Origin of the sequence: Microbacterium sp. NPDC089696 (assembly GCF_044749125.1) — a bacterium.
In the GTDB taxonomy this organism is placed as follows: domain Bacteria; phylum Actinomycetota; class Actinomycetes; order Actinomycetales; family Microbacteriaceae; genus Microbacterium.
The window spans coordinates 1-111880 of record NZ_JBIVHF010000004.1; the positions used below are offsets into that span (position 1 = coordinate 1).

Genomic DNA, 111880 nt, shown 5'->3' on the forward strand with positions numbered 1-111880 from the left:
ATCGCCGCCGGCGACCGGAAACCCTGCTCCTTCGCCAACCCGCCCGCACCCAACTCCGGCCGCGACTCCCGCGCGATACCCGCCGCGATCTCCGCGTGCACACCATCCAACCGGCGCTGCAACACCCCCACCGCGTCATGCGCCGCGACCAGCTGCGACCGCGACAACTCCGCCCCGTTCCCCGCATCACCCCACGCCACCTCAAGGCCGTGAACGGCCTCCAAGAGCGGGAGCAGATGCGAAGAACTCATACCCCCAGTCTAGAACAAACATTCGAAACTCAAACGGAATACCGATACGGAACGGGGGACCTCACGGCGGCCCGCGCTCGGTCCAGATCTCGAGCCGCCCGTCGCGGACACCCAATAGCACCCGCCCCTGCTGATCCGTGCGCAGGGCGTGGGTGCCCGCCCCCGCAAGCACCGCGAGAGTGTCGGCATGGGGATGCCCGTAGTCGTTGTCCGCGCCGACGCCGATCAGACCGACCGTCGCGCCGACCTGCGCGTACAGCGCAGGATCCTGATCGCCACTCCCATGATGCGAGACCTTCACGACCGGGTACACACCGTCGACCCGCCCCGAGCGCAGTAGCACGGCCTGAGCCTCGGCCGACAGGTCCCCGAGGAACAGGGATCGGGGAATGCCGCCGCCCTCGAACTCCACCACCACGCTGAGATCGTTGCCCGGTGCGAAGGCACGCTCTTCCCGAGCTGGCCAGAGCACGCGCCAGGAGGTTTCTCCGAGCGTGCCCCGCATTCCCGCCACCCCCTGCTCGATCCGCGCACCGGCCTCGGCGAACATCGCGAGCATCTCCTGATCGGCCTGCTCTCCCGTCGGTCCGTGCAGCACGACGTCGACGCGACCGCGCACCGCGTCGACACCGCCCACGTGGTCGAGATCGAAATGCGTGAGCACGAGCAGGTCGAGGCGGTGGACGCCGAGCGCACGCAGACACGCGTCGAGCGGCGCGGGGTCCGGTCCTGTGTCGATCAGGGCGGTCCGCTGCCCCGCACGCACGACCACCGCGTCGCCCTGCCCGATGTCGCACATCGCGATGACCCAGCTCGCAGGGGTCGTCATGGTCGACAGGGGGCCGGAGAGCACGATGTGCGCCGCCCCGAGCGCCATCACCACGGAGAGCACCGTCGCCGCCACGGCACGCAGGATCGGCTGACGCCGGGGTCCGCCGGCGAGCACGACCGCGACCGCCGCGCTCACCACGGCGACAAGCGCCGCCGTGAGCGCACCGGACGGCACGAGCACCTCGGCGAACGGCAGACCCGCCCCGACTTCTGCCGTGGCGGCGATCCACGCGGCGGGCAACCAGGCCGACGCCGCGAGAAGATCCGCGAGCGGTGGAACCGGGGCGGCGAGACAGGCGAGGAGACCGATCACCGTCACGATCGGGGCTGCCGGCGCGGCGAGCAGGTTGGCGGCCACTCCGATGAGGGACTGCTGCTCGGCGAAGAGCGCGATGATCGGCCCGCACGCGAGCTGCGCCGCGATCGGCACGGCGATCGCGAGCGCGAGCGGACCAGGCATCCAGCGGGTGAGACCTCGGGCGAGCGCCGGTGCGAGGAGGATGAGCGCACCGGAGGCGACGACCGAGAGCGCGAAACCCGGAGTGGCGGCGAGCCAGGGATCGACGAGGAGTATCCCGGTCGCGCTGAGCGCGAGCATCCCCGCGCCGACGCTCGGGCGCCCCAGGAGGATCGCGACCATCGCGACTCCCGCCATGACCGCCGCGCGGATCACGCTGGGCTCCGGCGTCACGAGCACCACGAAGCCCGCGAGCGCCAGCGCCGCGAGCACGACCCGGAGACCCCGGCCGGCTCCGCACAGCGCCGCGAGCCAGAACACGGCGCCGACGACGATGGCGCAGTTCGCCCCGCTGACGGCCGTCAGGTGACTCAGGCCGCTCGTGCGCATCGCGTCGTTCAGCTCGGGCGAGACGGCGCGCGTATCACCCACCGCGAGTCCCGGCAGCAGCGCCGCCCCGGGAGCAGGCAGCCGGAGCGAGCGCTCGACGAAGGCGAGCCGCAGCCCTGACGCGACGGCGAACACCCCCGACGCGGGGCGCTCGATCGACGCAGAGCTCGCGAACACCACCAGTGCCGCACGCTCACCCGCCTCCGTCGTCTCGGCCTCCCCCGTGACGCGCACGAACGCTCCGAGGTCGAAGCCGTCCCCGGGATCAATGCCGATCCGCGCGGGAGCGTTCAGGGGGTGCATCTCCCCCGGCGGGCCGATCCCCGTCAGCAGCACCTCGATCCACAGGCGCCCGTCCCTCCCGACCGATGCCGACGAGGTGATCTCGCCCGTCGCCTCGACGACTCGTCCGCCCCAGGAGGACGCGCTCTCGCGCCCCGGCCCTGCGACGGCAGCGGTGAGCGACACCGCCGCGCCCACCGCACAGACCACGAGCAGCACACCCCACACCGCCGCGCGATGACGCTGCCGGCGGCTCCCGAGCACGAATCCGCACACGACGGCGCCGAGCATCCCCGCGGCCACGCTCGCCACCCCCGCCCATGGCACGAACACGCAGATCACGGCGGCGGCCCAGGCGCCGCCGGCGATCGGCAGCAGGCGCAGGTCACGTCTCACACGCGCACCCCGTCGCGGATCCCCGCCAGCAGCTTCTCTCCGATGCCGGGCACGCCGAGCAGGTCGTCGACGGAGCGGAAGCGGCCGTTCTCCTCCCGCCAGTCGAGGATCCGCTGCGCCAGAGCCGGGCCGATGCGCGGAAGCGTCTCGAGCGCCGCCTGATCAGCGGTGTTGAGATCGATCAGTCCGTCGTCCGCCGCCGCGGCTCCCCCTGGGATCGCCGCTGCCGCTCCGAGCACCGGGACGACCACCTGCTCGCCGTCCGTCAGGACCCGTGCGAGGTTGACGGCCGCGAGGTCGGCGTCGTCCCTCGTCCCGCCGGCGGCCCCGACCGCGTCGACGAGACGCGCACCCGGCGACAGGACGTACAGTCCCGGCGCCTCGACCGCTCCGAGGACGTGGACGTACAGCTCGCCCGAGCTCTCGACCGTGGAGCCGGGCGTCGACAACGGGATCGACTCGGCGGGCGCCGCCTGTCCGCGCAGCAGCCCGAGCCCGACAGCGCCGGACAGGACGACGAGCGCCACGACGACGGCCGCGCCGATGCTCAGACGCAGGCGGCGCGGCGGCGGGGCGTTCTCCTCGGGCATCCCGCCACGCTAGGCGCGCGTGGAGACGACGCCGGGGTCAGAGACAGCGTGCTGGCGCCGGCGGTGCAGAAGCCTCGACGGCCGGTGACTGTGCAGGAGCAGTCCGCGACCGCTCCTGCACCTCTCGACTACTTGACGACGATGCTGACGATCTTCGGCGCCCGCACGACGACCTTGACGATCTCCCGGTCGCCGATCGACCGGATCACGCGCTCGTCCGCCCGGGCGAGCGCCTCGAGCTCCGCCTCGCCGATCCGCGCCGGCACCTCGAGCTGCGCCCGGACCTTGCCGCCGACCTGCACGACCGCGGTGACGGAGTCCTCGACGAGCAGCACGGGGTCGGCGGAGCGCCAGGTGACGAGTCCGACCGAGGGCTCATGGCCGAGCGTCTCCCACATCTCCTCCGCGGTGTGCGGAGCGATCAGGTCGAGCATGACCGCGACCGTCTCGATCGCTTCGCGCACGGCCGGGTCGCCCGCGCCGGCGGCGCCGTCGATCGTCTTGCGGGTGACGTTGACGAGCTCCATCAGACGTGCGACGAGCACGTTGAACTTCGTCTGCTCGACCAGGCCAGGGGCCTCGGCCAGGAGCTTGTGCGTGGCGCGGCGAAGCGCGGCGTCGCCGCCGTCGAACACCACGTCGACATCGCTCGTGACCTCGTGCGCGATGCGCATCGCCCGCGACAGGAACTTCTGGGCCCCGGTCGTCGAGACGTCGGCCCAGTCCTTGTCGTCCTCGACCGGGCCGGCGAAGGCCAGACCCACACGCAGCGCATCCGCGCCGTGCGCGTCGAGCTCCTCCTGGAACAGGACAAGGTTGCCCTTGCTCTTCGACATCTTCTGGCCGTCGAGCAGGACCATTCCCTGGTTGATCAGGTTCGAGAACGGCTCCGTGAAGTCGATCAGCCCCATGTCGAACAGGACCTTCGTGATGAAGCGCGCGTACAGCAGATGCAGGATCGCGTGCTCGACACCGCCGATGTACGAGTCGACCGGCGCCCAGCGCGCGGCCTCGGCCGGGTCGAACGCCACGGTGTCGCTGTTCGGCGAGAGGAAGCGCAGGAAGTACCAGGAGCTGTCGACGAACGTGTCCATCGTGTCGGGATCGCGCAGCACCGGCTCACCGGAGCCCGGGTCGACCGTGCGCACCCAACTCTCGGCGCCACCCAGCGGCGACGTGCCCTTCGGCTTCAGGTCGAGCCCCTCGACGCTCGGAAGCGTGACGGGCAGCTTGTCCTCCGCGACCGGGATGATCGATCCGTCCTCGGCGTGCAGCATCGGGATCGGCGTGCCCCAGAAGCGCTGACGCGAGATCAGCCAGTCGCGCAGACGGTAGTTCTTCGCGGCACGGCCCGTGCCGGACGCCTCGAGCTGCTCGATCGCCCGTGCGATCGCGTTGCGCTTCGAGAGTCCGTTCAGAGGCCCGGAGTTGATCATGCGGCCGTCGCCGGTGAGCGCGATCCCCGTGGAGGCCGGGTTCTGCTCGTCGAGCGCGGCGGCGGTGTCGATCGGCACGCCCTCCTCGTCGACCTCGATCACGGGCATCGCTCCGGTGATCGGTGCCGTCGTGTCGACGACCACCTTGACCGGCAGATCGAAGGCGCGGGCGAAGTCGAGGTCGCGCTGGTCGTGCGCGGGCACGGCCATGACAGCGCCGTGACCGTAGTCGGCCAGCACGTAGTCGGCGGCCCAGATCGGCAGCTTCTCGCCGTTGACCGGGTTGATCGCGTAGCGCTCCAGGAAGACGCCGGTCTTCGGGCGGTCGGTCGACTGGCGGTCGATGTCCGTGGTCTTCTGCACGTCGGCGAGGTACGCCGAGAAGCGCTCGCGCACGGCATCCGGCGCCTCGGCCGCGATCTCGGTCGCCAGGTCGCCGTCGGGCGCGACGACGAAGAACGTCGCTCCGTGCAGGGTGTCGGGGCGCGTCGAGAACACCGTGACCGGCTCGTCGCGTCCCTCGATGCGGAAGTCCACGTCGGCGCCGACCGAGCGGCCGATCCAGTTGCGCTGCATCTGCAGCACCTTGTGCGGCCAGCGTCCCTCGAGCTGGTTGAGGTCGTCGAGCAGGCGATCGGCGTAGTCCGTGATGCGGAAGTACCACTGCGTGAGCTTCTTCTTCACGACCTCGGCGCCGCAGCGGTCGCAGCGTCCGTCGACGACCTGCTCGTTCGCGAGCACCGTCTGGTCGTTGGGGCACCAGTTGACCGGGCTCTTCTTGCGATACGCCAGCCCGCGCTCGTGCAGCTTCAGGAACAGCCACTGGTTCCAGTGGTAGTACTCGGGGTCGGACGTGTGGAGCACACGGCTCCAGTCGAAGGAGACGCCGTACTGCTCGAAGCCCACCTTCTGCTGGGCGATGTTCTGGTACGTCCACTCGCGCGGGTCCGCGCCCTGGCGGATCGCCGCGTTCTCGGCGGGCAGACCGAACGAGTCCCATCCGATGGGGTTCAGGACGTTGTGGCCGCGGTGCCGCCAGAAGCGCGCGACGATATCCGAGTAGAGGTAGTTCTCCGCGTGCCCCATGTGCAGATCCCCCGAGGGGTACGGGAACATCGCGAGGACGTAGCGGCGCGGCCGCTTGTCGTCGCCGCCGCCCGTGAGGAACGTGCCGTTCTCCGCCCAGTACTTCTGCCACTTGGCCTGGATGGCGTGCGGCGAGGAGGTCTCCTCGTCGACGGGAGAGGTGGACAGGTTCTCAGACAACGAACGCACGACCAATCTGGAGGGAAAAGGGGATCAGTTCAGGATATCGGAAGCCCAGGCCACAGGCGTGTCCGCCCCCAGCGCCGCGAGGGGCGCGCGCGCCTTGGTCGCGACCTCGGCGACCTCGGATGCCGCGACCGAGCGCCAGGTGATGCCGCCCCCGGCGCCGACCACGGCCCCGTCGCCGTCCACGAGGATGCTGCGGATGACCATCGCGAGGTCGAGCTGCCCGTGGTCGCCGACGTAGCCGAAACAGCCGGCGTAGACCCCGCGGGCACCGTCCTCGAGCTCGTGGAGCCGCGTCATCGCGGAGAGCTTGGGCGCGCCGGTCATGCTGCCGGCGGGGAACGTCGCCGCGAACAGCGCACCGACGTCGATGCCCGGAGAGAGCGTGCCGCTGACCGTGCTGACGAGCTGGTGCACGGCCGGGTAGGTCTCGACCGCCCAGAGCGCGTCGACACGGATGGAGCCGGGCTCGCACACCCGCGAGAGGTCGTTGCGCATGAGGTCGACGATCATGACGTTCTCGGCGCGCTCCTTCTCGTCGACGGCGAGCTCGGCGGCGAGGGCGGCGTCCTGCTGGGGGTCGTCCCCGCGCGGACGGGTCCCTTTGATGGGGCGTGTACGGATCAGACCGGCCTCGGCGTGCAGGAACTGCTCGGGACTGGCGCTGAGCAGCGACCGGCCGCCGATGCGGAGGAAGCCGCCGTGATGAGCGGGCGTGGCCGTGCGGAGACGTCTGTACACGGCGACGGCGTCGTGGTCGCCCGGCACCGTGAACCTGGTCGTGAGGCACAGCTGATACGCGATACCCGCGCGGATGAGCCGGCGGCAGCGCTCGATGAGGTCCCGGTAGGCGACCGGCGTGTGACGGGCCTCCGCAGCCCGCGCCGCCGGAGCCGGGGGCACCGGGATCGATGGTCGCGCGGCGACGACCGCCTCCTCCCATGCCGCGAGGTCGTCGGCGGCGGCGAGCACCCAGGCGGAGCCGGTCGCATGCTCGACCGCGAGAAGGCGCGTGACCCGCATCCACGCCCCACCGGACGACCCGGTCTCGGCGACGGGCGCGCCGGCCGCGGAGGCGCCGCTCTCGTAGTCCTGCCAGCCGACCCAGCCTCCGCGGAACGGCGGTGTCGTCTCCGGGCCCTTCGCGTCGACGTCCCCGTCGAGGCGCACGTCCGCGGGGAAAGCCGCACGCTCCCCCGCGCCCACATAGCTCCACCCCTCGGTCGCCGCGGCTCCGGCATCCAGCCAGAACACCTCGGTCTCGGACCTCTCGATCGCGAGGAAGACCGCTTCGGGGTCGACGGCTCGGGCGAGGAGCCGGCTGTGGAGACGCTCGGACACGTTCTCAGCCTAGGGCGCGGGCTCTCCCGTAGTCTCGGAGGGTGGACGACCTCCTGCTGTGGCTGTTCGACGTGATCCAGTCGATCGACCCGGTGACGCGCACGCTCATCGCGGGGGTCGCGGTCATGCTCGAGACCAGCGTCCTGATCGGCCTGATCGTCCCCGGCGACACCGTGGTGATCATCGCCTCCATGGGTGTCGCGAGCCCCGTCGAGGGCATCGCCATGGTGCTGGCGGTCGTCGTCGGCGCGCTGATCGGCGAGAGCATCGGGTTCTGGCTCGGGCGCTGGCTCGGCCCGCACATCCGTCACTCCTGGGTGGGTCGCCGCGTGGGCGAGACCAACTGGGTCCGCGCGGAGAACTATCTGGCCCGGCGCGGGGGCATCGCGATCTTCCTCTCCCGCTTCCTCCCCGTGCTGCACTCCCTCGTCCCGCTGACCGTGGGCATGAGCCACTACTCGTATCGCCGCTTCCTCGCCTGGACCGCTCCCGCGTGCCTGCTCTGGGCGGCCGCCTACGTGAGCATCACGTCTCTCGCCGCGGGCAGCTTCCGCGAGCTCGTCGACAGGGTGCACTACGCCGGCTACATCTTCGTCGGCGTCATCGCGGCGTTCCTCCTGCTCGTCTTCCTGGGCAAGAAGCTCCTCACCCGCATGGAGTCCCGGCATATCGACGCCCCCGACGCGGACGCGCAGAGCAGTGCGGACGTGAAAGACTGAAGCAATGGCTTCCGCACCCCCGGCGCCCCGGATCCACTGGTTCGCGCGCCTCGAGCACCGCTTCCACGTGTGGCGGGAGGGCCGAGCGCGCCGTCACGGGCGCAGCGCCACGATCCTGCCCTTCCCCGGATACGGCGGTCCCGGTTGGGTGCGGGTCGTCGGCCGTGTCCTGATCGTGCCTCCGCAGCGCAGCACGAAGGACGGCGAGCCCGCCAGCGTGCGCGGCTGGCGCAGCTTCGTCGGCATCCCGGTGAGCTTCGCGAAGGTCACGGTGCGGATCGGGGATTCGGTGCACCACGTGGTCGCGGATCGGGGCGGCGTCGTGGACGCGGTCGTCGACGCCGAGCTCGAGTCCGGGTGGCAGACGTTCACCTTCTCCGTGGAGGGCCAGGACCCCGTCGAGGCGACGGCGTTCATCGTGGCGGAGGACACGCGCTTCGGCGTCCTCTCGGACGTCGACGACACCGTGATGGTCACGGCCCTCCCCCGTCCGTTCATCGCGGCGTGGAACTCCTTCGTGGTCGACGAGCACGCACGACTGCCCGTGCCCGGGATGGCCGTCCTGCTCGACCAGCTGCTGCGTCAGCATCCCGGCGCCCCGATGGTCTACCTCTCCACGGGCGCGTGGAACGTGGCTCCGACACTGCGACGGTTCCTCGGACGGCATCTCTTCCCCGCGGGGTCCATGCTCCTGACCGACTGGGGCCCGACCCACGATCGCTGGTTCCGCAGCGGCCGCGAGCACAAGCTCACGAACCTGCGCCGCCTGGCGGCCGAGTTCCCGCACGTGAAGTGGCTCCTGATCGGCGACGACGGACAGCACGACGAGGCGATCTACTCCGAGTTCATGGAGGAGCACCCCGACTCCGTCGCCGGCGTGGCGATCCGCCGCCTGCTCCCCGCGGAGGCCGTGCTCGCGGGTGGTCGGGCCGGACGTGAGCCGCACTCCGTCGACGTCGCCCCCTGGGTGAGCGCGGAGGACGGCGCCGGGCTTCGCGACCTGCTCGGCGAAGCCGGCATCCTCGACTGACATGTCCCTCTCGCGCACCGAATGGCAGGAGCGGGAGCGGGCTCACCACGACCGGGCGGACGCGCTCACCGCGGAGCACCGCGACCGCGCGAGCCGCGGCGAGAAGCATCCGGTCTGGGACTTCCTGTTCACCTACTACTCCTACAAGCCGGCCCAGCTGCGGCGTTGGCACCCGGGCGCGGGTGTCGAGCTGGAGGATGCGGTCGAGCGACGCGCCTGGCGGTGGTACGCCCCCGGCGAGAGCGCGGACGGCGCCGTGCCCGACGCGCGAGCCTTCGCACAGGAGAAGACCGAGCTCGCGGATCTCATCGAGCGGATGCTGCGACGCACCGCCTCCCGGCCCGGACAGTTCGGCTGCTTCGGCCTGCACGAATGGGCCATGGTGTACCGGGCCGAGGAGCATCGGCATCCCGTTCCGCTGCGCCTCGGCCAGGAGGGCACCGATCGTGTCGTCGAGGGTCACGAGCTGCGCTGCACGCATTTCGACGCGTTCCGCTTCTTCACTCCCGAGGCCGTGCCGCGCAACCGCACCGCGTTGACTCGCGACGACCAGCCGCTGTTCGAGCAGCCGGGATGTCTGCACGCGGGCATGGACCTGTACAAGTGGGCGCTGAAGCTCGGCCCGCTCATCCCGGGTGAGCTTCTGCTCGACGCGTTCGAGCTGGCCCGCGACATCCGGCTGCTCGACATGCAGGCCGCGCCCTACGACCTCGCCGCCTGGGAGGTCGTCCCGGTCGCGATCGAGACGCCGGAGGGGAAAGCCGAGTACGTGCGCCGGCAGCGGCTGTTCGCGGATCGGGGCGCCGTGCTCCGGGCCCGACTGCTCGAGGCCTGGCTCGGGGCGTCGACCGCGGCGGCCTGATCCGCGCTCAGGTCGCCGGCTCGCAGTCCGCGCACACGGACCACTGCGCGGGTGCCGCCGCGTTCTGGAGTCGCAGGGTCATCACGCGCGTCGCCGCGTCCGCCAGCCGATCGGCCGGGAGCGCGCCCGCCTCGACCGCGGCCGTGATGCCCGCGACCATGTCGCCCGCTGTGTCGGGGGTCGAGCCCGCGACCATCAGGAGCAGGTCGCTGCCGGCGGCCAGGGCGGCCACGGCGTTCGCCACCGGATCGGCGTACTCCGGGATGCCCGAGGACTGGAGCATCCCCAGGTCGTCGGTCACGATGACCCCGTCGAACCCCAGTTCATCGCGCGCGATCGCGTGCCAGGCCGGCGAGAGCGATGCCGGCGCGGGGTCCACCGCGGTGTACGCGAGATGGCCGAACATGAGCAGCGACGCCCCGGCGTCGATGCCGGCGATGAAGGGGACCGCATCGCTCGCACGCCACTCGTCGAGCGTCTCGTCGGTCGTCGGGATCGCGTGATGGGAGTCCCCCGGTGCCGCGCCGTGCCCCGGAAAATGCTTCAGAGTCGATGCGAGCACCGGTTCCTGAGCTGTCGTGGCCGCCACGACCCGCTCGGCGGAAGACGCGGGATCCGCCCCCAGGGCACGTCCGAAGATGAACGAGTCGGGATCCGCCGGAACGTCGGCGACCGTGCCGAAGTTCACGTCGATCCCGGAGCGCACCACGAGCGCGGCACGCGCCGAGAACGCCGCCGAGGTCGCGGCGGCAGGCAGGGACTTGAGCGTCGTGGACGCCGGGTACTCGTCGCTTCCGAGGCGCGAGACGATCCCGCCCTCCTGGTCGATCGCGACGAGGGGCGGGAGCGCCGGATCGATCGTGAGCGCGGCGGTGAGAGCGACGAGCTGCGACTCGTCCTCGGGGACGTTCGCCCCCATGAGCAGGAAGCCGCCCAGTCCCTGCTGCATGTAGGCGCCGAGCTCCGTCACGTCCGTGGTCGGGATGTGACCCATCACGACCGACGCGGCCTGCTGCTCGGTCGACATGTCGGCGACCAGTGCGGCGGCGTGCGCTCCCGCGGAGCCTGCGTCCGAGGCCGGCGAAGGCGCCGGGGCAGCGGATGCGCCACCCCCGGCAGCCGCTCCGATCAGCAGCACCCCGACACCGACGACGGCCGCCGTCAGGAGCGCTCCGACCCGGCCTGCGCGCATGGCTCAGGCGTCGAGTGCGTCGGCGATCGGCGTCGACGTCTCGGCGGTGCCGTTCCCGAAACGGATCGTCCGCCCGTACGTGGACGGGTTTCCGAGGGTCTCGGCGATCACGTGGGCCACGTCGGCGCGCGACACCTCGCCGCGCCCCTCGGGGTCGACGAGGATGCGCCCTGTGGGCTCGTCGAAGGTGAGCGTGCCCGGACCGAGGATCGTGCCGTCGAGGTCGGTCGAGCGGAGATGCTCGTCGGCCGCCCACTTCGCGTCGGCGTAGGGGAAGAACGAATCGCCCTCGGGCACGCCGTGGTCGGCGGTGGACCCGAGCCACGACACCATGACGTAGCGGCGCACCCCGGCATCCGCCGCGGCGTCCATGCTGCGGATCGCGGCATCGCGATCGACCGCGTAGGTGCGCTCGGGCGAGCCTCCGCCGGCACCGGCCGACCAGACGACGGCGTCGTGGCCTTCGATGATCTCTGCCAGGCCGGGCGTGTCGAGGTTCTCGATGTCGGCGACCAGCGCATGGGCGCCGGTCTGTTCGACCTCGGCGACGTGATCGGGGTTGCGGATGACCGCGGTCACCTCGTCGCCGCGGGCGACGAGAAGCGGGGCGAGCAGCAGGGCGATGCGGCCGTGGCCGCCGAAGACGATGATGCGCGACATGCCTTCACCCTACGCGCGATCGCCGACTCGGGCACCGGGGGGACGACTCAGCGCGGCCCCTGCGAGCTGTCGATCACGAACGCCTGCGGGTGCCCGGGGAGATAGCGCACGACGACCTGCTCGCCGGAGATGTACGCGTCCCTGTCCGGATACACGGCCGGGGTGAAGAAGTTGCTCTCGATCGTGTACTCGACGCCGTCGGCGGTCGTGAACGTGATCCAGTCGCCGTCCTTCGTGCCGGTCGTCGGCTGGCCGTTCTCGTAGATGTACGCACGGGTGAGCGGCACCCCGGTCAAGCTGAGGATGCCGATCACGAGGTTCGCGAGCATGACGAACGCCAGCACGCGGAAGACGATGCGGAGGATGCGACCGCCGACCTCCCCGCGCGGAGCGGCCTCGGCGACGGCGAGCCCCTCCCGCTCGCGGACGCTCCGCAGCGAAGTCGTCCTCCGCACCACCCCGCCGCTCGTCGACATCGCGAAGAGACCGAGGATCGAGAACCCCGCGATGAACACCATCGCGTAGCCGTGCGCCGCCGGGAAGTTCAGCAGCCAGAAGAACGTGTCCAGGGGGTTCATCGACCGGGCTCCTTCTCGATCGTCACGGCCACGGTGTGGGGATCCTCCCGCCGGTAGAACGCCCAGATCGGCGAGCCGACCTGGAAGCGCGAGATCGCGTCGGGATACGCGAACACCGCCGTCTCCGCCTCCCAGGTCGCCGCGCCCTCCGGGGCCATGAGCACTTTCAGCGTCAGCTCGCTCTGCCCTTCGAGGCGGCGACCCGTGGGGCGCACCTCGAGCACGGACGCAGGGACCTGGATGCCGGTGGTCCGCGCGCGCACCCGGCTGGGGTCAATGAGGCCCTTCTCGATGCGCCACTGCAGCATCGCCTCCCGGACCTCGGGCCGGTCGAAGTCGGCGAGCTCGACCGTGTCCGGATCGGTCGGGCTGTAGCGCACGGGGATCGGGCTGCCGATCTGCAGCATCGCGAGGTCGGTGGGCGGGATGAGGCCCCGCAGCTGACCGATGAAGTCGCCGCCGATGCGCGGCGTCACGCGGATGAACAGGTCGTACTGCGGAACGTCGTTGATCGACATGCCGGTGGGCGCGAGCTCGACGATCCGTCCCACGCCGATCTGCGTCTCCCCCGCGATCTTCTTGGAGCGGATGCCGAGCCCGGTGAAGGTCATGCCGAACGTGAGGATGATGCCCCAGGCGACGCCGATGAGGATCGGTGCGATCAGCGTGTCCTCCCCCGCGAACGGCAGGATCGAGGTGCGCTGATCGACGCCGAACAGACCCTCCCCCGTCCAGATTACGAGCCAGGCGGTGAGGAGCAGCCAGATCACCCAGAGCACGATGCGGAACATGCGCTCAGCGTAGCGATGTCCGATGGCCGGGAGGGAAACGCGTCAGGCGCCGGTCAGTGCGGCGGCCGCGAGGGCGCGTCTGACCCCGGTCGCCGCCGAGCGCCCTGCACGGTTCGCGCCGATCGTGCTGGCCGACGGCCCGTAGCCGACGAGCTGGATGCGCGGATCCGCGACGGCGGTCGTACCGCGCCCACCGCGGTCGAGCTGGATTCCGCCCGCGGCGCTGCGCAGGTGCAGCGGCGCCAGGTGGCCGATCGCGGGACGGAATCCGGTGGCCCAGAGGATCGCGTCGACGCGTTCGAACGAGCCGTCGGCCCAGCGCACGCCGTCGGGTTCGATGCGCGCGAACATGGGGCGGCGGTCGGCGTACGCTCCGAGGCGCTCGGCTTCGCGCTCCTGCTCGCGGAGCATGAGCCCTGTCACGCTCACGACGCTCTGCGGCGGCAGCCCGCGCGCGACGCGCTGCTCGACGAGCGCGACCGCCGCGGCGCCCGCCTCGGGAGTGAAGTCGTCGGTGCGCCAGACGGGCTCCGCACGCGTGACCCACAGCGTGCCGGTGATCGGCGCGAGGGCTCCGAGGAACTGCACCGCGGATGCCCCACCGCCGACCACGAGCACGCGCTCACCGCGGAAGTGCTCGGGACCGGGGTACTCGACCGTGTGGAACTGCTCGCCGAGGAAGGTCTCCATGCCCGGATAGTGCGGCAGGAACGGATGCGTCCACGTTCCGGTCGCGTTCACGAGCGTGCGTGTGCGCCATTCACGGTCGCCCGCACGCACCACGAGGATGCCGTCCTCATCGTCCACGCGGTCGACGTGCACCGGGCGGACGATCGGGAGGTCGTGCGCTTCCTCGTAGGCGGCGAATGTCCGCGGCACCGCGATGTTCGCGCGTTCGTCGTCGCGCGGCGGTCGCACGTCGTCCGGGAGCTCGGCGACGCCGTGCACGTCCCGCATGGTCAGTGCATCCCACCGGTGCTGCCAGGCGCCGCCCGGGGCGGCATCCGCATCGAGCACGACATGCCGGATGCCGAGCCGGCTCAGATGGTACGACGTCGAGAGTCCGGCTTGCCCCGCGCCGATCACGACGCTGTCGAGGATGCTCACGCTTCTCCACAACGTCGTGAAGGCCGACGTTGTTCCGCCGAGAGCGACGCGCCCGGACGGCATCCGTCGATTGGTGCTGCGCGTGATCCGTGTAGTACGCTGACTGAGTTGCTCCGAGAGATCGGAAGCAGTTCTGGGCCTGTGGCGCAGCTGGTAGCGCACCTGCATGGCATGCAGGGGGTCAGGGGTTCGAGTCCCCTCAGGTCCACCGATGAAATCCCGCGAGAGATCGCGGGATTTCTTGTTCCCGCTTCGGACGTGCACGCGGAGAGCTGACGCCCCCTCCTAGGCTGAGGGGATGCCGTCGAAGACCCGAGCGCGCCGAGTCCGCCTCCTCGCCGTCGCGGGCGGCGTCATCGCCGCCGGTCTGATGACGCACCTTCTCGGCCGCGGGGCTCTCGCCGACCTGGCCGGCGATGCCCTCTACGCCGTCATGGTGTACCTCCTGCTCGCGTTCGTGCGCCCCCGAGCATCCGCCCTGCTGCTGGGCACGTGCGCGCTGGCCCTGTGCACGATGATCGAGCTCTTCCAGCTGACCGGCCTCCCTGCGGCGTGGGCCGCCGAGTTCTGGCCCGTTCGACTCGTCCTCGGCGCGGGCTTCGACCCCCTCGACCTCGTCGCGTACGCGGTCGGCGCGTCGATCGCGACGATCGGCGATCTGATCCTCAGACGGCGTCGGGACCGCGATCCGCAGGGCTGAGCCGGCTCACGCGGACACGACGCGCGTCCTCGTCACAGTCGCTCGATCCAGTCGAGGAGAATCGCCCCCACGGACGCATCCACCGCACTCAGCTCGACGGCGAGATCCTCGAGGGACGCGAGATGCCACAGCGGGATGCTCGCTTCTTGAGCGCACCACCCGGCGATGGCATCGACGTCGTTCAACGCCCAGATCGCGTCGTGTCTGACATCACCGGTGAGCGCGCGTCTCGGGAACACTCCGGGCGCCATGTCTGCGCGCAGCCCCAGCCAGACATAGCGCAGGGTATCCCGTCCCACGGCGTCGTCCGCGAGCCAGCAGGACGCCGCGTAGCAGATGAGTTGATTCGAGTATCCTCGGTGCTCCGGGATGTCAGCCGGGCATCGGATGTAGTTGACCGCGCCTCTGCCCTTCACCTCCACCGCGACGACCAGTTCATGACGATCGCCGCCGTACGGGATCCGCGTGATCAGGAAGTCCGGCTCCCTTCGCGTGAGGCGTGCGGTGTGGGCGTCGACACGGCGGTTCTCGACGATCCAGTAGCCGTCGAGCAGGTGATAGTCGTATCCCTCGTCCCTGGCGCCGAGGCCCGCCGCCGCCATCATGAAGTCGATGACGCATTCCCCTGGCCGTCCGACGAGCGCGCCCAGCAGTGCGGAGATGTCCGGCTCGATGCTGCGCCCCGTGAGCAGTCGCGCCAGCCGAGCCGAGCTCCATCGCGACACGTCGCCGGGGAAGAACACCCGGCTGTCGCCGAAGTCCGGCTCGGAGAGTGCGCGCACGGACGCCAGCGTAGCGAGAACGCGGGGCGGTTCGGGCGCAGACACGACGCGTGAGGACTGCGCCCTTCAGTGCACGGCGCTCTCCCACGACGGGAACGGGTCCGCGTACGTCAGCCACGCCGCCGGGCCCGCGAGCAGCTCCTCGTCCGTGAGAGTCGCCGCGTCGAGCGCACGGCTGAGTGCGATCTCGTCCATGTCGATGCCGGTGAACGAGATGTCCTGTCCGAGCGTGAGCGGCTCGTCGTCGCCGTGGTCTCGGGCGAGCGGATCGAGGGAGATCATCTGGCCGACGTGCTCCCAGGAGCCGGTGAGCCCCGGCCGCGTCGCGATACGACACATCCCCGCGGACCGCAGCACAGCCCCGAACAGGCCGGAGCCGACCTGTTCGTCGAGCACGCGGTGGAGACGACCGGGATGGAACGGCCGCACCTGCTGATAGCGGAACGTCCGCACGCGGAGGTCGCGCATGAACGGATCGTGCTCGTCGTTGAGCGCGTGCACCCACCCCGGCTGGTGCACGTGGTCGTCGAACCGCGATTCCGGTCCGACCCGCTCGGCGCGGGTGAGACCGATCTGCGCGGCCGGCGCGAGATGGCTGAGGAGAGCGAGAAGCACCGCGAGATCGCGGGTCGGCACCTCCTCCCAACCGGTCACGATCAGGGCGCTCGCGAGCTCGATCTGCTGCACCATTCGCAACGCCCGGGCGACGTGGCGACGCGGTCGGGTGCCGGGCACCGCGTAGTACTCGTCATCGAGCAGGTCCTCGAAGAAGCGCGGAGCCGCCACCACGCACACCACCTCGCAGACGGTCGCGTCCTCGTCCCCGAGGAACGATCCGAGGGTGTCGAGCAGCGACGCCTCGGAGGGGATCTCGGCGACCAGCCGGTCCGGGCGGCCGTTGCGCACGATGTGCAACGCATCGGACGAGAAGTCGTGCGCGGCATCCGTCCTCACCCCGCTGGAGACGACACAGCGGCGGTCCTCGGCCAGGCGGCGGGCGATGTGGGCACGGGGTCCTGGGCGGTGCCCGCAGACGATGACGGTCTCGGTGCTCACGGCGCTCCGTTCTGATCAGGTCATGCTCTACTCTGTAGATGATAACCATTCTCATTAAGGAGTCGTGACATGAAAGTCCGCGCATCCCTCAAGTCCCTGAAGAACCAGCCCGGCGCGCAGGTGGTGCGCCGACGTGGGCGCGTCTTCGTGATCAACAAGCTCAATCCGCGCTTCAAGGGCCGCCAGGGCTGAGCCCGCTCACTGACAGATGGAAGACGCTGCTGACGGATGCTCTGCCGCGACGTCTTCCATCTATCGAGTCGTACGCCTGACCAGAGGAGGCTCAGTGCTCGGCGACGCGGGAGGGGACGCCGGCGCGGGCGAACGCACGCTGCGTGCGGCGCGACGGGCGCACCAGCACGGTCTCCGCGCTCAGCCGTGCGAGGGGGAGGTCGCTCGCCGAATCCGTGTGCAGCACAGCGATCTCCCCTTCCGGGAACGCCGCCCGGAACGATGCGGCCTTGGCCTCGCCGACGTTGTGCGCCGCGAACCGGGCGCCGTCCGCGAGGAAGCGCAGCTGCGAGGCATGCACCTGCACGCCGGAGACGCCGACCTCGGCGAGGTAGCGCTGCGCGAGCCATCGTTCGGTCGCGGTGCTGACGACGACGACTCCCTCGGCGGCCGAGGCGCGCAACGCCGCCAGGACCGGCGCCGGCGCGTTCCCGCTGCGTGCCGCGAGACGCCGAGCGACGACATCCGCCAACTGCAGGTACTCCTCCTCGGAGACTCCGGCGAGCGCGAGGTGCACGATCGCGCGGTTGCACCGGGGACGCAGACGCCCTTCGGGCCCGGCGAGAGCTGCGGCGAGCGCGAGCAGGGCCACGGATCCCGCGAGCCACGGGCGGCGCCGGAGCCGCGCGAAGACGAGGGCGGCCATGGTGTCCGAGCGGCTGAGCACGCCGTCGAGGTCGTAGACGGAGATCACGCGTCGTCGACCGCCCGCTCGATGACGAGGGACACACGGTCCGCGCGGTACACGTCGATCGCGAACTCGAGGCACTCCCCCGTGTCGAGGTAGGTGCGTCGGGTGAGCTGAAGCCCTCCGGACGCCAGGCGACCGCCGAGGTGGGCGCTGGCCTCCCCGTCGAGCACCACGACTTCGAGAGCCGCGGACGTGCGGGCGAGCGTCAGACCGAAGCGGCGCCGCACCTCCTCCCACAGCGATCCGGTCAGGTCGCCGTCGAGAAGCCCGGGCACGAGGTCGGCCCGGTAGTAGGTGGTCTCGAGCGCGAGCGGCTCGTCGTCCGAGCGGCGCAGACGCTGGAGCGCGTACACCATTGCGCCCGCCGCGACTCCGAGGCCGTCGGCCACCGCGTCGTCGGCGGCACGCTCCTCGGCCCAGAACAGCTCGGCGCCGGGCTGCCGACCGGCGCGGGCCACCTCCTGGGAGAAGGACCCCAGCCGAAGCTGCACGCGCGGCTCGGACACGAACGTCCCGCGGGTCGCCTCCCGGTGCACCCGGCCCTCGCGTTCGAGCACTCCGAGGGCACGGCGCACCGTCATGCGGCTCACGCCGAACTCGACGCACAGCTCGCGCTCCGGGGGCAGCGGGTCCCCGACGCCGGGATCGCCGGCGCGGATGCGCGAGCGCAGCTCCGCGGCGATGCGGACGTAGGCCGGCTCTCCCCCGCCGACGGCAGGGACCTCCTCGGGCGACTCGATGCTCACCCTTGACACGCTACCGGTCATGTCTCTATCGTACGTTGGTATAGACCAGCGTTGGTATATACCAATACTCGAACAAAGGACGTCGAGCGATGGACACCACTTCCCCCTCTCCGGGATCGGCAGCGCCTGCGGGCGCGCGCATGAAACGCGAACTGGGCCTGTACGCCTCCTTCGCGGTCGCCTTCGGCTTCGTGTCGATCGCCACGGGCATCTTCACGACCTACGGGGCCGTGCTCAACAGCAGCGGACCTCGCGGCATCTGGGCCTGGCCCATCGCGGTGGTCGGCCAGACCATGGTCGCCCTGATCTTCGGAGCGCTCGCCGCCCGGATCCCCATCAGCGGCTACGCCTACCAATGGGTGTCGCGTCTCGCGAACGCGATCCTCGGCTGGCTGACCGGCTGGGTGTCCTTCGCCTTCCTCGTGGTCGTGGTGGTCGCCGTCGACTACACGATCGCGGCGACCATCCTCCCCGAGCTGTTCGGCTACACCCCCAGCCCGGCGAACTGCTGGGTCATCACGGCCCTCGTGATGCTGCTGCAGGCGATCCTCGTCGCGCTGAGCACCAAGGTCACCAACCGCGTCAACGAGGTCGCCGTGACCGTGCAGATCATCGGCATGATCGGCATCACGGTGCTGCTCTTCGTGGTCGGCGCCGCGATCGGACGTCTCGACTTCACGACGCTCTTCGCGACCGCCCCCGTCGCGGAGGCCGGTTACTGGGACTTCGGCGGTCTCACCGACGCCGGACCCTTCCCCCTCGCCTTCCTGCTCGGCGCGTTCACGATCGTCGGATTCGAGTCGGCGGCCAACCTCGCCGAGGAGACGAAGAACCCTGAGCGCGTCATCCCTCGTGCCATGGTGCAGGCCGTGATCGCCCTCGGCGTGCTCGGAATGCTGTTCCTCATCGCGGTCACGGCCCTCGCCGGTGACACGGCGGCCCTCGCGCAGTCCGCGACGCCCGTCGCGACCGTGATCACCTCGGTCCTCGGTCCCGTCGTGGGCAAGATCCTGCTGGTGCTCGTCGTGATCTCGATCTTCTCCTGCGGTCTCGTCATCACCCTGAGCGGGACACGCCTCATCTGGGCCATGTCCCGCGACGAGCGGTTCCCCGCCTGGCAGATGCTGCGGCGCGTCAACCGCACCCGGCACACCCCGGTCGCGGCGACGCTCGGCTACCTCGTCATCACCCAGGCGATCCTTGCGATCTTCAGCGGCACCAGCGATGCTCTGTTCATCCTGTTCTCGGCAGCCACGCTGCTGCCGGCCATCATCTACGCGGGGACGGTGCTCCTGTACATCGTGAAGCGCCGGTCGCTGCCCACCAGCACCGGGTTCACCCTCGGGCGCTGGGAGGTGCCGGTGCTCGTGCTGGCGAGCGTCTGGCTCGTGTACGAGCTGCTGATCTTCCGCGACGTCTCGTTCGAGCAGCCCCGCCTCTACGTCGGCATCATGCTGGTGATCGGCATCGTCTACCTCGTGTACCTCCTCGTCACCCGCGGACGACGCGGCCTCACGATGCCCGACATGGCCGATGTCGACCGCACGTTCGACGACGACACCGTCCCCACCTCCTGATCCCCACCCCGAAGGAAGATCCGCCCGTGAACGCCTCCACCCCTCCCCCCGTCGTCGCCGTCATCGGCGGAGGCGTCGTGGGATCGGCCCTGCTCCACGTCCTCGCCCACCGCGGCGTCGATGCCCTGCTCCTGGAAGCCCAGTCCGACCTCGCGCTCTCCGCGAGCGGGACCAACTCCGGTGTGCTGCACACCGGGTTCGACTCGACGCCAGGGCAGCTCGAGACCACCCTCATCCTGCGAGCCGCGCACATCCGCCCCGCGATCCTCGACGCGCTCGGCGTCCCGACGATCCCCGCGGGCGCAGAGCTCGTCCCGCGCACACCGGAAGACCACGAGACCGTCCGCGCTCTCGCGGCGAACGCCGCCGCGAACGGCGTCGAGGCGAGCATCCGCGCCTCCGACGGAGCGCTGCTCGTCCCCGGCGAGTCCGTCACGGACCCCGTGGCGTTCACGAGGGCGCTGGCCGCGTCCGCGGTCGCCGCCGGTGCGCGGATCGAGACGGGTGCCCGAGTCACCGCGATCACCCCCACGGACCAGGGACTCGTCCTCGACACGGCGGACGGCGGACGTCACGAGGTCGCAGTCGCGATCAACGCGGCCGGCCTCTACGTCGACGAGATCGCCCGACTGATCGGCGACGACTCCTTCGAGATCTATCCGCGCAAGGGCGAGTTCTTCGTGTTCGAGCTGCCGGACGGGGAGACGCTCGACCGGATCATCCTGCCCGTGCCGACCAAGCGCACCAAGGGCGTGCTGGTGTTCCCGACGCTCGACGGGAAGGTCGTCGCCGGCCCCACCGCGGTCGACCTCGACGACAAGGAGGACTGGAGCGTCCGCCCCGAGGCGCGAGACGAGATCCTCGCGAAGGCGGTCGAGCAGTTCCCGACGCTCGCGGGCCTCGAGCCGGTCTTCAGCTACGCGGGTCTGCGACCGGCCGGGCGCGACAGCAACTACGTGGTCGGCCCATCGACGGTCGACGCTCGACTGATCAACGTCGCCGCGATCCGCTCGACCGGCCTCACCGCGTCGCTCGGCATCGCCGATCACGTCGTCGGGATGCTCCCCGACCTCGGCATCCCGGTGGGTGAGCTCCGCCCGCCGACGCCGACCGCCCCGATCGTCGCCGACGGGCCCTGGTGGCGCCGCACGGCCGCGCACCGCGAGAGCGAGGCGTCATGACCACCGTCCTCGCGATCGATCAGGGCACCTCCGGCACCAAGGCCGTCGTCGTGGGCGCCGACGGCGAGGTCCTCGCGCTCAGCGAGGTGACGGTCCGCCCGACCTATCTCCCCGGCGGCGGCGTCGAGCACGACCCGGATGCCGTTCTCGACTCGGTCCTCCGCGCGGGCCGGGTCGCCGTGAACACCGCGAACGTCGACGTCGACGTCGTCACCCTCGCGAACCAGGGCGAGACGGTGCTCGCGTGGGATCCCGACACCGGGCGTCCCCTCTCGAACATGATCGTCTGGCAGGACCGGCGGTCGGAGTCGATCTGCGCGGAGCTCCGGGAGCACGCCGACGACATCGCCGCGCGCACCGGACTCGTGCTCGACCCGTACTTCTCCGCTCCGAAGCAGGCGTGGCTGCGGCGCGAGATCACGACCGAGGGCGTCGTCACGACCTCGGACAGCTGGTTGCTGCACCGGCTCACCGGGGAGTTCGTGACGGACGCCTCCACCGCCAGCCGATCCCTCGTGGTCGACCTGGACGAGGTGTCGTGGGACCCCGGGCTCCTCGCTCTGTTCGGCCTCGCCGACGAGCGGATGCCGAGCATCCTCGCGTGCGACGACGTGGCAGGCTCCACCACGGCGTTCGGAGCGTCCGCAGCGGTCGGCGGGCTCGTGGTCGATCAGCAGGCCGCGCTCGTCGCCCAGGCGTGTCTGCGGCCGGGCGAGGCGAAGTGCACGTTCGGCACCGGGGCCTTCCTGCTCGCGAACACCGGTCGTGAGGCCGTGCGCTCCACGGCCGGACTGGCATCGTCCGTGGCGTGGCAGCAGGGTGGACGCACGACGTACTGCCTCGACGGCCAGGTCTACACGGCCGCCTCCGCCGTGCAGTGGCTCGAGCGTCTCACGTTCATCGACACCGCCGCCGACCTCGACCGTGTCGCCGCCGACGACTCGCACGGCGTGCTCTGCGTGCCGGCGCTCGCGGGCCTCGCCGCGCCCTGGTGGCGCCCGGACGCGACCGCGACCTTCTCCGGCATGACGCTGTCGACCGGTAGCGAGCACCTCGTCCGCGCCGTCCTCGAAGGGATCGCGGCGCAGGTCGCCGAACTCGCGCGGGCCATGGCGGGCGACCTGGAGCGCCCGCTGCAGCGTCTGCGCGTCGACGGAGGGCTCACCCGGAGCCGGGTGCTCATGCAGGCAGTGGCCGATCTCATGCGCATCCGCGTCGACGTGTACCCCTCGTCGCACGCGACCCCGCTCGGCGCCGCCGCCCTCGCACGATGCGCCGTCACCCCGGGGCTCGCCCTCGAGGACGCGATCATCCCGTGGACGCCCGTGCAGACCTACGAGCCGCAGTGGTCGGACGACCGTGCCGAGGAGTTCTCCGCGCGCTGGCGCACGGTCGCGGAAGCCCACGCCTGAGCTCCCGAGCCATCACCGATGGCACGGCTCGCGCCGGATAGCCAGGGTCTTGTCCTCCTGCGATGGTCTGATAGAAAGACCAGGCACCGATCAGCGAGCAGTGGGAGGCACACGTGATGGGACTGTTCCGGCGACCGGAGCCGATGAGCGACGAGGCGGCCGCGCGCCTGACGGGCGAGACCGGTCGTCTGTGGTCGCGCGGCTGGGGCCTCGCCGCCACACGCAGCCTCCAGACCCTTGCGGTTCTCGCGCTCGTCGCAGTGGGCGTCCTCGTCATCACCCAGCTCTCCCTCGTGTTCATCCCCGTCACCATCGCGCTGATCCTCGCCTGCGCGATCCACCCGCTCGTCGCCCTCATGCGCCGGAAGGGCGTGCCGTCGATCCTCGCGACCTGGATCGCGCTGATCGGGATCCTCGCGGTCCTCGGCGGCATCGTCTGGGTCATCGTGCTCACGGTGCGTTCGCAGTGGGACGACCTGGTCGACTCCGCGACCGACGGCATCACGCAGGTGACCGCGTGGCTCGACACGCTGCCCTTCGACATCGCGTCGATCGATCTCGACGACGTCTGGGCGAGCGCGGGAGACTTCCTCACGAGCGCCTCCTTCGGCCGCGGGGCGCTGGCCGGCGTCTCCGCCACCGCGAGCTTCTTCACCGGCCTCGCGCTGATGATCGTCGTGCTGTTCTTCTTCCTCAAGGACGGTCCGCGCATCTGGGAGTTCCTGCTGCGGCCGTTCACCGGAGCGAGCTACGAGCGCGCTCGCCGCATCGGCGACAAGACGGTCGACGTGTTCGGAGGCTACATCCGGGGCACCTCGATCGTCGCCGCCGTGGATGCCGTCGGCATCGGGATCGGCCTCGCGATCCTGCAGATCCCGCTGGCCGTGCCGCTCGCCGTGATCGTGTTCCTCACCGCGTTCATCCCGCTGGTGGGCGCGACGGCAGCCGGCATCCTCGCAGCCCTCGTCGCGCTCGTGACGCACGGCCCGCTCGCGGCGCTGATCGTCGTCGGCATCGTCGTGCTCGTGAACCAGTTGGAGGGCAACTTCCTGCAGCCGGTCGTGATGGCGCGCTCGCTCAAGCTGCACGCTCTCGTCATCCTCCTCGCCCTCACCGCGGGGACGATCCTCGGCGGCATCGTCGGGGCGGTCCTCTCGGTCCCGCTCGCGGCGGTCGCCTGGGGAATCATCACGGTGTGGGACGGCCCGCACACCCCCGCCCGCCCCTTCCGCAGGAAGCGCGACGAGACGGTCTAGGCGTACTCCTCGTCGGCCCGCACGTCAACGGACTCCTGCGCACCGCGGGTCGCTCGTAGCGTGGCTTCACCAGCCACGAGAGGAGCACGTCATGAGCAATCCCCCCATTCCCCCGATCCCGCCGCTGGACGGAGACGACGACGACCTGGATCCCGCGATCCGCGAGGTCGACGGGGAACGCGAACTCGACCCGGATGCGAACCCGGACCGCATTGACAGCGCCGACGCCGATCGACTGGCCGCGGAGGGCGACGCCTGATCAGCTCCCGCCCGCGGAGGCGACCTGTGCGCGCCACCACGGCGTCTCGATGAAGCCGCGCTTCATGAACACGAGCTCCATGGCGGCGTTCCACCCCTTGACGCCCTTGAGCTGGGCGATCGTGCCGGTGAGGAAGTCGTGCAGGGTCTCCGTGCTCGGCAGGATGATCTCGCAGTAGAGCGAGTTCTCCTCCAGCGCGGCCGCCAGGAACCGCACGGACACGTGCTGCGACAGCGTCTGCGCCACCGACGCGAGCCGCGACGGCTCGACGCGCAGCATCAGGAGCGTCTCGGCGCTCATGCCGAGAGCGGAGGCCGGCACCATGGTGACCGTCGTGAGGCACCCCGCCGAACGCATCCGCTCGTAGCGGCGTCGCACGCTGCTCTCGTTCATGTCGAGCTTCGCGGCGATCGACAGGAACGATGCCCTCCCGTTGTCGCTGAGCTCGCGGACGATCGCGTGATCGGCGTCGTCGAAGTGCGAGGGGTCACAGGTGTTGGGCGCCGGCATGTACGACGTGGGGTCGCTCGCGGCTTCGGCGTGCGAGTCGTAGAGCTGTCGCCCCCAGTCGAAGCTCACCTTGTACGTGTGCACGACGAGATCGCTGCGCCATCGCTCCACCCCGGGGATGGCCTGCAGATCGGTGAGCACGTGCGCGTAGTTCGCGGAGTCTCCGGGGATCACGACCTCGGCGAACACGTCGAACTTGCCGGTCACGAGCGTCACGAACCGCACGTACGGCGATCCGATGAGCGCCTCCGCCACGCCGAGCTGCGAACCGGGCGTGCAGTTGATGCGCACGAAGAACGTCTCGACGTGCCCTTCGCTGCCGAGCGTCGGCACGATGCCGACGCGAACGATCCCCTCCGCGAGGAGCTGCTGGCCGCGTCGGGTCACGGTGGACACGGAGGCGCCGGCGAACTCGGCGATCGACGTCCAGCTCGCGCGGCCGTCCTGCTGCAGTGCGACGACGATGCGTCGGTCCAGATCGGTGACGTCCCTCACCAGGGGCGCCGAGCTCATGCCGTCGGCGGGTGCACCCGGTGCAGGAACGTGCGCACGGTCTCGGTCCACGCCTCTGCCTCCTCGATCTGCGGGGAGTGCCCCGACTTCTCGAACACCACCATCTCGGAGTCCGGGATGAGATCGGCGATCGTCTGGCTACACGATACTGGCGTGATCCAGTCGGTCCGGCCCACGGTGATGAGTGTCGGCACCGCGATCTCGGGCAGCCGCGGCTTGAGGTCGTAGTTCGGCAGGTTCACCGAGAACGCGTAGTTGTGCGCACGGTAGCGGTACGGCGTGGCCTGGACCTTGCGTTCGACGGCCTCCGGGTCGTACACGAAGTCGTAGAGCGGCAGGATCTCGCGCCAGCAGTCCTTGAGATCCTCGTCGTCGCGCACCTGTCCGACGTCGATGCGGTCGAACTTCTCCATGTCGATCGTGACGCGGTCGGAGGCGAGGGCGTTCTCGCGCGCGAGGTGCGCGTTGGAGTTGTCCGGCGACGTGTCGCGCAGCACGATCGCCGCGACCCGGTCGGGATAGCGCAGCGCGTACTCCATCGCCATGAACCCGCCGTAGGAGCCGCCGGCCATGACGATGCGCTCGGCGCCGATCCACTCGCGCAGGCCGTCGATGTCGGCCGCCCACTGCTCGTGGCTGTACACGCCCTCGCCCTCGCTCTGACCGCTGCCGCGAGCGTCGAAGACGACCACGCGATACTCGTCGGCCAGGCGGCCGAAGCTCGCGCGCGGCTCGGCCCGGGACCCCAGGCCGGGTGCCCCGTGATGAGTGATGATGACGGGTGCGTCCTCGGGGCCGAGCACCTCCACCGCCAGATGGTTGCCGTTGATCTCGACCCACTCGTGGTCGCTGGTCGCTGCGGCGAACTCCGGGGAGACCTCCGGTGTGCTGGTCATCGTCTTCCTCTTCCTGTCGTGATCTCTGGAGTGTGGCGTGCTCGACGGCGCACTGGGGTCAGATCGGGATCGTGCAGTCGTCGAGCGCGCGGGGGAACGTCGTGAGCGCCTCCGCACCGTCGACGGTCACGAGCATGCTGTCGCTGATCCGGTACCCGGCGTGCCCCGGCACGTAGATGCCGGGTTCGTTCGACACCACCATCCCCGCCCGGAGCACCGTGTCGTCGCCGTCCTCGAGCCACGGCGCCTCGTGCATCCCGAGGCCGATGCCGTGGCCCTGGCGGTGCCGGATGAACTCCCCCAGCCCCGCGTCGCGGATCACGTCGAGGCACAGCCGGTTCGCCTCGCGGCACTCCAGTCCCTCGCGGATGGTCTCGCGGCCGAGCTGCTGCGCGGCATGGATCGTGTCGTGATAGCGGCGCTGCTCGGTCGTGGGCTCGCCGAGCACGAAGGTGCGCTCCCCCTCGATGAAGCGCCCGCCGACGGCGCACCCCAGCGACAGCATGAACGTGTCGCCGGCGCGCAGCCGGTTCACCGAGGGCAGGCCGTGCGGGAAGGCGGAGTTCGCTCCCGAGTACACGAGTCCGCCGGCGAGCAGCGACGCGACGACGACGTTGCGGTGCTCGGCGTACATGAGGCCCGCGCCGGTCGCGGTGACGTGCCTCTCCAGCTCGGCCTCGGTCGGCAGGTCTCCCCCGGCCGCGACGGCGTCGACGACGAGCTGCACGCCGGCGTCCAGCATCCGATCGGTGATCCGCGCCGCCTCACGGTGCAGCGCCACCTCCTCCGGGTGCTTCACGAAGCGGGCGCGCGTGATCAGATCGGTGCCGACGAGGTCGGCGGCGCCCATCGCCGCACGCGCCGCGGAGAGGCGGTCGTAGGGCATGGTCGAGGCGAAGCCGACCCGGCCGCGCGGTCGCACGGCATCGGCGAGCACCGCGAACGGCGGGACGACCCCGGGGTACTCGAAGAACGCGACGAGCTCGCCGCGTGCGGACTGCGATTGCGCGTACTCCCGCTCGAGCTCGGGCAGCAGCAGGACGACGCGACCCGAGGCCTCCAGCCACACCGCGACGGGGCGCTCGGACGGGTGGTGGAAGAACGCCGTGAGATACGCGATGTCCTCGGGACTCTCGGTGAGGAGCGCATCGAAGCCCTCCTCCGCCATCATCTCCCGCACCCGCGCCTGGGTGCGGTCGAAGAACTCGGGAGCGAGCCGCTGGTCGAACCGTTCCATGTGTTCTGCTCCGTTCATCGCTTGAGGTGGCGGGGATTGCGAGCGTCGTTGTAGGCGATCGAGAGCAGTGTCGCCGACAGCACGAGGATGAGGATGGCGATCGACGGGAACAGGGTGAGCCACCACGCGCTCACCATGGCGCCGGCCTGCTGCGCTTCGTAGAGGATGCGTCCCCAGGACCACGTCGTGGGATCGCCGAGTCCGAGGAACGCGAGTCCGGCGGCCGAGAGCACCGCGCGGGACGCCGTCACGACGACCGAGACGACCACGACGGGCGTGACGGCCGGAAGCACATGGCGCGTGATGATCCAGAACGGGGAGGTCGTCATGAGGCGCGAGGCGTCGACGTAGGGCAGGCCGACGACCGTGAGCGCCTGCGAGCGCACGAGACGCGTGACCTCGGGCCACGAGAACGCGGCGACCACGAAGATGATCGTGCTGGTGCTCGGGCCGACGAGGGCGGCGATGAGGATCATGAGGGGCAGCACCGGCAGCGACAGCGTCATGTCGACGATCACACTGATGATGCTGTCGAGGCGTCGGAAGTAGGCGCCGACCACCGCGATGATCGTGCCGAACACGATCGCGATGACGGAGGCGGCGACCGCGACCAGCACGCTCTGCTGCGTGCCCCAGATCACCTCGGAGAACACATCCCGCCCGAGGGCGTCGGTCCCGAACCAGTGCTCGCCGCCCGGAGGGCGCAGGACGTCGGGCCCGTAGCTGGCGGGGTACGGCGCGATGAGCGGCGCGGCGAGCGCGACGACCACGAGCAGGATCAGCAGTCCCAGGGAGATCATGCCGAGCGGGTCTCGGCGGAACGCGCGCCACGTGTGCGCGCTCGCGCGCTCGCTGCCGACCGCGGCCGGCTCGGTGAGGGGCGCGCCCTCGGCGGAGGGCAGAAGCGGAGCGGTCATGACGTCTTCACTCTCGGGTCGAGGTAGCCGTAGACGATGTCGGTGGCGGTGTTCGCGACGACGACCGTCGCGGCGAGCATGAGGAAGGCGCCCTGCAGCACCGGGAAGTCGAGCTGCGTGACGGCCTCGTAGATGCCGCGCCCGATCCCCGGGTAGGCGAACACGGTCTCGGTGAGCACGGCTCCGCCGACGAGGAAGCCCAGCTGCAGGCCGATCAGGGTCGTCGTGGGGAGGAGCGCGTTGCGCAGCGCGTGCTTCCAGAGGATGCGACGGCCGCGGAGTCCGTTGGCCTTGGCGAGGAGGATGTAGTCCTCACTGAGCGTCTCGATGAGGGTCGACCGCATCGTCAGCACGTACGACCCGACCTGGATGAGCATGAGCGACACGGCCGGGAGCACGAGGTGCTGCGCGACGCTGAGGTACCACTCCATGCCGTAGGTGTTGTTGGTGTACGCCCCGCCGATCGGGAACCACCCGAGGTTGAGTCCGAACACGAACAGCAGGAGGATCGCGACGCTCGGCACGAACAGCGACTGTCCGGTGACGCCGAGGATCTGGACGGCGCGGTCGATGAAGCGCCCCTTGTGCGAGGCGGCGGCCACACCGAGCGGGATGCCGATCAGGATGGTCAGCACGAGCGCCGTGATCGTGAGCAGCAGCGTCCAGGGAAGCCGCTGCAGCAGCACGTCCAGCACGGGGATCGACTGCGTGAACGAGATCCCCAGATTGCCCTGCACGAGCTGCCACATGTACAGCCCGTACTGGACGATCAGGGGCTGGTCGAGCCCGTACTGCTCGAGGATGGTCGCCCGGATGGCGTCGGTCATGTTCGGACTCGCCAGGGCGAGTGCGGGGTCTCCGGGGAGCAGGCGGAGCAGCAGGAACGTCACGGTCACGGCGAACCAGATCGTGAGCAGGCCTCGCCCTGCGCGACGGAGAATGAACGATGCTCGGGACACCCGGGCGACCTTCCTCGAGATGTGCGGTGTTTACTCGACCGGGTGCGCGCTCGCGAGCGAGAGCGGGTTCACGATCGAGAGCAGCTCACTCGGCTTCGAGATGAAGCCGGCCCATTCATCGCTGGCCGCGAAGAACAGGTTCTGCGTGTACATGATGTTGTCGTAGACCTGCTCGTGCACGATCTTGTTGGCCTCGCGCATGATCGAGATCTTGTCGTCCTCGTCGAACGTGACCATGCCCTCCTGGATCAGGGCGTTGAGCTCCGGGTCGTCGACGTGGGTGTAGTTGATCGCTCCACCGGGGAGGTACGACAGCGCGAAGTTCGTCACGGGGTCGTCCATGATCGCGAAGTTGCCGGCGTAGATGTCGTAGTCGCCCTCGTTGGTCATCGAGAGGTACGTGTTCCGCTCGGTGCCCTGCAGCTCGATCGTGATGCCGGCCTCGGCCGCGCTGTCCTTCACCATCTGCGCCCACTGGCTCGTGACGCTGTCCTGCAGCGAGTAGATCAGACGGAACGAGATCGGGAAGGTGCCGTCGGCGCCGGCGGTGTAACCGGCGTCCTCCATGAGCGAGCGCGCCTTGTCGGTGTCGAACTCGTACTCCGTGACGGAGTCGTCGTAGTACTTGGCCAAGACCGGCATGAGCGCGCTCGACCCGGTCGAGACCGCCTGCCCCTGCAGCACGACCGTGCGGATGGCGTCGTAGTCCACCGCGTGGGCGAGCGCCTGGCGCACCTCGGTCTTCGCGAGGTCGGGCTTCTCCATGTTGTACACGAGGTGGGCGTAGCCGAGTCCGGGCGCCTCGATGACCTGGAGGCCGTCGGTGCTGCTGAGCTGATCGACCTGCGCGGGTGGCAGGGCGTTCGCGATCACGTCGATCTCGCCGCTCTGCAGGGCGAGGATCTCGGTGTTCACGTCGGGGTACACGCGGTACACGACCTCGGCGGGGCCGGGGACGCCACCCTCGACGAGGGGGTAGTCCTCGACGCGCTTCAGCGTGTAGTGCTGCCCGACCTGGAAGTCGTCGAGGATGAACGGCCCCATGCCGACCCATCCGCCGGTGCTCCCGTCGTTCGCGAACTCCGCGATCGATCCCTGCGGCTCGAAGATGTGCTTCGGCACGACGACGCCCCAGAAGCCGATCTCGTCGATGATCGAGGAGTCCGGCTGCGTGAGCGTGAGCTCGACCCGGGTGTCCGAGACGGCGGTCGCGGTGTCGAGACTGCCGAGCTGTCCGTAGAACGTGCCGGGCGCCTGGTCGCGCTTGACCGCGTTGAGCGTCCACGCGACGTCTTCGGCCGTCAGCGGCTCGCCGTCGCTCCAGGTCAGGTCGTCCCGGATCTCGTAGAACCCCGTGGTGTCGTCGACGTAGCCCCAGTCGGTGGCGACGTGCTCCTCCTTCGTCCCGTCGTCGCTGATGCTCAGCAGGTGCGGGTACATGAGGTTGGTGACCCAGGAGTCCGTACGGCTGTTGCCGAGCACCGGGTTGAAGTTCACGACGTCGGTCGTCGTGCCGATGCTGAGAGTCTCGTCGCTCGGGCCGGTGGCCCCGGAGGACTCCCCCGGCTCCGGCGCCGTCGGTGCGCACGCGGCGAGGCCGACGGCGAGTGCCGCGGCCGCGCCGAGCGCGAGGAACTTGCTGTGCTTCATCAGACCCAAACCTCCTCGAGGACGCGCATGGTGTTCCCGCCGACGACCGCGCGGATCTCGTCGTCGGAGTAGTCGTGCTTCACGAGCCAGCCGATGATGTTGTAGAACGCCTCGGCGGGGTTCTCGATCCCGTCGACGTACGGCTGCTTCTCGTACTCGACGTTGGCGTGCGCCTGGCCGAGCGACAGGTTGGACGAGAACGCGTCGTGCAGGCCCACGTGGTCACCGAACAGGGTGTCGGGGCCGAAGCTCACGTGCTCGAGCCCGACCAGGTCGACGCAGTACTGGAAGTGGTCCATGACCGAGTCCAGCGAGTGCTTCGGATGCTGGGGCGAGATCGTGGTGTGCGGGGCGGCCTCGATGCCGATGACGCCGCCGCGCTTCGCGCACTGGATGATGGTCTCGTCCGTCTTCATGCGGTTGGTCGGCCACAGGCCCCGGGCGCCGGCGTGCGTGATGAACACCGGGACCTTCGAGTGCGCGATCACGTCGAGACAGGTCTGGTCGCCCGAGTGCGAGATGTCGATCGCGATGCCGAGCTTGTTCATGCGCTCGACCGCGCGCTCGCCGAAGTAGGTGAGACCGCCGTCGCCGCGCTCCTTGAGACCGCCGCCGAGCATGTTCGCCTCGGAGTACGCGATCCCCATCTGACGCACGCCGAAGCCGTACAGCACGTCGAGCCGATCGACCTCGTTCTCGATCATGGTCGAGGCCTCGAGCGCGAAGATGTGGGCGACGCGGCCCGTCTCGGCCGCGTGGCGGATGTCCTTGATGGACTCCGCCTTGATGACGAAGTCCTGATGGGCGAGGTCGGCCATGCGCACGCCGAGGTCGAAGAGCACATCCTGATACTTCCAGCCCGCGTCGCTCGAGATGCAGCAGGTGCCGTCCATGCCGTTGTCGAAGACGGCGGTGAGACCCGAACGAGCGAGGCCCTGGTAGCCGGTGGGTTCGCGGCCCTGGCGGATGTGGTCGCGGAGCTCGCCCATGTCCTCGGGGAAGACCTGGACATGCTCGTGCAGGGAGATCACGGTCTCCTCGCGCAGGAGGCGCTCGGTGCGCTCCTTCTGCCCGTCGCTGAGCTCGAGGCCCTCGTACGCGGGGACACGGCCGATCTGTGCCGCGTAGCGGAACTCCCGGTAGTCCTTGCCCGCTTCGAGGTAGTCGTACGCGGTGTAGCCGGTGTAGCGGTCTGCTGGTTCGAGCACGGATGCGCTCCTTCGGTTCGGTGTGCGGGTGCCTCCCCGATCCATCGTCGGGAGATTTCCTCGAATCTCGACGATTTCGGCGTCTGTGTCAACTAGTTTGCGAAAATTCGGCACAGATGTTTCCTGATCGAAACATTTCAGAGCCGAAGTCCTGGCATGATGGCTCCATGGAGAACACGTCCGGATCGGAAAACGGCCCCGTCCTCGAAGTCCGCGGCCTCACCGTCACCCTGCACGGAGACGGACGCAGCGCGCGTGTCGTCGACGACATCGACCTGTCTGTGCGCCGCGGCGAGGTCTTCGCCCTGCTCGGCGAGTCCGGATCGGGCAAGTCCATGACCGCCCGCGCGATCATGGGGCTCATCGAGGACGGCGAGGTCGGCGCGACCACGCTGCGCCTCGGCGACGCCGACCTCCTCTCCCTCTCCCCCGAGCAGCACCGTCGCCTGCGCGGCGTCACCGTGAGCCTCGTGATGCAGGACGCCCTGTCGGCGCTCAACCCCGTGCTCAGCATCGGCGACCAGATCATCGACCTGCTCCGTGCGCACCGGCGGATCAGCCGTCGCGACGCCCGCGTCCGCGCCGTGGAGTTGCTCACGCTCGTCGGCATCCCGTCCCCCGAGAAGCGCGTGCACGACTACCCGCATCAGTTCTCGGGCGGTCAGCGGCAGCGCATCCTCATCGCGATGGCGATCGCGCTCGACCCCGACCTCATCATCGCCGACGAGCCCACCACCGCGCTCGACGTCACGGTCCAGGCGCAGATCCTCGACCTGCTCCTGTCGCTCCGCGACCGTCTGGGCATGGGCATCCTCCTGATCACCCACGACCTCGGCGTCGTGATGGAGGTCGCCGACCAGGTGGCCGTGATGCGCACGGGACGCATCGTCGAGGCCGGCAGCGCCGACGAGGTGCTGACCTCCCCGCAGCATCCGTACACGCAGCAGCTCCTGCACTCGATGCCGAAGGACGTGAGCGCGGCAGCCGAAGACGACGGTGCCGCCCCGATCCTCCGGGCGACGGGCGTCGAGCGCACGTTCCGCTCGGGCAGTGGGCGTCGGGCGCACCGGGTCGCCGCGGTGGCCGGGGTCGACCTCAGCCTGCGGCCGGGAGAGATCCTCGCGATCGTCGGCGAGTCCGGCAGCGGCAAGTCGACGCTCGCCCGGATGCTGGTGGGCCTCGACTCCCCCGACGCCGGGTCGCTCGTGTACCGGGACCAGGACGTCACGCGCGGCCGCCTCGCGGATCGCAAGACCCTGCGTCGCGGGGTGCAGATGGTGTTCCAGGACCCCTATATGTCGCTGAACCCGCGCATGACCGTGCAGCAGATCGTCTCCGAGCCCCTCGCCGCCACGCGTACCGGCTCGCCCGCGAGCCGACGTGAGCGGGTCGCGGAGCTGCTGGAGCTCGTCGGCCTCGCACCCGAGATGGCCTCGCGCTTCCCCCACCAGTTCTCCGGCGGTCAGCGTCAGCGCATCGGCATCGCGCGGGCTCTCGCCCTCGACCCCGACGTGCTCGTGTGCGACGAGCCGGTCTCGGCGCTCGACGTCTCGATCCGCGCGCAGATCATCGACCTGCTGTGCGACCTGCGCGAACGGCTCGGGATGTCGATCGTGTTCATCGCGCACGACCTGTCCCTCGTCCGTCACATCGCCGACCGCGTCGCGGTCATGTACCTCGGGGACATGGTCGAGGTGGGCGACACCGAGACGGTCTACCGCACGCCTGAGCATCCCTACACGAAGTCGCTGCTGTCGGCGATCCCTCCGCAGACGCGTGCCGATCGGGGCATGCTCTCGCGGCGCACGCGCCTCAGCGCCTGAGCGGAGACCCCGTCAGGTCGCGAGCAGCGGCGGGAGGTGCGGGATGGCAATCGGACGCGTCGCGCGCGTCGAGTCCTGCATGCGTGAGACGTCCTCCAGCACCTGGTAGGCGTCCGAGTAGCGGATCGCCAACGGCAGATCCCGCAGCCACACGACCTCCACCTCGGTCTCCGCGTACTCGTACACGCAGGCGACGAGATGCCGCGGGTCGTTCTCGGGATACCTCTGGTCGTTGATCACCCACTCCGTCGGAGTGATGCGGTTGAGCACGTATCGCGGCTCCGGATCTCCGGCCATGTGTCGGTCCTCCAAGACTCTCTCCCCTTGGGAGAGATCCTCTCCGGATCCGAGCCCGAGGCACAGCCCCTTGACACTCCGGGCGCGCTGTGCGGCCCGGTGTCAGCGCGCGGGACGGATCGTCAGATCGGTCAGCGCGGCGTCGTCCGGGAGGTCCAGCGCGGTGAGGATCGTCGTCGCGACGGACTCCGCCGTGATGAACCGCGAAGGGTCGTACTCGCGCCCCTCCTGCTGGTGCACGCGCTCCTGCATGGGGGTCGCGGTGCGCCCGGGGTACACCGAGGTGACGCGCACCCCGTGCTCGGACTCCTCGGCCCGCAGCGAGTCGGCCAGTGCGCGCAGACCGTGCTTCGATGCGGCGTACGCCGCCCATCCGGCGTGCGCGTGCAGGCCGGCGCCCGAGTTGACGAACACGACTCGACCGCGGGCGACGCGCAGGAGCGGCAGCAGGAGCCGGGTGAGCTCCGCGGGGCCGACGAGGTTCACCGCGAGCTGCTGCTCCCACAGCCCTGCGGGCAGATCGGCGACCGGGCCGAGGTCGACGACGCCGGCCACGTGCACGATCGAGTCGATGCGCTCGGGCAGAGCCTGCTTCGACAGCGCCCAGGACAGGCGTCCCGGCTGCGCGAGGTCTCCGACGAGGGTCGTGGAACCGGGATGCTGCGACGCGATCTCCCGCGCGCGGCCCGCATCGCGGGCGAGCAGCACGACCTGATCGCCGCGCTCGAGCAGACGGTGCGTCACGACGGCGCCGATCCCCGAGCCCGCGCCCGTGACCAGATGCGTGCGCATGTCAGGCGCGGTCGGCGGTGGGCTCGGCGAGCTCGAACGGCACGACGGGGCAGTCCTTCCACAGGCGCTCGAGGCCGTAGTAGACCCGCTCCTCCTGGTGGAAGACGTGCACGATCAGATCGCCGAAGTCCAGGAGGACCCAGCGGGCCTCCGCGCGGCCCTCGCGGCGCACGCGCTTGTGTCCGGCCTCGATGAGCCGGTCCTCGACCTCGTCGGCGATCGCGGCGACGTTGCGCTCGCTGTTCCCGGTGACGAGGAGGAAGATGTCCACGAGCGGAAGGGGCTCGGAGACGTTGAGCGCGACGAGATCCTCGCCGCCCTTGGAGACGGCGGCGTCCGCTGCGAGCTGCAGCATCTCTACGGCGGTGTCAGGTGACTGCATCAGAACACATTCGTGGTGAAGGCGATGATGACGGCGACGCCGACAGCGAGTGCCAGACCACCCGCCACGATCGCGAGGATGAGCATGAGCCGGTTGCCCTTCTCAGGGGCGGGAGGACGGATGACCTCGCCGGCCGGCTTGATGGTGCTGATCGCCGAACTGGCGGCGATCGGAGTGGGCGACGACGCGGGGGGCAGCTCGCCGTCGATGAGCACGGCGTCCACCTCCTTGCCGTCGGTCGTGCCGTCGGCGTGACCGCGAGAGCCCAGCCCCTTCGGCAGTTCGTACGATCCGGTGACGAGGATCTCGCCGGTCGAGGCCACGGGACCCGACAGCGACCCCTCGCCGGGGCCCGGCGTGAAGATCAGCGTGTTGCCCGCACGGTGCGAGCCGGTCGTGTCGCCGACCGTGAGAAGTTCGTCGAAGGAGGGAGCGAAGGGTTTCTGCGGCTCCGGGGCGGCATCCGCGAGCACGCCCTGCCCGAACGCGGAGTTCACCGTCGGTCGCTCTCCCGTGCTGACGTCGACGTCCTCGGAGTCCGCGACGTCGGAGAGCACGTCGTCCTCGTCGGGCTCGGGCTCGACCGGGGTCTCGACCTCGATGCCCAGCGCGGCGACCGCGGCGACCGGGTCCTCGTCGTCGTCGGACGACTCGTCCCGGCTCTCGACGGCGGTCTCGGGGGTGAACGGCGCGATCGGGACCTCGCCGACGGAGTCGACGCTCGCTGCGGCGCTGACCGGGGCGATGACGATCTCCTCGTCGGCCTCGGCGTCGTCCTCGACGGTCGGGGCCTGCTCGACCGGGGCGGGAGCCTCTTCCACGACGGGAGGGGCTTCCTCGACGGGAGCGGAGAACGCGGGGACGGCGGTCACGAGAGGCGACTGCGCGGCCGGCGCCTCGTCAGAGGGCGCGGAGTCCTCGACGGGGAGGGTCTCCTCGGCGGGGACGTCCTCCTCGCCGACGACCGGGACCGACGCGGTGGCAGCGCGCTCACGCTCGCGGATCTGACGACGAGTGAGGCGGCCGTCTGCGGACGGCTCCTCGGACGGTTCCTCGGCCGGAGCAGCCGGGCGCGGAACGGGCGGTGCGGGCGGGGTCGCCGCGGCGGCAGCCGCCTCTGCGGCCTCGTCGGGCGTGATGACCGGCGTCGATCCGGTCAGTCGGATCTCCCGCAGCTGCTTGCGTGTCAGCGGACCCTGCTCGTTCTGATCCGATGTACTCATGCCTTGCTCCGATACAGATGATGCTTCGCGATGTATTGAACGACTCCGTCGGGGACGAGGTACCACACCGGCTGGTCGTCACGGACCCGCTCACGGCAGGCCGTCGACGAGATCGACAGCGCAGGCACTTCCAGCTGGCTGACGTTGTCGCTCGGGAGGCCGTCAGTGCTCAGGACATGCCCTGGACGTGAGACCGCGACGAAGTGGGCCAACTCCCACAACTCATCATGGTCCCTCCAACTGAGAATTTGCGCCACGGCGTCGGCACCGGTGATGAAGAAGAGCTCGGCATCCGGACGATCGCGCTTCAGATCGCGGAGTGTGTCGATCGTGTAGGTGGGACCCTCCCGATCGATGTCGACCCGACTCACCGTGAACTGCGGATTGGATGCCGTCGCGATCACGGTCATCAGATAGCGATGCTCGCTGGGCGTGACCCCTGACTTCTGCCAGGGGTGACCGGTGGGGACGAAGACGACCTCATCGAGGCCGAAGGAGTGAGCGACCTCGCTCGCGGCGACCAGGTGGCCGTGGTGGATGGGGTCGAACGTGCCGCCCATCACACCGATGCGCGCGGGGCGCGAGGTCGTGTCGTTCATACGGTCTAGTGGCCGTGCCCCGCCTCGTGTCCGTGCTTGCCGTGCTTCTCGGCCCACGCCTCGGCCTTCGCGGAGTGACGGTTCGCGACGTTCTTGTACGACAGCGTCACGAGAGCGAGGAAGGCGAACACGATCGCCGCGATGACGCCGAAGATCACCGTCTCGAGCGCCACGTTGCCGTGGTGCTCCGTCTCGGCTGCTGCCATCGCGATCTGTGCGACGAGATTCATCCTTGCTCCGTTCGTGGCTGGCGGGCGTGGCGCTCCTGGCGCCTCAGCGCCCCCTAGTCTAGCCCTCAGCCGCGGGTCTGCCCCGCTCCACGCGCGAGCCACTTGGTGCTGGTCAGCTCGGAAAGCCCCATCGGGCCGCGGGTGTGGAGTTTCTGGGTCGAGATGCCGACCTCCGCGCCGAAGCCGAACTCGCCGCCGTCGGTGAAGCGCGTCGACGTGTTGGCCATGACGACGGCGGAGTCGACCTCGGCCAGGAACCGCTCGGCGTTGCGCGAGTCGGTCGTCACGATCGACTCGGTGTGGCCGGTGCTGTAGCGGCGGATGTGGTCGAGCGCGTCGTCGAGGCTGTCGACGACCTTCATCGCGATGTCGAGGCTCAGGTACTCTGTGGCCCAGTCCTCCTCCGTGGCCGGGATCACGTTCGAGACCAGCCCGGCGGTGATGTCGTCGCCGTGGATCGCGACGCCCTCGCTCTGCAGGGCGCTCGCGACGAGAGGGATGAGGCGCGGTGCCGCCTGACGCAGCACGAGCACGGTCTCGACCGCGTTGCACACGCTCGGCCGCTGCACCTTCGCATTCACGACGATGTCGCGGGCCCAGTCGTCGGGCGCGCTCTCGTCGAGCACGATGTGCACGTTCCCGGCGCCGGTCTCGATCACCGGCACGGTCGACTCCGTCACGACGGTCTCGATCAGACCGGCACTGCCTCGCGGGACGAGCACGTCGATGAAGCCGCGACCGTGCATGAGAGCCTTGGCGCCCTCACGCCCGAAGTCGTCGACCGTCTGGATCGCCTCCGGCGTGATGCCGACCTCGCCCAGGGCGTCGCGCATGACCTCCACGAGCACGGTGTTCGAGTCGCGCGCCGCGCTGCCGCCGCGCAGCACCGCGGCGTTGCCGGAGCGCAGGGCGAGCGCAGCGATGTCGACCGTGACGTTCGGACGGGCCTCGTAGATCGCTCCGACCACCCCGAACGGCACGCGGACCTGCTCGAGGGAGACTCCGTTCGGCATCCGATGGCCGCCGACCACGCGCCCCACCGGGTCGGGCAGTGCGGCGACCTCGCGCACGGCCGAGGCGAGCGCTGCGACGCGCCTCTCGTCGAGGCGCAGACGGTCGACCAGCGAGTCCCCGATGCCGTCGGCGCGACCGCGCTCGATGTCGAGGGCGTTGGCCTCGATGATCCGGGCGGCGTTGTGCTCGAGGGCCACGGCGATGGCCTCGAGCGCACGCGCCTTGTCGTCGCTCGTGAGCGCGGCGGTGGCACGGGAGGCCTCCTTGGCGCGCTCCAGGCGCACCTGCGGGGTCTGATCGGTCATCCGCCCAGTCTAGGAGAGCGCCGGAGCGAACCAGGTGCCTATTTCGGCACCGGACAGCGCCGGACCGACGAGGTCGGCGCTCGTCACGAGCACGCCGATGCCGGAGGCGGCCGCGAGGCGGGCGGCCGAGACCTTGGTCGCCGCTCCCCCGGTGCCGACGCTGTTCACGACGGTCGATCCGAACTCGAGGCCGGAGAGGTCGGCGTCCGGCTCGATCACGTCGAGCGGCTCGGCCGCGGGATCGGACGGCGGCCTGGTGTACAGCGACTCGATGTCGCTGAGCAGCACGAGGGCGTCCGCGTTGGTGAGCTGCGCGACGAGAGCACCGAGCCGATCGTTGTCGCCGAAACGGATCTCCTGCGTGGCCACGGTGTCGTTCTCGTTCACGATGGGCAGCACCCGCAGGCCGAGCAGACGCTCCATCGCACGGCGGGCGTTGCTGCGCGACGTCGGGTTCTCCAGATCGCCCGTCGTGAGGAGCACCTGTCCGGCGATGATGTCGAAGGGGCGGAGCGCTTCCTGATAGCGGTACACGAGGATGTTCTGCCCGACGGCGGCCGCGGCCTGCTGCGTGGCGAGATCCGTCGGTCGCGCGTCGAGGCGGAGGAACGGGATGCCCGACGCGATCGCGCCCGACGAGACGAGGATCACCTCGGTGCCGCGGCCGTGCGCCGCGGCGAGGGCCTCGACGATGACCGGGATCCGCCACGACGACTCGCCGCTGATCGACGACGAGCCCACCTTGACGACGATGCGCGACGCGGTCGCGAGGTCCGCGCGCGTACGCGCGGTCACTCCCCGCCCTCGTCGCGGGTCGCCAGACGACGCTCCTCGGCGGCGGCGCGCGCCTCGGCCTTGGCGTCCATGCGCTCGTAGTACTGCTCGCGACGCTCTGACGTGGTGCGGCGCGAGTTCGGAGCGAGACGCGGGTCGGTGCCGCGCGGTGCGGTCATGAGCTCGGCGGCCGACGACATGGTCGGCTCCCAGTCGAACACGATGCTGTCGCCCTCGCCGATGACGACGGTCGATCCCTGCACCGCGCCGAGGCGGAAGAGCTCGTCCTCGACGCCGAGCTTCTCGAGACGGTCGGCGAGGAAGCCGACGGCCTCCTCGTTCTGGAAGTCTGTCTGCTGCACCCAGCGCACCGGCTTCTCGCCGAGGATGCGGTAGACGTTGCCGTAGGTGCCGCCCTCGACGCGGATCGCGAAGTCCTTCTTCGACCCCTTCGGGCGGATCACCACGCGCTCGCGCACCGGCTCGGCCGCAGCCTGCTCGGCCCGGTGCTGCTCGACGATCTCGCCGAGCGCGAAGGTGAGCGGACGGAGTCCCTCGTGCGACACCGTCGAGATGTCGAACACACGGAAACCGCGCGCTTCGAGATCCGGGCGCACGAGATCCGCGAGGTCGCGCGCCTCGGGAACGTCGATCTTGTTGAGGGCCACGAGCTGCGGGCGCTCCAGCAGGGGCGTCTGCCCCTCGGGCACCTCGTAGGCGGCGAGCTCGGCGAGGATCACGTCGAGGTCGGAGATCGGATCGCGACCGGGCTCGAGGGTCGCGCAATCGAGCACGTGGAGCAGCGCAGAGCATCGCTCGACGTGGCGGAGGAACTCGAGGCCGAGGCCGCGTCCCTCGCTCGCGCCCTCGATGAGCCCCGGCACGTCGGCGACCGTGTACCGGAAGTCGCCCTGCTGCACGACGCCGAGGTTCGGGTGGAGCGTCGTGAACGGATAGTCGGCGATCTTGGGCCGAGCGGCGGAGATCGCGCCGATCAGGCTGGACTTGCCCGCGGAGGGGTATCCGACGAGTGCCACATCGGCGACGGTCTTGAGCTCGAGCACGACGTCGCCCTCGGCGCCGGGCGTCCCGAGCAGCGCGAAACCGGGCGCCTTGCGCTTCGGAGTCGCGAGCGCGGCGTTGCCGAGTCCGCCCTGACCGCCCTGGGCGACGACGAATCGCTCCCCCGGCTCGATCATGTCGATCAGCACGTCACCCGCGGGGTTCTTGACCACGGTGCCGACCGGCACGGGCAGCACGAGATCCTCGCCCATGAAGCCGGCGCGGTGGTCGCCCATCCCGGGTCCGCCGTTGCCGGAGGTGCGGTGCGGCGAGTGGTGGTACGACAGCAGCGTGCCGGTCTGGGCGTCCGCGACGAGCACGATGTCGCCGCCGTCGCCGCCGTTGCCGCCGTCGGGACCGCCGAGAGGCTTGAACTTCTCGCGGTGGACCGAGACACAGCCGTTGCCGCCCTTGCCGGCGCGCAGATGCAGCGTCACGGTGTCGACGAAGGTGACCATGTCTCTCTCCCTGCAAAAGAGAATCGGGGCGGGCCGAAGCCCGCCCCGATTCGGATGTCTAGCGTCGCGCTGTGATCACTCGGCAGCGGCGACGATGTTGACGACCTTGCGGCCGCCCTTCGCGCCGAACTCGACCGCACCGGCGGCGAGGGCGAACAGCGTGTCGTCGCCACCACGGCCGACGTTCACGCCGGGGTGGAAGTGCGTGCCGCGCTGGCGGACGATGATCTCGCCGGCGAGGACCTGCTGTCCACCGAAGCGCTTGACGCCCAGTCGCTGTGCGTTGGAGTCACGACCGTTGCGGGTGGAGCTTGCGCCCTTTTTGTGTGCCATGTCCTGGTCTCCTCGGTCTTACTTGATGCCGGTGATCTTGACGCGCGTGAGCTCCTGGCGGTGGCCCTGACGCTTCTTGTAGCCGGTCTTGTTCTTGTACTTCTGGATGACGATCTTCGGGCCGCGGAGGTTGCCGAGAACCTCTGCCGTGACCTTGACCTTCGCCAGCTTGTCAGCGTCGGTGGTCACCGTGGCGCCGTCGACGAGCAGCACCGCGGCGAGCTCGATCTTCTCGCCCTGAGCAGCCTGAACACGGTCGAGCTGAACGATCGTGCCGACCTCGACCTTCTCCTGCCGCCCACCGGCGCGCACTACTGCGTAAACCACTTCATACCTGTTTCGTTGGGGAGCGCGAGGCTCCGAGAATCTCACGGGAAGACTGTTGCTTGCATGCGTCGCAGGGCGACGGGTGCGAACGCAAGACTCTCCGCTTCGACCGTCGGGGACGACGCGGCATGCGCACCAAGGGACTACTTTACCGGATGGGATGCGGTGTCGCAAAACGCGCCCGGGGTGTGTCCCGGTCGTAGGCTGGCGGGATGACCGTTCTCGTCGACGACCCGCTCTGGCCCGCGCACGGACGGCTCTGGGCGCACCTCGTCAGCGACGAGAGCCTCGACGAGCTGCACGCGTTCGCCCGCGCGCAGGACCTCCCGGCTCGCGCCTTCGACCTCGACCACTACGACGTCCCGGAGGACGCCGTGCCACGGCTCATCGCCGCCGGCGCGGTGCACGTCGAGGGCAAGGAGCTGGTGCGTCGGCTGATCGCCTCAGGACTCCGCGTCCGGGGTCGCGACCGGCGCCGCTGACTCCGAGTTCACGGAGACCGGGGTGCCGGTGAGCGCGGCGGTGGTCACGCGACGGCGCCCCCTCCCCTGCCCCGGGGCCTTGGGCTCCGGGAGGGCGTCGAGCACCGAGTCGAGCAGCTGCTCGGCCGGCGACTTCGGGCCCTTGCGGTCACCGCTGCGCTTCTTGCGGGGCTTCTTCGCGCGCTCCGGGGACGCAGACGCATCGGGCTGCTCGGCGACGGGCGCCGCGGCATCCGCGGCTCCCTCCGAGGCCGCCGGCCGCGAGGACGCCGCGATCTGCGCGAGCGCCGTCTTGGCTCCTTCGGGGATGCTGTGCGTCGTACCGGTCGCGGGCGCCTGGCTCTGGTTCTGGCCGTTCCCGCCGCCGCCTCCGCGCTGACGACGGTTCGAGGAGCCGCCGTTCCCGTTGCCCCCGCCGTTGCCGCCGTTCGAGCGGTGCTTGACCACGGGGTCGTGGTGCACGATGACACCGCGGCCGGCGCAGACCTCGCACGCCTCGCTGAAGGTCTCGAGCAGGCCGAGGCCGAGCTTCTTGCGCGTCATCTGCACGAGGCCGAGCGAGGTGACCTCGGCGACCTGGTGCTTCGTGCGGTCGCGGCTGAGGCACTCGATGAGTCGACGCAGCACGAGGTCACGGTTCGACTCGAGCACCATGTCGATGAAGTCGACGACGATGATGCCGCCGATGTCGCGCAGGCGCAGCTGACGGACGATCTCCTCCGCGGCCTCGAGGTTGTTCTTCGTGACGGTCTCCTCGAGGTTTCCGCCCGAGCCGACGAACTTGCCGGTGTTGACGTCGACGACCGTCATGGCCTCGGTGCGGTCGATCACGAGCGAACCGCCCGAGGGCAGCCAGACCTTGCGGTCGAGCGCCTTCTCGATCTGCTCCGTGATGCGGAACGCGTCGAACGGGTCGACCTCGTCCTCGTACGACTCGACGCGCTCGAGCAGGTCGGGTGCGACGCTCTCGAGGTAGGCGCGGATCGTGCGCTGCGCGTCCTCGCCCTGGATGAGCATCTTCGTGAAGTCCTCGTTGAAGACGTCACGGACGATCTTCACCAGGAGATCGGGCTCGGCGTGCAGGAGTGCCGGCGCCTGCTGGTTCTCGACGGTCTTGCGGATGTGCTCCCACTGCGTGGTGAGGCGCTGCACGTCCCGCGTGAGCTGCTCCTCGGTCGCGCCCTCGGCGGCCGTGCGGACGATCACACCGGAGGACTCCGGGAGGACCTCCTTGAGGATGCGCTTGAGACGCGCGCGCTCGTTGTCGGGGAGCTTGCGGCTGATGCCGTTCATCGATCCGCCGGGCACGTACACGAGGTAGCGACCGGGAAGCGAGATCTGGCTCGTCAGTCGGGCGCCCTTGTGCCCCACGGGGTCCTTGGTGACCTGCACCAGGACGCGATCTCCGGCCTTGAGAGCCAGTTCGATACGACGCGGCTGGTTGCCGAGCTCGACACCGTCCCAGTCGACCTCGCCGGAGTACAGCACGGCGTTGCGGCCGCGGCCGATGTCGACGAACGCGGCCTCCATGCTGGGCAGCACGTTCTGCACGCGACCGAGGTACACGTTGCCGATGAGCGAGGCGTCCTGGTTGCGGGCGACGTAGTGCTCCACGAGCACGCCGTCCTCGAGCACACCGATCTGCGTGCGGCCGTTCTTGGCGCGGACGACCATCTTGCGGTCGACGGACTCGCGACGCGCGAGGAACTCGGCCTCGGTCACGACGGGGCGGCGGCGACCGGCGTCCCGTCCGTCACGGCGACGCTGCTTCTTCGCCTCGAGACGGGTCGATCCCTTGATCGCCTTCGGCTCGGTGATGTACTCGACCACGCGTTGACGCGGCTGACGGGGCTCGTCGCGCTGGTCGCCGTCGTCGGATCCGCCGCGACGACGGCGCCCGCGGCGGCCGCCGGTGGGCTCGTCGGCGTCGCGGTCCAGGTCGCGGTCGGCTCCGCGGTCACGACCGGGGCGGGCGGGAAGCGGAACGATCTCGGGCGCGTAGAACGCGAGACGCGTCGACACCTGCGACACGAAGACCTCGGGCAGAAGGCCCAGCGACACCGCCGTCACGGGCTCGGGCTTCGCCGGCGCCGCGGGCTTCTTCTCCGTCTCGGAGTCCGGAGTCTCGGCCTCGGCGGGCTCAGCGGCCGGGGCATCAGCCTCGGCCTCGGGCTCGGCGGATGCCTCCGCCTCCGCGGGAGCCTCGACCTGAGCAGGAGCCTCGGCTGCGGGCTCCTCGGCGGTCGGAGCCTCGTCGACCTCCACGACCGTGTCCTCGGCGGGGGTCTCCTCGGCGGCGGGCTCCTCGGGAGCCTCCGCGGTCACCTCTGCGGGCGCGTCGGCATCCGCAGTGAGGTCGAGGGTAGGGGCGTCGTAGTCATTGTTGTCATCGGCCATCTCTGGCGTACTCCTCGCGCGGTGCACCAGGTGCTCCGCGAATTCTCATGCAGCTCCCGCAGGTGCCGCGAACTCATTCGGTGTGCGACCGGCTCATGGCTCTGGTCACGAGGGGCATACGGCCCCGAAGTCTTCGACGATGCGTGCTGCGACCGGGTCGAGCGGTGCATCACAGGCCATTATCGCACCAAGTGCGCGAGTTCGCGGCATCCGACCGTCTCGCGAGCCGCGTGCCCCGTTATCTCTGGCCCGCCTCACGCCCCATCCATAGCGATCGCTGTGATAATCCACATATGAGCGAGCAGCGCACCCGCCCCACCGTCTACGCGGTCTGGTTGATCATCGCGAGCGTCATCGGCCTCACGGCCGCGTTCGCCCTCACGGTGGAGAAGTTCGTGCTTCTCGAGAACCCGTCGGACGCGCTGTCGTGCGACATCAGCCCCTTCATTCAGTGCAGCAAGAACCTGAACTCCCCCCAGGGCGAGGTGTTCGGGTTCCCGAACCCCCTCCTCGGCCTCATGGGATGGATGGCTCCGCTGATCGTGGGCGTCGCGGTCCTCGCCGGTGCCCGCTTCCCGCGCTGGTTCTGGGCCGTGTTCGGCGCCGGCATCACCTTCGCGTTCGGCTTCGTGTGCTGGCTGATCGGCCAGAGCCTCTACGACCTCTTCGTCCTGTGCCCCTGGTGCATGATCACGTGGGCCGTCACGATCCCCACGTTCTTCGCCACGATGCTGCACCTCACGCGCAACGGCACGTTCACCGGCAACGAGAAGATCAAGGACCGCGCGAACAGCCTGATGGCGTGGGTGCCGCTCGCGACCGTCCTCGCATACGCCGTGATCATCCTGCTCGCGCAGCTGCAGGGCCTCGACTTCCTCGGCGAGATCGCCCGCATCCTCTTCTGATCCACCGGTATCCACCCGGACACGACGAAGCCCGCCGCACAGCACGTGCAGCGGGCTTCGTCCTGAGTCGGCTCAGTCGAACCAGATGCCGAGCTCGCGAGCGGCGGACTCGGGGCTGTCGGAGCCATGCACGAGGTTCTGCTGCACCTTGAGGCCCCAGTCGCGGCCGAAGTCGCCGCGGATCGTGCCGGGGGCGGCGGTGGTCGGGTCGGTGGTGCCGGCGAGCGAGCGGAAGCCCTCGATCACGCGGTTGCCGGCGAGGCGGATCGCCACGGACGGACCCGAGAGCATGAACTCGAGCAGCGGCTCGTAGAACGGCTTGCCCTCGTGCTCGGCGTAGTGGGCGGCGAGACGGTCGCGGTCCGGCTCCACGAGACGGATGTCGACGAGGGCGTACCCCTTCGACTCGATGCGTGCGAGGATCGCGCCGGTGAGGCCGCGGGCGACGCCGTCGGGCTTGACGAGGACGAGGGTTTCTTCGGTGGCCATGTCATTCACTCTCTGTCTGAGTCTCTGTCGGAGTCTGAGTCCCGGTCGCGGGCGCATCCGGACGTCGTGCGTCCAGACGAGCCCCCATGATCGTCGCATACGCCCACATGCCGCCGAAAATCACGACCACGAGCAGGATCGCCGGGACGAGGATCGCCGACAGCGCGATCACGACCTGGATCACCCAGCCCGCCGTGATCGCCCACGGCTTCGTGATCATGCCCGCGACGGCGATGCACGCGAGTCCCACGACGCCGCCGGCGACGATGCCCCACCACTGGGGGATGCCGGCGGGGAGCGTCTTGAGGCCGAAGATCGTCAGCCCCGCGAGGAACACCACGATCGACTCGAAGCCCAGCACGATCGGGGCGAGCTTCTGCACGAGCGTCCTCGGCGGTCGGGGGCGAGGTGCCGGAGCGGAGTCGGCGCTCATGCGCGCCACCCCGACTTCCAGTCCTCCTCCTCGGCGAGCGTGATGGCCTCGCCCGCGAGGACCACCGAGCCCGCGATCACGACGGCCCGACGGTCGGACGACGCTGCCCACTCGCGCGCGGCGTCCGCGGCCTCCGCCAGGGTCGGGTGCACCGAGACGCGGTTCCCCGTGGCCTCCACGAGGTCGGCGATCGCGTCGGCGTCGCTGGCCCGGTCGGAGTCCGGCGCTGTCGCGAACACGTGCGCCGCAGCGGGAGCCAGACGCGCGACGATGCCGGCGGCGTCCTTGTCGGCGAGGATGCCCAGCACCACACCCCACTCGTCGAAGTCGAAGCTGTCGTCCATGGCCTGCACGAGCGCCGCGGCGCCGTGCGGGTTGTGCGCGGCGTCGACGATCACGGTCGGGGCGACGCCGAGCAGCTGCAGGCGGCCCGGAGAGGTCGCACCCTGAAGGCCCTCCGACACGATGTCGTCGGCGATGCGCTGCTGCGCTCCCCCGATCAGCGACTCGACGGCCGCGATCGCGAGCGCGGCGTTGTGCCCCTGGTGCGCGCCGTACTGGGGCAGGTACTCCTCGACGTACTCGCCCGCGAGCCCGCGGATCGTGAGGAGCTGCCCGCCGACCGCGAGCTTCTGGTCGGCGAGGCCGAAGTCGGCGCCCTCGAACGCGATCGTGGCGTTCCGCTCGCTGGCGACGCGCCGAAGCACCTCCGCGGCGGCCTCGGGCTGCTGGGCCGACACGACGGCCGCGCCCTCCTTGATGATTCCCGCCTTGACCTGGGCGATCTCGGCGATCGTGTTCCCCAGACGGTCGGCGTGGTCGATGTCGATCGGCGCGAAGACCGCGACGTCGCCGTCAGCGGTGTTCGTGGAGTCCCACTCGCCGCCCATACCGACCTCGAGCACCAGCACGTCGACGGGAGCGTCGGCCACCGCGACGAACGCGAGCACGGTGAGCAGTTCGAAGAAGGTCAGCGGCTCCTCACCCGACGACTCCAACTCGGCGTCGACGATGCCGACGAAGGGCTCGATCTCGTCCCAGGCGTCGGCGACGGCCGCGTCGGCGATCGGCTCGCCGTCGATCATGATCCGCTCGGTGAAACGCTCCAGATGCGGGCTCGTGAAGAGGCCCGTGCGCAGGCCGTGCGCCCGCAGCAGGCTCTCGATCATCCGCGCGGTCGAGGTCTTGCCGTTCGTGCCCGTGATGTGCACGACGCGGTACGTGCGCTGCGGGTCGTCGAGCAGTTCGAGGATGCGCGCCGTCCGCTCCTTGCGGGGCTGCACCCAGCGCTCGCCGGCACGGCCGAGGAGCGTCTCGTAGACGGCATCCGCTCTGTCGCGTGCGCTCATGCGAGGGCTCCTGTCCTGCTGACGGCGACCGTGAAGTCGCCTCTGTTGGCGTACGTGCCCTGAGCGATCGTCGCGGAGAACTCGGGCTCGGCGGGCACCGCACCCTGCTCGAGCAGCACCTCGTCCTTCGCTCCGAGCGCGAACGCGGTCGACAGGGTCTCCCCCGCGATGTCCGCGATATCGAAGGCGCTGCGGACCGCGAGGAGGTCGTCGCCCGATGTGAACCACAGCCGCAGCGCGATGCGGTCGCTCACATCGAAGTCGGCGTTCTTGCGGGTCTCCTGCACGGCGCGGATCACGTCGCGCGCGAGACCCTCGGCCTCGAGCTCGGGCGTGGTCGTGGTGTCGAGCAGCATGAAGCCGCCTCCGGGGACGAGGGCGAGGGCCTCGCCCTCCGGGCGTCCGGCGGTCTCCAGCACGAGGTCGTACTCCGACGGCTCCAGGGCGACGCCGCCCGCGGTCACGACGCCGTCGACCTCCGACCAGTCCCCCGCCTTCGCGGCCTTGATCACGGTCTGGACGTTCTTGCCGAGGCGCGGACCCGCCGCGCGGGCGTTGACGCTCAGGCGGTGGCTGATGCCGTAGTCGACCGCTGTCGTCTCGGACTGCGCGACGAGCTCCACGGCCTTGACGTTGAGCTCCTCGCGGAGGATGTCCTCGAACTGGCCGAGCGTGTCGGCGAGCGGCGACACGACCGTGAGGCGCGCCAGCGGCAGCCGCACGCGCAGCTTCTCCTTCTTGCGCAGCGCGTTGCCGACGCTGGACAGCTCGCGGACGGCATCCATCGCGTCGCGGATCTCGTCCGCCGCGGGGAACGCGTCGGCGTCGGGCCAGTCCTGCAGGTGCACGCTGCGCCCGCCGGTGAGCCCCTGCCAGACGCGCTCGCTCACGAGCGGCACGAGGGGCGCGGCCACGCGGCAGAGCGTCTCGAGCACCGTGTACAGGGTGTCGAACGCCTCGGTCGACGACCCCTCCCAGAAGCGATCGCGCGAGCGGCGGATGTACCAGTTCGTGAGCACCTCGGCGAAATCGCGCAGACGCGCCGACGCGGTCGTGGAGTCGAGTCCCTCGAGGTCCGCACGCACCTCGCGGACCAGGTCGCCGAGCCGGGCCAGGATGTACCGGTCGAGGACGTCCGTGGAATCCGTGCGCCACGTCGCCTCGTAGCCACCGGCCTTCGCCGCGTTCGCGTACGTCGCGAAGAAGTACCACGAGTTCCACAGCGGCAGCAGGAACTCGCGCACGCCCGAGCGGATGCCCTCCTCGGTGACCGCGAGGTTGCCGCCTCGCAGCACCGAGCTCGACATGAGGAACCAGCGCATCGCGTCGGAGCCGTCACGGTCGAGCACCTCCGACACGTCGGGGTAGTTGCGCAGCGACTTCGACATCTTGTAGCCGTCGCTGCCCAGCACGATGCCGTGACAGCTCACGCCCGTGAACGCGGGTCGATCGAACAGCGCGGTCGACAGCACGTGCATGACGTAGAACCAGCCGCGGGTCTGCCCGATGTACTCGACGATGAAGTCGGCCGGTGCGTGCGAGTCGAACCACTCCTGGTTCTCGAACGGGTAGTGCACCTGTGCGTACGGCATCGACCCCGAGTCGAACCACACGTCGAAGACGTCGTCGATCCGGCGCATCGTGCTTTTCCCCGTGGGGTCGTCGGGGTTCGGTCGGGTGAGGTCGTCGATGTACGGACGGTGCAGGTCGACCTCGCCCTCGGGGTTGCGTGGCAGCGTGCCGAAGTCGCGTTCCAGCTCCTCGAGCGAGCCGTAGGTGTCGACGCGCGGGTACTCGGGGTCGTCGCTCTTCCACACCGGGATCGGCGATCCCCAGTAGCGGTTCCGGCTGATCGACCAGTCGCGGGCGCCCTCGAGCCACTTGCCGAACTGGCCGTGCTTCACGTTCTCCGGCACCCAGGTGATCTGCTCGTTGTTCGCGAGCAGGTCGTCCTTGATGTCCGTGACGCGGATGAACCAGCTCGACACGGCCTTGTAGATCAGGGGGTTCCGGCACCGCCAGCAGTGCGGGTAGGAGTGCACGTAGCTCTGCTCGCGCACCAGTCGGCCCTCGCCGCGCAGGAGGCGGATGAGCGGCGTGTTGGCGTCCATCCACAGCATCCCCGCGACATCCGTCACGTTCGGCAGGAACTTGCCGCCGTCGTCGAGCGACAGGATCGTCGGGATGCCGGCCCCGCCCGCGACCCGCTGGTCGTCCTCGCCGTACGCGGGAGCCTGGTGCACGATGCCGGTGCCGTCGCTGACCGTGACGTAGTCGTCGACGAGGATGCGCCAGGCGTTTTCGGTGCCGTACGTCTCGGCATCCGCGTAGTAGTCGAACAGGCGGTCGTAGGTGACGTCCTGCAGCTCGGATCCGCGCACGGTCCGGTCGACCGCGGCGAGCGCGTCCTCGGGGCTCTCGTAGCCGAGGTCCTTCGCGTAACCGGCGAGCAGCGCGCGCGCCAGGAGGTACCGATGCGCGGAGGCCTCGACGACGGCATCCGTGGTCCCGGCGGCGGCGTGCACGTCGGCCGCGCCGTTCGGGCCCGCCGGCAGCACGACGTACTCGATGTCGGGCCCCACGGCGAGCGCGAGATTGGTCGGGAGGGTCCACGGGGTGGTCGTCCACGCGAGGGCGCGCACCGCGGTGAGGCCGAGCGCCTCGGCCTTCGCGCCCGTGAGCGGGAAGGTCACCGTAACGGACGGGTCCTGGCGGTTCTGGTACACGTCGTCGTCCATGCGCAGCTCGTGCGCGCTGAGCGGTGTCTCGTCACGCCAGCAGTACGGGAGCACGCGGTAGCCCTCGTACGCGAGGCCCTTGTCGTACAGGGTCTTGAACGCCCACAGAACGCTCTCCATGTAGCCGAGGTCGAGCGTCTTGTAGCCGCGCTCGAAGTCGACCCAGCGGGCCTGACGCGTGACGTAGTCCTGCCACTCGTGCGTGTACTTCAGCACCGAGGAGCGCGCCTTCTCGTTGAAGACGTCGATGCCCATGGCCTCGATCTCGCTCTTCTCGGTGATGCCGAGCTGCTTCATGGCCTCGAGCTCGGCGGGCAGACCGTGCGTGTCCCAGCCGAACACGCGATCGACCTTCTTGCCGACCATGGTCTGGAAGCGCGGGAAGACGTCCTTCGCGTACCCGGTCAGCAGGTGCCCGTAGTGCGGCAGGCCGTTGGCGAACGGCGGGCCGTCGTAGAACACCCACTCGTCAGCGCCGTCGCGCTGCGCGATCGAGGCGCGGAACGTGTCGTCCTGCTCCCAGAAGTCGAGCACCTCGCGCTCGATCTCGGGGAAGCGCGGGCTCGGGGCGACGGAGGCAGCCTGGTCGGCGGCGGGGCCGAAGGAGGAACGCGGGTAGGTCATGTCGTCTCGCAGGAGTCGTGGCGGATGCTGCTGCGAGGACGATCCTCCGGATTCCCGGGTGACCGCGGTACCACCTCGCGTGCCGCGCCTCACGGCGGGGCCACTCTCACTGCGGCTGTGACGGGCCTGCCCCGCTCGGTTCTACTGAGCCCCTCCCCTACGGGCGGAGCCGTTCTTCCGAGAGCTCCCCGGTGATGGCCGGATCGATGCTCGTCCCTCCAGTGTACGCGTCGCCCGGGCCCCGTGCGCCGTACGCCCCCGAAGGCGATGTGCACTCCAGAAGGTCAATCGCGCGGCATCCGTCCTTCGTGAGCGCGCATCTCCTTCGTCGCTGCCCGTCTACCTCGCGCGATGGAGCCCCTGGGCGACCGCGCGCATGATCAGATCCTGCACGGCGGGCCAGTCGAACATGATCTGCGCGTACGACAGTCGGATGACGTGATACCCCATGAGCCGGAGTTCGGCGTCGTGCCGGATGTCGTCGCTGCGCTGCGCCCCGACGTGATGTGCGCCGTCGATCTGGACGACCAGGCGGTCGCCGATGAGCGTGTCCACCCGGTGCCCCGCGATCCAGATCTGCACGCGGACGGGTTCGCGCAACCAGCGCAGCCGCTGGCGCAGGTAGGTCTCGAGCCCGGCATCCGCGAAGGGAATCGCCTGCGCGAGCACGTCTCGCGCGGCGGGCTTCCAGGAGTAGTTCCGTAACGCGTCGAGTGAGACCAGCGATTTGTTGAGCGCCGACTCCCACGTCGCGAGAGCCTGCTCGAACGGTTCGCACTCGGCGATGTGGGCGAGCACGTTCTCGATCGGGTCGACGAGGGCGTCCGGATCACGCGACACGACCGGGCGGCCCCAGTGCAATCGCGCAGCGATCGGAATCCGCCCCGTCGAATGAGGCGGGACGGCGAAGTGCGGCGGTCCCGTCGGGTCGTGGATCCAGAGCCCCAACAGGCCCGCCTGCGTGCGACAGGTGAGGACCACCCCGAAGCGCGCGGCCGCGATGAGCGTGCGCTCCGCGCCGGGGTCAGCGAGCCAGCCGCGGCGAGGGCGGATGATGAGACCGCGGCGCAGCGCCTCGTCGACGCATCGACGTGAGAAGCCTCGTTCCGCGACCCACTGCGTTCGGACGACACCGCCTTGACGAGCCAGCACCTCGATCAGTTCTTCGGCTTTCCGCATCCGCCGAGCATCCTCGCCGTCGGCCCGTCGATCACCGACGCGACGCGCGCAACGCAGAGGCTGTGGAGAATCCGCCGAGCATCACGTCTGCGGAGGAGGGAGCGAGCGATCACCCGAGCAGGCGATGTGCACCCCCGACGGTGGCGTGACGCGGATCGGACCTTGTTACGTGCACAATGCCTCCTGAAACGTGCGCATCGCCCGCGGACGCCCGGCCTGCGACGGCTCGACGTCGGACCCGCGGCCTACGCTCGAGGCATGGCCCGCGCATCCGACTCCCTCGTCGCTCCCCGTGTCTCCGCTCCTGACCTGCCACCGCGGCTCGAATCCGCTCACCCCGCCCGCGGCGCCGACCTTCTCGCGGCGCGTCTCGACCTCGACGGCACGGTCGATCTGGCGCACTCCTCCCTCGAGCAGTGCACGATCTCGGCGGATGCCGACGCGGTCGACCTCACGGGAGCGACCCTGATCGACGTCGAGATCACCGACGCGCGCATCGCCTCGCTGCGCCTGCGCGACGCGAACCTCCGACGCGTCCGCGTCACCGGTGGGCGCCTCGGCACCCTGGACCTGAGCGGTGCGCGCATCGACGAGCTCGAACTGCGCGGCGTGCGGATCGATTACCTGAACCTCGGCGGCGCGAAGGCGAAGGATGCCGAGATCACGGACTGCGGCATCCGCACGCTCGACATCCCGCAGGCGGAGCTGACGCGAGTGCGGTTCACCGGCACCCGCACGGACGAGGTCGATCCGCGCGGTCTGCGCGCCGTGCACGTCGACCTCCGCGGGCTCGACGCCGGGGCGTTCCTCGACGCGAACAGCCTGCGCGGCACGACCCTGTCGTCGTTCCAGGTGCAGCAGCTCGCCCCCGTGCTCGCCGCGGGCATCGGCATCCGCGTCCTCGACTGAGCCCGGAGCGGATCAGCGCCGCGGGGAGCCGTTCGCCTCGAGCAACTCCCGCGTGAACGGATGCTGCGGCGCGGCGAACACCGCATCCGTCGCACCCTTCTCGACGATCACGCCGTCCTGCATCACGATGACCTCGTCGGCGACGGCGCCGACCACGTCGAGGTCGTGCGACACGAACACCATCGTGAGGTCGCGGTCCCGCTGCAACCGGAGCAGCAGGCGCAGCACCTTCTCGCGCACCGAGGGGTCGAGCGCCGAGACCGGCTCGTCGAGCACGAGCACTTCCGGCTCCGCGGCGAGAGCCCGCGCGATCGCCGCGCGCTGACGCTGTCCGCCCGAGAGCGCGAGGGGTCGACGCGACGCGAGCTCCGGGTCGAGGTCCACTTCGCGCAGCAGGTCGTGCACGCGGGCGGCGCGCTGGGCGCGAGGCACTCCCCCGGCGGCGAGCGCCTCCCGCAGCGAGCGCCCGATGGTCCACCGCGGGTCGAACGCACCGAGGGGGTTCTGATGCACGAGCTGCACCCGCCGCCGACCGCCCGTCCAGCGCACCGCGCCCTCGTCGGGCGTCTCCACCCCGACGATCAGGCGCGCGAGGGTGGTCTTGCCGGATCCGGACTCCCCGACCACGCCGAGAGTCCGCCCCTCGGGAACGGTGAACGAGGCGTCCGACACCGCGACGAGATCTCCGTAACGCCGCGTGGCCCCGGTCACGACCAGCACCGGATCCGCCGCCTCGCCCTGAGGTGCGCGCGGCTCGTGGATCGTGGCCGCGATGAGCTGCCGCGTGTAGTCGTGCTGCGGCGCCTCGAGCACCTCGGCCACCGGGCCGGACTCCACCACGACGCCGTCGCGCATCACGACCACGCGGTCGGCGATCCGACGCACGGCCGCGAAGTCGTGGCTGATGAAGACCACTGCCGTGCCGGCATCCGCGATGTCGCGCAGCAGGGTGAGGATGCGCGCCTGCACGGTGGCGTCGAGCGCGGTCGTCGGCTCGTCCGCCACGAGCACGGCCGGGTCGGCGGCGAGCGCCGAGGCGATGAGCGCGCGCTGCCGGAGCCCGCCGGAGAGCTCATGCGGGTACTGCCGTTCCCGGCGCTCGACGTCGGGCATCCACACACGTCGCAGCAGCCCACGCACCCGCTCACGCAGAGCGTCGCGTCCCGTCACCAGGTCGTGCAGCCGCAGCGGTTCGGCGATCGCGGCACCCACGCGCTGCAGCGGGTCGAGGGAGACGAGCGCGTCCTGCGACACGAGAGCCACCCGGCGTCCGCGCAGGGCACGCCATCGCCGCTCGCTCAGGCCTCGGGCATCCGTCCCGTCGACGACCAGCCGGTCCAGCCGCACGCGTGCCCCCTCGGGGGTGAGGCCGAGCAGCGCGCGAGCGGTGAGGGTCTTCCCGGCACCCGACTCCCCCACGATCGCGACGCACTTCCCGCGCTCGACCTGCAGCGAGACGCCGTCCACGACGGGTGCGCCGCCGAAGTCGATCCGGAGGCCCTCGAGCTCGATCGCGGCGCTCATGCCCGGCGTCCCTCTGCCCGCGCACGCAGCACGCGCCCGACGATCGTCGCCGCGATGACGGTCACGGTGATCGCGATGCCGGGGAACACCGCGATCCACCAGGCCTGACCGAGCACGTTCCGTCCGCCGGCGAGCATGAGGCCCCATTCCGGAGTCGGCTCCGACGGTCCGAGACCCAGGAAGCTCAGACCGGCGGCCGCGAGGATGCTGGAGCCGATGCCGATCGTCGCGAGCACGCTGAGCGAGCCGAGCACCCCCGGCACGACGTGTCGCAGGAACGCCTGCGTCGGCGGTACGCCGAGGATGCGCGCGGCCTCGACGTGCTCCGCCCCGCGCAGCGTGCGCGTCTGCACGCGGGCGAGCCGCACGTAGACGGGGGCGGCGGCGAGCGTCACGGCGATCGCGATGTTCACGGGTCCGGGGCCGAGCACCGCGACGACGACGAGCGCGACGAGGAACTCCGGGAACGCCATGAGCACGTCGTTCACCCGCATGAGCGTCACGTCGACCCCGCGCGGCGCGAGTCCGGCCAGCGCGCCCACGATGAGCCCGGCGACGAGCGCGATCGCCGTCGCGAGCAGCCCGATGCCGATCGACCTCCCGGCGCCGAAGACCACCCGGGAGTACACGTCGCGACCGCTCTGGTCCGTGCCGAACAGATGCTCCCCGCTGGGCGGCAGCAGCGCCGAGCGCACGTCCGTCTGCAGCGGATCGTGCGTGGCGAGCAGGCCGGGGAACGCCGCGATCAGCGCGAGGAGCGCGAGCACGCCGATGGCCGCCCACAGCAGCACGCTCTGCCCCCGCCTCATCGGACACCGACCCGCGCCGCGCGGAGCCGCGGATCGAGAAGCGGATGCAGCAGCTCCACCACGAGGTTCACGACGACGAACACGACCGCGCTCAGCAGGATGACGCCCGTGATGACCGGGAGGTCGCGGTTGCTGATCGCCGCGAGCGTGACACGGCCGAGACCCGCACGGGCGAACACGGTCTCCACGAGCACGGCGCCGCCGAGCACCGAGCCCGTGAGGTACGCGGCGAGTGTGAGCGCGCCGGACGCGCCGTGACGCAGGCCGTGGCGCAGCGTGAACCACGAGGGGCTGGCGCCGCGGGCGCGGACCGTCTCGGCGAACGGCATCCGCTCCGCCTGCGTGAGGCCGTCGCGGAGCACCTGACTGAGCAGCGCGGCCACCGGCAGCGCGAGCGTGATCGCGGGCAGCACGATGGTCGCGGGATTGCGGGCGCCGGAGACGGGGAACCAGCCGAGTCCGAACGCGAACACGCTGAGCAGGATCAACCCGATCCAGAACACGGGCGACGACAGGATGACGAGTTCCACTCCGGAGGCGACGGCACGCCCCACCTGCCCGCGCACGAGCACCGCCACCGCGAGCGCCAGCACGGCCGCGATCAGCAGGGCGAGTGCGGAGAGCTGCAGCGTGGGGCCGAGCTGGCGTCCGATGACCTCTGTCACCGGCATCCTCAGTTGGTACGACTCCCCGAGGTCGCCGCGTGCGAGCTGCCCGATGAATGTCACGTACTGCTCGAACGGCGGTCGGTCCAGTCCGAGCTCGGCGCGGATGCCGTCTTTCACGGCCTCGCTCACCTGCGCCTGAGGACCGAGCATGACCGACACCGGGTCGCCCGGGATCACGCGGAACGCGAGGAACGCGAGGGTCGCCGCACCCCACAGCACGATCACGACGGATGCCGCGAGGCCCGCGATCCGGATGAGCGCAGCCTTCACGTCCCGCTCCGCTCGTTCAACGACTCTGGGTGATCAGTCGACGCTCACATCGTAGAATAGCGGCCGGCCGTAGAGGTCGTAGTCCAGACCGCTCACGCGACCGCCGACCGCGGTGATCGCAGAGGGGACGTAGAGCGGCACGATCGCCTGATGCGTCGCGTTCCACTCCTGCAACTGCGTGTACAGGTCGTCTCGCTGGGCCTGGTCGCTCGTCGCGACGGCCTGCTCGAGCAGCGTGTCGACCGCCGGATCGGACACCTGCGAGGCGTTCTGGAAACCGTCGGTGTGCAGGTGGTTGCGCAGCAGGTCGGGATCGACCCCCGAGAAGCCCCAGTCCGTGAGGTCGAACGTCTTGGGCCCGTACTGCTCGTTGTAGGCACCGGGCTCGAGGACCTCGCGGACCACGTCGATGCCGATCGCCTTGAGGTCCGACTGGATCGCGTTCGCGAGGGCGGCACGGTCGTCGGGCACGGGCGTGTAGGCGATCCAGCGCACCGAGAGCGGCGCGCCGTCCTTCATGCGGATGCCGTCGGCGTTGCGCTCGGTCCATCCGGCCTCGTCCAGCAGTGCGTCCGCGGCGTCCGGGTCATAGGGCCAGCTGTCCTCGAGGGAGGCGTCGTAGCCGGGTGTGGTCGGCCCGAGGATGCTCCAGGCGCGCGGGAACTGGCCGAAGAAGATCTCCTCCACCGCGGCGTCGACGTCGATGCCGCGGGCGAACGCCTGGCGCACCTTCTCGTCGGCGAACACGCCGTACTTCTCGTTCAGGTACAGCGAGTACGGGAGGCCCGGATACTCGACCGAGTCGACCGTGACGTCGGCGCCGAGGTCGCCGGCGAGGTTCGGCGGGATGTTGCTCGCGATGTCCGCCTCGCCGCTCTCGACGACGCCGGCGCGCACCGAGGCCTCGGGCTGGATCTCGACGCGCAGCGTCTCGACCTTCGGCGCCTTCTCGTCGTGCGGACCCCAGGCGTAGTCGTCGTTGCGCGTGTACACGATCTCCTGGTCGGGCGTGTACTCGGTGAGCTCGTACGGGCCGGTGCCGACGGTGATGCCCGGTCCCCCGGCCTTGAGCTGATCGGCCGACTCGGCGAGCACCTTCGGCGAGTAGAAGCCGAGCTGCGGGGTGCTGGCCGCCTGCAGGAAGGGCGCGTACGGCTGTGTGAACGAGACGGTCACGGTGTGGTCGTCGATCACCTCGGTGCCCGCGTAGAAGTCGGCGCCCAGCATGCTCGCGGCCTGCGCGGACTCCGTCTCGGGGTCGACGATCCGGTCGAAGTTCGCCTTCACGGCCTCGGCGTCGAAGGGCTCGCCGTCGGTGAACGTGACGTCGTCGCGCAGAGTGAAGGTGTACTGCGTGCTGTCGGGCGAGACGTCCCACTTCGTGGCCAGCCAGGGGCTGAAGGAGCCGTCCTCCTCCTGGAACACGAGGGAGTCGAGCACCGCGCGCTGCACCATGCCCGACACGTCGAGCTGGCTCACCTGCGGATCCATGTGCCCGGCGGCGAGGTTCGCGCCCTCGATCGACCACACGAGCTCGCCGCCCTCGGCGTCGGAGGAGGCGGCGGTGCAGGCGCTGAGCGCGAGCGCGGAGACGGCGGCGAGCGCCACGAGAGGGAGGACGCGGCGTGCGGGGTGTGCGGGCATGGCTATTCCTCGGAAGAACGGGTCGGGATGTCTCGATTCTAGGGCCGATTCTTGGACTCGGTCGATCTGCGGTCGGATCCGCCAGTGCTCTCCCTCGGTACACTGGAGCCACAACCCACACTCAGGCACGCTCACACAGTGCCGCATACATCGCTCGAGGAGACCTCATGGCCGCGTCCGCACACTCGCAGATCCCTGACAAGCCCGCACTCGAAGGTCTCGAAGCGAAGTGGGGTGAGTCCTGGTCCGCGCAGGGCACCTATCTGTTCGACCGCATCCGTGCCGCGCAGTCCGGCCGCGACGGCGTCTACTCGATCGACACGCCTCCGCCCACGGCATCCGGCAGCCTGCACATCGGCCACGTGTTCTCGTACACGCACACCGATGTCAAGGCGCGGTTCGAGCGCATGCGCGGCAAGACCGTGTTCTACCCGATGGGCTGGGACGACAACGGCCTGCCCACCGAGCGTCGCGTGCAGAACTACTACGGCGTGCGGTGCGACCCCTCGCTCCCCTACGAGGCCGATTTCACTCCCCCGTTCGAAGGCGGCGACAACAAGTCCAGCCGCGCCGCCGACCAGAAGCCGATCAGCCGCCGCAACTTCATCGAGCTGTGCGAGCGCCTGACCGTCGAGGACGAGAAGCAGTTCGAGGCGCTGTTCCGCCAGCTCGGCCTCTCGGTCGACTGGACCCAGACGTATCGGACCATCTCCGACGACACGATCCGCCAGAGCCAGCTCGCGTTCCTGCGCAACCTCGAGCGCGGCGAGGCCTACCAGTCGCTCGCGCCGACGCTGTGGGACATCGACTTCCGCTCGGCGATCGCCCAGGCCGAGCTCGAGGACCGCGACCAGCAGGCCGCGTACCACACGATCGACTTCCCGTTCGCGGACGGCTCCGGCTCCATCACGATCGAGACCACCCGCCCGGAACTGCTCCCCGCGTGCATCGCGATCGTGACGCACCCCGAGGGGCCGCACAAGCACCTGATCGGCACGAAGGTGCGCACGCCGTTCTTCGGAGCCGAGATCGAGATCCACGGACACCACCTCGCGCAGCCCGACAAGGGCACGGGCGCGGCCATGGTCTGCACGTTCGGCGACGTGACCGACATCATCTGGTGGCGCGAGCTCCGCACGACCGAGGGTCGCGATCTGCCGAACATGACGACGATCGGCCTCGACGGGCGCTTCCTGCCGACCGCTCCGTCGATCGTCGAGAACGCCGCGGCCGCCGACTGGTATACCGCGGAGCTCGCGGGCAAGACCGTGTTCTCGGCCCGCAAGGCGATCGTCGAGAAGCTGCAGGAGACCGGCGACATGACCGCCGTCGGCAAGCCCTTCAACCACGCCGTGAAGTTCTTCGAGAAGGGCGACCGCCCCCTCGAGATCGTGTCGACCCGCCAGTGGTACATCCGCAACGGCGCCCGCGACGGCGAGCTCCGCGACGAGCTGCTCACCCACGGCACCGAGGTGGCCTTCCACCCCGACTTCATGCGGGTGCGCTACGAGAACTGGGTCGGCGGTCTGACCGGCGACTGGCTCGTGTCGCGGCAGCGGTTCTTCGGCGTGCCGATCCCCCTCTGGTACGGCCTCGACGAGAACGGCGAGCGCGACTACGACCGTGTGCTCGCCCCCGACCACGCGTCGCTGCCTATCGACCCGACGACCGACGTGCCGGCGGGCTACACCGAGGACCAGCGCGGCGTTCCCGGTGGGTTCGACGCCGAGGCCGACATCCTCGACACCTGGGCGACGTCGTCGCTCACCCCGCAGCTCGCGGGCGGGTGGCAGCGCGACGAGGAGCTGTGGGACCTCACGGCGCCGTTCGACCTGCGCCCGCAGGGCCAGGACATCATCCGCACCTGGCTGTTCTCGACCATGCTGCGTTCCACGCTCGAAGACGGCCGGGCCCCGTGGCGCAACGCCGCGATCTCCGGCTTCATCGTCGACCCCGACCGCAAGAAGATGTCGAAGTCCAAGGGCAACGTGGTGACGCCGGCCGACATCCTCGACGCCCACGGATCGGACGCCGTGCGCTACTGGGCCGCATCCAGCCGCCTCGGCATGGACGCCGCGTTCGACCCGCAGAACCCCACCCAGGTGAAGATCGGCCGTCGTCTGGCGATCAAGGTCCTGAACGCCGCGAAGTTCGTGCTGTCGTTCCCCGTGCCCGAGGGCGCGCAGGTGACGCACGCCCTCGACGCGTCGATGCTCACCGCGCTCGACGCCGTGGTCGTCGACGCGACGAAGGCGTTCGAGAACTACGACCAGGCCAAGGCGCTCGAGGTCACCGAGGCTTTCTTCTGGACGTTCTGCGACGACTACCTCGAGCTCGTCAAGGAGCGCGCCTACGACCAGACGAACGTGGGCCAGGCATCCGCCGCTCTCGCGCTGCGCCTCGCGCTGTCGACGCTGCTGCGCCTGCTCGCCCCGGTCATCTCGTTCGCGACGGAAGAGGTGTGGTCGTGGTTCGAGGAGGGATCCGTGCACACGGCATCCTGGCCGGAGCCCCTGCGCATCGAGGGCGACACCTCTGTGCTCGCCGTGGCCAGCGAGGCGCTGATCGGCATCCGCCGCGCGAAGACCGAGGCCAAGGCCTCGCAGAAGACGCCGGTCTCGCACGCCACGATCGCCGCGCCCGCTGCGAAGCTCGAGGCACTGCGCGCCGCGGCGGACGACCTCCGCGCGGTGGGGCGCATCGCCGAACTGGAGATCGTCGAGGCCGCGGAGTTCGCCGTCACCGAGATCGTGCTCGCGCCGGTCGAGGGGGCATGATGCAGCTGGGTACGCGGTGGGCCACCGGATCGGCAGCCCCGGCATCCGTCCCCGCGGCGCTTCGACCGGCGATCGCCGGGGTCGAGGCCCGCGGGCTGGTCGGTCACTGGACCCTCACGTGGCTCGAGGGGCGCGCGATCGCCGAGCTCGACGCCGGCTGGGAGGTCGTGCAGACCGCCAGCGGTGACGTCGTCGCGCGGCCCTTCGAGGACTAGCGCCGCGGCACGCCCATCTGGGCGAGCAGGTGCTCGACGGCCCGAGGGTCCTGCCGGCGGGACTGCTGCTCGCGGAGCAGGTCCCGGGCGACCTCGCGCCGCTCGGCACGGGCGGCGATGCGGTTTTCGACGAACGCCGTCAGGTGCGAGGCGACGGTCAGGATACGACGCTCGACGAGCGTCGGAGCCGTCAGGTGGAGAGCGGCGCTGGTCATGATTCCTCCGTACGTGCGTCGATGGGCAGATCGAAGAGCTCGGCGCGCAGGGATACGCGTCGGGAACCGGGGGACGACTCCCCCTGGTATCGCTCGACCACGCGGTCGACGACCTCGGTCAGCTCGGCCTTGAGTTCGGCCATCTGCTCGACGGTGAGGTCGAGGTATGTCGTCATGACGATGCCGGCATCGCGCCACTCCTCGGGGACCTCCGCCTCGTTGCGGTTCAGGTAGGCCATGAGCGTCTCGTGACGGAGGCGGAAGAACTCGGCGGTGACGATCTGCGCCGAGGCGCGATTCGACGGGGTCATGCTGTCGTCGGGGCCTGGTAGGTCGATGCGCCCCTTGGGTCGCTCCCACCAGCGCTCCCGTGCCGTGCCCCGCCCCTCGACCTCACGGATGAGGTCGTGCGCCGCGAGGGCGCGGAGGTGGTAGCTCATCGATCCGGAGGTCTCCCCCACGAGGGCGGCCAGCGTGCTCGCCGTCTGCGGACCGCGCTCACTGAGCAGGTCGAAGATGCGCACACGCAGCGGGTGCGCGAGCGCCTTGAGCGCTCCGGCATCCAGACTGCGGGACTCCCGTGTGTTCGTCATGCATGCAAAGATACGCTTGCAAATGTTTCTTTGCAAGTATTTCTTTGCAATGACTTCTTTGCACCCTTCCGGTCAGACGACCGACGCGCGCGCGGCGACGAAGGCGGCGACGCAGCGCTCGACCTGCTCCGGCGTGTGCGCCGCCGACAGCTGCACGCGAATGCGCGCACGGCCACGCGGCACGACCGGGAAGCTGAAGGCGGTGACATAGACGCCGTGCTTCTGCATCTCGCTCGCGATCCGCGCGGTGACGGCGGCGTCGCCGAACATCACCGGCACGATGGGGTGCTCGCCGGGAAGCAGGTCGAACCCCTCCGCCGTCATGCGCTCCCGGAACAGGGTCGCGTTGTCGCGCAGCCGCGCGCGGAGGTCGGCCGAGCCCTCCACGAGGTCGAGGGCCGTGAGCGTGCCCGCGACGATCGACGGCGCGAGCGTGTTGGAGAACAGGTACGGACGCGAGCGCTGACGCAGCAGCGCGACGATGTCGGCGTGCGACGCCACATATCCGCCCGACGCCCCGCCGAGCGCCTTGCCGAACGTTCCCGTGTAGATGTCGACGCGGTCGGCGACGCCGCACAGCTCCGGCGTGCCGCGGCCGTTCTCGCCGACGAACCCCACGGCGTGCGAGTCGTCGACGAACACGAGGGCGTCGTAGCGTTCGGCCAGGTCGCAGATGTCTGCGAGCGGCGCGATGTACCCGTCCATCGAGAAGACGCCGTCGGTCACCACCACCCGGAAGCGGGCATCGGATGCCGCGCGCAGCTGCCCCTCGAGGTCGGCCATGTCGCGGTTGCGATAGCGCAGGCGCCGCGCCTTCGAGAGCCGGATGCCGTCGATGATCGATGCGTGGTTGAGTTCGTCGGAGATGATCGCGTCCTCCGCGCCGAACAGCGTCTCGAAGACACCGCCGTTCGCGTCGAAGCATGAGGAGTACAGGATCGCGTCGTCCGTGCCGAGGAAGCCGGCGAGCCGGCGCTCCAGTTCGAGGTGCTGCTCCTGCGTACCGCAGATGAACCGGACGCTGGCGAGCCCGTAGCCCCACTCGTCGAGCGCGCTCTTCGCCGCGTCGCGGATGCGCTCGTCGTCGGCGAGCCCGAGGTAGTTGTTCGCGCAGAAGTTCAGCACCTCGGCGCCGTCCGCCGTGATCTCAGCGCTCTGCGGCCCGCGGATGCCGCGTTCGTGCTTGGTCAGCCCGGCCTCCTCGATCCCGGCGAGCTCCGCGGCCACATGCGTCTGAAAGGTCCCGTACATCACAGCTCCGTCCAATCGAGGATGATCTTTCCCGTGCCGGCCGACTCCGCCGCCGCGAATCCGCGCTCCCACTCCCGGGCGGGGAGTACCTCGGCGATCACGCGGCCGATCGACTCGCGCAGGGTCGCGCTCGTCTGCAGCATCGCACCCATCGCGTTCCACGTCTCGAACATCTCGCGCCCGTAGATGCCCTTGATCGTGAGCATGTGCGTGACGAGCTTGCCCCAGTCGATCTCGAAGCCCGCGCTCGGGAGCCCGAGCATGGCGATGCGTCCGCCGTGGTTCATGTTGTCGATCATGGCGGGGAGCGCCGACGGGGCGCCGCTCATCTCGAAGCCGATGTCGAAGCCCTCACGCATCCTGAGCGCCTGTTGCGCCTCGCGGATGTCGTCCTGCGAAACGTCGACGACGTGATCGGCGCCCATGAGTGTCGCCATCTGCAGACGGGGAGCACTCACGTCCGTCGCGGCGATGAAACGCGCGCCGGCGTGCCGGGCGACCGCGATCGCCATGAGGCCGATCGGACCGCATCCGGTGACGAGCACGTCCTCCCCCACGAGGGGGTAGGTCAGCGCGGTGTGCACGGCATTGCCGAGCGGGTCGAAGATCGCGCCGAGCTCGGGGCTGACCTCGGCATGGTGGACCCAGACGTTGGCGGCGGGCAGCGCGAGGTACTCGGCGAAGGAGCCGTCCCGCTGCAGGCCGAGGCCGATCGTGCGGATGCACATCTGTCGACGTCCGGCGCGGCAGTTGCGACACGTGCCGCACACGATGTGACCCTCGCCCGAGACGCGGTCACCCACGGCGATGTCGTGCACGAGGGGTCCGACCTCGACGACCTCGCCGTAGAACTCGTGACCAGGGATCAGCGGCGCATCGATCGCCGATGCAGCCCAGTCGTCCCAACGGTGGATGTGCAGATCGGTGCCGCAGATGCCGGTGCGGAGCACCCTGATCACGACCTCGTCGGCGGCGGCGACAGGATCGGGACGATCGACGAGTTCGAGTCCCGCGCCGCGTTCGGCTTTGAACAGTGCCCTCATGCCTCGATCACACCGCACTCGACGATGTAGAACAAGACCCGGCTCCTGGACGATTGATGTAGTGGTAGCTAAACTATGCGGATGGAGATCCACCAGTTGCAGATCCTGCGCGAGCTCGGAGCGCTCGGCAGTATGGCGGCTGTCGCGGAAGCCCTGAACGTGACCCCGTCGGCGGTGTCGCAGCACCTGGCGGCTCTCCAACGCGGTTTTCGCACGCCGTTGACGCGCAAGGACGGACGGCGCCTCGCGCTCACCTCCGCGGGTGAGGCGCTCGCCGCTGCCGGCGCCGAGGCGATCGACGCGATCGCGGCAGCGCGCAACGCCGTCGACGATTTCGAAGGCGACGCGGCCGGCGTCGTCACGGTCAGCGGCTTCCACAGTGTCGGACAGGCACTGTTCGGCGAACTCGTCCGCGAGCTCTCCGACACAGGCGACGAGGCCCCCACCGTGCAGCTGACGGACGAGGATGTCGCGCAGAGCGAGTTCCCTGCGCTCACGGCGCGCTACGACCTGGTGCTCGCGCATCGGATGGAGCACTCCGCTCCGTGGCCGACGCAGGGTGTGCGGAGCCTCACGCTCGCCAAGGAGCCGCTCGACGTCGCGGTCGCCCGGAGTCATCCGCTCGCCGCGCGATCGCGGGTGACTCCGGCAGACGTCGTCGCCGGCCCGTGGGTCACGAGCCGCGCCGGCTACTCCCCCGACGACGTGCTGGGCGCCGTGGCCGCGGTCGCCGGGCGCCCGGTCGAGATCCGGCACCGTATCAACGACTACGGAGCGGTCGCCGCGGTGGTCGCTGCCGGCGGGGTCATCGGGATGCTGCCGCGATACACGTCGCGCACGGTCGACGACCGCGAGATCGTGCGGCTCCCGCTGCGCGGTGTGTCGACGCACCGGGTGATCGACGTGCTCGCCCGCCCCGAGAACCTGCGCCGCCGCTCCGTGCGCCTCGTCGTCGACGCCCTCGGACGCGTCATGGCTAGGCTCAAGGGATGACCGACGAGACGAATCCGCTGCTCCAGCCGTCGACCCTCCCCTACGGACTCCCCGACTACGCACGCATCCGTCCCGAGCATTACCTGCCCGCATTCCGCGCCGCGTTCGAGGAGCACCGAGCGGAGATCTCCCGCATCACGATGGTGCGGTCGATGCCGACCTTCGAGAACACGATCGAGGCGCTCGAGCGCTCCGGCGAACTGCTCGACCGGGTCTCCCACGCGTTCTACACCGTCAGCTCAGCGGACGCGACACCGGAGATCCAGGCGGTCGACGAGGAGCTCGCGCCTCTCATGGCCGCGCATCACGACGCCGTGACGCTCGACGGAGCGCTCTACTGGCGGGTGCAGCAGGTGCACGCGCAACTCGCCGACCTCGATCTCGACGCCGAGCAGCGCTACCTCGTGGAGCGGCACCACCGCGAGATGACGCATGCGGGCGCGGGTCTCGACGACGAGGCCAAAGCGCGCCTCACCCTGCTGAACCAGCAGCTGTCGACGCTGAGCACCACGTTCGAGCGCAACCTCCTGAACGACACGAACGATCTCGCCGTGGTGTTCGACTCCGCCGAGGAGCTCGCGGGGCTCGGCAGCGGAGAGCTGTCGGCCGCGGCGCGTGCCGCTCAGGAACGTGGTCTGGACGGGCGGTTCCTCGTCTCGCTGCCGCTGTTCACCGGTCACCCGTATCTCGCGCAGCTGCGCGACCGCGAGTCCCGTCGCCGCATCATGGAGGCGTCGCGCAGTCGGGCCTCCCGCGACGACGCGAACGACAACCGGCCGGTGCTCACCGAGATCGTGCGACTCCGCGCCGAGCGCGCCGCTCTGCTCGGGTATCCCTCGCACGCTGCGTACGTCACGGCCGACGAGACCGCGGGGACGCCCGAGGCGGTCGAGCGGATGCTGCGCCAGCTGGCCGCACCCGCTGCCCGGAATGCCCGGGCCGAGCTCGCGGCCCTGCAGGAGATCGTCGACAGCGAGGAGTCCGAGCCGTTCACCGTCGAGGCGCACGACTGGGCGTTCTACACCGAGAAAGTCCGCGCCGCCCGCTACGACATCGACACCGCCGCGCTGCGTCCGTGGTTCGAGGCGGAGCGCGTGCTGCGGGACGGTGTCTTCGCCGCAGCGACCCGGCTGTACGGGGTCACCTTCGCGGAACGTCACGATCTCGTCGCATATCACCCCGGCGCGCGGGTCTTCGAGGTGAGCAACGAGGACGGATCGACGCTGGGACTCTACGTGCTCGACCTCTACACGCGTGACTCGAAGCGCGGCGGCGCGTGGATGAACCCGATCGTCAGCCAGTCGCGGCTCCGCGGCACGGCGCCGGTCGTCGTGAACAACCTCAACGTCGTTCAGCCGGGCGCAGGAGAGCCGACCCTCCTCACGCTCGACGAGGTCACGACGCTGTTCCACGAGTTCGGGCATGCGCTGCACGGGCTGTTCGCCGTCGTGACCTACCCGCACTTCTCCGGGACGAACGTGTTCCGCGACTTCGTCGAGTTCCCCAGCCAGGTCAACGAGATGTGGATCCTGTGGCCCGAGGTGCTCGCGGACTACGCGCGTCATCACGAGACGGACGAGCCCCTGAACCCGGCGATCGTCGAGCGGCTGCGTGCGGCGGAGACGTTCGACCAGGGCCACGCGACGAGCGAGTACCTCGCGGCCGCCTGGCTCGATCAGGCGTGGCACACGCTGGGCCCCGATGCGGACACCGGTGACGTCGCGTCCTTCGAGGCGGCGGCGCTCGCGGACATCGGGCTCGACGACCCCGCGGTGCCGACACGGTACTCCTCGACGTACTTCGCCCACGTCTTCTCGGGAGGCTACAGCGCCGGGTACTACTCCTACATCTGGAGCGAGGTGCTCGACGCCGACACCGTGGAATGGTTCCGCGAGAACGGCGGTCTCACCCGAGAGAACGGCGACCGGTTCCGCGAGCGCCTGCTCGGTGTGGGCGGTTCGAAGGACCCGCTCGAGGCCTACCGCGACTTCCGCGGTCGGGACGCCGAGATCGCCCCGTTGCTGAAGCGCCGCGGTCTCGATGGGTGACCGCATCGATCGCATCCGTCAGGCCTTCGACGCACGCGCGGGGTCGTACGACGACAGCGAGATGCACCGGAGTCTCGCCGAAGCCCTGGCAGCGACACTCCCCCTCGACGGCGCGTCGACGGTCGTCGACATCGCCACCGGTACCGGTCTCGTACTACGCGCCCTCGCAGACCGCGCCGCGGAGGTCGATGCTCGCCTCATCGGCGTGGACGTGTCCTCCGGGATGCTGGAGGTGGCACGGCGCGAGCTTCCGGGCGCGGAATGGATCGAGGCCGACGCGGCACGCCTGCCGCTCGCGGATATGTCGGCCGATGCAGTGCTGTGCGTCACGGCTCTCCACATCATCCCCGACGTGCCGGCCGCGCTGCACGAGTGGCGACGGATCCTCCGCCCCGGCGGTCGCCTCGTCACGGCGACGTTCTGCTCGCCTCATCTGAGCGGCGTTCCCGATCCGTCGGCGTCGCAGCCCTACCCGCGCGACCATCAGCCGTATGCCAGCATCGACGCGATCGCGCAGCGGTTCGCACCTGCGGGCTTCGACCTCGACGACCAGGGCGAGTGGAGCGACGGCGTCGATACCGTGCTCATCGCCGGCTTCCACCGCATCTGACGACGAACTCTCGGCCCTCAGCCGCGCAGATGCTCCCGGGCCTTGTACCAGGTGAGCAGGTGGTAGCTCTGGCGGAGGTGCTCCCCCAGCGTCTCGAGGGGCAGCACCGTCACCTCGATCGTCTCCGTCTCATCCGGTGACGGGTCGCCGAGATGTCGGCATCCGCGAGCGAGGAAGTGGTGCACCCGGTTGGTATGGGTGCCGAAGTTGGCCCAGGTGGCGCCGAGATCGATGAGCTCCCCGGCGACGTAGCCGGTCTCCTCGCGCAGCTCCCGCGCAGCCGCGTGGTCCGGGTCTTCGCCCACGGCGACACCACCGCCGATCGTGCCGAGAGCGATGACGCCGGCACCGTGGCGGTACTCGTCGACCACGATCGCGCGACCGTCCTCGTCGAGCGCCAGCACCGACACCCAGTCGCCGTACTCGAGCACGTAGTACGGCGCGATCGAACGCCCGTCGGTGGTGCGACAGTCGTCCGCGCGGAGGTGGATCCACGCATCGTCCACGAGCACGCGACGGGAGAGGACCTCCCAGGGCTCCGGACGCACGGTCAGGCGCTCTTGCGCTTGCGCTCCATCACGATGGTGGGCGGCGCGCCCTCGTCGACGGCGGCGCGGGTCACGATGACCTTCGCGACGTCCTCGGCCGAGGGGATCTCGAACATGATCGGGCCGAGAACGTCCTCGAGGATCGCGCGGAGGCCGCGAGCACCGGTCTTGCGCTCGACCGCGAGGTCGGCGATCGAGCGGAGCGCCTCGTCTTCGAATTCGAGCTCCACGCCGTCGAGCTCGAACATCCGCTGGTACTGCTTCACCAGCGCGTTGCGCGGACCCGTGAGGATGTCGATCAGCGCGTCCTGGTCGAGCGGCGAGACGTTCGTCACGACGGGGAGACGACCGATGAACTCCGGGATCAGACCGAACTTGTGCAGGTCCTCCGGGAGCACCTCGCTGAACAGGTCGAGATCCTTGCCCTTGTCGTGCAGCGGGGCGCCGAAGCCGATGCCGTGCTTGCCGACGCGGGCCGACACGATGTCCTCGAGACCGGCGAACGCGCCAGCCACGATGAACAGCACGTTCGAGGTGTCGATCTGCAGGAACTCCTGGTGCGGGTGCTTGCGACCGCCCTGCGGCGGCACCGACGCGACCGTTCCCTCGATGATCTTCAGCAGCGCCTGCTGTACGCCCTCGCCGGACACGTCGCGCGTGATAGACGGGTTCTCGGCCTTGCGGGCGATCTTGTCGACCTCGTCGATGTAGATGATGCCCTGCTCCGCGCGCTTGACGTCGTAGTCGGCGGCCTGGATGAGCTTGAGGAGGATGTTCTCGACGTCCTCGCCGACGTACCCGGCCTCGGTGAGCGCCGTGGCGTCGGCGACGGCGAACGGGACGTTCAGCCGCTTGGCGAGCGTCTGCGCGAGATACGTCTTGCCGCAGCCCGTCGGGCCGATCAGCAGGATGTTGCTCTTGGCGATCTCGACGCTCTCGGCCTTCTGCTCGGCCGGCTGCAGCGTGCCGTGCGCGCGGATGCGCTTGTAGTGGTTGTACACCGCGACGGCGAGGGCGCGCTTGGCGGGTTCCTGCCCGACGACGTACTCCTCGAGGAACGTGAAGATCTCACGGGGCTTGGGGAGTTCGAAGTCCGCCGTGCCCTCGGCGGAGGACTCGGCCATCCGCTCTTCGATGATCTCGTTGCACAGCTCGACGCACTCGTCGCAGATGTACACACCGGGGCCAGCGATGAGCTGCTGCACCTGCTTCTGGCTCTTTCCGCAGAACGAGCACTTGAACAGGTCAGCGCTTTCACCGATACGGGCCATGCGCGTCCTCCTCGGGGATCCTGAGATCGTCTACTGAGCCTAACCGGTGCGTCGGACACCGGGGCGCATTGGCGCGGTCTCCCGCGATACCCGTCCGCCACGCGTCATCCGATGTCCGCCCCGCATCGCCGGCGCCCCACCTGCGCGCCGGCGCCCCACCTGCGCGCCGACGCCCCCCCTGCGCGCCGACGCCCCATCGGAGAGACGTCAGCCCGAGGGGGCGTGGACACTCGGATGGGGCGTCGGCGGATGCGGGCACGGATGCCGGCGCGACGAGCGTGCGGTCAGACCATGCTCTTCGTGTGCCAGACGGTCTTGACCTCGGTGAAGGCGGCGATGCGCTCGGGCGAGGCGATGACCTCACCCGGAGCGAGCACGCGCTTCAGCGTCTCGGCGGCGGCGATCTGCAGGTCGACCCAGTCCAGGTCGCCCGCTCCCGCGAGGTCGAGGGCGTTCACGTCCTGGTGCGAGGCGAGCCACGGGGCGATCTCGGCCGGAGAGCCGGTCAGCACGTTCACGACTCCCCCGGGCACGTCGCTCGTCGCGAGCACCTCCGCGAGGCTGATGGCGGACAGCGGATGCCGTTCACTGGCCACCACGACCACCGTGTTGCCCGCGACGAGCGCCGGCGCGACGACCGACACGAGGCCGAGCAGCGCGGAGTCCTGCGGCGCGACGATCGCGACGACGCCCGTGGGCTCCGGGACCGAGATGTTGAAGTACGGACCGGACACCGGGTTCGCGTTGCCCGCCACCTGCGCGTACTTGTCGCACCAGCCGGCGTACCAGACCCACAGGTCGATGGCCTCGTCGACCTGCGCAGCGGCGGCCGAGGCCGACACGCCCTCCTGTGCGGAGATCTCGTCGATGAACTGCGCACGGCGGCCCTCGAGCACCTCGGCGACACGGTAGAGCACCTGGCCGCGGTTGTACGCGGTCGCTCCCGACCAGCCCTTGACGGCGGCGCGGGCTGCGACGACCGCATCCCGCGCGTCCTTACGGGACCCCTTCGCCGCATTCGCGAGGAACGCGCCCTTCGCCGACAGCACCTCGTAGGTGCGGCCGGACTCGCTGCGCGGGAACGCGCCGCCGATCGCGAGCTTGTACGTCTTCGGAACGCTCAGTCGCTTGCTCATGCTGCGGCCCCCTTCAGGTACGCGGTGAGACCCTGACGTCCGCCCTCGCGGCCGTATCCGGACTCCTTGTAGCCGCCGAACGGGCTCGACGGGTCGAAACGGTTGAAGGTGTTGGCCCAGACCACGCCCGCGCGCAGCCGGTCGGCCACCGCGAGGATGCGCGAGCCCTTGTCCGACCAGATGCCGGCCGACAGGCCGTACGGCGTGTTGTTGGCCTTGGCGATCGCCTCGGCCGGCGTGCGGAACGTCAGCACCGAGAGCACGGGGCCGAACACCTCGTCGCGGGCGATGCGGTGCGAGGCCTCGACGCCGGTGAAGATCGTCGGGGCGAACCAGAAGCCCTTTTCGGGGATCGCGCAGTCCGCGGTCCAGCGCTCCGCGCCCTCGGCCTCGCCGATGTCGCTGAGCTCGCGGATGCGGGCGAGCTGGGCCGCCGAGTTGATCGCGCCGATGTCGGTGTTCTTGTCGAGCGGGTCGCCGAGGCGCAGCGTCGACAGGCGGTTCTTGAGCCGGTCGATGACCTCGTCGTGGATCGACTCCTGCACGAGCAGACGGCTGCCGGCGCAGCACACGTGCCCCTGGTTGAAGAAGATGCCGTTGACGATTCCCTCGACCGCCTGGTCGATCGGCGCGTCGTCGAACACGATGTTCGCCGCCTTGCCTCCGAGTTCCAGCGTGAGCTTCTTCTTCGTGCCGGCGACGGCACGGGCGATGTCGCGGCCCACTCCGGTCGAGCCCGTGAATGCGACCTTGTCGACGTCGGGGTGGCGCACGAGCGCGGCGCCCGTCGGGCCGGCTCCGGTCACGATGTTGACGACACCGGCGGGCAGATCGGCCTGCTGCAGGATCTCGGCGAAGATCAGCGCCGTGAGGGGCGTGGTCTCCGCGGGCTTGAGCACGACGGTGTTGCCGGCCGCGAGCGCGGGGGCGAGCTTCCACGCGAGCATGAGCAGCGGGAAGTTCCACGGGATGACCTGCCCCGCGACACCGAGCGCGCGCGGGTTCGCGCCGAGCCCCGCGTGGTCGAGCTTGTCGGCCCACCCCGCGTAGTAGAAGAACCAGGAGGCGACGAGCGGCACGTCGACGTCGCGGCTCTCCTTGATCGGCTTGCCGTTGTCGAGGCTCTCGGCGACCGCCAGCTCGCGAGCGCGCTCCTGCACGAGGCGCGCGATGCGGAAGAGGTACTTGCCGCGGTCACGACCGCTCATCCTCGACCAGGTCTTGTCGTAGGCGCGGCGCGCGGCGGCGACGGCACGGTCGACATCCTCGTCGCTCGCCGAGGCGATCTCGGCGATGCGGCTCTCATCGGCGGGCGAGATCGTGATGAAGCTCGAACCCGAGCCGTCGACGAACTCCCCGTCGATGAACAGGCCGTAGCTGTCCTTGAGGTTCAGGACCGCCTTCGACTCCGGTGCCGGAGCGTATTCCAGGAATGACATGTGCGGGCTCCTAGTCGATCGTGACGTAGTCGGGGCCGGAGTAGTGGCCGGTGGTGAGCTTCTGGCGCTGCAGGAGCACGTCGTTCAGCAGGCTCGAGGCTCCGAAGCGGAACAGGTGCGGCTGCAGCCACTCCTCGCCCACGGTCTCGGCGACCGTGACGAGGTACTTCACGGCGTCCTTCGACGCACGGATGCCGCCGGCCGGCTTCACGCCGATGCGCTGCCCGGTGCCGCGGTACCAGTCGCGCACCGTCTCGAGCATGAGCAGCGTGGTCGGCAGCGTGGCGGCCGGCTGCACCTTGCCCGTCGAAGTCTTGATGAAGTCGCCGCCGGCCAGGATGCCGAGCCAGGAGGCGCGCTTGATGTTGTCGTACGTGTTCAGCTCCCCGGTCTCGAGGATCACCTTGAGCGAGGCGTACGTGCCGTCCTCGCGGCGGCAGGCCTCCTTGACCTGGGCGATCTGGTCGAAGACGAGGCCGTAGCGCCCGGACAGGAACGCCCCGCGGTCGATCACCATGTCGATCTCGTCGGCGCCGGCCGCGACGGCCTCCGCCGTGTCGGCGAGCTTGATCGCGAGCGACGACCGTCCGCTGGGGAACGCCGTGGCGACGGCGGCGACGGAGATGAGACCGTCGTCGGGGTCGCCGTGCATCGCGCCGAGCGCCTCGGTCGCGTACGGGACCATGTCGCCGTAGACGCAGACGGCCGCGACCTTCGGGGTGCTCGGGTCGGCGGCATCCGGGTTCTTGGCCTTGGCCACCAGCGACCGCACCTTGCCGGGTGTGTCCGCGCCCTCGAGCGTCGTCAGGTCGATCAGACGGATGATGGTGTCGAGCGCCCAGGCCTTCGACGTGGTCTTGATCGAGCGGGTGCCGAGGCCGGCAGCGCGCTGCTCCAGACCGACGGCGTCCACTCCGGGCAGGCCGTGCAGGAAGCGGCGCAGCGTGGCGTCGTCCGGCTCACCGCCGAGGACGTCCACCGCCGTCCTGCGACTGAGTTCTTGGGTCGTCATCGTTCCTCCAACAATGCTCGTGCTGTGGTCTCGTCGGTCACCAGGACGCTGCACAGGCCGCTCGTCACGACCGTGCGCGCGATGTCGTGCTTGGCCTCGCCCGCGGTGACGAAGATCGCTCGCTCCGCGGCGCGCAGGCGCGCGAGGTCGACGCCGACCGTGCGGGAGTCGAGTTGCGGGTCGACGATGTTGCCGTCCGCGTCGATGTAGCGGCCGAGGACGTCGCCGACCGCGCCGCGGCGGGACAGCTCCTCGACGTCGGACGCCGAGAGGTAGCCGTTCTCGACGTGCGCCGAGCTCGCGTCGCACGGTCCGGCCGTGAACAGGAAGGCCTGCGCCTGGGCGGCCTCCTCGAGCACGGCCGCGACGGTGCGGTCGGACTCGATGGCCTGCTTGGTCTCGACGCGTTCGAGGATGGCGGGACTGGGGAGCAGCGACACGTGACCCGATGCGCGCTGCGCGATCGTGACGGCGAGTCCGGCGGCCCCTCCGGAGCGGCGGTTGAGGCTGACTCCCCCGTTGAGCTGCACGACCGTCACGCCGGTGGCCCACCCGTCGGGAAGAGCCTCGGCGACCGCGCGGAGCGTGCGTCCCCAGCTCACACCGAGTGTGCGCGGTACCGGACGCATGGCGCTGAGGTAGTCGGCGGCTGCCTGCGCGACGCGCTCGAGGGTGCCGTCGTCTCCGTCGGGAGACGGCACGACCACGGCGGCGGTGAGGCCGTGACGCTCGACGAGCTCGCGCTCGAGTCCGAGGCGGCGTGCGCGCGGATGGATGATCTCGATGCGGACGATGCCGCGCTCGCGGGCCTGAGTCAGCAGGCGACCCACCTTCCAGCGCGACAGCTTGAGGAGGGCGCCGATCTCGTCCTGCGTCTTGTCCTCGTCGTAGTACAGCTCGGCGACGCGGACCATGGTGAGTTCGTCTTCCACGGCATCCTCCTTCCTCGTCCAGAGTACGCCGTGATCACCGTTCGCGCATCCCGTTGCTCATATGAGCAGTCCGGCGCGGACGCGTCGCGCATCCGCCGGAGACGACGAAGAGGACGCCGACCCGAAGGTCGACGTCCTCTTGCGTGCTGCGACGAGTGTCAGGCGCGCTTGCGCGAGCTCAGCACCTGGTCGACGATCCCGTACTCGTGAGCCTCGGTGGCCGAGAGGATCTTGTCGCGGTCGATGTCGCGGTTGACCTGCTCGACCGGCTTGCCGGTGTGGCGGGCCATGGTCTCCTCGAGCCAGGTGCGCATGCGGAGGATCTCCGCCGCCTGGATCTCGATGTCGGAGGCCTGCCCGTGACCGGCCTCTCCCATCGCCGGCTGGTGCATGAGCACCCGGGCGTTCGGGAGCGCGAGGCGCTTGCCGGGGTGACCCGCGGCGAGCAGCACCGACGCCGCGGACGCGGCCTGGCCCAGCACGACGGTCTGGATCTGCGGCGCGACGTACTGCATCGTGTCGTAGATCGCCGTCATGGCGGTGAACGAACCACCGGGCGAGTTGATGTACATCGTGATGTCGCGCTCGGAGTCCTGGCTCTCCAGGACGAGGAGCTGCGCCATCACGTCGTCGGCCGACGCGTCGTCGACCTGCACGCCGAGGAAGATCACACGGTCTTCGAACAGCTTGTTGTACGGGTCCTGGCGCTTGAAGCCGTAGGCCGTGCGCTCCTCGAACTGCGGGAGCACGTAGCGGCTGGAGGGCAGGTCACCGGCAGAGCGGAAGGTGGGTGTGTACATGAGAATCCTCTCGCTCTCTTAGTTCGCGTCGGTTCCGCCGCCGCCGATGACGTCGGTGGCGGACTCGCGGATGTGGTCGACGAAGCCGTACTCGAGGGCCTCCTCGGCGGTGAACCAGCGGTCGCGGTCCCCGTCCTCGTTGATCTGCTCGACGGGCTTGCCGGTCTGCGCCGCGGTGATCTCGGCCAGACGGTTCTTCATCGAGACGATCAGCTGAGCCTGGGTCTGGATGTCGCTGGAGGTGCCGCCGAAGCCGCCGTGCGGCTGGTGCAGGAGCACGCGGGCGTTCGGCGTGATGTAGCGCTTGCCCTTGGTGCCGGCGGTCAGCAGCAGCTGGCCCATGGACGCGGCCATGCCGATGCCCACGGTGACGATGTCGTTCGGCACGAACTGCATCGTGTCGTAGATCGCCATTCCCGCCGTGATCGACCCGCCGGGCGAGTTGATGTACAGGTAGATGTCCTTCTCCGAGTCCTCTGCGGCGAGAAGAAGGATCTTCGCGCAGATCTCGTTGGCGTTCTCGTCACGCACCTCTGATCCCAGCCAGATGATGCGGTCCTTCAACAGCCTGTCGAAGACGCTCGTCGCGAGGAGGGGTTCTGCAGCCATGTCAGCTCCTGATTCCGTGTTTCAGTGATTCGAATCTACCGGCGACAACGCAGCACCCAGGCCGTGTTCGCCGTCGGCATATCAGGTGTCGAGGTCGGCGATCTCGTGCGCGTACGCCGTCATCGACCGGTGGTAGCGCGGCAGGTGCGGGACGAGGGCGAGCAGCGCCACCGAGAGCCCCGTCGCCGGGCGTCCGGCGCTCGCGAGGATCAGCGCGTGCACGGTCGCCACGGCGTCACGGTAGGGGCCATCGCTCGACAGCTCCTCCTCCGCCGTGATGACGGCCAGCGCCTCGTCGAACTCCCCGAGGTTGCGCAGAGAGCTCGCGAGCTGGATCACGCACTGCGGTCGATGCTCGTCGTCGAGCCCCAGCTCGAGCGCTCGACGGTACAGCTCGACCGCCTCGGCGGGGCGTCCGGCGGAATCACGGGCCCCGGCACGTTCGAACTCGGCGCGGGCGTCGTCGCTCCCCCGCTCCGCGGCCAGCGCGTCGATCCTCGCGATCGTGTCGTCGCCGACCTCCTCGCCCGAGGCGTCGGCCCAGACCTCGTCGATCCGCTCGTCCCAGTTGGTCATCGTCTCCTCCTTCTCCGCGATCGGCCCGATACGGGAAAGGGGCGGATGCCACAGCATCCGCCCCTCTCGCACGTGATCGGGATCGATCACTCGGCCTTGTCGGCCGCCTTCTTGGCCGGAGCCTTCTTGGCTGCCGGCTTCTTGGCGGCGGGCTTCTCGTCAGCGTCGGCCGTCTCGGCGTCGGCCTTCTTCGCCGCAGCCTTCTTGGCGGGAGCCTTCTTGGCGGGCTTCTCCTCGGCCGGAGCCTCGGCAGCGTCCTCAGCGGCCTCGTCGTCGGTCACGATGAAGTCCGACAGATCGACGGCCTTGCCGTTGCTGTCGACGACCTTGACCTTGCCGAGCGCGATCGCGAGCGCCTTGTTGCGGGCGACCTCGCCGACCAGAGCCGGGAGCTGGTTCGAGGACTGCAGCGCCTCGACGAACTCCTGCGGAGCCATGCCGTACTGCGCGGCGGACTGGATGAGGTACTGCGACAGCTCCTCCTGCGAGACCTGCACCTCGGCCTGCTCGGCGATCGTGTCGAGCAGCACCTGCGTGCGGAACTGCTTCTCGCTCGCCTCGGTGACCTCGGCGCGGTGGACGTCGTCCTCCAGGCGGCCCTCACCCTCGAGGTGGTTGTGGACCTCGTCCTCGATGAGCTGCGGCGGGACGGGGATCTCGACCTTCTCGAGCAGCGTCTCGACGAGCTTGTCGCGCGCGGCGGAGCCCTGCGTGAACACGCCCTGCTGAGCGACGCGCTCGGCGAGGCTCGCACGCAGCTCGGCGATCGTGTCGAACTCGCTCGCGATCTGCGCGAAGTCGTCGTCGGCCTCGGGGAGCTCGCGCTCCTTGACGGCCTTGACCGTGACGGAGACCTCGGCCTCGGAGCCGGCGTGGTCGCCGCCCACGAGAGCGGAGCGGAACGTGGTGTCCTCGCCAGCGGTGAGCGACTCGATCGCGTCGTCGATGCCCTCGAGCATCTCGCCGGAGCCGACCTCGTAGGACACGCCCTCTGCCCGGTCGATCTCGGCACCGTCGATCGTGGCGACGAGGTCGAGCTCGACGAAATCGCCCTTCGCTGCGGGACGGTCGACGGGGATGAGCGTTCCGAAACGGGCGCGCATGTTCTCGAGCTCGGCGTCGAGCGCCGCGTCGTCCGCCTCGACGGCGTCGACGGTCAGCGTGATGCCCTCGTAGTCGGGAAGCTCGATGTCGGGGCGCACGTCGACCTCGACGTCCACGAGCAGGTCGCCCGAGAAGTCCTTCTCGTTCGGCCACTGCGTGATGTCGGCCGACGGGCGGCCGACGACGCGGAGCTTGTGCTCGTTCGTCGCCTCGCGGAAGAACTTGTCGAGTCCCTCGTTGACCGCGTGCTCGATGACGGCGCCGCGGCCGATGCGCTGGTCGATGATCGGCGCGGGGACCTTGCCCTTACGGAAGCCGGGGATCTGGACGTCCTGCGCGATGTGCTCGTACGCGTGCGCGATGCTGGGCTTGAGGTCGTCCGGGGTGACCGTGATGGTGAGCTTGACCCGGGTCGGGGTCAGCTTCTCGACGGTGCTGTTCGCCATGCTGGTGTGTTCTCCTTGTGGTTTCCGCGCTGAATCGCGGCTGTCAGGCTTTGTCGAGCCGTGTCGGGGCGACAGGAGTTGAACCTGCGACCTCCCGCTCCCAAAGCGGGCGCTCTACCAAGCTGAGCTACGCCCCGGGGAATCCGCGCGCAGATTCAGCCCCAGCGAGTCTAACGGACGGGAGCACCCGCGTCTGTCCGCTATGATCGAACAGTCGGTTGCAGGATCCCTCGGGTCCCGCTCCGGGGGTGTAGCTCAATGGTAGAGTCTCAGTCTTCCAAACTGATTGCGCGGGTTCGATTCCCGTCACCCCCTCCACGTCACGAAGGCCCCTGCAGCTTCTGCGGGGGCCTTCGGGGTTTTCTGCAGTCGATGGACGTTCTTCTGGCAGAGTCGTGGTGAGCAGGTTTCCCATCGGAGGTCCCCGCATGTCCGTCCCCGCAGACGTCACCGCCCCACCGGCCGACGGCCACGCGCTCCCCGCGCACATCGTCGGCGCGACCTCGAACGGATCCGCTCCGTCCCGCGCCCGTCGACGCCCCCGCCGCGGTGTCGTGCTCGGCATCGTGGGAGCCGTCGTCGTCGCCGGGGCCATCGGCGGGGTTCAGGTGGGCGCGAATCTCGGGTACGACGATGCGGAGTCGGACTTCGACGCCGCGCACGACACCGCGGAGACCTCTCTCGCCGCCCTCGAGCAGGCGGCTGCGCACCTCGGTGCCACCAGCGACGTCGCGACCCAGCTCGTCGCGAGCGACGCCGGCGTGCTCGCCGACCCGGCGGCGAAGGAGACGCTGAACGCCGCCGTCGCCGCGGCGTCCGAGACCACCACCGCGGCCGGCGACCTCCTCGCGACAGACCTGCCCGACTCCGGCGACAAGCCGACGTTCTTCTGGGAGCTCTTCGGCGCGACCGAGCAGCTGCAGCAGCGCGCGGCGGACCTCGCTGATCTCTCCGACGACGTCGACGCCGAATCCCCGTCCGTCGTGGACGCCGACACCGCCATCGACGACGCCGGCGTCGCCTACCTCGGCACGGCCGCGACGGCGGCCACGGCCTTCGAGGCGGCCCACCTGTCGGCGCGCAACGACGACGTGATCGCGTTGCGGGATGCCGCCAGCACGCTGTCTCTCGCGAGCGCGCTCGACGACTCCAGCGTCGGCTCGTTCCTCGCGCTCCAGGACGCCGCCGCCCAGGTCGTCGCCTCGGAGCAGGCTGAGCTCGCCGAGAAGAGCGGACCGCTGCTGAACGCCCGTCTCGAGGTCGAGGCGTTCGCCCGCTCGCTCGCCCCCGGGGTGCTGCTGGAGTTCGACTGGAACCCGATCGTCAACAACGCCGGCGAGAACGGGAGCATGGGAGGGCTCACGACCTGGTGGTGGGACGAGCCCGACCGCGCCGTCATCGAGCTCTCGAACTCCGTGGCCGAGCAGTGGCCCGCCGATCGCAGCCGGGCTCTCGTGGCGCACGAGGTCGGTCACGCGATCAGCGTCAAGTGCGAGGACATGTACGACTCGTCGACCCAGGACAGCATCGAGAAGTGGGCGACCGCCTGGGCGATCAGCATGGGCTTCACGGACGACGCCAACGGCGTATGGGCCTACGGCTATCCGCCGCAGTCGTACATCGACGCCGCCTACGGGTGCCGCTGACCCGGCTCCCGGCATCCCGCCGTGACATGGAAGAGGCCGTCGCGATCCGATCGCGACGGCCTCTTCCGTGATGTCAGGTCGAGGTCACTGACCCCGGCGCTCGCGCAGCTGCGTCAGAGCGTCCTCGAGGAGCTGGACGGCCTCCTCGTCGGTGCGACGCTCCTTCACGTAGGCGAGGTGCGTCTTGTACGGCTCGGTCTTGGCGAGCGCCGGCGGGTTCGCCTTGTCGCGACCGGCCGGGAGCCCGGACTGCGGGTGATCGATCGTCTCGGGGATCTCCTCCTCCGGCAGACCGGCGGCGAAGTAGCGGACGGTCTCGTTGCCGAGGCCGTCCCAGTACGACACGGCGATGCGGTCGGCGTGGTAGCCGTGGTCCTGCTCGCCCATCGGTCCGGAGCCCACGCGGGTGCCGCGGATCGCATTTCCACCGGTAGCCATCAGATCACCTCGAACTTCGTGATGAGACCGAGCGCGACGATCGCGACGAACCACGCGAGCGCGAGGATCACCGTGAAGCGGTTGAGGTTGCGCTCCGCGAGGCCGGAGGATCCGACCGCCGTCGACATGCCGCCGCCGAACATGTCGGACAGGCCGCCACCGCGCCCCTTGTGGAGCAGGATGAGGAGGGTCAGCAGGACGCTGGTGATGCCCAGCACGACCTGCAGGACGAACTCGAGAATTTCCACGAGGAAGAGCCTTTCGCTGGGGCAGGACTGCCCCCGTAACGGTCAAGTATACGATGCGGCGGGGCCGGAGCCCCGCCGCACTCGCTCATACTCCGACGTGCTTCTCGAAGCGGATGATCGCGGCGAACTCGTCGACGACGAGGCTCGCGCCTCCGACGAGGGCTCCGTCGACGTCCGGCTCGCGCATGAAGCTCGCGATGTTCGCGGACTTCACCGATCCTCCGTAGAGGATGCGGGTGCGCGCGGCCGCGTCGTCGCCGAGGACCTTCGCGATCACACCGCGGAGCGCCGCACAGACGTCCTGCGCCTGCTGCGGTGTCGCGGCCTGGCCGGAGCCGATCGCCCACACGGGCTCATAGGCCACGACGATGTCGGCGTCCTTGGCGAGACCCTGGAGCGCGGTCTCGAGCTGGCCGGCCGGGACCGCGCTGGCACCGAACTTCTCCAAGTCCTCCGCGGTCTCGCCGACGCAGATCACGGGCACGAGGCCGTGCTTCAGCGCCGCCTTCGTCTTGGCCGCCACGACCTCATCGCTCTCCGCGTGGTACTCGCGGCGCTCCGAGTGGCCGATGATGACGTACTTCGCGTCGAGCTTCGCGAGGAATGCCCCGGACACCTCGCCCGTGTACGCGCCGGAGTCATGCGCCGACAGGTCCTGCGCGCCCAGCGCGAAGGGGATCTTGTCGGCGTCGATGAGCGTCTGCACGCTGCGGATGTCGGTGAAGGGCGGGAACACCGCGACCTCGACCGATCCGTCCTCGTGCTTGGCGTCCTTGAGCGTCCAGTGCAGCTTCTGCACGAAGGCGACCGCCTGCAGGTGGTCGAGGTTCATCTTCCAGTTGCCCGCGATCAGCGGGGTACGGGTGTTCACTGCCATCCGAGGACCTCCAGGCCGGGTAGTTTCTTGCCCTCGAGGAACTCGAGGCTGGCGCCGCCGCCGGTCGAGATGTGACCGAAGCGGTCATCCGCGAAGCCGAGCTGACGCACGGCTGCCGCGGAGTCGCCGCCGCCGACGACGCTGAGGCCGTCGACCTCGGTGAGCGCCTGCGCGACGGTCTTGGTACCGCTCGCGAAGGCCGGGAACTCGAACACGCCCATCGGGCCGTTCCAGAACACGGTCTTCGAGTCGCGGATGACCTCGGCGAACCGCGCTGCGGTCGCAGGTCCGATGTCGAGTCCGATGCCCGAGGCGCCGAAGGCGGTCTCCTCGATCGCGTCGGCAGCCGCCACCTCGTGCTCGGCGTCGGCCGAGAACGACGATGCCACGACGACGTCGGTCGGGAGCACGAGCTGGACGCCGCGCTCCTGCGCTTCGGCGATGTAACCGCGAACCGTGTCGAGCTGGTCCTCCTCGAGGAGGCTCGACGCGACCGGGTGGCCCTGCGCCTTGAGGAACGTGAACAGCATCCCGCCGCCGACGAGGATGCGATCCACGCGCGGGAGGAGGTGCGAGATCACACCGAGCTTGTCGCTGACCTTCGAGCCGCCGAGCACGACCGCGTAGGGGCGCTCGGGGTTCTCGGTCAGGCGGTCGAGCACGTCGAGCTCGGCCGCGATCAGCAGACCGGCCGCAGACGGCACCAGCTCGGCGAGGTCGTAGACGCTCGCCTGCTTGCGATGCACCACGCCGAACCCGTCGGAGACGAGGACGTCTCCGAGCTCGGCGAGCTGTGCGGCGAAGGCACCGCGCTCGGCGTCGTCCTTCGACGTCTCCCCCGGGTTGAACCGCAGGTTCTCGATGACGACGACCCCGCCGTCCTCGAGGGAGTCCACGGCCTCGTGAGCCGACTCGCCCACGGTGTCGCGTGCGAACGCGACGGGCTTGCCGAGCAGCTCCGACAGCCGCTGGGCGACCGGAGCGAGGCTGTACTGCGGATCGGGCGCCCCGTCGGGGCGTCCGAGGTGCGAGCAGACCACGACGCGGGCTCCCGCGTTGATCAGGGCGTTCAGGGTCGGCAACGAGGCGCGGACACGGCCATCGTCCGTGATGATCCCGTCCCGCAGGGGGACGTTGAGATCACAACGGACGATGACGCGCTTGCCCTCGAGCGAACCCAGCGAATCCAGGGTGCGCAGAGTCATGAGGAGTGTCTCAGAGACGCTCGGCCACGTACTCGGTCAGGTCGACGAGACGGTTGGAGTAGCCCCACTCGTTGTCGTACCAGCTGGAGACCTTGACCAGGTTGCCGCTGACGTTGGTCAGCGTCGCGTCGAAGATCGACGAGTGCGGGTTGTGCACGATGTCGCTCGAGACGATCTGGTCCTCGTTGTACTGGAGGAAGCCTGCGAGACGGCCGTCGGCCGCAGCCTTCTTGTAGGCCTCGTTGACCTCCTCGACTGTGAGGTTGTCACGGTCGGTGATGAGGGTCAGGTCGACGATCGAGCCGGTGGGAACCGGGACGCGGTAGGACGAGCCGCTGAGCTTGCCCTGCAGCTCCGGGAGCACCTCGCCGATGGCCTTGGCGGCACCGGTCGACGCGGGCGTGATGTTGATCGCCGCAGCGCGCGCACGACGGAGGTCGCTGTGCGGGCCGTCCTGCAGGTTCTGGTCGGCCGTGTAGGCGTGCGCCGTCATCATGAAGCCGCGGTCGATGCCGAACGCGTCGTTGAAGACCTGCGCGAGCGGCGCGAGGCAGTTGGTGGTGCAGGACGCGTTGGAGATGATGTGGTCGGTCTCCGGGTTGTACGTGTCCTCGTTCACGCCCATGACGAAGGTGCCGTCGACGCCCGTTCCCGGTGCCGAGATGAGGACCTTCTTCGCGCCGGCCTCGATGTGCTTCTTGGCGAGCTCGGCCTTGGTGAAGAAGCCGGTCGACTCGATGACGATGTCGACGCCCAGCTCGCCCCACGGGAGACCGGCGGGGTCGCGCTCGGCGAACGCCTTGATCTTCTTGCCGTTGACGGTGATGCTGTCGTCGTCGTAGCTGATCTCGGCGTCCAGGACGCCGCCGACCGAGTCGTACTTCAGCAGGTGCGCCAGGGTCTTGTTGTCGGTGAGGTCGTTGACCGCGACGATCTCGAGGTCAGCGCCCTGCGCGAGAGCCGCGCGGAAGTAGTTGCGTCCGATGCGGCCGAAGCCGTTGATACCGATCTTGACAGACACTCAGGTCTCCCTGTTTCTCGTGCGCTGTGCGCAGCAATCGTGCATACGCGAATGCGCGGGGGTTTTTGGCTGAGATGGCGTCCCGACGAGACCAGGCCCGTCGGGACGCGACCCGATTACGACAGTACCAGCAGGCCGTTGGTCTGCTGACGGGCGACCTCGAAGCGCTGGGCGACGTTCTCCCAGTTCGCGATGTTCCACGCGGCCTTGACGTAGTCGGCCTTCACGTTGAGGTAGTCGAGGTAGAAGGCGTGCTCCCACATGTCGAGCTGGAACAGCGGGACGGTGCCCTGAGCGGTGTTGGACTGCTGGTCGAACAGCTGCTGGATGATGAGGCGCTGTCCGATGGAGTCCCAGCTGAGCACCGACCAGCCGGAGCCCTGGATGCCGAGCGCGTTGGCGGTGAAGTGCGCCTGGAACTTCTCGAAGGAGCCGAAGAACTCGTCGATCGCGGCCTTCAGCTCGCCCTCGGGCTGACCCCCGCCGGTCGGCGAGAGGTTCGTCCAGAAGATGGAGTGGTTCACATGTCCGCCGAGGTTGAACGCGAGGTCCTTCTCGAGCTTGTTCACGTTCGCGAGGTTGCCGCTCTCCCGGGCCTCGGCGAGCTGCTCGAGCGCGGTGTTCGCGCCGGCGACATACGTGGCGTGGTGCTTGTCGTGGTGCAGCTCCATGATCTTGCCGCTGATGTGCGGCTCGAGGGCTGCGAAGTCGTAGGGAAGGTCGGGGAGCGTGTAGGTCGCCATGTCGCTTTTCATCCAATCCGCGCCGCGCCGCGGCGCTTGTCGGTCCTCCGCGACGCCGAAGTGCGGTGCGGAGCGGACGGTACTCATCCTAGTGACGACAACGCGTCGTCGTCCTCGATCCTTCCGCCGTATGACGAAGAGAGGCGGCCCCTTGACAGGGGCCGCCTCTCTTCGTAGTGACCTGCGGTCAGACGTCCAGTCCGGCGGGCACGGCGGCCTCGGTCCCGGGGATGCCCTCCTGCTGCGCTCGCTTGTCGGCCATGGCCAGCAGGCGGCGGATGCGACCGGCGACGGCGTCCTTCGTCATGGGCGGGTCGGCGTGGTGGCCGAGCTCGTCGAGACTCGCGTCGCGGTGCGCGAGCCGCAGCTCGCCCGCGACCTTGAGGTGATCGGGGACCTCGTCCGCGAGGATCTCGAGCGCGCGCTCGACGCGCGCGCAGGCGGCGACCGCGGCCTGCGCCGAGCGGCGGAGGTTGGCATCGTCGAAGTTCACGAGGCGGTTCACGCCGGCGCGCACCTCGCGGCGCTGGCGCATCTCCTCCCAGGCGACGGCGGTCTTCTGCGCGCCCATCTCGGCGAGGATCGTGCGGATGGCCTCCCCTTCGCGCACGACGACCCGCGGCATCCCGCGCACCTCGCGCGCCTTCGCGGCGACGCCCAGCCGGTGTGCGGCGCCGACCAGGGCCATGGCGGCCTCGGACGTCGGGCAGGCGACCTCGAGCATCGCGGAGCGGCCGGGCTCGCTGAGCGTCCCGGAGGCGAGGAAGGCGCCGCGCCACAGACCGGCGACCTCCGCGCGCGATCCGGTCGTCAGCCGGTTCGGCAACCCGCGGACGGGACGACGACGCTGGTCGAGCAGGCCCGTCTGGCGGGCGAGAGTCTCCCCCGCGGCGATCACGCGCACGGCCCAGCGGGCGCCGTCGTTCGCGGTGCTCGACTGCACCTGGGCGATCTCGGGCCGCACGCCGTAGATCTCGGCGAGGTCGCGGGCGACGCGCTGCGCGAGGACCTCGGCGTCCACCTCCGCCTCGACCGCGACGCGGCCGGCGATGGAGTGCAGCCCGCCGGCGAATCGCAGGATCGAGGTGACCTCCGCGACGCGCACCGTCGGGGGTGCATTGCGGATGCTGACGAGCTCAGCTTTGACGTCGGTGGTTAGTGCCACGAGACTCCTTCACGATCACGCGTCGGATCGCGACGCAAACCTCCAGCCTACTCGGCTGGAGGCCCCTGCTATTCCCGCCCGAGGTCGCGGTGGCGCACGTTCACGGCGACGCCGGGGACCGCCGCGAGTCGCCGTGCCAGCTCCTCGACCATCGCGACCGAGCGGTGCTTGCCGCCCGTGCAGCCGATGGCGACGGTGGAGTGGCTCTTGTTCTCGCGCTGGTAGCCCTCGAGCACGGGGGTGAGAGCCGCGGTGTACGCGTCGAGGAACTCGGCGGCGCCTTCCCGCGACAGCACGTACTCCCTGACCTCCTCGTCCTGACCCGTGAGACCGCGGAGCTCCTCGTTCCAGAACGGGTTGGGGAGGAACCGCATGTCGGCGACGAGATCGACGTCGGTCGGGAGGCCGTACTTGAAGCCGAAGCTCATGAGCGTGACGCGATGACGCGGCGCGCCCTCCTCGGCGAAGAGCTCGGACACCTGCGTCGCGAGCTGGTGGATGTTGAGCGCCGAGGTGTCGATCACGATGTCGGCGGCCTCGCGGATGGGTGCGAGACGGGAGCGCTCGTTGCGGATGCCGTCGAGCAGCGTCCCGTCGCCCTGCAGCGGATGCGGGCGACGCACGGACTCGAAACGGCGCACCAGCACGTCGTCGGAGGCGTCGAGGAAGAGCACCCGCACGGAGCCGCGCGATCGGAGCGCACGGGCGACTCCGGGGAAGTCGTCGAAGAGGTTGCGGCCGCGGACGTCGACCACTGCCGCCACCTTCGGAAGGGCGTTGCCGCCCATGTCCGTGAGGTCGAGCAGCGGACGCAGGATCTGCGGCGGCAGGTTGTCGACCACGTACCAGCCGAGGTCTTCCAGCGCGTTGGCGACCGTCGTGCGTCCGGCGCCCGACATGCCCGTGACGATGAGGAACTCGCCCTTGTCCCCGTCAGCCATGGTTACTCCTTCTCCCCCCGCCGTGACCAGCCTATCGAGTACCGGCCTGCCGGGTGGCGAGATGGGAGTGGATGTTCTGCGCGAGGACCGGGCCGATGCCCTGGACCTCCTCGATCTGACCGGGCGCAGCCGCGCGCAGCGCCGTCACCGAGCCGAAGTGCTTGAGCAGGACCTTGATCCGCGAGGCCCCCAGTCCCGGGACCTCGGCGAGGACACTCGTGATGTCGTTGCGGCGACGCTTGCGCTGATGCGTGATGGCGAAGCGGTGGGCCTCATCGCGCAGCCGCTGCAGGAGATACAGCGCCTCGCTCGTGCGCGGGAGGATCACCGGGAAGTCGTCGCCGGGCAGCCAGATCTCCTCGAGGCGCTTGGCGATGCCGCACACCGCGATCTCCGTGTGGCCCGCGTCGCGGAGAGCGCGGGCGGCGGCCTCGACCTGCGGCTGGCCGCCGTCGACGAGGAGCAGCTGCGGCGGGTAGGCGAACCGCGGCTTGCGCTTGACGGTCGCCTCGCCGACGTCCTCCCCCACGATCTCATGCGTCGTCGGGTCGACGACCTCGGTCTCCTCCGGCCGGTCGAGGTACGCGAGCCGGCGTCGCAGCACCTGGTACATCGAGTCGGTGTCGTCGGTCGTCTCGGCGATGTTGAAGGAGCGGTACTGGTCCTTGCGCGGGAGCCCGTCCTCGAACACCACCATCGAGGCGACGACGTTGGTGCCGCCCAGGTGGGAGATGTCGAAGCACTCGATGCGCAGCGGGGCCTCGTCCAGGCCGAGAGCCTCCTGCAGATCGGTGAGCGCCTGCGTGCGTGCGACGTAGTCGCTGGTGCGACGGGTCTTGTGACGGATGAGCGCCTGCTGCGCGTTGATGGTCGCCGTGCGCATGAGGTCGGCCCGCTGACCGCGCTGCGCCACGGCGATCTCGACCTTGCGCCCGCGGCGCTCACGCAGCCACTCCTCCAGCTCCGCGGCGTCGTCGGGGAGCGTGGGCACGAGGATGCGACGCGGCACGTCCTGGGCGTCACCGTAGGCGCGCTGCAGCACCTGATCGACGAGGTCCGCCGCCGAGATGTCGATCTCCTTCTCGATCGTCATGGCGCGCACACCCCGCACGCGTCCGCCCCGGATGACGAAGTGCTGCACCGCCGCGGCCAGCTCGTCCTCGGCGATGCCGAACAGGTCGGCGTCCTCGTCCGCGGCGAGCACGAGCGCGCTCTTGCCGAGCACGGCCTCGATCGCCGAGAGCTTGTCGCGGTACTTGGCCGCGGCCTCGTAGTCCATGGCCGCCGATGCCGCGAGCATCCGTCTCGTGAGGTCGCGCGTGAACCGCTCGTCGCCTCCGGCCATGAAGGCCACGAAGTCGTCGACCATCGCCCGATGCTCCTCGACCGTGACGGTCATCGAACAGGGGCCTCCGCACTTGCCGATCTGCCCGGGGAAGCAGGGGCGCCCCGTCTGCATAGCGCGCTTGTAGCTCGAGTCGCTGCAGGTGCGGATCGGGAACGCCTTGACCATCAGGTCGATCGTCTCGTGCACGGCCCAGACCTTCGGATAGGGGCCGAAGTAGCGGGCTCCGGGGATCTTCCTGTTCCTCGTGACGATGACCCGCGGCGCCTCGTCACCGAGGGTGACCGCCATGAACGGGTACGACTTGTCGTCCTTGTATCGCACGTTGAAGGGCGGATCGAACTCCTTGATCCACATGTACTCCAGCTGCAGCGAGTCGACATCGGTCGGCACGACGGTCCACTCCACGGACGCCGCGGTCGTCACCATGCGCCGCGTGCGCTCGTGGAGCGTCCGCAGTGGGGCGAAGTAGTTCGACAGGCGCTGACGGAGGTTCTTCGCCTTGCCGACGTAGAGCACACGCCCGGCCGCGTCGCGGAACCGGTACACGCCGGGGTCGGTCGGGATCTCGCCCGTCCGCGGCTTGTACGGCAGCACGTCGGCCATCAGCTGGCCTTCCGCGCGGAGCGCCCCTCACCCAGGATCTCGGCGAGGAATTGACCCGTGTGGCTCTCCTCGACGCGCGCGATCTGCTCGGGGGTGCCCGTCGCCAGGATCTCGCCGCCGCCCGACCCGCCCTCGGGACCGAGGTCGATCACCCAGTCGGCCGACTTGATCACGTCGAGGTTGTGCTCGATCACGATCACGGTGTTGCCCTTGTCGACCAGACCGTTCAGCACCTCGAGCAGCTTGCGCACGTCTTCGAAGTGCAGACCCGTGGTCGGCTCGTCGAGCACGTAGATGCTGCGGCCGTTGCTGCGTCGCTGGAGCTCGGTGGCGAGCTTGACGCGCTGCGCCTCGCCTCCCGACAGGGTGGTCGCCGACTGCCCCAGGCGCACGTATCCGAGGCCCACGTCGACCAGCGTCTTCATGTAGCGGTGGATCGCCTGGATCGGCTCGAAGAACTCCGCGGCCTCGGCGATCGGCATCTCGAGGACCTCGGCGATGTTCTTGCCCTTGTAGTGCACGGCCAGGGTGTCGCGGTTGTACCGCTTGCCGTGGCAGACCTCGCAGTCGACGTACACGTCGGGGAGGAAGTTCATCTCGATCTTGATCGTGCCGTCGCCCGAGCAGGCGTCGCAGCGCCCGCCCTTCACGTTGAAGCTGAAGCGTCCGGGCTGGTAGCCGCGGACCTTCGCCTCGGGGGTCTCGCTGAACAGCGTGCGGATCCGGTCGAACACGCCCGTGTACGTCGCCGGGTTCGAGCGCGGTGTGCGTCCGATCGGCGCCTGGTCGACGTGCACGACCTTGTCGAGGTTGTCGAGACCCGACACCCGGGTGTGCTTGCCGGGCACCGTGCGTGCGCCGTTGAGACGCGAGGCGAGCACCTGGTAGAGGATGTCGTTCACGAGCGACGACTTGCCCGAGCCGCTCACGCCGGTGACGGCCGTGAGCACGCCGAGCGGGAAGTCGACGCTCACGTTCTTGAGGTTGTTCTCGCGCGCGCCGACCACGCTGACCTTGCGCTTCTTGTCGAACTTGCGGCGCTTGGCGGGGGTGGGGATCTCGCGCGCCCCGGAGAGGTACTCCCCCGTCATGGACGCGGACTCGCTGAGCAGAGCCGAGTACGGCCCCGAGTGCACGACCTCGCCGCCGTTCACCCCGGCACCCGGGCCGATGTCGACGACCCAGTCCGCAGCCTCGATGGTCTCCTCGTCGTGCTCGACGACGATCAGCGTGTTCCCGAGGTCGCGCAGCTTGATCAAGGTGTTGATGAGCCGCCGGTTGTCGCGCTGGTGCAGACCGATCGACGGCTCGTCGAGGACGTACAGCACGCCGGTGAGCCCGGAGCCGATCTGCGTGGCCAGACGGATGCGCTGCGCCTCGCCGCCCGAGAGCGAGCCGGCGGACCGGCTGAGATTGAGGTACGAGAGGCCGACCTGGAGCAGGAAGTCGAGACGCAGCCGGATCTCGCGGAGCACCTGCGCCGCGATCTTCGCCTCGCGCTGGCTGAGCGTGAGCGTCTCCATGAAGTCGCGCGCGTCGGCGAGGCTCAGGTGAGAGACCTCGGCGATCGAGTGGCCGTGCACCTGGACCGCGAGCACCTCGGGCTTGAGGCGGTTGCCGTCGCACACCGGGCACGGCACCTCGCGCAGGTACTCGCCCCAGCGGGCGCGCTGCGTGTCGGACTCGGCCGACGCGTACTGCCGCTCGATGTACGGCACGACGCCCTCGAAGCCCGAGGCGTAGCGCATCTCCCGGCCGTAGCGGTTCTTGAACTTCACGGTGACCTTGTAGTTGTCGCCGCGCAGGACCGCGTCCTGCACGTCGACGCGGAGGTCCTGCCAGGGAGTGTCGAGGGAGAAATTCAGGTCGGCCGCGAGCCCTTCGAGGAGACGCTCGTAGTACTGGAACAGGCCCTTGCCCTGCGTGGTCCACGGGATGATCGCGCCCTCGCGGATCGAGAGCTCCTCATCGCCGAGCATGAGGTCGACGTCCACCGACATGCGCGTGCCGAGACCCGAGCAGGCCGGGCACGCACCGAACGGCGCGTTGAACGAGAACGTCCGCGGCTCGATCTCCGTGAGGCTCAGCGGGTGCCCGTTCGGGCACGCGAGCTTCTCGGAGAACGACTGCCACGCGGCATCGCCCTCCTCGTCGACGTAGTTGACCTGCATGACGCCGCCGGCGAGTCCCAGCGCGGTCTCGACCGAGTCGGTCACGCGCCCGAGGATGTCGTCGGACGCCACGAGGCGATCGACCACGACGGCGATGTCGTGCTTGTAGCTCTTCTTGAGCGTGGGCGGCTCGGCGAGCTGGATCAGATCTCCGTCGACGATCGCGCGCGAGTAGCCCTTGGCTCCCAGCTCGCGGAACAGATCGACGAACTCGCCCTTCTTCTGCGAGACGATGGGCGCGACGATCTGGTACCGGGTGCGCTCGGGCAGGCCCATGAGCTGGTCGGCGATCTGCTGCACCGTCTGCCGCTGGATGCGCTCCCCGCACTCGGGGCAGTGCGGGATGCCGATGCGTGCCCACAGGAGACGCATGTAGTCGTAGATCTCGGTGATCGTGCCGACGGTCGAGCGCGGGTTGCGGTTGGTCGACTTCTGGTCGATCGAGACCGCGGGGCTCAGCCCCTCGATGAAGTCGACGTCCGGGCGGTCGACCTGACCGAGGAACTGGCGCGCGTACGCGCTCAGCGACTCGACGTAGCGGCGCTGCCCTTCCGCGAAGATCGTGTCGAACGCGAGGCTCGACTTCCCCGACCCCGACAGACCGGTGAACACGACGAGCGAGTCACGGGGGATGTCGATGTCGACGTTCTTCAGATTATGGACGCGGGCACCGCGAACGCTGAGTTTTCCTGGGGTTGCAACCGGGACGATAGGCACCGGACAAGTCTACGAGGGGCCACGGACATTGGCTCCGCTCCCGCGAGGAGCGACGCCGCCGGCCGGTCGTGCCGCGGCGTCCGCCCGCCGGAGTCCGACCAGGGCGAGCCCGACGCCGACCACGAGGAGCGACGCCGCGACGGGAGCGACCCACGCGACGTCGGTCGGGAGCCCGCGTCCGCTCAGGAGCGGGACACCGAGAGCCAGGGGCTGCGCGATCAGCTGGATCACCGTGAAGCGTCGCAGCGTCGGGAGGAGCACCCGCAGCGACATCCGGGATCGCGCCGGGATCACGAGCGACAGGCCGGCGCACACGTGGATCGCGTGCACGAGCAGCACCGCCAGCGCCGTGCGGGCGATGCTCGGCTCCGTGAGGACGACGCCGAACGGCAGGCACGCGGCTGCTCCCCACGCCGCCATCGAGACGGGGAGGAACACCGCGACGAGCGCCGCGACGACCGCGATGCCCTGCCAAAGGGGGAACGGCATCAGCACGAGGACGCCGACCGCGACGAAGACGACCACCAACAGCCTCGGGACGACGCCCGGGATGGCCGCCGGCACGCGGAACGAGTGCATCCGCGCGCTCATCGACGCACCGCGCGCATCCGCTGCTGCCGCAGGGCGGCCAGGCGCATCCCCGTGTCGCGATCGCTCGCCCAGCGCACGACCTCGATCCCGGCGTGCCTCAGATCGGCGAGGACCTCGGTCCGCTCCGCGAGCAGCGTGCGCATCGCGACGGTCTGCTCCGGCGTCAGTCGCACCGCGTCGAGATCGGGCAGCGTGTCGACGGCGACGACCGCGTGGCCGGAGGCTCGCCACCGCGACGCGAGCTGCGCGGCGATGCCGTCGAAGAACGTCGAGAGCACGAACACGATCGACCCGCCGGGGACGATCGGGGAACGGCGATAGCGGGCGCCGTCGTCCCCGGGCCCCGTCCCGGCGATCGCACCGCTCAGGCGCGCGAGATGGCGCGGGCCGCTGCCCGAGCGCACCCCTTGCCCTCCGGTCGCGAGGGCGTGGTAGGCGACCCTGTCCCCCGCCTCGATCGCGGTCGCGGCGATCGACAGCGCCGCCTCACGACCGAGGTCGAGCGAGGTCACGCCCGTGCGCTCCGGATCGCCCGAGCCCCACGCGGCGACTGCGGAGCCGAGGTCGTCGACGGTGTCCAGAGCCACCACCACGGAGGCGTCGCTCAGGGAGTCCGTGCGGCGCACGAGGAGGTCTCCCGGCCGCCGCGCGGCGCGGGCCGTGGCCCGCCAGTCGATCCGACGCAGGTCGTCGCCGGGGACGAAGGGGCGGATGTCGCGGAAGTCGCCGCCCTCCCCGGGGCGGGAGCCGTCGTGCGCTCCGTGGAGTCCGACGAGCCTCGGGGCGAGCGGGAGCCGTCCGAGGTCGTGCCGCCCCGGTGCGACCCGCCAGTCGAGAGCGACGCGAGCGCCCACGCCCGATGCCCATGCGCCGTCGACGGCGATGGCGCGTCCCGTCACCGCGAGCAGTTCGACGGGCCCCGAGTGCAGGGGGCGTGTCGCCGTGCGTACGACACCCTCCCCCGGAGGAACGTCGGCGAGACCCGTGCGGCGTCCGCCCTGGTCGACGGCGAGCTGGATCCAGTCGAGGTCGCCGGGATCGCGGACGTCGACATCCGCCCGCACCTCCGTGCCCCCCGCGCGGCCTCCGGAGCGGGCGCGGAGTCCGAGGAGCACGGCGGCGCTCGTCGGCCGCCGGAGCAGCGCCCACGTCGAGGCGAGCGCGAGCGGGAGGCCGATCGCGACCACGTCGGGTCTGGACAGCACGAGCCCCACGATGGCGACCACGGCCGAGCCGACGACGCCGACCGCCACGACGGGGCCCCGATGCCATCGCAGCGGCATCCTCAGCTCCGAACGGATCTCGTCGCTCATCGCACGACGGACGCCGTCGGGGGTACCGGGGTCTGCGCGAGAGCCGCCTCGACCACGGATGCGGGGTCGGTCCCCTGCGCCCATGCCTGCGGGGTGAGCGTCAGCCGGTGCGCGAGCACGGGCACCGCGATGCGCTTGATGTCGTCAGGGCGCACGTAGTCACGGCCGTCCAGAGCTGCGAGGGCGCGGCCGAGCAGCACGAGCGCCTGGGATCCGCGGGGTGAGGCGCCGACCGCGACGGTCGCGGCGGTCCGAGTCGCGCGGGTGAGGTCGACGCCGTAGGCGATGATGTCCGCGTCGACGTGGATGCGCTCCACGGCGGCCTGGATGTCGCGCAGCTGGGCGGCGTCGACCACAGCCTCGACCGGCGCGTCCGCGCTCTGTCGGCGGATCCGCTCCGCGACGATCCGCGACTCGTCGTCGCTCGTCGGGTATCCGACCGACAGGCGGACCAGGAAGCGGTCGAGCTGCGCCTCGGGCAGTGCGTACGTCCCCTCGTACTCGATCGGGTTCGACGTCGCGATCACATGGAAGGGATCGGGCAGCGCGTGACGTGTGCCGTCGACCGTCACCTGACGCTCCGCCATCGCCTCGAGCATCGCCGACTGCGTCTTGGGCGTCGTGCGGTTGATCTCGTCGGCGAGCAGCAGTCCGGTGAAGATCGGGCCGGGGCGGAACTCGAAGCCGCCCGTGGCCGGGACGTACACCGACGAGCCGGTCACGTCGCCGGGGAGCATGTCCGGCGTGCACTGCAGTCGGCGGAACTCGAGGCCGAGGGCGGATGCCAGGCTGCGTGCGGCGAGCGTCTTGCCGAGCCCCGGCACATCCTCGAAGAGCACGTGACCTCCGGCGAGGATGCTCGCGAGCGCGATCGTCAACGGCTCGTCCATCCCCACGACGGCGGTGCGCACACCGTCCAGAATCCGGCGTCCGGCGGCGGCGATGTCGACGTTCTCAGAGGTCATGCGTTCTCTCCAGGTGCAGAGGGGGCGGAGGCGCGGCCGGAGGGCGGGCCCTGGTCGGGAAGTCGTTCGAGCGCCGAGAGGATCCGGTCGACGTCCGTGCGGTGGACTTCGCCCGGTTTCCGCAGATCGCGGATCCCGGCTCCCAGAAGCTCCTCGATGCGCGCCTGATCGGCGGGATCGTCGGGGTCGAGTCCCTGCCGGGCGAGTCGGCGGCGCAGCACTCGGTCGATCCGGCGGACCACCGCGTGCCCCGCGATCCCCGTGCGGCTGTTGATCGCCCAGGCGAGCCGGGACACCTCGGAGCCCGGCGCCGTGCGCGACGGCTCGGACGGCGGCCAGGCTCCGCTCTCGTCGACGAGCGACGGGCGGCTGAGGAGGACCAGGGCGACCGCGAGCAGCGCCCAGGACAGCGCGAAGGCGTAGGGAGCGCCGACCGCGGTCAGCAGCAGCGGAACGCCGACGACGAGCACGGCGCCGAGGGCGAGCAGGAGGACTCTTCGCGTCATCGCCAGGCCTCTTCGATCTCGCGCAGGCACCGCAGCGCGGTCTCCCGATCGCCCTCGGTCGTGGCACGTCCGCCGAAGCGCACGTCCTCGTACATCCGCAGCAGCCGCGAGACCTGAGGTGCGATCGACGACCGACGGGCGAGGATGCGCACCGTGAACTCCGCGGCGGTCTCCGACGGGGCGCGGACCACGCCGGCGTCCGCTGCGGACTCCTCGAGGCCGATCCAGGCGGCCACGATCCCGTCGGCCGGAGCGTCGTCCTGCGCGAGGGCGACGAGCGCCTGCGCGATCCCCCGACGGATCTCCCCGGCGTCCGGCGCGACCGGGGCCACGGGATCCGCGGTCACCGCGACCGCGACGTCGGCGCCCGCCCGCCGGCGCAGTCGACGGTCCCGCCAGAGCGCCGCGAGCGTGCGGACGACGAGTCGGATGCCGAAGAACAGGACGGCGAGGACCACACCGCCGATGAGGATCACGACGACCGCGGCGATGATCGTCAGGATCAGCGGGTCCTCCGGCGGTTCGAACTCCGGGATCCCCGACGACGACGGCGCGGGCTCGGGGACGGGGGTCTGCGTCGGCGGCGGACCGGGCTCGCCGACCGGGCGGAACGTCGGACTCCCCTGCACGGCGGCCGCGAGCATGAGGATCGTGAAGAACCCGGCGACGGCGAGGAGCGGGAGCACGAGGCTCGTCCATCGCGCGACGCCCGATCTCTCGGGAGTCTCGGGCGGGACGATGCGCGACATGCCTCCACCCTAGGTGGAGGACGTACGGTCACCCGGACCGAAGGCCGGTGTCGACGAGACCCGGGTCAGGCGTCCTGTCGTCGCCCGGCGAAGCTCGACAGCCCGTCGCGCAGCGCCGCGATCTCGGCCATGTCCATGCCCACGGCGGCCATGACCTGACGCGGCACGTCGAGCGCCCGCTCGCGCAAGGCACGTCCGGCGTCGGTGAGGGTGATGTCGAGACGGCGCTCGTCCCGGGCGCTGCGCTGCCGCGCGACGAGCCCGTCGACCTCGAGACGCTTCACGAGCGGCGACGCCGTGGCGGGATCGAGCGCGAGGTCGGCCGCGAGGTCGTGGAGCGGGCGTGGCGACTTCTCCCAGAGCGCCAGCATCACCAGGTACTGAGGATGGGTGAGTCCGAGCGGTTCGAGGATCGGTCGATAGATCGCGACCACGTTGCGCGCCGCCGTCACGAGGGCGAAGCACAGCTGATTGTCCAGCTTGAGCAGGTCGTCGGCGGTCGGCATGCGATCGACTATACATGCCCCCTAATAGTTAGTACACTAAGCAACATGACGAGTCCCGACGAGCGCCCTCCCCTCCGCGACCGGATCCGCGAGGCCGGGGGGCTGTACTCGTGGATCAACACGAACCTCATCCGCTTCGCCGGCCCGGCCTCGGTCGGGCCGTACGAGAAGACGCCGCCGCCCAGTGCGGCCGAGCGCGCGGAGCGCGCGTGCCCGCTGTGCGGGGCTCCCATGACGCAGCACGAGATCGACCGCTCCGGACCCAAGCCCCTCGTGCACTGCCCCTGAACCACCGCGCCGCGGGGCGTGCGTCGCGCGGGTCAGTCTGCGCCCGAGGCGTCCTCGCGAGCGACGTCGAGCCAGAAGGCGAGCGCCTCGTCGTCGACGGTCGCGCTCGGCGACACGTCGAGCCATCCGGTGCCCATCGTCCGCGGACCCATCACGGCGGTCGCGACACCGGGCCGGGTGACCAGCGCGGCGCCGTTCTCCTCGTGCACTCGCACCAGCAGCACGCCGCCCGGACGAGCTCCGACGAGGATGTGCCCGTCGACGAGGAAGGCGCGTGTGCCGAACATCCGCTTCTCCTCGACATCGCCGCTGAGCGTCAGCAGCGCTCGCACCCGGTCGGCGAGCTCTTCACCTGCGGAGTCCATCGCGAGGGTCCCTTCGATCAGGCGTGTCCGGCGCGCTCCATGGCGCGCAGTTCCTTCTTGAGGTCCTGCACCTCGTCGCGCAGACGTCCCGCGAGCTCGAACTTGAGCTCGGAGGCGGCGGCGAGCATCTGATCGGAGAGATCCTGGATCGTGGCCTCGAGCTGTTGCGCTCCCTCCGCCGCGATGCCGGTGCGTCGGAGGTTGGGCGTCGGAGACTTGCCCTTGCCCGTGGCCTTGCCGCGCCCCGCCATCATGTCGGCGGTGTCCTGCCCCTCGCGCGCGAGCACCTCGGTGATGTCGGCGATCCGCTTGCGCAGCGGCTGCGGGTCGATGCCGTGCTCCTTGTTGTATGCGATCTGCTTGTCACGGCGACGGTCGGTCTCCTCGATGGCCTTGGTCATCGAGTCGGTCATGTTGTCGGCGTACATGTGCACCTCGCCCGAGACGTTTCGCGCGGCACGGCCGATCGTCTGGATGAGCGAGGTGCCGGAGCGGAGGAAGCCCTCCTTGTCGGCGTCGAGGATCGCGACCAGCGACACCTCGGGGAGATCGAGGCCCTCGCGGAGCAGGTTGATTCCCACGAGCACGTCGTAGACACCGGCACGCAGCTCGGTCAGCAGCTCGACGCGGCGCAGCGTGTCGACGTCGGAGTGCAGGTAGCGCACACGGACCCCGTGCTCGCCGAGGAAGTCGGTGAGCTCCTCCGCCATCTTCTTGGTCAGGGTGGTGACCAGCACGCGCTCGTCGCGCTCGACCCGCAGGCGGATCTCCTCCAGCAGATCGTCGATCTGCCCCTTCGACGGCTTCACGACGATGTGCGGATCGACGAGGCCCGTCGGACGGATGATCTGCTCGACCACGCCGTCGGCGATGCCCATCTCGTACTTTCCGGGAGTCGCGGAGAGGTACACGGTCTGGCCGATGCGGTTCTTGAACTCGTCCCAGCGGAGCGGGCGGTTGTCCATCGCGCTCGGCAGCCGGAAGCCGTGGTCGACCAGGGTGCGCTTGCGCGAGGCGTCGCCCTCGTACATCGCGCCGATCTGCGGCACCGTGACGTGCGACTCGTCGATCACGAGCAGGAAATCGTCGGGGAAGAAGTCGAGCAGCGTGTGCGGAGGCTCGCCCGCCTCGCGGCCGTCCATGTGCCGCGAGTAGTTCTCGATGCCGGAACAGAAGCCGAGCTGCTGCAGCATCTCGAGGTCGAACGTCGTGCGCATGCGCAGCCGCTGGGCCTCGAGGAGCTTTCCCTGGCGCTCGAACTCTGCGAGACGCTCCTCGAGCTCGGCCTCGATGGTCCCGATCGACCGCTGGATCACGTCGGTGCCGGCCACGTAGTGGGAGGCCGGGAAGATCGGCACGGAGTCGAGCTTCTCTATGACCTCGCCGGTGAGAGGGTGCAGGGAGTACAGCGCCTCGATCTCGTCGCCGAACAGCTCGATGCGGATCGCATGCTCCTCGTACACGGGGATGATCTCGATCGTGTCGCCGCGCACCCGGAAGTTGCCGCGCGAGAAGTCCACGTCGTTGCGGTTGTACTGCATCGAGATGAACTGCCGGATGAGGGCGTCGCGGTCGTACCGTTCCCCCACCTGCAGCGCGACCATCGCCCGCAGGTACTCCTCCGGTGCGCCGAGCCCGTAGATGCACGACACGGTCGACACCACGACCACGTCGCGGCGGCTCAGGAGCGAGTTCGTCGTGGAGTGGCGCAGACGCTCGACCTCGGAGTTGATCGAGGAGTCCTTCTCGATGAACGTATCGGTCTGCGGGACGTACGCCTCCGGCTGGTAGTAGTCGTAGTACGACACGAAGTACTCGATCGCGTTGTTCGGCATGAGCTCGCGGAACTCGTTCGCGAGCTGCGCCGCCAGGGTCTTGTTGTGAGCGAGAACGAGGGTCGGTCGCTGCACCTGCTCGATGAGCCAGGCCGTGGTCGCCGACTTGCCTGTTCCGGTCGCGCCGAGGAGAACGATGTCGGTCTCGCCCGCGTTGATGCGCGCGGCGAGGTCGGCGATCGCCTGCGGCTGGTCGCCGGCGGGGGCGTATTCGCTGACGACCTCGAAGGGACGGACGCTGCGGGTGGTCTGCATACCTCCAGCGTAGGCGGCACCACCGACATCCGGGCCGTGTCGGGTGCGGCGCACGGGAGCGGACGTTCCGGGCGGCCGATCGGCGCGGGTCAGGACACCACGTCGAGGGGACGCGCACCGGAGGCTCCGCGCAGGGCTCCCGCCGCGAGCACGGCCGCGACCGCGCACATCACGACGACCGAGACCACGAACCAGGTCCAGTCGACGCCTCCGAAGACGATGCCCAGCGCCCAGCCGAACAGGCTCGACCCCGCGTAGTACCCGAAGTAGTACAGCGACGACGCCTGTGCTCTCGTCGACGGGCCTGTCGCCACCGGAGCCCATCCCGAGGCGACGGCGTGCGCTCCGAAGAACCCGGCGGTGAACAGGAGGAGGCCGATCAGGACGAACGCGGTGACGCCGGCGAGCAGCAGCAGCGCACCAGCGGCCATGACCCCCGTGGCGCCGAGCAGCACCGGGTACCGGCCGAACCGCGACGCGAGCGACCCCGCCCAGGGCGAGGAGAGCGTCCCGGCGAGGTACGCGAGGAACAGGAGCGTGACGAGCCAGCCCGGGAGCGCGAAGGGCGCGGCCGCGAGGTGGAACCCGAGGTAGTTGTAGACGGCGACGAACGAGCCCATCAGCAGGAACCCCTGAGCGTAGAGAGCGAGCTGTGCGCCGGACCGCAGAGGCGTCACGAGCCGGATCAGAACTCCGGAGGCATCCTCTCCGGTGCGCAACCGACCCGGCACGAAGCCCTGCGCGCGGGGTGCGAGCACGAGGAACAGCACCGCCGCCACCGCGCACACCGCCGCGACGGTCCACATCCCGCCTCGCCATCCCGCCGGCTCCCCGACGATCCCCGACAGGATGCGGCCGAGCAGACCGCCCACGGTCGTCCCGGCGATGTAGCTCCCCGCTGCGGCGGCCGCGCTGCGCGCCCTGACCTCCTCGCTCAGGTAGGCGAGGGCGACCGCCGGGACCGCGCCCAGCGCCACGCCCTCCAGCAGCCGGAGCAGGAGCAGCGTCTCGAGCGCGGAGCTCAGCGGTGCGAGCAGTCCGAGGACCGTCGCCGCCAGCACGCCGGTCCCCATCACCGGCACACGGCCGATGCGGTCGGCCACGAGCGACCAGGGGATCACCGCCGCCGCCAGTCCGAGGGTCGCCGCCGAGACCGTGAGGGCCGCCGTCGCAGGAGCGACCCCGAGGTCGCTGGAGAGTTGCGGCAGCACCGCCTGCGGAGAGTACAGCTGTGCGAACGTCGCGATGCCGGCGAAGAACAGTCCGACGATCAGACGACGGTACGGAGTCGACCCCGGTGCGTGTCCGGTGAAGGTCACCGTGCGCGGATCCGCTCCCAGAGGGCGTCGGTCTGCACGAGGGTCTCCTCGATCGTTCCGGCGGTGTCGATCACCTCGTCGGCGATCGCGAGACGCCTCTCGTCCGGCACCTGCGCGTCGATCCGCTCCTGCGCGGCCGCGGCCTCCATGCCGCGCAGCTCGACGAGACGGCGCAGGCGCACCGCGGCCGGCGCATGCGCGACCACGATGAGATCCCAGGGGTCGTCCACGCGGGCCTCGACCAGCAGGGGAACGTCGTAGACGACGACCGCGTCGGGGTCCCCCGCGGCGGCCTCCTCGAAACGGCGCTGCGACTCGGCGCGCACGGCAGGATGCACGATCGCGTTGAGACGCCGCAGCCGCTCCTGGTCGCCGAACACGATCGCTCCGAGCGCCGCGCGGTCGAGGGAGCCGTCCGCGGCGATCACGTCGCCGCCGAACTCCTCAACGATCGCGGCGAGCACCGGGGTCCCCGGCGCCTGCACGTCCCGCACGATCCGATCGGCGTCCACGACGACGGCGCCGTGCTCCGCGAGCCGCCGGGCGATGGTCGACTTCCCCGACGCGATGCCGCCGGTGAGAGCGATGAGAGGCATGACGTCAGTCTAGGCTCCGCCCGCCGTCGGTCAGCGGGCGAGCAGCTGCCGTCGCGAGCTCAGCACTCCGGTGTCGAAGCCCGCGAGGTGCAGTCCGCCGTGGAAGCGCGCGTGCTCGATCTTGACGCACCGATCCATGACGACGGAGAGCCCTGCGGCCTCGGCCAGGGCCGCGGCATCCTCGTTCCACGAGCCGAGCTGCAGCCACAGAGTCTTCGCCCCCGCGTCGATCGCCTCCTGCGCGACGCCCGGCAGATCGTCGTGGCGACGGAACACGTCGACCACGTCCGGCTCGACCGGGAGGTCGGCGAGCGACGCGTACACGGGCTGCCCGAGGATCTCGGTCTCGCGCGGGTTCACCAGGTACACGTCGTAGCCGCTGCTCGACAGCAGGTAGGTGGTCACGAAGTACGAGGCGCGCGCCGGGTTGTTCGAGGCGCCGACGATCGCGACGCTCTTCGTGCGACGGAGGATCTCGAAGCGCTGCTGCGCACCCGGACCGACCCAGGTGCGCCCCTCGACGGCCGGTGCCGCTCCGGGCAGCGCGCAGACGACGGCATCCGGCGTGGGGACGGCGCAGGCGTCGCCCGCGGTCGTGGTGTCGCTCATCGGTGCGCTCCCGTCGCGAGGGTCAGGGCCTGGTCCAGGTCCCAGATGATGTCGTCCGCGTCCTCGAGCCCCACGGAGATGCGGATCAGGTCGGGGCGCACGCCGGCGGCCGTCAGCTGGTCCTCCGTGAGCTGACGGTGCGTCGTGGACGCCGGGTGGATGACGAGCGTGCGCGCGTCGCCGATGTTGGCGAGGTGCGACGCCAGCTGCAGGCTCTCGATGAGCGCCTCCCCCGCGGCGCGGCCGTCGTCGGCCTTCACCCCGAAGGCGAAGACGGATCCCGGACCCAGCGGCAGGTACTTCGCCGCGCGCTCGTGGTGAGGGTGGCCCTCCAGCCCCGCCCAGGTCACGTACTCGACGCGCGGGTCGGACGCGAGCCAGTCGGCGACGACACGGGCGTTCGCGACATGGGCGTCGATCCGCTGGGGCAGCGTCTCGATGCCCTGCAGCAGGTTGAACGCGGCCTGCGGGCTGAGCGCGGGTCCGATGTCGCGGAGCTGCTCGGTGCGGAGCTTGGTGAGGAACCCGTACTCGCCGAAGTTGTCCCACCACTTGATGCCGCCGTAGGACGCGACCGGTTCGGTCATCTGCGGGAAGCGGCCGTTGCCCCAGTCGAACGTGCCCTTCTCGATCACGACGCCGCCCAGCGTGGTGCCGTGACCGCCGAGAAACTTCGTGACCGAGTGGATGACGATGTCCGCACCGTGCTCGAGAGGACGTGCGAGGTACGGCGTCGCGAGCGTCGCATCCACGACGAGCGGGACGCCCGCGGCGTGCGCGACCTCGGCGAGGCCCTCGATGTCCGCGATCTCGCCCGAGGGGTTGCCGATCATCTCGACGTAGACGACCTTGGTCTCCGGACGGATCGCGGCGGCGAAGTCGGCCGGGTCGGTCGAGGCCACGAACGTCGTGTCGACGCCGAACCGGCGCAGGGTGACGTCGAGCTGCGTGACCGTGCCGCCGTAGAGCTGCGCCGCGGCGACGACGTGGTCGCCCGCGCCGACCAGGGCGGCGAACGTGATGAACTCGGCGCTCATCCCGGATGCGGTCGCGACCGCGCCGATCCCGCCTTCGAGCGAGGCGAGTCGCTCTTCGAGCGCGGCCACGGTCGGGTTGCCGATGCGCGAGTAGATGTTGCCGTACTTCTGCAGCGCGAAGAGGTTGCCGGCGTCGGCGGCGTCGTCGAAGACGAACGACGTGGTCTGGTAGATCGGTACGGCCCGTGCGCCGGTCGCGGCGTCGGGCGTGCCGCCCGCGTGGAGCGCTCTGGTGCGGAATCCGAAGCGGTGTTCTTCCGTCATGGTGTCCTCAGTTCGACGTTCTCGAGCAGGGCGGCGATGTCGTCGACGGCCCACGGGTTCTGCAGGGAGGTGGTGTCCCCCAGGGGCGCTGCGGGCCGGCCGGCACGGCGGTCGTGCTCGGCCTCCCACAGCTGGGCGAGGAGCCGGCGCATGATCTTGCCCGACCGGGTCTTGGGGAGGTCCTCCACCACCACGATATGGCGTGGCTTGGCGACGGGGCCGATCGCTCGGGCGACCTCGTCGCGCAGAGCGGTCGTCGACACCTCGGCGCGGCCGGACCCCGTGACGAACGCGACGACGGCCTGACCGGTGACCGGATCCGCGACACCGGCCGTGCCTGCTTCCCCGACCGTGTCGTGCGCCACGAGCGCGGACTCGATCTCGATGGTCGACAGCCGGTGGCCCGACACGTTCACGACGTCGTCGAGGCGGCCGAGGATGCGGATGCTCCCGTCGGCGTCGCGCGTGGCGCCGTCGCCCGCGACGTAGTACCCGCCCCACGCCCCGTGGCCGGCGTAGGCCGCCCAGTAGGCGTCGCGGTACCGCTGCGGGTCGCCCCACACGGTGCGGGCCATTCCGGGCCACGGCCGCCGGACCACGAGGGTCCCCGAGCGTCCGGGAGCGACCTCGTCGCCGTTCTCGTCGACGACGGCGGCGTCGATGCCCGGCAGCGGCACGGAGGCCGATCCGGGCGTGAGCGTGGTGACTCCCGGGAGCGGAGCGATCATCGCCGCCCCGGTCTCGGACTGCCACCAGGTGTCGATCACCGGCAGCTCGTCGTGACCGAAGTTCCGACGGAACCAGACCCACGCCTCGGGGTTGATCGCCTCGCCCACGGTGCCCAGCAGCCGCAGCGTCGACAGGTCGTGGCCCGCAGGGAGGTCGGCGCCGAACCAGGTCATGAAGGTGCGGATGAGCGTGGGCGCGGTGTAGTAGACCGTCACGCCGTAGCGCTCGATGATCTGCAGGTGGCGCTCCCGGCCCGGGGTGTCCGGGGTGCCCTCGTAGATCACCTGCGTGAGCCCGTTCGACAGCGGACCGTAGATCTCGTAGGTGTGGGCGGTGACCCAGGCCAGGTCGGCGGTGCACCAATGCACGTCGTCGGGCTTGGCATCGAAGTGCGCCCAGTGCGCCCAGCTCGCGTGCGCGAGGTACCCGCCCGAGGTGTGCACGAGGCCCTTGGGCTTCCCGGTCGTGCCGGACGTGTAGATGATGAAGAGCGGATGCTCCGCGTCGAACGGCTGCGGCTCGTGGACGGGCGAGGCGGTGTCGACGAGGTCGTGCCACCAGACGTCCCGGCCCTCGGTCCACGGCACGTCCTGACCGGTGCGGCGGAGCACGAGGATGTGCTCGAGATCGGGCAGGCCGGCGGCCGCGATGTCGGCGGTCGACTTGACCTCGGTCGCCGTTCCCCGGCGGAACTGCCCGTCGCTCGTGACGAGCAGCCTCGCGCCGGTGTCGGCCAGGCGGAAGCGCAGCGCCTCGGCCGAGAAGCCGCCGAACACGAGCGAGTGCACGGCGCCGATGCGGGCGCACGCGAGCGTGATCACCACGGTCTCGACGAGCACCGGCAGGTAGATCACCACGCGGTCACCCGGACGGATGCCGAGCGCGCGCAGCCCGTTGGCGGCCTGCGAGATCCGGCGCTGGAGGTCGGCGTAGGTCACCGTGGTGCGGTCGCCGGGCTCGCCCTCGAAGTGCAACGCGACCTTGTCGCCGCGCCCGGCCTCGACGTGGCGGTCGACGCAGTTGTGCGCGACGTTGAGGCGTCCGCCGAGGAACCAGCGCGCGGCGGGAACAGCTCCGTCCACGGGCGGGTCCCACTCGTGCGCGGTGTGCCAGGGCTCCGCCCAGTCCAGCCGTCGGGCGGCGTCCTCCCAGAACGCGGTCGGGTCGGCTGCGGCCCGGGCGTAGGCCTCCGCCGTCACGTTGGCTTTCTGCGCGAGGTCGGCGGGCGGCGGGTAGCTACGCGACTCGTGCAGGCGCGCTTCCGAACCGGTCACGTCCACCGCCGCAGCAGGTACTTCTCGACGAGGGCGAGGATGCCGTTCGTGATCGTGCCGAGCAGGGCGAGCAGCACGATCGACAGGATGATGCGGTCGACGCGTCCGCTGCTCTGCGAGTCCGTGAGCAGGAAGCCCAGGCCCATCGAGGAGGCGATGAGCTCGGCCGCGACGAGGAACAGCCATGCCTGAGCCAGGGCGAGGCGCAGCCCCGCGACGACGGACGGCACCACGGCGGGCAGCTGCACGGTGCGGAACAGCGACCATCCCCGCAGGCTGAAGGACCGGCCGGCCTCCACGAGGTGCGGGTCGACATGGCGCAGCGCCGTCGCGACGGTCGTGTACACGGGGAAGAACGCGCCGATCGCGATGAGTGTGACCTTCGAGGACTCGCCGATCTGCATCCAGAGGATCAGCAACGGCACCCAGGCGAGCGAGGGCACGGCGCGCACCGCGGCGAGCGTCGGGCTCAGCAGGATGTCGCCGAGGCGTGACAGGCCGACGATGCCCGCGGCGGCGAGGCCGACGACCGAGCCGATCGCGAAGCCGAGCAGCACGCGCTGCACCGAGATCGCGATGTGCGTCCACAGCGCTCCGCGTTCGGCGAGCTCCACGCCTGCGGCCCAGACCGAGGCCGGACTCGGGAGGCGGTACGCCTCGACCATGCCGGTCGTCGTGGTGATCTGCCAGGCGGCGATGATGAGCACGGGGAGGATGAACCCGCCCGCGACCCTCACCGCAGGACGGTCCCAACCATGGCGTGAGCGCGCATCGGCGCGATTCGTGCCCTTCGCGGCGTCGAGCGCGTCGCGGGCGTCCGCGGGGACGACGGCGCGCTGGTCCGGATCGGTCACTCTCCCCCGACCGCCTTCTTCGCGAACGTGTCGTTCACGATCTCGTCGAGGGCCTTGTCGACCGAGTCCTGGCCGCCCTGCACGTCGCCCGAGTCCGCGAGCACCGGGGCGATCTTCTCGAGCACGGCGATCTGGTCGTCGCCGGGGACGCCGCTCACGTCGAGGTTGGAGCGCTCCTGGATCACCGTGGTCGCGACGGCGGGGTCGATGCCCGCGACCTCGGCGAGCAGCGCGGCGGTCTCCTCGGGGTTCTCGAGCGCCCACTCGCGGGCCTGCTCGTACGCGTCGACGACGGCCTGGGCGAGGTCGGCGTGGTTCTCGATGAAGTCCTCGGTGGCGTTGAGGAAGCCGTAGGAGTTGAAGTCGACGTTGCGGTAGATCAGCGTGTCCCCCGACTCCACCTCGGCGGCGGCCATGATCGGGTCGAGGCCCGACCAGGCATCGACGGATCCCCCGTCGAGCGCGGCGCGGCCGTCGGCGTGCTGGAGGTTCTGCACCTCGACGTCGTCGACCGAGAGTCCCGCCTCCTCGAGCGCCTGCAGGAGGAAGAAGTACGGGTCGGTGCCCTTGGTGGCGGCGACCGACTTGCCGGCGAGGTCTTCGACCGAGGTGATGTCGCTGTCGGGGCCGACGACGATGGCCGACCACTCGGGCTGCGAGTAGATGTCGATCACCTGGATGGGCGAGCCGTTCGCCCGCGCGAGCAGCGCCGCGGATCCGGCGGTCGAGCCGACGTCGATCGACCCGGAGCGCAGCAGCTCATTGGCCTTGTTCGACCCGGCGGACTGCACCCACTCGACCGTCACGTCGTCGCCCAGGATCTCCTCGAGAAGGCCCTGGTCCTTCACCACGAGGCTCAGTGGGTTGTAGGTCGCGAAGTCGATCGACAGCGTGTCGGCCGACCATTCGCCGGATGCCGCGGCATCGCCCTTCGCGGAGTCGGCGGCGGGAGCATCCTCGCCGGCGACGCAGCCCGTGGCGATGAGCATCATCGTGCCGGCGATCGCGAGCGCGGGGACGAGTCGGCGGGTGATGGTGCTCATCGGTTCTCCTCGGAGGGGATGCGGTGGTGGGTGTCGACGCCGAGTCCTTCGAGGAGCTCGGCGCGGAGGTCGGCGAGTCCGCGGTCGGCGCGGTCGCGGGGACGGGTCCCGGGCACGGTGATCGCTCGCGCGACGGACGTCTCGTCCGTCCCGGTGTCGCCGCCGAGCGTGCGCAGGAGCAGCACCCGGTCGGCGAGGTACAGGGCCTCTTCGACGTCGTGCGTCACGAGCACGATCGTCGTGGGCTCCGCGGCGTGGATGTCGAGCAGCAGGTCGTGCATGCGCAGACGCGTGAGCGCGTCGAGCGCGCCGAAGGGCTCGTCGAGCAGCAGGACCCCGGGATTGCGAGCGAGGGCACGGGCCAGCGAGGCGCGCTGCGCCATGCCGCCGGAGACCTCGCGGGGGCGCTGCGTCGCGGCATGCTCGAGTCCGACCAGGCGCAGCAGCTCCGCGACCCGCTCCCGACCCTCGCGACGGGGGGTGCGACGCGGCAGACCGAGCTCGACGTTCTGCGCGATCGTGCGCCAGGGCAGCAGACGAGGCTCCTGGAAGGCGATGGCCGTCCGCTCGTCGGCGTCCGCGACGGCGTCGTCGGCGAGCGTGATGACCCCGCCGGTCGGAGCGTCGAGACCGCCGACGAGGCGCAGAAGCGTCGACTTGCCGCATCCCGAGGGACCGACCACGGCGACGATCTCGCCCGCGGCGATCTCGACGTCGACGCCGCGCAGCACGTCGCGCGTCCCCCGCCCCAGGGGGAAGGAGCGCTCCACCGCGTCGAGGCGCACGGGCGCTGCGGCGCCGAACGCTCCGGAGGCGCGCGCGGTCGAGGGCGCGCTGAGCAGGGAGGTCATGTCCCCATGCTGTCCGAGTGCACCCGGATGTCACGAACCGCTTCGTAATGTTCGGTCACGAAGCATCCGCGCACCGGACATGCGGAACGGGCCGCCACCCCGAGGGGTGACGGCCCGTTCTGTCAGAGCTGCTTAGGAGTTGCCGCCCGAGAGCTTCTCGCGCAGTGCAGCGAGAGCCTCGTCGTCCGCGAGCGTGCCCGCGCCTGCGGTCTCGCTCGAGAATGCCTGGCCGCCGAAGTCGGCACCGGCCTCGGCCTCGGCCTCTGCGGCCTTGATGACCTGGGCCTTGTGCGCCTCCCAGCGAGCCTGGGCCGCAGCGTACTCCTGCTCCCATGCCTCGCGCTGGGCGTCGAAGCCTTCCTTCCAGGCACCGGTCTCGGCGTCGAAGCCCTCCGGGTACTTGTACTCGCCGTTCTCGTCGTACTCGGCGACCATTCCGTAGAGCGCCGGGTCGAACTCGGTGCCGTTGGGGTCGACCGACTCGTTGGCCTGCTTGAGCGACAGCGAGATGCGGCGACGCTCGAGGTCGATGTCGATGACCTTGACGAAGACCTCTTCGCCGACCGACACGACCTGCTCGGCCAGCTCGACGTGCTTGCTGGAGAGCTCGGAGATGTGGACGAGGCCCTCGATGCCGTCTGCGACGCGCACGAACGCACCGAACGGGACGAGCTTGGTGACCTTGCCCGGCGTGACCTGCCCGATCGCGTGGGTGCGGGCGAAGACCTGCCACGGGTCCTCCTGCGTCGCCTTCAGCGACAGGGAGACGCGCTCGCGGTCGAGGTCGACCTCGAGGATCTCGACGGTGACCTCCTGGCCCACCTCGACGACCTCGGAGGCGTGCTCGATGTGCTTCCAGGACAGCTCGGAGACGTGCACGAGACCGTCCACGCCGCCGAGGTCGACGAACGCACCGAAGTTGACGATCGACGAGACGACGCCCTTGCGGACCTGGCCCTTGTGCAGGTTGTTGAGGAACGTGGTGCGCGACTCGGACTGCGTCTGCTCGAGCAGGGCGCGGCGCGAGAGGACCACGTTGTTGCGGTTCTTGTCGAGCTCGAGGATCTTGGCCTCGATCTCCTGGCCGAGGTACGGCGTGAGGTCGCGGACGCGGCGGAGCTCGATGAGCGAGGCCGGCAGGAAGCCGCGGAGGCCGATGTCGACGATGAGTCCACCCTTGACGACCTCGATGACCGTACCGGTGACGACGCCGTCGTTCTCCTTGATCTTCTCGACGTCTCCCCAGGCGCGCTCGTACTGCGCACGCTTCTTGGAGAGGATCAGGCGGCCTTCCTTGTCCTCCTTCTGGAGAACGAGTGCCTCGACCTCGTCGCCGACCTTGACGACCTCGTTGGGGTCGACGTCGTGCTTGATGGAGAGCTCGCGCGAGGGGATGACGCCCTCGGTCTTGTAGCCGACGTCGAGCAGAACCTCATCGCGGTCGATCTTGACGATCGTGCCCTCGATGATGTCGCCGTCGTTGAAGAACTTCAGGGTCTTCTCGACCGCGGCCAGGAAGTCCTCAGCAGATCCGATGTCGTTGATGGCGACCTGCTTGGTGGCCGGGGCGGTCGTTGCGGTAGTCATGTAGTGGGTTGTCCTTGTGAATGGATACTCGGGCTGAGACGACGCCGACCGCGCGCGGTCGGAGGATGTCTCCCAGCGGTGTGATTGTGGTTGTGCCACGCGGGCATGCGTAGGCACGCCACGAGTGACAGTTCAGGTTACCAGATCCCGAGGACCCCCGACGATCCGGATGCTGACGTCCGCCGTCCGCGCTGACAGACTGTGCACATGCCCCGCGCCGACAAGCTCCTCCTGCTCGACACCGCCAGTCTGTACTTCCGTGCTTTCTACGGCGTGCCCGACAAGGTGACGGCGCCCGACGGCTCCCCCATCAACGCCGCGAGGGGCCTGCTCGACATCGTCGCGAAGCTCGTGACGCTGTACGAGCCCACGCACGTCGTGGCCTGCTGGGACGACGACTGGCGTCCGCAGTGGCGCGTCGACCTGATCCCCAGCTACAAGGCGCACCGCGTCGTCGAGGTCGTTCCGGCCGGGCCCGACGTCGAAGAGGTGCCCGATCCGCTCGAGGCGCAGATCCCGCTGATCCGCCGGACGCTCGGCGCCCTCGGCATCCCGATCATCGGAGTCGCCGAGCACGAGGCCGACGACGTGATCGGCACGCTCGCGACCGAGGCGTCCATGCCGGTCGACATCGTGACGGGCGATCGCGACCTCTTCCAGCTCGTCGACGACGCGCGCGACGTCCGCGTCGTGTACACGGCGAAGGGCATGAGCAACCTCGAGATCGTGACGGATGCCGTGGTCGTGGCGAAGTACGGAGTGCTCCCGGCCCAGTACGCGGACTTCGCGACCATGCGCGGCGACGCCTCGGACGGCCTGCCCGGCGTGGCCGGGGTCGGCGAGAAGACCGCGGCGACGCTTCTGAAGGAGCACGGCGACCTCGCCGGCATCCGCGCGGCGGCCGAGGCGGGCGAGGGGATGAGCGCCGGCGTGCGGGCGAAGATCCTCGCATCCACCGCCTATCTCGACGTGGCGCCGACCGTCGTCGAGGTCGCGAAGCACCTCGACATCACCGCCCCCGCCGAGCCGCTGCTGCCGCTCGGCCCCGACGAGGTGGACGCGGCTCTGGCGCTGGCCGAGACGTGGAACCTCGGTGGATCGATGGCCCGGGCGATCGCCGCGGTCGGGACCACCTCGGTCTGACGCACGTCGACTCAGCCGGCCCAGGCGAGCAGACGCTCCAGCCCCCAGGTCGTGACGATGCGGGATGCCGGGACGCCGGCCCTCTCCGCGCGCTGCGCCCCGTGGTCGAGCAGCGACAGCTGTCCGGGGGCGTGCGCGTCCGAGTCGATCGAGAACAGGCATCCGGCCTCAAGTGCGATCGCGATGAGCTCGTCGGGCGGATCCTGACGCTCCGGACGCGAGTTGATCTCCACCGCGACGCCGTGCTCGGCGCAGGCGGCGAACACGGCGCGGGCGTCGAACTGCGACTCCGGGCGCGTGCCGCGCTCGCCCTGCACGAGGCGCCCTGTGCAGTGGCCGAGCACATTCACGCGCGGATGCGCCACCGCGGCGAGCATCCGCGCGGTCATGGGCCGCGCGTCCATGCGGAGCTTCGAGTGCACGGAGGCCACGACGATGTCGAGCTCGCCCAGGAGATCGTCGTCCTGGTCCAGCGCGCCGTCCTCGAGAATGTCGACCTCGATCCCCGCGAGGAGTGTGAAGCCGTCTCCGGACTCGGCACGCACGAGCGGCATCTGCTCGCGGAGGCGCTCGGCGGAGAGGCCCCGCGCCACACGCAGGCGCGGGGAGTGATCCGTGACGGCCTGATACTCGTGGCCGAGCGCGCGGGCGGCGGCGGCCATGACGGTGATCGGCGTCGTGCCGTCGGACCAGTCCGTATGCGCGTGCAGGTCGCCGCGGAGCTTCGCGCGCAGCTCGGAGACGATCTCCGGCTCGACCTCACCGCGCAGCTCGACGAGGTAGTCCGGCACCTCGCCGGCCTGCGCCTGACGGATCACACCGAAGGTCGATTCGCCGATCCCCTTGGCGGCGCGCAGCCGCGTCGGGTCGTTCCGCACGTCGTCCGGCAGCTGCTGCAGGGTCGCCGCCGCCTGCCGGAACGCCTTGGCCCGGTACCGCGACGCCCGCTCGCGCTCCAGCAGCGAGGCGATCTCGAGCAGCGCGGCGACCGGGTCCATGACGTCTCCTAGGCCGAGGCCAGCTCCCGGCTCACGCCGATCCACTGCTCCAGCTTGGCCGCGGCACGTCCGTCGTCGACCGTCTCCGCGGCGCGGGCGTAGCCGTCGCGCAGCCGTTCCACGATCGGACGCTGCGCCTGCCCGGCGTCCTGCGACAGCTCGAAGGCGACGATGCCCGCCGCGGCGTTGAGGAGCACGATGTCGCGGACGGCGCCCTTCTCCCCCTCGAGCGTGCGTCGCAGCACGCCGGCGTTGTGCTCGGGAGAGCCTCCGATGAGGTCGGCGAGATCCGCGACGGGGATGCCCAGGTCGCGGGGATCGAGATCGTGCTCGTGGATGTCGCCTCGCGTGACCTCCCAGATGCGACTGTGCCCGGTGGTCGTGAGCTCGTCGAGTCCGTCGTCGCCGCGGAACACGAGCGCGGTCGCGCCCCGGGTGCGGAAGACGCCGGTGATGAGCGGGACGCGCTCCATCTGGGCCACCCCCACTGCGTTCGCCTCGGCCCGTGCGGGGTTGCACAGCGGGCCGAGCATATTGAACACCGTGGGGACGCCGAGTTCGGCGCGCACGCCGCCCGCGTGCTTGAACCCGGGGTGGAAGGCGCCGGCCCAGGCGAAGGTGATGCCGGTGCGGTCGAGGATCGACGAGACGGCCGCGGGGTCGAGGGTGAGCTCCAGCCCGAGGGCGCTCAGGACGTCGGAGGATCCCGATGCCGAGCTCGCCGCCCTGTTCCCGTGCTTGACGACGGGGATGCCGGACGCGCCGATGATGATCGCCGCGGTCGTGGAGACGTTGACGGTGCCGACGCGGTCACCGCCCGTGCCGACGATGTCGAGCACGTTCGGGGAGACCGGGAGCGGCACAGCGGCCTCGAGGATCGCGTCGCGGAAGCCGACGATCTCGTCGATCGTCTCCCCCTTGGCGCGGAGCGCGACGAGGAACCCGGCGAGCTGTGCCTCCGTGACGTCGCCGCGCATGATCTGACGCATGGCCCAGGTCGACTCCCAGACGCTGAGATCGCGACGCTCCAGCAGTGTGGTGAGGACGTCGGACCAGGTCAGCGATTCAGCCATGTGTGCGATCCTATCGGCGCGGCGATCCCGTCCAGATTCTTCATGACGGACCGCCCTCCGACGGGCATCCCCCGTTTCCCGCGGATTCACCGTGGATTCGCAGTGTTTTCTTAGGGTCCCCTAAGTCGAATGAAGGCGAATCGGGCGGCCCGAGTGCAAGAATCACACCCGCGGATCGGCCATAATGGAGGGGTGACGACCTCAGCGACGTATGCCCCGGCGGCGAGAACGATCAAGCGGCCCAATCCCGTGGCCGTCGGAACCATTGTGTGGCTCGGCAGTGAGGTGATGTTCTTCGCGGGACTCTTCGCGATCTACTTCACCCTCCGCAGCACCTCCCCCGAGCTCTGGGCCGACCGCACCGAACTGCTGAACGTCCCGTTC

The 111880-nt window shown here is 70.0% G+C and carries 107 protein-coding genes, 3 tRNA genes and 1 pseudogene (1 of these 111 cut by a window edge); 25 read left to right on the forward strand and 86 right to left on the reverse strand.

Features of this window, described 5'->3' with window-relative positions; genetic code table 11:
- The 5 genes and pseudogenes from ACIPY8_RS17555 to ACIPY8_RS17575 all read right to left on the reverse strand — a co-directional run.
- Positions 1-251, reverse strand: a pseudogene (locus tag ACIPY8_RS17555) (HNH endonuclease); the annotation flags it as partial.
- 61 nt (positions 252-312) lie between these two features.
- Positions 313-2607 (reverse strand): ComEC/Rec2 family competence protein, encoded by a 2295-nt coding sequence (locus tag ACIPY8_RS17560; protein ID WP_400820977.1) that lies wholly within the window; start codon positions 2605-2607, stop codon positions 313-315.
- Positions 2604-3197, reverse strand: a complete 594-nt coding sequence (locus ACIPY8_RS17565) for a helix-hairpin-helix domain-containing protein (protein ID WP_400820979.1) — start codon at positions 3195-3197, stop codon at positions 2604-2606. The genes ACIPY8_RS17560 and ACIPY8_RS17565 overlap by 4 nt, the downstream gene beginning before the upstream one ends.
- A gap of 128 nt (positions 3198-3325) precedes the next feature.
- Entirely contained in the window at positions 3326-5899 is a 2574-nt protein-coding gene (gene leuS / locus ACIPY8_RS17570) for a leucine--tRNA ligase (protein ID WP_400820982.1), read from the reverse strand.
- A 33-nt stretch (positions 5900-5932) separates the two neighbouring features.
- Complete coding sequence (locus tag ACIPY8_RS17575) at positions 5933-7246, reverse strand: anthranilate synthase component I family protein (RefSeq protein WP_400820985.1); 1314 nt, start codon at positions 7244-7246, stop codon at positions 5933-5935.
- Between the two features lie 41 nt (positions 7247-7287).
- On the opposite strand from ACIPY8_RS17575, the gene ACIPY8_RS17580 reads away from it, so the two are divergent.
- The 3 genes from ACIPY8_RS17580 to ACIPY8_RS17590 are packed head-to-tail and all read left to right on the forward strand — an operon-like array spanning position 7288 to position 9857.
- Positions 7288-7965 carry a DedA family protein gene (locus ACIPY8_RS17580; RefSeq protein WP_400820988.1) on the forward strand — a complete coding sequence of 226 codons (678 nt, stop codon included), beginning with the start codon at positions 7288-7290 and terminating at the stop codon, positions 7963-7965.
- A 4-nt stretch (positions 7966-7969) separates the two neighbouring features.
- The gene (locus tag ACIPY8_RS17585; RefSeq protein ID WP_400820991.1) at positions 7970-8995 is read left to right on the forward strand and encodes an App1 family protein; all 1026 of its coding nucleotides are present in this window, start codon (positions 7970-7972) and stop codon (positions 8993-8995) included.
- A gap of 1 nt (position 8996) precedes the next feature.
- Positions 8997-9857 carry a 3-methyladenine DNA glycosylase gene (locus ACIPY8_RS17590; protein WP_400820993.1) on the forward strand — a complete coding sequence of 287 codons (861 nt, stop codon included), beginning with the start codon at positions 8997-8999 and terminating at the stop codon, positions 9855-9857.
- A 7-nt stretch (positions 9858-9864) separates the two neighbouring features.
- Here ACIPY8_RS17590 and ACIPY8_RS17595 read toward each other — a convergent pair whose 3' ends face one another.
- Genes ACIPY8_RS17595 through ACIPY8_RS17615 form a run of 5 tightly spaced genes read right to left on the reverse strand, consistent with a single transcriptional unit; the run spans position 9865 to position 14185 of the window.
- Positions 9865-11049, reverse strand: a complete 1185-nt coding sequence (locus ACIPY8_RS17595) for a glycoside hydrolase family 3 N-terminal domain-containing protein (protein ID WP_400820996.1) — start codon at positions 11047-11049, stop codon at positions 9865-9867.
- A gap of 3 nt (positions 11050-11052) precedes the next feature.
- A complete protein-coding gene (locus ACIPY8_RS17600; RefSeq protein ID WP_400820998.1) occupies positions 11053-11709 on the reverse strand; it encodes an SDR family oxidoreductase in 657 nt (218 codons plus the stop codon).
- Between the two features lie 47 nt (positions 11710-11756).
- Positions 11757-12287, reverse strand: a complete 531-nt coding sequence (locus ACIPY8_RS17605) for a hypothetical protein (protein WP_400821000.1) — start codon at positions 12285-12287, stop codon at positions 11757-11759.
- Positions 12284-13078, reverse strand: coding sequence for a hypothetical protein (locus ACIPY8_RS17610; protein WP_400821002.1), 795 nt, complete (start codon positions 13076-13078; stop codon positions 12284-12286). The genes ACIPY8_RS17605 and ACIPY8_RS17610 overlap by 4 nt, the downstream gene beginning before the upstream one ends.
- A 42-nt stretch (positions 13079-13120) precedes the next feature.
- The gene (locus tag ACIPY8_RS17615) at positions 13121-14185 is read right to left on the reverse strand and encodes a flavin-containing monooxygenase (RefSeq protein ID WP_400821004.1); all 1065 of its coding nucleotides are present in this window, start codon (positions 14183-14185) and stop codon (positions 13121-13123) included.
- A gap of 135 nt (positions 14186-14320) precedes the next feature.
- Between ACIPY8_RS17615 and ACIPY8_RS17620 the strand changes: the two genes are divergently transcribed.
- Both ACIPY8_RS17620 and ACIPY8_RS17625 read left to right on the forward strand, forming a co-directional pair.
- A tRNA-Ala gene (locus tag ACIPY8_RS17620) sits at positions 14321-14393 on the forward strand.
- A 90-nt stretch (positions 14394-14483) separates the two neighbouring features.
- Positions 14484-14885, forward strand: a complete 402-nt coding sequence (locus ACIPY8_RS17625; RefSeq protein WP_400821007.1) for a DUF2809 domain-containing protein — start codon at positions 14484-14486, stop codon at positions 14883-14885.
- Positions 14886-14917: 32 nt separating this feature from the next.
- Here the strand turns inward: ACIPY8_RS17625 and ACIPY8_RS17630 are convergent, their stop codons facing one another.
- The gene (locus ACIPY8_RS17630) at positions 14918-15667 is read right to left on the reverse strand and encodes a hypothetical protein (protein ID WP_400821010.1); all 750 of its coding nucleotides are present in this window, start codon (positions 15665-15667) and stop codon (positions 14918-14920) included.
- Positions 15668-15733: 66 nt separating this feature from the next.
- The gene (locus ACIPY8_RS17635; protein ID WP_400821013.1) at positions 15734-16723 is read right to left on the reverse strand and encodes a GTP-binding protein; all 990 of its coding nucleotides are present in this window, start codon (positions 16721-16723) and stop codon (positions 15734-15736) included.
- Positions 16724-16792: 69 nt separating this feature from the next.
- Here ACIPY8_RS17635 and ykgO point away from each other — a divergent pair, with 69 nt between their 5' ends.
- Positions 16793-16915, forward strand: a complete 123-nt coding sequence (gene ykgO, locus ACIPY8_RS17640) for a type B 50S ribosomal protein L36 (RefSeq protein WP_036311902.1) — start codon at positions 16793-16795, stop codon at positions 16913-16915.
- Between the two features lie 91 nt (positions 16916-17006).
- Here ykgO and ACIPY8_RS17645 read toward each other — a convergent pair whose 3' ends face one another.
- Together ACIPY8_RS17645 and ACIPY8_RS17650 are read right to left on the reverse strand one after the other, a co-directional pair.
- Positions 17007-17648: a haloacid dehalogenase-like hydrolase gene (locus ACIPY8_RS17645; protein WP_400821016.1), complete on the reverse strand. Its 642-nt coding sequence runs from the start codon at positions 17646-17648 to the stop codon at positions 17007-17009.
- Positions 17645-18391 (reverse strand): GntR family transcriptional regulator, encoded by a 747-nt coding sequence (locus ACIPY8_RS17650; RefSeq protein ID WP_400821019.1) that lies wholly within the window; start codon positions 18389-18391, stop codon positions 17645-17647. Before ACIPY8_RS17650 ends, ACIPY8_RS17645 begins: the two co-directional genes overlap by 4 nt.
- A 140-nt stretch (positions 18392-18531) precedes the next feature.
- On the opposite strand from ACIPY8_RS17650, the gene ACIPY8_RS17655 reads away from it, so the two are divergent.
- From ACIPY8_RS17655 to ACIPY8_RS17675, 5 genes are all read left to right on the forward strand, one after another.
- A complete protein-coding gene (locus ACIPY8_RS17655) occupies positions 18532-19968 on the forward strand; it encodes an APC family permease (RefSeq protein WP_400821021.1) in 1437 nt (478 codons plus the stop codon).
- Positions 19969-19994: 26 nt separating this feature from the next.
- Entirely contained in the window at positions 19995-21149 is a 1155-nt protein-coding gene (locus ACIPY8_RS17660) for an NAD(P)/FAD-dependent oxidoreductase (RefSeq protein WP_400821023.1), read from the forward strand.
- Entirely contained in the window at positions 21146-22561 is a 1416-nt protein-coding gene (locus tag ACIPY8_RS17665; RefSeq protein WP_400821025.1) for an FGGY family carbohydrate kinase, read from the forward strand. Before ACIPY8_RS17660 ends, ACIPY8_RS17665 begins: the two co-directional genes overlap by 4 nt.
- Positions 22562-22677: 116 nt before the next feature.
- Positions 22678-23817, forward strand: coding sequence for an AI-2E family transporter (locus ACIPY8_RS17670; RefSeq protein WP_400821432.1), 1140 nt, complete (start codon positions 22678-22680; stop codon positions 23815-23817).
- 91 nt (positions 23818-23908) lie between these two features.
- Positions 23909-24076: a hypothetical protein gene (locus ACIPY8_RS17675; protein WP_400821028.1), complete on the forward strand. Its 168-nt coding sequence runs from the start codon at positions 23909-23911 to the stop codon at positions 24074-24076.
- On the opposite strand, the gene ACIPY8_RS17680 is transcribed toward ACIPY8_RS17675, so the two are convergent.
- Genes ACIPY8_RS17680 through ACIPY8_RS17710 form a run of 7 tightly spaced genes read right to left on the reverse strand, consistent with a single transcriptional unit; the run spans position 24077 to position 31966 of the window.
- Entirely contained in the window at positions 24077-25150 is a 1074-nt protein-coding gene (locus ACIPY8_RS17680; protein ID WP_400821030.1) for an Lrp/AsnC family transcriptional regulator, read from the reverse strand.
- Positions 25096-25995: an alpha/beta fold hydrolase gene (locus ACIPY8_RS17685; RefSeq protein ID WP_400821032.1), complete on the reverse strand. Its 900-nt coding sequence runs from the start codon at positions 25993-25995 to the stop codon at positions 25096-25098. Before ACIPY8_RS17685 ends, ACIPY8_RS17680 begins: the two co-directional genes overlap by 55 nt.
- A gap of 58 nt (positions 25996-26053) precedes the next feature.
- The gene (locus ACIPY8_RS17690) at positions 26054-27232 is read right to left on the reverse strand and encodes a M24 family metallopeptidase (protein WP_400821034.1); all 1179 of its coding nucleotides are present in this window, start codon (positions 27230-27232) and stop codon (positions 26054-26056) included.
- Between the two features lie 14 nt (positions 27233-27246).
- Entirely contained in the window at positions 27247-28149 is a 903-nt protein-coding gene (locus ACIPY8_RS17695) for an ABC transporter permease (protein ID WP_400821037.1), read from the reverse strand.
- The gene (locus ACIPY8_RS17700) at positions 28146-29108 is read right to left on the reverse strand and encodes an ABC transporter permease (RefSeq protein WP_400821039.1); all 963 of its coding nucleotides are present in this window, start codon (positions 29106-29108) and stop codon (positions 28146-28148) included. Before ACIPY8_RS17700 ends, ACIPY8_RS17695 begins: the two co-directional genes overlap by 4 nt.
- A gap of 30 nt (positions 29109-29138) precedes the next feature.
- The gene (locus ACIPY8_RS17705; protein WP_400821042.1) at positions 29139-30758 is read right to left on the reverse strand and encodes an ABC transporter substrate-binding protein; all 1620 of its coding nucleotides are present in this window, start codon (positions 30756-30758) and stop codon (positions 29139-29141) included.
- Positions 30758-31966, reverse strand: coding sequence for a dipeptidase (locus tag ACIPY8_RS17710; RefSeq protein WP_400821044.1), 1209 nt, complete (start codon positions 31964-31966; stop codon positions 30758-30760). The genes ACIPY8_RS17705 and ACIPY8_RS17710 overlap by 1 nt, the downstream gene beginning before the upstream one ends.
- Before the next feature lie 167 nt (positions 31967-32133).
- Here ACIPY8_RS17710 and ACIPY8_RS17715 point away from each other — a divergent pair, with 167 nt between their 5' ends.
- Positions 32134-33789: a dipeptide ABC transporter ATP-binding protein gene (locus ACIPY8_RS17715; RefSeq protein WP_400821046.1), complete on the forward strand. Its 1656-nt coding sequence runs from the start codon at positions 32134-32136 to the stop codon at positions 33787-33789.
- 12 nt (positions 33790-33801) lie between these two features.
- Here ACIPY8_RS17715 and ACIPY8_RS17720 read toward each other — a convergent pair whose 3' ends face one another.
- The 11 genes from ACIPY8_RS17720 to rplU all read right to left on the reverse strand — a co-directional run bounded on the left by ACIPY8_RS17720 (position 33802) and on the right by rplU (position 41585).
- Positions 33802-34086 carry a hypothetical protein gene (locus tag ACIPY8_RS17720; RefSeq protein WP_400821048.1) on the reverse strand — a complete coding sequence of 95 codons (285 nt, stop codon included), beginning with the start codon at positions 34084-34086 and terminating at the stop codon, positions 33802-33804.
- Between the two features lie 102 nt (positions 34087-34188).
- Positions 34189-34878 (reverse strand): SDR family oxidoreductase, encoded by a 690-nt coding sequence (locus tag ACIPY8_RS17725; protein ID WP_400821051.1) that lies wholly within the window; start codon positions 34876-34878, stop codon positions 34189-34191.
- Position 34879: 1 nt separating this feature from the next.
- Complete coding sequence (gene rsfS, locus ACIPY8_RS17730; protein ID WP_400821053.1) at positions 34880-35260, reverse strand: ribosome silencing factor; 381 nt, start codon at positions 35258-35260, stop codon at positions 34880-34882.
- Positions 35260-36483 carry a hypothetical protein gene (locus ACIPY8_RS17735; RefSeq protein WP_400821055.1) on the reverse strand — a complete coding sequence of 408 codons (1224 nt, stop codon included), beginning with the start codon at positions 36481-36483 and terminating at the stop codon, positions 35260-35262. Before ACIPY8_RS17735 ends, rsfS begins: the two co-directional genes overlap by 1 nt.
- Positions 36480-37082, reverse strand: coding sequence for a nicotinate-nucleotide adenylyltransferase (gene nadD, locus ACIPY8_RS17740; protein ID WP_400821058.1), 603 nt, complete (start codon positions 37080-37082; stop codon positions 36480-36482). The genes ACIPY8_RS17735 and nadD overlap by 4 nt, the downstream gene beginning before the upstream one ends.
- A 5-nt stretch (positions 37083-37087) precedes the next feature.
- Positions 37088-37312: a hypothetical protein gene (locus ACIPY8_RS17745; protein WP_400821061.1), complete on the reverse strand. Its 225-nt coding sequence runs from the start codon at positions 37310-37312 to the stop codon at positions 37088-37090.
- Positions 37313-37377: 65 nt separating this feature from the next.
- A complete protein-coding gene (locus ACIPY8_RS17750; RefSeq protein ID WP_400821063.1) occupies positions 37378-38631 on the reverse strand; it encodes a glutamate-5-semialdehyde dehydrogenase in 1254 nt (417 codons plus the stop codon).
- A 9-nt stretch (positions 38632-38640) separates the two neighbouring features.
- A complete protein-coding gene (gene proB, locus ACIPY8_RS17755; protein ID WP_400821065.1) occupies positions 38641-39426 on the reverse strand; it encodes a glutamate 5-kinase in 786 nt (261 codons plus the stop codon).
- Positions 39423-40925 (reverse strand): GTPase ObgE, encoded by a 1503-nt coding sequence (obgE, locus tag ACIPY8_RS17760; protein ID WP_400821068.1) that lies wholly within the window; start codon positions 40923-40925, stop codon positions 39423-39425. Before obgE ends, proB begins: the two co-directional genes overlap by 4 nt.
- A gap of 75 nt (positions 40926-41000) precedes the next feature.
- The gene (gene rpmA, locus ACIPY8_RS17765) at positions 41001-41258 is read right to left on the reverse strand and encodes a 50S ribosomal protein L27 (protein WP_017202370.1); all 258 of its coding nucleotides are present in this window, start codon (positions 41256-41258) and stop codon (positions 41001-41003) included.
- An 18-nt stretch (positions 41259-41276) separates the two neighbouring features.
- Positions 41277-41585: a 50S ribosomal protein L21 gene (gene rplU, locus ACIPY8_RS17770; RefSeq protein WP_050723826.1), complete on the reverse strand. Its 309-nt coding sequence runs from the start codon at positions 41583-41585 to the stop codon at positions 41277-41279.
- A 212-nt stretch (positions 41586-41797) separates the two neighbouring features.
- On the opposite strand from rplU, the gene ACIPY8_RS17775 reads away from it, so the two are divergent.
- A complete protein-coding gene (locus ACIPY8_RS17775; RefSeq protein ID WP_400821071.1) occupies positions 41798-42067 on the forward strand; it encodes a DUF4031 domain-containing protein in 270 nt (89 codons plus the stop codon).
- Here ACIPY8_RS17775 and ACIPY8_RS17780 read toward each other — a convergent pair.
- Positions 42029-44464: an Rne/Rng family ribonuclease gene (locus tag ACIPY8_RS17780; RefSeq protein ID WP_400821074.1), complete on the reverse strand. Its 2436-nt coding sequence runs from the start codon at positions 44462-44464 to the stop codon at positions 42029-42031. The genes ACIPY8_RS17775 and ACIPY8_RS17780 overlap by 39 nt on opposite strands.
- 293 nt (positions 44465-44757) lie before the next feature.
- Here ACIPY8_RS17780 and ACIPY8_RS17785 point away from each other — a divergent pair, with 293 nt between their 5' ends.
- The gene (locus tag ACIPY8_RS17785; protein ID WP_400821077.1) at positions 44758-45369 is read left to right on the forward strand and encodes a vitamin K epoxide reductase family protein; all 612 of its coding nucleotides are present in this window, start codon (positions 44758-44760) and stop codon (positions 45367-45369) included.
- Positions 45370-45441: 72 nt separating this feature from the next.
- On the opposite strand, the gene ndk is transcribed toward ACIPY8_RS17785, so the two are convergent.
- From ndk to ACIPY8_RS17810, 5 genes are all read right to left on the reverse strand, one after another.
- Positions 45442-45858 carry a nucleoside-diphosphate kinase gene (gene ndk, locus ACIPY8_RS17790; protein ID WP_400821079.1) on the reverse strand — a complete coding sequence of 139 codons (417 nt, stop codon included), beginning with the start codon at positions 45856-45858 and terminating at the stop codon, positions 45442-45444.
- A gap of 1 nt (position 45859) precedes the next feature.
- Positions 45860-46291: a DUF4233 domain-containing protein gene (locus ACIPY8_RS17795; RefSeq protein WP_400821081.1), complete on the reverse strand. Its 432-nt coding sequence runs from the start codon at positions 46289-46291 to the stop codon at positions 45860-45862.
- Positions 46288-47640, reverse strand: a complete 1353-nt coding sequence (locus ACIPY8_RS17800; protein ID WP_400821084.1) for a bifunctional folylpolyglutamate synthase/dihydrofolate synthase — start codon at positions 47638-47640, stop codon at positions 46288-46290. Before ACIPY8_RS17800 ends, ACIPY8_RS17795 begins: the two co-directional genes overlap by 4 nt.
- The gene (ileS, locus tag ACIPY8_RS17805; protein WP_400821087.1) at positions 47637-51002 is read right to left on the reverse strand and encodes an isoleucine--tRNA ligase; all 3366 of its coding nucleotides are present in this window, start codon (positions 51000-51002) and stop codon (positions 47637-47639) included. Before ileS ends, ACIPY8_RS17800 begins: the two co-directional genes overlap by 4 nt.
- Positions 51003-51341: 339 nt before the next feature.
- The gene (locus ACIPY8_RS17810; protein WP_400821089.1) at positions 51342-52181 is read right to left on the reverse strand and encodes a DUF559 domain-containing protein; all 840 of its coding nucleotides are present in this window, start codon (positions 52179-52181) and stop codon (positions 51342-51344) included.
- Positions 52182-52439: 258 nt separating this feature from the next.
- On the opposite strand from ACIPY8_RS17810, the gene ACIPY8_RS17815 reads away from it, so the two are divergent.
- On the forward strand, positions 52440-53090 hold the full coding sequence (locus tag ACIPY8_RS17815; RefSeq protein WP_400821092.1) for a pentapeptide repeat-containing protein: 651 nt from the start codon (positions 52440-52442) through the stop codon (positions 53088-53090).
- A 12-nt stretch (positions 53091-53102) separates the two neighbouring features.
- Here the strand turns inward: ACIPY8_RS17815 and ACIPY8_RS17820 are convergent, their stop codons facing one another.
- The 4 genes from ACIPY8_RS17820 to ACIPY8_RS17835 are packed head-to-tail and all read right to left on the reverse strand — an operon-like array spanning position 53103 to position 58005.
- Positions 53103-54614: a dipeptide ABC transporter ATP-binding protein gene (locus ACIPY8_RS17820; RefSeq protein ID WP_400821095.1), complete on the reverse strand. Its 1512-nt coding sequence runs from the start codon at positions 54612-54614 to the stop codon at positions 53103-53105.
- A complete protein-coding gene (locus tag ACIPY8_RS17825; RefSeq protein ID WP_400821097.1) occupies positions 54611-55423 on the reverse strand; it encodes an ABC transporter permease in 813 nt (270 codons plus the stop codon). The genes ACIPY8_RS17820 and ACIPY8_RS17825 overlap by 4 nt, the downstream gene beginning before the upstream one ends.
- A complete protein-coding gene (locus ACIPY8_RS17830; RefSeq protein ID WP_400821100.1) occupies positions 55420-56361 on the reverse strand; it encodes an ABC transporter permease in 942 nt (313 codons plus the stop codon). Before ACIPY8_RS17830 ends, ACIPY8_RS17825 begins: the two co-directional genes overlap by 4 nt.
- Before the next feature lie 33 nt (positions 56362-56394).
- Positions 56395-58005, reverse strand: a complete 1611-nt coding sequence (locus ACIPY8_RS17835) for an ABC transporter substrate-binding protein (protein WP_400821103.1) — start codon at positions 58003-58005, stop codon at positions 56395-56397.
- Positions 58006-58172: 167 nt separating this feature from the next.
- Between ACIPY8_RS17835 and valS the strand changes: the two genes are divergently transcribed.
- Together valS and ACIPY8_RS17845 are read left to right on the forward strand one after the other, a co-directional pair.
- Complete coding sequence (valS, locus tag ACIPY8_RS17840; RefSeq protein WP_400821105.1) at positions 58173-60782, forward strand: valine--tRNA ligase; 2610 nt, start codon at positions 58173-58175, stop codon at positions 60780-60782.
- Positions 60782-60997, forward strand: a complete 216-nt coding sequence (locus tag ACIPY8_RS17845) for a hypothetical protein (RefSeq protein WP_400821107.1) — start codon at positions 60782-60784, stop codon at positions 60995-60997. Before valS ends, ACIPY8_RS17845 begins: the two co-directional genes overlap by 1 nt.
- On the opposite strand, the gene ACIPY8_RS17850 is transcribed toward ACIPY8_RS17845, so the two are convergent.
- The 4 genes from ACIPY8_RS17850 to tdh form a co-directional block, all read right to left on the reverse strand.
- Positions 60994-61212 (reverse strand): hypothetical protein, encoded by a 219-nt coding sequence (locus tag ACIPY8_RS17850; protein ID WP_400821108.1) that lies wholly within the window; start codon positions 61210-61212, stop codon positions 60994-60996. The genes ACIPY8_RS17845 and ACIPY8_RS17850 overlap by 4 nt on opposite strands.
- Positions 61209-61805 carry an ArsR/SmtB family transcription factor gene (locus ACIPY8_RS17855; protein ID WP_400821110.1) on the reverse strand — a complete coding sequence of 199 codons (597 nt, stop codon included), beginning with the start codon at positions 61803-61805 and terminating at the stop codon, positions 61209-61211. Before ACIPY8_RS17855 ends, ACIPY8_RS17850 begins: the two co-directional genes overlap by 4 nt.
- 72 nt (positions 61806-61877) lie before the next feature.
- The gene (locus tag ACIPY8_RS17860; RefSeq protein ID WP_400821112.1) at positions 61878-63056 is read right to left on the reverse strand and encodes a glycine C-acetyltransferase; all 1179 of its coding nucleotides are present in this window, start codon (positions 63054-63056) and stop codon (positions 61878-61880) included.
- Entirely contained in the window at positions 63056-64099 is a 1044-nt protein-coding gene (tdh, locus tag ACIPY8_RS17865) for an L-threonine 3-dehydrogenase (protein ID WP_400821113.1), read from the reverse strand. The genes ACIPY8_RS17860 and tdh overlap by 1 nt, the downstream gene beginning before the upstream one ends.
- 81 nt (positions 64100-64180) lie before the next feature.
- Between tdh and ACIPY8_RS17870 the strand changes: the two genes are divergently transcribed.
- The 3 genes from ACIPY8_RS17870 to ACIPY8_RS17880 are packed head-to-tail and all read left to right on the forward strand — an operon-like array spanning position 64181 to position 67750.
- Entirely contained in the window at positions 64181-65092 is a 912-nt protein-coding gene (locus ACIPY8_RS17870; RefSeq protein WP_400821115.1) for a LysR family transcriptional regulator, read from the forward strand.
- The gene (locus tag ACIPY8_RS17875; RefSeq protein ID WP_400821117.1) at positions 65089-67140 is read left to right on the forward strand and encodes a M3 family metallopeptidase; all 2052 of its coding nucleotides are present in this window, start codon (positions 65089-65091) and stop codon (positions 67138-67140) included. Before ACIPY8_RS17870 ends, ACIPY8_RS17875 begins: the two co-directional genes overlap by 4 nt.
- Positions 67133-67750 (forward strand): class I SAM-dependent methyltransferase, encoded by a 618-nt coding sequence (locus ACIPY8_RS17880; RefSeq protein ID WP_400821119.1) that lies wholly within the window; start codon positions 67133-67135, stop codon positions 67748-67750. Before ACIPY8_RS17875 ends, ACIPY8_RS17880 begins: the two co-directional genes overlap by 8 nt.
- Before the next feature lie 17 nt (positions 67751-67767).
- Here the strand turns inward: ACIPY8_RS17880 and ACIPY8_RS17885 are convergent, their stop codons facing one another.
- The 11 genes from ACIPY8_RS17885 to ACIPY8_RS17935 all read right to left on the reverse strand — a co-directional run bounded on the left by ACIPY8_RS17885 (position 67768) and on the right by ACIPY8_RS17935 (position 77760).
- The gene (locus tag ACIPY8_RS17885; RefSeq protein WP_400821121.1) at positions 67768-68298 is read right to left on the reverse strand and encodes an NUDIX hydrolase; all 531 of its coding nucleotides are present in this window, start codon (positions 68296-68298) and stop codon (positions 67768-67770) included.
- 2 nt (positions 68299-68300) lie between these two features.
- Positions 68301-69569, reverse strand: a complete 1269-nt coding sequence (clpX, locus tag ACIPY8_RS17890; protein ID WP_050723803.1) for an ATP-dependent Clp protease ATP-binding subunit ClpX — start codon at positions 69567-69569, stop codon at positions 68301-68303.
- Between the two features lie 284 nt (positions 69570-69853).
- Complete coding sequence (locus tag ACIPY8_RS17895; RefSeq protein ID WP_400821123.1) at positions 69854-70705, reverse strand: aldehyde dehydrogenase family protein; 852 nt, start codon at positions 70703-70705, stop codon at positions 69854-69856.
- Positions 70702-72144, reverse strand: coding sequence for an aldehyde dehydrogenase family protein (locus ACIPY8_RS17900; RefSeq protein WP_400821126.1), 1443 nt, complete (start codon positions 72142-72144; stop codon positions 70702-70704). Before ACIPY8_RS17900 ends, ACIPY8_RS17895 begins: the two co-directional genes overlap by 4 nt.
- Before the next feature lie 10 nt (positions 72145-72154).
- Positions 72155-73156: a deoxyribose-phosphate aldolase gene (gene deoC, locus ACIPY8_RS17905; RefSeq protein WP_400821128.1), complete on the reverse strand. Its 1002-nt coding sequence runs from the start codon at positions 73154-73156 to the stop codon at positions 72155-72157.
- Positions 73153-74088, reverse strand: a complete 936-nt coding sequence (locus ACIPY8_RS17910) for a sugar-binding transcriptional regulator (RefSeq protein WP_400821130.1) — start codon at positions 74086-74088, stop codon at positions 73153-73155. The genes deoC and ACIPY8_RS17910 overlap by 4 nt, the downstream gene beginning before the upstream one ends.
- A gap of 158 nt (positions 74089-74246) precedes the next feature.
- Positions 74247-74888, reverse strand: a complete 642-nt coding sequence (locus ACIPY8_RS17915; RefSeq protein WP_400821133.1) for an ATP-dependent Clp protease proteolytic subunit — start codon at positions 74886-74888, stop codon at positions 74247-74249.
- An 18-nt stretch (positions 74889-74906) separates the two neighbouring features.
- Positions 74907-75497 (reverse strand): ATP-dependent Clp protease proteolytic subunit, encoded by a 591-nt coding sequence (locus ACIPY8_RS17920; RefSeq protein WP_050723797.1) that lies wholly within the window; start codon positions 75495-75497, stop codon positions 74907-74909.
- A gap of 81 nt (positions 75498-75578) precedes the next feature.
- Complete coding sequence (locus ACIPY8_RS17925) at positions 75579-76073, reverse strand: tetratricopeptide repeat protein (RefSeq protein ID WP_400821136.1); 495 nt, start codon at positions 76071-76073, stop codon at positions 75579-75581.
- A gap of 86 nt (positions 76074-76159) precedes the next feature.
- Positions 76160-77623: a trigger factor gene (tig, locus tag ACIPY8_RS17930; protein WP_400821138.1), complete on the reverse strand. Its 1464-nt coding sequence runs from the start codon at positions 77621-77623 to the stop codon at positions 76160-76162.
- Between the two features lie 63 nt (positions 77624-77686).
- Positions 77687-77760, reverse strand: a tRNA-Pro gene (locus tag ACIPY8_RS17935).
- A 107-nt stretch (positions 77761-77867) separates the two neighbouring features.
- Here ACIPY8_RS17935 and ACIPY8_RS17940 point away from each other — a divergent pair.
- Together ACIPY8_RS17940 and ACIPY8_RS17945 are read left to right on the forward strand one after the other, a co-directional pair.
- Positions 77868-77941, forward strand: a tRNA-Gly gene (locus tag ACIPY8_RS17940).
- A 110-nt stretch (positions 77942-78051) separates the two neighbouring features.
- Entirely contained in the window at positions 78052-79269 is a 1218-nt protein-coding gene (locus tag ACIPY8_RS17945; RefSeq protein WP_400821140.1) for a hypothetical protein, read from the forward strand.
- A gap of 84 nt (positions 79270-79353) precedes the next feature.
- Here the strand turns inward: ACIPY8_RS17945 and ACIPY8_RS17950 are convergent, their stop codons facing one another.
- The 16 genes from ACIPY8_RS17950 to ACIPY8_RS18025 form a co-directional block, all read right to left on the reverse strand.
- A complete protein-coding gene (locus ACIPY8_RS17950) occupies positions 79354-79707 on the reverse strand; it encodes an RNA polymerase-binding protein RbpA (RefSeq protein WP_050723793.1) in 354 nt (117 codons plus the stop codon).
- Entirely contained in the window at positions 79707-79955 is a 249-nt protein-coding gene (gene secG, locus ACIPY8_RS17955; protein ID WP_050723792.1) for a preprotein translocase subunit SecG, read from the reverse strand. Before secG ends, ACIPY8_RS17950 begins: the two co-directional genes overlap by 1 nt.
- Positions 79956-80040: 85 nt before the next feature.
- Positions 80041-80832, reverse strand: coding sequence for a triose-phosphate isomerase (gene tpiA / locus ACIPY8_RS17960; protein ID WP_400821142.1), 792 nt, complete (start codon positions 80830-80832; stop codon positions 80041-80043).
- A complete protein-coding gene (locus ACIPY8_RS17965) occupies positions 80823-82037 on the reverse strand; it encodes a phosphoglycerate kinase (RefSeq protein ID WP_400821144.1) in 1215 nt (404 codons plus the stop codon). The genes tpiA and ACIPY8_RS17965 overlap by 10 nt, the downstream gene beginning before the upstream one ends.
- 10 nt (positions 82038-82047) lie before the next feature.
- Positions 82048-83058, reverse strand: a complete 1011-nt coding sequence (gene gap, locus ACIPY8_RS17970; protein WP_400821147.1) for a type I glyceraldehyde-3-phosphate dehydrogenase — start codon at positions 83056-83058, stop codon at positions 82048-82050.
- A gap of 116 nt (positions 83059-83174) precedes the next feature.
- Complete coding sequence (locus tag ACIPY8_RS17975; RefSeq protein ID WP_400821149.1) at positions 83175-83801, reverse strand: superoxide dismutase; 627 nt, start codon at positions 83799-83801, stop codon at positions 83175-83177.
- Between the two features lie 187 nt (positions 83802-83988).
- Positions 83989-84966, reverse strand: coding sequence for a DNA-binding protein WhiA (gene whiA, locus ACIPY8_RS17980; protein WP_400821152.1), 978 nt, complete (start codon positions 84964-84966; stop codon positions 83989-83991).
- Between the two features lie 68 nt (positions 84967-85034).
- A complete protein-coding gene (rapZ, locus tag ACIPY8_RS17985; RefSeq protein ID WP_400821154.1) occupies positions 85035-85907 on the reverse strand; it encodes an RNase adapter RapZ in 873 nt (290 codons plus the stop codon).
- Between the two features lie 31 nt (positions 85908-85938).
- On the reverse strand, positions 85939-87858 hold the full coding sequence (uvrC, locus tag ACIPY8_RS17990; protein ID WP_400821156.1) for an excinuclease ABC subunit UvrC: 1920 nt from the start codon (positions 87856-87858) through the stop codon (positions 85939-85941).
- Positions 87858-90746 (reverse strand): excinuclease ABC subunit UvrA, encoded by a 2889-nt coding sequence (uvrA, locus tag ACIPY8_RS17995; protein ID WP_400821158.1) that lies wholly within the window; start codon positions 90744-90746, stop codon positions 87858-87860. The genes uvrC and uvrA overlap by 1 nt, the downstream gene beginning before the upstream one ends.
- A gap of 9 nt (positions 90747-90755) precedes the next feature.
- Positions 90756-91325 (reverse strand): hypothetical protein, encoded by a 570-nt coding sequence (locus tag ACIPY8_RS18000; RefSeq protein WP_400821160.1) that lies wholly within the window; start codon positions 91323-91325, stop codon positions 90756-90758.
- An 8-nt stretch (positions 91326-91333) separates the two neighbouring features.
- Positions 91334-92650: a DUF58 domain-containing protein gene (locus ACIPY8_RS18005; protein ID WP_400821163.1), complete on the reverse strand. Its 1317-nt coding sequence runs from the start codon at positions 92648-92650 to the stop codon at positions 91334-91336.
- Entirely contained in the window at positions 92647-93615 is a 969-nt protein-coding gene (locus ACIPY8_RS18010) for an AAA family ATPase (protein WP_400821166.1), read from the reverse strand. Before ACIPY8_RS18010 ends, ACIPY8_RS18005 begins: the two co-directional genes overlap by 4 nt.
- The gene (locus tag ACIPY8_RS18015) at positions 93612-94121 is read right to left on the reverse strand and encodes a hypothetical protein (protein WP_400821168.1); all 510 of its coding nucleotides are present in this window, start codon (positions 94119-94121) and stop codon (positions 93612-93614) included. Before ACIPY8_RS18015 ends, ACIPY8_RS18010 begins: the two co-directional genes overlap by 4 nt.
- Complete coding sequence (locus ACIPY8_RS18020; RefSeq protein WP_400821171.1) at positions 94118-94870, reverse strand: DUF4129 domain-containing protein; 753 nt, start codon at positions 94868-94870, stop codon at positions 94118-94120. The genes ACIPY8_RS18015 and ACIPY8_RS18020 overlap by 4 nt, the downstream gene beginning before the upstream one ends.
- A 65-nt stretch (positions 94871-94935) precedes the next feature.
- Positions 94936-95376 (reverse strand): MarR family winged helix-turn-helix transcriptional regulator, encoded by a 441-nt coding sequence (locus ACIPY8_RS18025; protein WP_400821173.1) that lies wholly within the window; start codon positions 95374-95376, stop codon positions 94936-94938.
- A gap of 45 nt (positions 95377-95421) precedes the next feature.
- Here ACIPY8_RS18025 and ACIPY8_RS18030 point away from each other — a divergent pair, with 45 nt between their 5' ends.
- Positions 95422-95664 carry a hypothetical protein gene (locus ACIPY8_RS18030; RefSeq protein WP_400821176.1) on the forward strand — a complete coding sequence of 81 codons (243 nt, stop codon included), beginning with the start codon at positions 95422-95424 and terminating at the stop codon, positions 95662-95664.
- A 32-nt stretch (positions 95665-95696) separates the two neighbouring features.
- Here ACIPY8_RS18030 and ACIPY8_RS18035 read toward each other — a convergent pair whose 3' ends face one another.
- From ACIPY8_RS18035 to rpsA, 11 genes are all read right to left on the reverse strand, one after another.
- Positions 95697-96029: a TfoX/Sxy family protein gene (locus ACIPY8_RS18035; RefSeq protein ID WP_400821179.1), complete on the reverse strand. Its 333-nt coding sequence runs from the start codon at positions 96027-96029 to the stop codon at positions 95697-95699.
- A 17-nt stretch (positions 96030-96046) separates the two neighbouring features.
- The gene (gene uvrB / locus ACIPY8_RS18040) at positions 96047-98119 is read right to left on the reverse strand and encodes an excinuclease ABC subunit UvrB (RefSeq protein ID WP_400821181.1); all 2073 of its coding nucleotides are present in this window, start codon (positions 98117-98119) and stop codon (positions 96047-96049) included.
- 89 nt (positions 98120-98208) lie between these two features.
- Positions 98209-99438 (reverse strand): MFS transporter, encoded by a 1230-nt coding sequence (locus ACIPY8_RS18045; protein ID WP_400821183.1) that lies wholly within the window; start codon positions 99436-99438, stop codon positions 98209-98211.
- Positions 99435-100034 (reverse strand): dephospho-CoA kinase, encoded by a 600-nt coding sequence (gene coaE / locus ACIPY8_RS18050; protein WP_400821185.1) that lies wholly within the window; start codon positions 100032-100034, stop codon positions 99435-99437. The genes ACIPY8_RS18045 and coaE overlap by 4 nt, the downstream gene beginning before the upstream one ends.
- A 30-nt stretch (positions 100035-100064) precedes the next feature.
- A complete protein-coding gene (locus tag ACIPY8_RS18055; protein WP_400821187.1) occupies positions 100065-100643 on the reverse strand; it encodes a CoA-binding protein in 579 nt (192 codons plus the stop codon).
- Positions 100640-101944 carry an O-acetylhomoserine aminocarboxypropyltransferase/cysteine synthase family protein gene (locus ACIPY8_RS18060; protein ID WP_400821189.1) on the reverse strand — a complete coding sequence of 435 codons (1305 nt, stop codon included), beginning with the start codon at positions 101942-101944 and terminating at the stop codon, positions 100640-100642. Before ACIPY8_RS18060 ends, ACIPY8_RS18055 begins: the two co-directional genes overlap by 4 nt.
- Positions 101941-103953 carry an acetate--CoA ligase gene (gene acs, locus ACIPY8_RS18065; RefSeq protein ID WP_400821191.1) on the reverse strand — a complete coding sequence of 671 codons (2013 nt, stop codon included), beginning with the start codon at positions 103951-103953 and terminating at the stop codon, positions 101941-101943. The genes ACIPY8_RS18060 and acs overlap by 4 nt, the downstream gene beginning before the upstream one ends.
- Positions 103944-104801: an ABC transporter permease gene (locus ACIPY8_RS18070; RefSeq protein WP_400821194.1), complete on the reverse strand. Its 858-nt coding sequence runs from the start codon at positions 104799-104801 to the stop codon at positions 103944-103946. The genes acs and ACIPY8_RS18070 overlap by 10 nt, the downstream gene beginning before the upstream one ends.
- Positions 104798-105844, reverse strand: coding sequence for an aliphatic sulfonate ABC transporter substrate-binding protein (locus tag ACIPY8_RS18075; RefSeq protein ID WP_400821197.1), 1047 nt, complete (start codon positions 105842-105844; stop codon positions 104798-104800). Before ACIPY8_RS18075 ends, ACIPY8_RS18070 begins: the two co-directional genes overlap by 4 nt.
- Entirely contained in the window at positions 105841-106695 is an 855-nt protein-coding gene (locus ACIPY8_RS18080; RefSeq protein WP_400821200.1) for an ABC transporter ATP-binding protein, read from the reverse strand. Before ACIPY8_RS18080 ends, ACIPY8_RS18075 begins: the two co-directional genes overlap by 4 nt.
- 132 nt (positions 106696-106827) lie before the next feature.
- The gene (gene rpsA / locus ACIPY8_RS18085; RefSeq protein WP_144873258.1) at positions 106828-108282 is read right to left on the reverse strand and encodes a 30S ribosomal protein S1; all 1455 of its coding nucleotides are present in this window, start codon (positions 108280-108282) and stop codon (positions 106828-106830) included.
- Positions 108283-108489: 207 nt separating this feature from the next.
- Between rpsA and ACIPY8_RS18090 the strand changes: the two genes are divergently transcribed.
- A complete protein-coding gene (locus ACIPY8_RS18090) occupies positions 108490-109425 on the forward strand; it encodes a 5'-3' exonuclease H3TH domain-containing protein (RefSeq protein WP_400821203.1) in 936 nt (311 codons plus the stop codon).
- Between the two features lie 11 nt (positions 109426-109436).
- Here ACIPY8_RS18090 and ACIPY8_RS18095 read toward each other — a convergent pair whose 3' ends face one another.
- The gene (locus ACIPY8_RS18095) at positions 109437-110423 is read right to left on the reverse strand and encodes a PHP domain-containing protein (RefSeq protein ID WP_400821206.1); all 987 of its coding nucleotides are present in this window, start codon (positions 110421-110423) and stop codon (positions 109437-109439) included.
- An 8-nt stretch (positions 110424-110431) separates the two neighbouring features.
- Entirely contained in the window at positions 110432-111496 is a 1065-nt protein-coding gene (gene trpD, locus ACIPY8_RS18100) for an anthranilate phosphoribosyltransferase (protein ID WP_400821209.1), read from the reverse strand.
- Between the two features lie 192 nt (positions 111497-111688).
- Between trpD and ACIPY8_RS18105 the strand changes: the two genes are divergently transcribed.
- Positions 111689-111880, forward strand: the 5' portion of a protein-coding gene (locus tag ACIPY8_RS18105; RefSeq protein ID WP_153302215.1) for a heme-copper oxidase subunit III. The gene runs 462 nt beyond the window's last position; only the first 192 of its 654 coding nucleotides appear in the window; the start codon lies at positions 111689-111691; its stop codon lies off the right edge, out of view.

Excerpts from the sequence above, each read along its gene's own strand:
- ACIPY8_RS17565 (WP_400820979.1), bottom strand. The coding sequence starts at position 3,197 with ATGCCCGAGGAGAACGCCCCGCCGCCGCGCCGCCTGCGTCTGAGCATC.
- ACIPY8_RS17585 (WP_400820991.1), top strand. The coding sequence starts at position 7,970 with ATGGCTTCCGCACCCCCGGCGCCCCGGATCCACTGGTTCGCGCGCCTC.
- ACIPY8_RS17590 (WP_400820993.1), top strand. The coding sequence starts at position 8,997 with ATGTCCCTCTCGCGCACCGAATGGCAGGAGCGGGAGCGGGCTCACCAC.
- ACIPY8_RS17595 (WP_400820996.1), bottom strand. The coding sequence starts at position 11,049 with ATGCGCGCAGGCCGGGTCGGAGCGCTCCTGACGGCGGCCGTCGTCGGT.
- ACIPY8_RS17600 (WP_400820998.1), bottom strand. The coding sequence starts at position 11,709 with ATGTCGCGCATCATCGTCTTCGGCGGCCACGGCCGCATCGCCCTGCTG.
- ACIPY8_RS17605 (WP_400821000.1), bottom strand. The coding sequence starts at position 12,287 with ATGAACCCCCTGGACACGTTCTTCTGGCTGCTGAACTTCCCGGCGGCG.
- ACIPY8_RS17610 (WP_400821002.1), bottom strand. The coding sequence starts at position 13,078 with ATGTTCCGCATCGTGCTCTGGGTGATCTGGCTGCTCCTCACCGCCTGG.
- ACIPY8_RS17625 (WP_400821007.1), top strand. The coding sequence starts at position 14,484 with ATGCCGTCGAAGACCCGAGCGCGCCGAGTCCGCCTCCTCGCCGTCGCG.
- ykgO (WP_036311902.1), top strand. The coding sequence starts at position 16,793 with ATGAAAGTCCGCGCATCCCTCAAGTCCCTGAAGAACCAGCCCGGCGCG.
- ACIPY8_RS17655 (WP_400821021.1), top strand. The coding sequence starts at position 18,532 with ATGAAACGCGAACTGGGCCTGTACGCCTCCTTCGCGGTCGCCTTCGGC.
- ACIPY8_RS17665 (WP_400821025.1), top strand. The coding sequence starts at position 21,146 with ATGACCACCGTCCTCGCGATCGATCAGGGCACCTCCGGCACCAAGGCC.
- ACIPY8_RS17670 (WP_400821432.1), top strand. The coding sequence starts at position 22,678 with ATGGGACTGTTCCGGCGACCGGAGCCGATGAGCGACGAGGCGGCCGCG.
- ACIPY8_RS17675 (WP_400821028.1), top strand. The coding sequence starts at position 23,909 with ATGAGCAATCCCCCCATTCCCCCGATCCCGCCGCTGGACGGAGACGAC.
- ACIPY8_RS17685 (WP_400821032.1), bottom strand. The coding sequence starts at position 25,995 with ATGACCAGCACACCGGAGGTCTCCCCGGAGTTCGCCGCAGCGACCAGC.
- ACIPY8_RS17690 (WP_400821034.1), bottom strand. The coding sequence starts at position 27,232 with ATGGAACGGTTCGACCAGCGGCTCGCTCCCGAGTTCTTCGACCGCACC.
- ACIPY8_RS17695 (WP_400821037.1), bottom strand. The coding sequence starts at position 28,149 with ATGACCGCTCCGCTTCTGCCCTCCGCCGAGGGCGCGCCCCTCACCGAG.
- ACIPY8_RS17705 (WP_400821042.1), bottom strand. The coding sequence starts at position 30,758 with ATGAAGCACAGCAAGTTCCTCGCGCTCGGCGCGGCCGCGGCACTCGCC.
- ACIPY8_RS17715 (WP_400821046.1), top strand. The coding sequence starts at position 32,134 with ATGGAGAACACGTCCGGATCGGAAAACGGCCCCGTCCTCGAAGTCCGC.
- ACIPY8_RS17720 (WP_400821048.1), bottom strand. The coding sequence starts at position 34,086 with ATGGCCGGAGATCCGGAGCCGCGATACGTGCTCAACCGCATCACTCCG.
- ACIPY8_RS17725 (WP_400821051.1), bottom strand. The coding sequence starts at position 34,878 with ATGCGCACGCATCTGGTCACGGGCGCGGGCTCGGGGATCGGCGCCGTC.
- rsfS (WP_400821053.1), bottom strand. The coding sequence starts at position 35,260 with ATGCAGTCACCTGACACCGCCGTAGAGATGCTGCAGCTCGCAGCGGAC.
- ACIPY8_RS17735 (WP_400821055.1), bottom strand. The coding sequence starts at position 36,483 with ATGAGTACATCGGATCAGAACGAGCAGGGTCCGCTGACACGCAAGCAG.
- nadD (WP_400821058.1), bottom strand. The coding sequence starts at position 37,082 with ATGAACGACACGACCTCGCGCCCCGCGCGCATCGGTGTGATGGGCGGC.
- ACIPY8_RS17745 (WP_400821061.1), bottom strand. The coding sequence starts at position 37,312 with ATGAATCTCGTCGCACAGATCGCGATGGCAGCAGCCGAGACGGAGCAC.
- ACIPY8_RS17750 (WP_400821063.1), bottom strand. The coding sequence starts at position 38,631 with ATGACCGATCAGACCCCGCAGGTGCGCCTGGAGCGCGCCAAGGAGGCC.
- obgE (WP_400821068.1), bottom strand. The coding sequence starts at position 40,925 with ATGGTCACCTTCGTCGACACCGTGACGCTGCATCTGCGCGCCGGCAAG.
- rpmA (WP_017202370.1), bottom strand. The coding sequence starts at position 41,258 with ATGGCACACAAAAAGGGCGCAAGCTCCACCCGCAACGGTCGTGACTCC.
- ACIPY8_RS17775 (WP_400821071.1), top strand. The coding sequence starts at position 41,798 with ATGACCGTTCTCGTCGACGACCCGCTCTGGCCCGCGCACGGACGGCTC.
- ACIPY8_RS17780 (WP_400821074.1), bottom strand. The coding sequence starts at position 44,464 with ATGGCCGATGACAACAATGACTACGACGCCCCTACCCTCGACCTCACT.
- ACIPY8_RS17785 (WP_400821077.1), top strand. The coding sequence starts at position 44,758 with ATGAGCGAGCAGCGCACCCGCCCCACCGTCTACGCGGTCTGGTTGATC.
- ndk (WP_400821079.1), bottom strand. The coding sequence starts at position 45,858 with ATGGCCACCGAAGAAACCCTCGTCCTCGTCAAGCCCGACGGCGTCGCC.
- ACIPY8_RS17795 (WP_400821081.1), bottom strand. The coding sequence starts at position 46,291 with ATGAGCGCCGACTCCGCTCCGGCACCTCGCCCCCGACCGCCGAGGACG.
- ACIPY8_RS17800 (WP_400821084.1), bottom strand. The coding sequence starts at position 47,640 with ATGAGCGCACGCGACAGAGCGGATGCCGTCTACGAGACGCTCCTCGGC.
- ileS (WP_400821087.1), bottom strand. The coding sequence starts at position 51,002 with ATGACCTACCCGCGTTCCTCCTTCGGCCCCGCCGCCGACCAGGCTGCC.
- ACIPY8_RS17810 (WP_400821089.1), bottom strand. The coding sequence starts at position 52,181 with ATGCGGAAAGCCGAAGAACTGATCGAGGTGCTGGCTCGTCAAGGCGGT.
- ACIPY8_RS17815 (WP_400821092.1), top strand. The coding sequence starts at position 52,440 with ATGGCCCGCGCATCCGACTCCCTCGTCGCTCCCCGTGTCTCCGCTCCT.
- ACIPY8_RS17820 (WP_400821095.1), bottom strand. The coding sequence starts at position 54,614 with ATGAGCGCCGCGATCGAGCTCGAGGGCCTCCGGATCGACTTCGGCGGC.
- ACIPY8_RS17825 (WP_400821097.1), bottom strand. The coding sequence starts at position 55,423 with ATGAGGCGGGGGCAGAGCGTGCTGCTGTGGGCGGCCATCGGCGTGCTC.
- ACIPY8_RS17835 (WP_400821103.1), bottom strand. The coding sequence starts at position 58,005 with ATGCCCGCACACCCCGCACGCCGCGTCCTCCCTCTCGTGGCGCTCGCC.
- valS (WP_400821105.1), top strand. The coding sequence starts at position 58,173 with ATGGCCGCGTCCGCACACTCGCAGATCCCTGACAAGCCCGCACTCGAA.
- ACIPY8_RS17845 (WP_400821107.1), top strand. The coding sequence starts at position 60,782 with ATGCAGCTGGGTACGCGGTGGGCCACCGGATCGGCAGCCCCGGCATCC.
- ACIPY8_RS17850 (WP_400821108.1), bottom strand. The coding sequence starts at position 61,212 with ATGACCAGCGCCGCTCTCCACCTGACGGCTCCGACGCTCGTCGAGCGT.
- ACIPY8_RS17855 (WP_400821110.1), bottom strand. The coding sequence starts at position 61,805 with ATGACGAACACACGGGAGTCCCGCAGTCTGGATGCCGGAGCGCTCAAG.
- ACIPY8_RS17860 (WP_400821112.1), bottom strand. The coding sequence starts at position 63,056 with ATGTACGGGACCTTTCAGACGCATGTGGCCGCGGAGCTCGCCGGGATC.
- tdh (WP_400821113.1), bottom strand. The coding sequence starts at position 64,099 with ATGAGGGCACTGTTCAAAGCCGAACGCGGCGCGGGACTCGAACTCGTC.
- ACIPY8_RS17870 (WP_400821115.1), top strand. The coding sequence starts at position 64,181 with ATGGAGATCCACCAGTTGCAGATCCTGCGCGAGCTCGGAGCGCTCGGC.
- ACIPY8_RS17875 (WP_400821117.1), top strand. The coding sequence starts at position 65,089 with ATGACCGACGAGACGAATCCGCTGCTCCAGCCGTCGACCCTCCCCTAC.
- ACIPY8_RS17880 (WP_400821119.1), top strand. The coding sequence starts at position 67,133 with ATGGGTGACCGCATCGATCGCATCCGTCAGGCCTTCGACGCACGCGCG.
- clpX (WP_050723803.1), bottom strand. The coding sequence starts at position 69,569 with ATGGCCCGTATCGGTGAAAGCGCTGACCTGTTCAAGTGCTCGTTCTGC.
- ACIPY8_RS17895 (WP_400821123.1), bottom strand. The coding sequence starts at position 70,705 with ATGAGCAAGCGACTGAGCGTTCCGAAGACGTACAAGCTCGCGATCGGC.
- ACIPY8_RS17900 (WP_400821126.1), bottom strand. The coding sequence starts at position 72,144 with ATGTCATTCCTGGAATACGCTCCGGCACCGGAGTCGAAGGCGGTCCTG.
- deoC (WP_400821128.1), bottom strand. The coding sequence starts at position 73,156 with ATGACGACCCAAGAACTCAGTCGCAGGACGGCGGTGGACGTCCTCGGC.
- ACIPY8_RS17915 (WP_400821133.1), bottom strand. The coding sequence starts at position 74,888 with ATGTACACACCCACCTTCCGCTCTGCCGGTGACCTGCCCTCCAGCCGC.
- ACIPY8_RS17920 (WP_050723797.1), bottom strand. The coding sequence starts at position 75,497 with ATGGCTGCAGAACCCCTCCTCGCGACGAGCGTCTTCGACAGGCTGTTG.
- ACIPY8_RS17925 (WP_400821136.1), bottom strand. The coding sequence starts at position 76,073 with ATGACCAACTGGGACGAGCGGATCGACGAGGTCTGGGCCGACGCCTCG.
- tig (WP_400821138.1), bottom strand. The coding sequence starts at position 77,623 with ATGGCGAACAGCACCGTCGAGAAGCTGACCCCGACCCGGGTCAAGCTC.
- ACIPY8_RS17945 (WP_400821140.1), top strand. The coding sequence starts at position 78,052 with ATGTCCGTCCCCGCAGACGTCACCGCCCCACCGGCCGACGGCCACGCG.
- ACIPY8_RS17950 (WP_050723793.1), bottom strand. The coding sequence starts at position 79,707 with ATGGCTACCGGTGGAAATGCGATCCGCGGCACCCGCGTGGGCTCCGGA.
- tpiA (WP_400821142.1), bottom strand. The coding sequence starts at position 80,832 with ATGGCAGTGAACACCCGTACCCCGCTGATCGCGGGCAACTGGAAGATG.
- ACIPY8_RS17965 (WP_400821144.1), bottom strand. The coding sequence starts at position 82,037 with ATGACTCTGCGCACCCTGGATTCGCTGGGTTCGCTCGAGGGCAAGCGC.
- ACIPY8_RS17975 (WP_400821149.1), bottom strand. The coding sequence starts at position 83,801 with ATGGCGACCTACACGCTCCCCGACCTTCCCTACGACTTCGCAGCCCTC.
- rapZ (WP_400821154.1), bottom strand. The coding sequence starts at position 85,907 with ATGGCTGACGGGGACAAGGGCGAGTTCCTCATCGTCACGGGCATGTCG.
- uvrC (WP_400821156.1), bottom strand. The coding sequence starts at position 87,858 with ATGGCCGACGTGCTGCCGTACAAGCCGCGGACGGGCGAGATCCCGACC.
- ACIPY8_RS18000 (WP_400821160.1), bottom strand. The coding sequence starts at position 91,325 with ATGCACTCGTTCCGCGTGCCGGCGGCCATCCCGGGCGTCGTCCCGAGG.
- ACIPY8_RS18005 (WP_400821163.1), bottom strand. The coding sequence starts at position 92,650 with ATGAGCGACGAGATCCGTTCGGAGCTGAGGATGCCGCTGCGATGGCAT.
- ACIPY8_RS18010 (WP_400821166.1), bottom strand. The coding sequence starts at position 93,615 with ATGACCTCTGAGAACGTCGACATCGCCGCCGCCGGACGCCGGATTCTG.
- ACIPY8_RS18015 (WP_400821168.1), bottom strand. The coding sequence starts at position 94,121 with ATGACGCGAAGAGTCCTCCTGCTCGCCCTCGGCGCCGTGCTCGTCGTC.
- ACIPY8_RS18020 (WP_400821171.1), bottom strand. The coding sequence starts at position 94,870 with ATGTCGCGCATCGTCCCGCCCGAGACTCCCGAGAGATCGGGCGTCGCG.
- ACIPY8_RS18025 (WP_400821173.1), bottom strand. The coding sequence starts at position 95,376 with ATGCCGACCGCCGACGACCTGCTCAAGCTGGACAATCAGCTGTGCTTC.
- ACIPY8_RS18030 (WP_400821176.1), top strand. The coding sequence starts at position 95,422 with ATGACGAGTCCCGACGAGCGCCCTCCCCTCCGCGACCGGATCCGCGAG.
- ACIPY8_RS18035 (WP_400821179.1), bottom strand. The coding sequence starts at position 96,029 with ATGGACTCCGCAGGTGAAGAGCTCGCCGACCGGGTGCGAGCGCTGCTG.
- uvrB (WP_400821181.1), bottom strand. The coding sequence starts at position 98,119 with ATGCAGACCACCCGCAGCGTCCGTCCCTTCGAGGTCGTCAGCGAATAC.
- coaE (WP_400821185.1), bottom strand. The coding sequence starts at position 100,034 with ATGCCTCTCATCGCTCTCACCGGCGGCATCGCGTCGGGGAAGTCGACC.
- ACIPY8_RS18055 (WP_400821187.1), bottom strand. The coding sequence starts at position 100,643 with ATGAGCGACACCACGACCGCGGGCGACGCCTGCGCCGTCCCCACGCCG.
- ACIPY8_RS18060 (WP_400821189.1), bottom strand. The coding sequence starts at position 101,944 with ATGACGGAAGAACACCGCTTCGGATTCCGCACCAGAGCGCTCCACGCG.
- ACIPY8_RS18075 (WP_400821197.1), bottom strand. The coding sequence starts at position 105,844 with ATGAGCACCATCACCCGCCGACTCGTCCCCGCGCTCGCGATCGCCGGC.
- ACIPY8_RS18080 (WP_400821200.1), bottom strand. The coding sequence starts at position 106,695 with ATGACCTCCCTGCTCAGCGCGCCCTCGACCGCGCGCGCCTCCGGAGCG.
- rpsA (WP_144873258.1), bottom strand. The coding sequence starts at position 108,282 with ATGACTACCGCAACGACCGCCCCGGCCACCAAGCAGGTCGCCATCAAC.
- ACIPY8_RS18090 (WP_400821203.1), top strand. The coding sequence starts at position 108,490 with ATGCCCCGCGCCGACAAGCTCCTCCTGCTCGACACCGCCAGTCTGTAC.
- ACIPY8_RS18095 (WP_400821206.1), bottom strand. The coding sequence starts at position 110,423 with ATGGACCCGGTCGCCGCGCTGCTCGAGATCGCCTCGCTGCTGGAGCGC.
- trpD (WP_400821209.1), bottom strand. The coding sequence starts at position 111,496 with ATGGCTGAATCGCTGACCTGGTCCGACGTCCTCACCACACTGCTGGAG.